This window comes from Algoriphagus sp. CAU 1675 (assembly GCF_029222925.1).
In the GTDB taxonomy this organism is placed as follows: domain Bacteria; phylum Bacteroidota; class Bacteroidia; order Cytophagales; family Cyclobacteriaceae; genus Algoriphagus.
This window is the reverse complement of sequence record NZ_JARHUI010000005.1, coordinates 1-115343: the sequence shown is the minus strand read 5'-3', so window position 1 is coordinate 115343 and position 115343 is coordinate 1. Positions and strand designations below refer to the sequence as shown.

At 43.1% G+C, this 115343-nt stretch carries 105 protein-coding genes and 4 tRNA genes (1 of these 109 running past the window's edge); 88 read left to right on the top strand and 21 right to left on the bottom strand.

The window, feature by feature from the left end; translation table 11 throughout:
• The 8 genes from P2G54_RS12830 to P2G54_RS12795 all read right to left on the bottom strand — a co-directional run.
• Positions 1 to 1137, bottom strand: the 5' portion of a protein-coding gene (locus tag P2G54_RS12830; protein ID WP_275871747.1) for a VCBS repeat-containing protein. It extends 2163 nt beyond the left edge of the window; the window shows 1137 of its 3300 coding nt (coding positions 1-1137); its start codon is at positions 1135 to 1137; its stop codon lies beyond the left edge, outside the window.
• Positions 1130 to 1714 (bottom strand): hypothetical protein, encoded by a 585-nt coding sequence (locus P2G54_RS12825; protein WP_275871745.1) that lies wholly within the window; start codon positions 1712 to 1714, stop codon positions 1130 to 1132. The genes P2G54_RS12830 and P2G54_RS12825 overlap by 8 nt, the downstream gene beginning before the upstream one ends.
• Positions 1680 to 4970 (bottom strand): VCBS repeat-containing protein, encoded by a 3291-nt coding sequence (locus tag P2G54_RS12820; protein WP_275871743.1) that lies wholly within the window; start codon positions 4968 to 4970, stop codon positions 1680 to 1682. The genes P2G54_RS12825 and P2G54_RS12820 overlap by 35 nt, the downstream gene beginning before the upstream one ends.
• Before the next feature lie 60 nt (positions 4971 to 5030).
• Positions 5031 to 6518, bottom strand: a complete 1488-nt coding sequence (locus P2G54_RS12815) for a RagB/SusD family nutrient uptake outer membrane protein (protein ID WP_275871741.1) — start codon at positions 6516 to 6518, stop codon at positions 5031 to 5033.
• Between the two features lie 19 nt (positions 6519 to 6537).
• Positions 6538 to 9528 carry a SusC/RagA family TonB-linked outer membrane protein gene (locus tag P2G54_RS12810; RefSeq protein WP_275871739.1) on the bottom strand — a complete coding sequence of 997 codons (2991 nt, stop codon included), beginning with the start codon at positions 9526 to 9528 and terminating at the stop codon, positions 6538 to 6540.
• A gap of 732 nt (positions 9529 to 10260) precedes the next feature.
• Positions 10261 to 10824 carry a ribosome recycling factor gene (frr, locus tag P2G54_RS12805; RefSeq protein ID WP_275871737.1) on the bottom strand — a complete coding sequence of 188 codons (564 nt, stop codon included), beginning with the start codon at positions 10822 to 10824 and terminating at the stop codon, positions 10261 to 10263.
• 11 nt (positions 10825 to 10835) lie between these two features.
• Positions 10836 to 11546 (bottom strand): UMP kinase, encoded by a 711-nt coding sequence (pyrH, locus tag P2G54_RS12800; protein ID WP_275871735.1) that lies wholly within the window; start codon positions 11544 to 11546, stop codon positions 10836 to 10838.
• Between the two features lie 94 nt (positions 11547 to 11640).
• Positions 11641 to 12135, bottom strand: coding sequence for a biotin/lipoyl-containing protein (locus P2G54_RS12795; RefSeq protein WP_275871733.1), 495 nt, complete (start codon positions 12133 to 12135; stop codon positions 11641 to 11643).
• 74 nt (positions 12136 to 12209) lie between these two features.
• On the opposite strand from P2G54_RS12795, the gene P2G54_RS12790 reads away from it, so the two are divergent.
• The 54 genes from P2G54_RS12790 to cysM all read left to right on the top strand — a co-directional run bounded on the left by P2G54_RS12790 (position 12210) and on the right by cysM (position 51553).
• Positions 12210 to 14819: a M1 family metallopeptidase gene (locus tag P2G54_RS12790; RefSeq protein WP_275871731.1), complete on the top strand. Its 2610-nt coding sequence runs from the start codon at positions 12210 to 12212 to the stop codon at positions 14817 to 14819.
• A 150-nt stretch (positions 14820 to 14969) separates the two neighbouring features.
• A tRNA-Tyr gene (locus P2G54_RS12785) sits at positions 14970 to 15052 on the top strand.
• A 73-nt stretch (positions 15053 to 15125) separates the two neighbouring features.
• Positions 15126 to 15198: transfer RNA gene (locus P2G54_RS12780), tRNA-Gly, on the top strand.
• 34 nt (positions 15199 to 15232) lie between these two features.
• Positions 15233 to 15304 (top strand) — tRNA-Thr (locus tag P2G54_RS12775).
• A 60-nt stretch (positions 15305 to 15364) separates the two neighbouring features.
• Positions 15365 to 16552 (top strand): elongation factor Tu, encoded by a 1188-nt coding sequence (tuf, locus tag P2G54_RS12770; protein WP_275871729.1) that lies wholly within the window; start codon positions 15365 to 15367, stop codon positions 16550 to 16552.
• A gap of 114 nt (positions 16553 to 16666) precedes the next feature.
• Positions 16667 to 16740: transfer RNA gene (locus tag P2G54_RS12765), tRNA-Trp, on the top strand.
• A 14-nt stretch (positions 16741 to 16754) separates the two neighbouring features.
• On the top strand, positions 16755 to 16943 hold the full coding sequence (gene secE / locus P2G54_RS12760; protein WP_206570947.1) for a preprotein translocase subunit SecE: 189 nt from the start codon (positions 16755 to 16757) through the stop codon (positions 16941 to 16943).
• 18 nt (positions 16944 to 16961) lie between these two features.
• Positions 16962 to 17519 carry a transcription termination/antitermination protein NusG gene (gene nusG / locus P2G54_RS12755; RefSeq protein WP_275871726.1) on the top strand — a complete coding sequence of 186 codons (558 nt, stop codon included), beginning with the start codon at positions 16962 to 16964 and terminating at the stop codon, positions 17517 to 17519.
• A gap of 3 nt (positions 17520 to 17522) precedes the next feature.
• Positions 17523 to 17966 carry a 50S ribosomal protein L11 gene (gene rplK, locus P2G54_RS12750; RefSeq protein WP_275871724.1) on the top strand — a complete coding sequence of 148 codons (444 nt, stop codon included), beginning with the start codon at positions 17523 to 17525 and terminating at the stop codon, positions 17964 to 17966.
• Between the two features lie 10 nt (positions 17967 to 17976).
• Positions 17977 to 18675, top strand: a complete 699-nt coding sequence (rplA, locus tag P2G54_RS12745) for a 50S ribosomal protein L1 (RefSeq protein WP_275871722.1) — start codon at positions 17977 to 17979, stop codon at positions 18673 to 18675.
• 2 nt (positions 18676 to 18677) lie between these two features.
• Positions 18678 to 19220 (top strand): 50S ribosomal protein L10, encoded by a 543-nt coding sequence (gene rplJ / locus P2G54_RS12740; RefSeq protein WP_275871720.1) that lies wholly within the window; start codon positions 18678 to 18680, stop codon positions 19218 to 19220.
• A gap of 48 nt (positions 19221 to 19268) precedes the next feature.
• Complete coding sequence (gene rplL, locus P2G54_RS12735; protein ID WP_275871718.1) at positions 19269 to 19652, top strand: 50S ribosomal protein L7/L12; 384 nt, start codon at positions 19269 to 19271, stop codon at positions 19650 to 19652.
• Positions 19653 to 19808: 156 nt separating this feature from the next.
• On the top strand, positions 19809 to 23684 hold the full coding sequence (gene rpoB, locus P2G54_RS12730) for a DNA-directed RNA polymerase subunit beta (RefSeq protein ID WP_275871716.1): 3876 nt from the start codon (positions 19809 to 19811) through the stop codon (positions 23682 to 23684).
• A 47-nt stretch (positions 23685 to 23731) separates the two neighbouring features.
• On the top strand, positions 23732 to 28042 hold the full coding sequence (rpoC, locus tag P2G54_RS12725; RefSeq protein WP_275871715.1) for a DNA-directed RNA polymerase subunit beta': 4311 nt from the start codon (positions 23732 to 23734) through the stop codon (positions 28040 to 28042).
• A 64-nt stretch (positions 28043 to 28106) separates the two neighbouring features.
• Positions 28107 to 28424 carry a DUF3467 domain-containing protein gene (locus tag P2G54_RS12720; protein WP_275871713.1) on the top strand — a complete coding sequence of 106 codons (318 nt, stop codon included), beginning with the start codon at positions 28107 to 28109 and terminating at the stop codon, positions 28422 to 28424.
• A gap of 98 nt (positions 28425 to 28522) precedes the next feature.
• Positions 28523 to 28912: a 30S ribosomal protein S12 gene (gene rpsL / locus P2G54_RS12715; protein WP_009034221.1), complete on the top strand. Its 390-nt coding sequence runs from the start codon at positions 28523 to 28525 to the stop codon at positions 28910 to 28912.
• 20 nt (positions 28913 to 28932) lie between these two features.
• A complete protein-coding gene (rpsG, locus tag P2G54_RS12710; RefSeq protein WP_275871711.1) occupies positions 28933 to 29400 on the top strand; it encodes a 30S ribosomal protein S7 in 468 nt (155 codons plus the stop codon).
• A gap of 5 nt (positions 29401 to 29405) precedes the next feature.
• Positions 29406 to 31526 (top strand): elongation factor G, encoded by a 2121-nt coding sequence (gene fusA / locus P2G54_RS12705; protein ID WP_275871709.1) that lies wholly within the window; start codon positions 29406 to 29408, stop codon positions 31524 to 31526.
• 12 nt (positions 31527 to 31538) lie between these two features.
• Positions 31539 to 31844 carry a 30S ribosomal protein S10 gene (gene rpsJ, locus P2G54_RS12700; protein WP_024284766.1) on the top strand — a complete coding sequence of 102 codons (306 nt, stop codon included), beginning with the start codon at positions 31539 to 31541 and terminating at the stop codon, positions 31842 to 31844.
• 246 nt (positions 31845 to 32090) lie between these two features.
• Positions 32091 to 32723 carry a 50S ribosomal protein L3 gene (rplC, locus tag P2G54_RS12695; protein ID WP_275871703.1) on the top strand — a complete coding sequence of 211 codons (633 nt, stop codon included), beginning with the start codon at positions 32091 to 32093 and terminating at the stop codon, positions 32721 to 32723.
• A 3-nt stretch (positions 32724 to 32726) separates the two neighbouring features.
• On the top strand, positions 32727 to 33356 hold the full coding sequence (rplD, locus tag P2G54_RS12690; protein WP_275871702.1) for a 50S ribosomal protein L4: 630 nt from the start codon (positions 32727 to 32729) through the stop codon (positions 33354 to 33356).
• 4 nt (positions 33357 to 33360) lie between these two features.
• Positions 33361 to 33648 carry a 50S ribosomal protein L23 gene (gene rplW, locus P2G54_RS12685; RefSeq protein WP_275871700.1) on the top strand — a complete coding sequence of 96 codons (288 nt, stop codon included), beginning with the start codon at positions 33361 to 33363 and terminating at the stop codon, positions 33646 to 33648.
• A 13-nt stretch (positions 33649 to 33661) separates the two neighbouring features.
• A complete protein-coding gene (gene rplB / locus P2G54_RS12680) occupies positions 33662 to 34486 on the top strand; it encodes a 50S ribosomal protein L2 (RefSeq protein ID WP_275871698.1) in 825 nt (274 codons plus the stop codon).
• A gap of 2 nt (positions 34487 to 34488) precedes the next feature.
• Complete coding sequence (gene rpsS / locus P2G54_RS12675; RefSeq protein ID WP_010856292.1) at positions 34489 to 34767, top strand: 30S ribosomal protein S19; 279 nt, start codon at positions 34489 to 34491, stop codon at positions 34765 to 34767.
• Between the two features lie 2 nt (positions 34768 to 34769).
• On the top strand, positions 34770 to 35162 hold the full coding sequence (rplV, locus tag P2G54_RS12670) for a 50S ribosomal protein L22 (RefSeq protein ID WP_275871694.1): 393 nt from the start codon (positions 34770 to 34772) through the stop codon (positions 35160 to 35162).
• Positions 35163 to 35171: 9 nt separating this feature from the next.
• Positions 35172 to 35903 carry a 30S ribosomal protein S3 gene (rpsC, locus tag P2G54_RS12665; protein WP_275871692.1) on the top strand — a complete coding sequence of 244 codons (732 nt, stop codon included), beginning with the start codon at positions 35172 to 35174 and terminating at the stop codon, positions 35901 to 35903.
• Positions 35904 to 35929: 26 nt separating this feature from the next.
• Positions 35930 to 36349, top strand: coding sequence for a 50S ribosomal protein L16 (gene rplP, locus P2G54_RS12660; protein ID WP_275871690.1), 420 nt, complete (start codon positions 35930 to 35932; stop codon positions 36347 to 36349).
• A gap of 9 nt (positions 36350 to 36358) precedes the next feature.
• A complete protein-coding gene (gene rpmC, locus P2G54_RS12655; protein ID WP_275871688.1) occupies positions 36359 to 36541 on the top strand; it encodes a 50S ribosomal protein L29 in 183 nt (60 codons plus the stop codon).
• A gap of 18 nt (positions 36542 to 36559) precedes the next feature.
• Positions 36560 to 36823 carry a 30S ribosomal protein S17 gene (gene rpsQ, locus P2G54_RS12650; protein ID WP_275871686.1) on the top strand — a complete coding sequence of 88 codons (264 nt, stop codon included), beginning with the start codon at positions 36560 to 36562 and terminating at the stop codon, positions 36821 to 36823.
• Positions 36824 to 36825: 2 nt separating this feature from the next.
• Positions 36826 to 37194 carry a 50S ribosomal protein L14 gene (gene rplN, locus P2G54_RS12645; RefSeq protein ID WP_026956456.1) on the top strand — a complete coding sequence of 123 codons (369 nt, stop codon included), beginning with the start codon at positions 36826 to 36828 and terminating at the stop codon, positions 37192 to 37194.
• Positions 37195 to 37196: 2 nt separating this feature from the next.
• Positions 37197 to 37541, top strand: a complete 345-nt coding sequence (gene rplX, locus P2G54_RS12640) for a 50S ribosomal protein L24 (protein ID WP_275871679.1) — start codon at positions 37197 to 37199, stop codon at positions 37539 to 37541.
• A complete protein-coding gene (gene rplE, locus P2G54_RS12635) occupies positions 37534 to 38094 on the top strand; it encodes a 50S ribosomal protein L5 (protein WP_275871677.1) in 561 nt (186 codons plus the stop codon). Before rplX ends, rplE begins: the two co-directional genes overlap by 8 nt.
• Before the next feature lie 2 nt (positions 38095 to 38096).
• Positions 38097 to 38366, top strand: a complete 270-nt coding sequence (rpsN, locus tag P2G54_RS12630) for a 30S ribosomal protein S14 (protein ID WP_206570968.1) — start codon at positions 38097 to 38099, stop codon at positions 38364 to 38366.
• 82 nt (positions 38367 to 38448) lie between these two features.
• Positions 38449 to 38844 (top strand): 30S ribosomal protein S8, encoded by a 396-nt coding sequence (gene rpsH / locus P2G54_RS12625; RefSeq protein ID WP_275871673.1) that lies wholly within the window; start codon positions 38449 to 38451, stop codon positions 38842 to 38844.
• A gap of 9 nt (positions 38845 to 38853) precedes the next feature.
• Entirely contained in the window at positions 38854 to 39411 is a 558-nt protein-coding gene (gene rplF, locus P2G54_RS12620) for a 50S ribosomal protein L6 (protein ID WP_275871671.1), read from the top strand.
• A 6-nt stretch (positions 39412 to 39417) separates the two neighbouring features.
• A complete protein-coding gene (gene rplR, locus P2G54_RS12615; RefSeq protein ID WP_275871669.1) occupies positions 39418 to 39768 on the top strand; it encodes a 50S ribosomal protein L18 in 351 nt (116 codons plus the stop codon).
• 6 nt (positions 39769 to 39774) lie between these two features.
• Positions 39775 to 40293, top strand: coding sequence for a 30S ribosomal protein S5 (rpsE, locus tag P2G54_RS12610; protein ID WP_275871667.1), 519 nt, complete (start codon positions 39775 to 39777; stop codon positions 40291 to 40293).
• Between the two features lie 5 nt (positions 40294 to 40298).
• Entirely contained in the window at positions 40299 to 40478 is a 180-nt protein-coding gene (gene rpmD, locus P2G54_RS12605) for a 50S ribosomal protein L30 (protein WP_275871665.1), read from the top strand.
• Between the two features lie 2 nt (positions 40479 to 40480).
• Positions 40481 to 40927: a 50S ribosomal protein L15 gene (gene rplO / locus P2G54_RS12600; RefSeq protein ID WP_275871663.1), complete on the top strand. Its 447-nt coding sequence runs from the start codon at positions 40481 to 40483 to the stop codon at positions 40925 to 40927.
• Between the two features lie 4 nt (positions 40928 to 40931).
• Positions 40932 to 42248 carry a preprotein translocase subunit SecY gene (gene secY, locus P2G54_RS12595; protein ID WP_275871661.1) on the top strand — a complete coding sequence of 439 codons (1317 nt, stop codon included), beginning with the start codon at positions 40932 to 40934 and terminating at the stop codon, positions 42246 to 42248.
• Position 42249: 1 nt separating this feature from the next.
• Positions 42250 to 43023: a type I methionyl aminopeptidase gene (gene map / locus P2G54_RS12590; protein WP_275871659.1), complete on the top strand. Its 774-nt coding sequence runs from the start codon at positions 42250 to 42252 to the stop codon at positions 43021 to 43023.
• A gap of 1 nt (position 43024) precedes the next feature.
• Positions 43025 to 43243, top strand: a complete 219-nt coding sequence (gene infA / locus P2G54_RS12585) for a translation initiation factor IF-1 (RefSeq protein WP_026956468.1) — start codon at positions 43025 to 43027, stop codon at positions 43241 to 43243.
• Positions 43244 to 43249: 6 nt separating this feature from the next.
• Positions 43250 to 43366: a type B 50S ribosomal protein L36 gene (gene ykgO, locus P2G54_RS12580; protein WP_081701372.1), complete on the top strand. Its 117-nt coding sequence runs from the start codon at positions 43250 to 43252 to the stop codon at positions 43364 to 43366.
• A gap of 4 nt (positions 43367 to 43370) precedes the next feature.
• The gene (gene rpsM, locus P2G54_RS12575; protein WP_275871653.1) at positions 43371 to 43748 is read left to right on the top strand and encodes a 30S ribosomal protein S13; all 378 of its coding nucleotides are present in this window, start codon (positions 43371 to 43373) and stop codon (positions 43746 to 43748) included.
• A 15-nt stretch (positions 43749 to 43763) separates the two neighbouring features.
• A complete protein-coding gene (rpsK, locus tag P2G54_RS12570; protein WP_275871651.1) occupies positions 43764 to 44162 on the top strand; it encodes a 30S ribosomal protein S11 in 399 nt (132 codons plus the stop codon).
• 18 nt (positions 44163 to 44180) lie between these two features.
• Positions 44181 to 44786 carry a 30S ribosomal protein S4 gene (rpsD, locus tag P2G54_RS12565; protein WP_275871649.1) on the top strand — a complete coding sequence of 202 codons (606 nt, stop codon included), beginning with the start codon at positions 44181 to 44183 and terminating at the stop codon, positions 44784 to 44786.
• A gap of 38 nt (positions 44787 to 44824) precedes the next feature.
• On the top strand, positions 44825 to 45814 hold the full coding sequence (locus tag P2G54_RS12560) for a DNA-directed RNA polymerase subunit alpha (RefSeq protein WP_275871647.1): 990 nt from the start codon (positions 44825 to 44827) through the stop codon (positions 45812 to 45814).
• Between the two features lie 5 nt (positions 45815 to 45819).
• Positions 45820 to 46347, top strand: coding sequence for a 50S ribosomal protein L17 (rplQ, locus tag P2G54_RS12555; protein ID WP_275871644.1), 528 nt, complete (start codon positions 45820 to 45822; stop codon positions 46345 to 46347).
• A 115-nt stretch (positions 46348 to 46462) separates the two neighbouring features.
• A complete protein-coding gene (gene carA / locus P2G54_RS12550) occupies positions 46463 to 47560 on the top strand; it encodes a glutamine-hydrolyzing carbamoyl-phosphate synthase small subunit (protein ID WP_275871642.1) in 1098 nt (365 codons plus the stop codon).
• A gap of 20 nt (positions 47561 to 47580) precedes the next feature.
• A complete protein-coding gene (gene eno / locus P2G54_RS12545; protein WP_275871640.1) occupies positions 47581 to 48864 on the top strand; it encodes a phosphopyruvate hydratase in 1284 nt (427 codons plus the stop codon).
• A gap of 92 nt (positions 48865 to 48956) precedes the next feature.
• On the top strand, positions 48957 to 49244 hold the full coding sequence (locus P2G54_RS12540) for a septum formation initiator family protein (RefSeq protein WP_275871638.1): 288 nt from the start codon (positions 48957 to 48959) through the stop codon (positions 49242 to 49244).
• Positions 49225 to 49773 carry a hypothetical protein gene (locus P2G54_RS12535; protein ID WP_275871636.1) on the top strand — a complete coding sequence of 183 codons (549 nt, stop codon included), beginning with the start codon at positions 49225 to 49227 and terminating at the stop codon, positions 49771 to 49773. Before P2G54_RS12540 ends, P2G54_RS12535 begins: the two co-directional genes overlap by 20 nt.
• Positions 49774 to 49794: 21 nt before the next feature.
• On the top strand, positions 49795 to 50643 hold the full coding sequence (locus P2G54_RS12530; RefSeq protein WP_275871634.1) for a serine acetyltransferase: 849 nt from the start codon (positions 49795 to 49797) through the stop codon (positions 50641 to 50643).
• Positions 50644 to 50674: 31 nt separating this feature from the next.
• The gene (gene cysM / locus P2G54_RS12525) at positions 50675 to 51553 is read left to right on the top strand and encodes a cysteine synthase CysM (protein ID WP_275871633.1); all 879 of its coding nucleotides are present in this window, start codon (positions 50675 to 50677) and stop codon (positions 51551 to 51553) included.
• A 66-nt stretch (positions 51554 to 51619) separates the two neighbouring features.
• Here cysM and P2G54_RS12520 read toward each other — a convergent pair whose 3' ends face one another.
• Positions 51620 to 52525 (bottom strand): sugar phosphate isomerase/epimerase, encoded by a 906-nt coding sequence (locus tag P2G54_RS12520; RefSeq protein WP_275871632.1) that lies wholly within the window; start codon positions 52523 to 52525, stop codon positions 51620 to 51622.
• Positions 52526 to 52638: 113 nt separating this feature from the next.
• On the opposite strand from P2G54_RS12520, the gene P2G54_RS12515 reads away from it, so the two are divergent.
• Genes P2G54_RS12515 through P2G54_RS12500 form a run of 4 tightly spaced genes read left to right on the top strand, consistent with a single transcriptional unit; the run spans position 52639 to position 58877 of the window.
• Entirely contained in the window at positions 52639 to 53358 is a 720-nt protein-coding gene (locus P2G54_RS12515) for a hypothetical protein (protein ID WP_275871630.1), read from the top strand.
• The gene (locus tag P2G54_RS12510) at positions 53355 to 56087 is read left to right on the top strand and encodes a carboxypeptidase-like regulatory domain-containing protein (protein WP_275871628.1); all 2733 of its coding nucleotides are present in this window, start codon (positions 53355 to 53357) and stop codon (positions 56085 to 56087) included. Before P2G54_RS12515 ends, P2G54_RS12510 begins: the two co-directional genes overlap by 4 nt.
• Positions 56087 to 57253, top strand: coding sequence for a DUF4249 domain-containing protein (locus P2G54_RS12505; protein ID WP_275871626.1), 1167 nt, complete (start codon positions 56087 to 56089; stop codon positions 57251 to 57253). Before P2G54_RS12510 ends, P2G54_RS12505 begins: the two co-directional genes overlap by 1 nt.
• On the top strand, positions 57216 to 58877 hold the full coding sequence (locus P2G54_RS12500; protein ID WP_275871624.1) for a hypothetical protein: 1662 nt from the start codon (positions 57216 to 57218) through the stop codon (positions 58875 to 58877). The genes P2G54_RS12505 and P2G54_RS12500 overlap by 38 nt, the downstream gene beginning before the upstream one ends.
• A 12-nt stretch (positions 58878 to 58889) precedes the next feature.
• On the opposite strand, the gene P2G54_RS12495 is transcribed toward P2G54_RS12500, so the two are convergent.
• The 5 genes from P2G54_RS12495 to tilS form a co-directional block, all read right to left on the bottom strand.
• Positions 58890 to 60554 carry a mechanosensitive ion channel family protein gene (locus P2G54_RS12495; RefSeq protein ID WP_275871622.1) on the bottom strand — a complete coding sequence of 555 codons (1665 nt, stop codon included), beginning with the start codon at positions 60552 to 60554 and terminating at the stop codon, positions 58890 to 58892.
• A gap of 63 nt (positions 60555 to 60617) precedes the next feature.
• Complete coding sequence (locus P2G54_RS12490; RefSeq protein ID WP_275871620.1) at positions 60618 to 63323, bottom strand: hypothetical protein; 2706 nt, start codon at positions 63321 to 63323, stop codon at positions 60618 to 60620.
• 98 nt (positions 63324 to 63421) lie between these two features.
• Complete coding sequence (mdh, locus tag P2G54_RS12485) at positions 63422 to 64357, bottom strand: malate dehydrogenase (protein ID WP_275871618.1); 936 nt, start codon at positions 64355 to 64357, stop codon at positions 63422 to 63424.
• Positions 64358 to 64504: 147 nt separating this feature from the next.
• On the bottom strand, positions 64505 to 65020 hold the full coding sequence (locus tag P2G54_RS12480) for a cyclic nucleotide-binding domain-containing protein (protein WP_275871616.1): 516 nt from the start codon (positions 65018 to 65020) through the stop codon (positions 64505 to 64507).
• Positions 65020 to 66342 (bottom strand): tRNA lysidine(34) synthetase TilS, encoded by a 1323-nt coding sequence (tilS, locus tag P2G54_RS12475; protein WP_275871614.1) that lies wholly within the window; start codon positions 66340 to 66342, stop codon positions 65020 to 65022. The genes P2G54_RS12480 and tilS overlap by 1 nt, the downstream gene beginning before the upstream one ends.
• Before the next feature lie 48 nt (positions 66343 to 66390).
• Here tilS and P2G54_RS12470 point away from each other — a divergent pair, with 48 nt between their 5' ends.
• The 13 genes from P2G54_RS12470 to P2G54_RS12410 all read left to right on the top strand — a co-directional run bounded on the left by P2G54_RS12470 (position 66391) and on the right by P2G54_RS12410 (position 79569).
• Positions 66391 to 68043 (top strand): OstA-like protein, encoded by a 1653-nt coding sequence (locus P2G54_RS12470; RefSeq protein ID WP_275871612.1) that lies wholly within the window; start codon positions 66391 to 66393, stop codon positions 68041 to 68043.
• Positions 68044 to 68193: 150 nt separating this feature from the next.
• Positions 68194 to 68910, top strand: a complete 717-nt coding sequence (locus tag P2G54_RS12465; RefSeq protein WP_275871610.1) for a T9SS type A sorting domain-containing protein — start codon at positions 68194 to 68196, stop codon at positions 68908 to 68910.
• A gap of 71 nt (positions 68911 to 68981) precedes the next feature.
• The gene (gene bamD / locus P2G54_RS12460) at positions 68982 to 69878 is read left to right on the top strand and encodes an outer membrane protein assembly factor BamD (RefSeq protein WP_275871608.1); all 897 of its coding nucleotides are present in this window, start codon (positions 68982 to 68984) and stop codon (positions 69876 to 69878) included.
• 24 nt (positions 69879 to 69902) lie between these two features.
• Positions 69903 to 70220: a DNA-directed RNA polymerase subunit omega gene (locus tag P2G54_RS12455; protein ID WP_275871606.1), complete on the top strand. Its 318-nt coding sequence runs from the start codon at positions 69903 to 69905 to the stop codon at positions 70218 to 70220.
• Between the two features lie 2 nt (positions 70221 to 70222).
• Positions 70223 to 71431: a bifunctional phosphopantothenoylcysteine decarboxylase/phosphopantothenate--cysteine ligase CoaBC gene (gene coaBC, locus P2G54_RS12450; RefSeq protein ID WP_275871605.1), complete on the top strand. Its 1209-nt coding sequence runs from the start codon at positions 70223 to 70225 to the stop codon at positions 71429 to 71431.
• Positions 71432 to 71459: 28 nt separating this feature from the next.
• Positions 71460 to 72362, top strand: coding sequence for a DUF4835 family protein (locus P2G54_RS12445; protein WP_275871603.1), 903 nt, complete (start codon positions 71460 to 71462; stop codon positions 72360 to 72362).
• 39 nt (positions 72363 to 72401) lie between these two features.
• Entirely contained in the window at positions 72402 to 74054 is a 1653-nt protein-coding gene (gene recN, locus P2G54_RS12440) for a DNA repair protein RecN (protein ID WP_275871601.1), read from the top strand.
• A 63-nt stretch (positions 74055 to 74117) separates the two neighbouring features.
• The gene (locus P2G54_RS12435) at positions 74118 to 74933 is read left to right on the top strand and encodes an SDR family oxidoreductase (RefSeq protein WP_275871599.1); all 816 of its coding nucleotides are present in this window, start codon (positions 74118 to 74120) and stop codon (positions 74931 to 74933) included.
• Positions 74934 to 75059: 126 nt separating this feature from the next.
• Entirely contained in the window at positions 75060 to 76652 is a 1593-nt protein-coding gene (locus tag P2G54_RS12430) for an amidohydrolase family protein (RefSeq protein WP_275871597.1), read from the top strand.
• Between the two features lie 222 nt (positions 76653 to 76874).
• Entirely contained in the window at positions 76875 to 77327 is a 453-nt protein-coding gene (locus P2G54_RS12425) for a MarR family transcriptional regulator (RefSeq protein ID WP_275871595.1), read from the top strand.
• A 75-nt stretch (positions 77328 to 77402) separates the two neighbouring features.
• A complete protein-coding gene (locus tag P2G54_RS12420) occupies positions 77403 to 77957 on the top strand; it encodes a YceI family protein (protein WP_275871593.1) in 555 nt (184 codons plus the stop codon).
• 57 nt (positions 77958 to 78014) lie between these two features.
• Positions 78015 to 78965, top strand: a complete 951-nt coding sequence (locus tag P2G54_RS12415; RefSeq protein ID WP_275871591.1) for a ring-cleaving dioxygenase — start codon at positions 78015 to 78017, stop codon at positions 78963 to 78965.
• Positions 78958 to 79569, top strand: coding sequence for a dienelactone hydrolase family protein (locus tag P2G54_RS12410; RefSeq protein ID WP_275871589.1), 612 nt, complete (start codon positions 78958 to 78960; stop codon positions 79567 to 79569). Before P2G54_RS12415 ends, P2G54_RS12410 begins: the two co-directional genes overlap by 8 nt.
• 63 nt (positions 79570 to 79632) lie before the next feature.
• On the opposite strand, the gene P2G54_RS12405 is transcribed toward P2G54_RS12410, so the two are convergent.
• Positions 79633 to 82665 carry an SMC family ATPase gene (locus tag P2G54_RS12405; protein ID WP_275871587.1) on the bottom strand — a complete coding sequence of 1011 codons (3033 nt, stop codon included), beginning with the start codon at positions 82663 to 82665 and terminating at the stop codon, positions 79633 to 79635.
• Positions 82662 to 83891 (bottom strand): exonuclease subunit SbcD, encoded by a 1230-nt coding sequence (gene sbcD / locus P2G54_RS12400; RefSeq protein WP_275871585.1) that lies wholly within the window; start codon positions 83889 to 83891, stop codon positions 82662 to 82664. The genes P2G54_RS12405 and sbcD overlap by 4 nt, the downstream gene beginning before the upstream one ends.
• Before the next feature lie 149 nt (positions 83892 to 84040).
• Between sbcD and P2G54_RS12395 the strand changes: the two genes are divergently transcribed.
• The 7 genes from P2G54_RS12395 to P2G54_RS12365 all read left to right on the top strand — a co-directional run bounded on the left by P2G54_RS12395 (position 84041) and on the right by P2G54_RS12365 (position 94852).
• Positions 84041 to 84535: a septal ring lytic transglycosylase RlpA family protein gene (locus tag P2G54_RS12395; protein ID WP_275871583.1), complete on the top strand. Its 495-nt coding sequence runs from the start codon at positions 84041 to 84043 to the stop codon at positions 84533 to 84535.
• Between the two features lie 247 nt (positions 84536 to 84782).
• On the top strand, positions 84783 to 84998 hold the full coding sequence (locus tag P2G54_RS12390; protein WP_275871581.1) for a hypothetical protein: 216 nt from the start codon (positions 84783 to 84785) through the stop codon (positions 84996 to 84998).
• Positions 84999 to 85036: 38 nt separating this feature from the next.
• Positions 85037 to 86128 (top strand): hypothetical protein, encoded by a 1092-nt coding sequence (locus P2G54_RS12385; protein WP_275871579.1) that lies wholly within the window; start codon positions 85037 to 85039, stop codon positions 86126 to 86128.
• Positions 86129 to 86363: 235 nt separating this feature from the next.
• Positions 86364 to 87434, top strand: a complete 1071-nt coding sequence (locus P2G54_RS12380) for an efflux RND transporter periplasmic adaptor subunit (protein ID WP_275871576.1) — start codon at positions 86364 to 86366, stop codon at positions 87432 to 87434.
• A 3-nt stretch (positions 87435 to 87437) separates the two neighbouring features.
• Positions 87438 to 90482 (top strand): efflux RND transporter permease subunit, encoded by a 3045-nt coding sequence (locus P2G54_RS12375; RefSeq protein ID WP_275871574.1) that lies wholly within the window; start codon positions 87438 to 87440, stop codon positions 90480 to 90482.
• Position 90483: 1 nt separating this feature from the next.
• Positions 90484 to 93663 (top strand): efflux RND transporter permease subunit, encoded by a 3180-nt coding sequence (locus P2G54_RS12370; protein WP_275871572.1) that lies wholly within the window; start codon positions 90484 to 90486, stop codon positions 93661 to 93663.
• A 64-nt stretch (positions 93664 to 93727) separates the two neighbouring features.
• Complete coding sequence (locus P2G54_RS12365) at positions 93728 to 94852, top strand: 6-bladed beta-propeller (RefSeq protein ID WP_275871571.1); 1125 nt, start codon at positions 93728 to 93730, stop codon at positions 94850 to 94852.
• Positions 94853 to 95004: 152 nt separating this feature from the next.
• Here P2G54_RS12365 and P2G54_RS12360 read toward each other — a convergent pair whose 3' ends face one another.
• The 3 genes from P2G54_RS12360 to P2G54_RS12350 all read right to left on the bottom strand — a co-directional run bounded on the left by P2G54_RS12360 (position 95005) and on the right by P2G54_RS12350 (position 99419).
• Positions 95005 to 95688, bottom strand: a complete 684-nt coding sequence (locus tag P2G54_RS12360; RefSeq protein WP_275871569.1) for a hypothetical protein — start codon at positions 95686 to 95688, stop codon at positions 95005 to 95007.
• A gap of 56 nt (positions 95689 to 95744) precedes the next feature.
• A complete protein-coding gene (locus tag P2G54_RS12355; protein WP_275871567.1) occupies positions 95745 to 97751 on the bottom strand; it encodes a dehydrogenase E1 component subunit alpha/beta in 2007 nt (668 codons plus the stop codon).
• Between the two features lie 300 nt (positions 97752 to 98051).
• A complete protein-coding gene (locus tag P2G54_RS12350; protein ID WP_275871565.1) occupies positions 98052 to 99419 on the bottom strand; it encodes a Gfo/Idh/MocA family oxidoreductase in 1368 nt (455 codons plus the stop codon).
• A 251-nt stretch (positions 99420 to 99670) separates the two neighbouring features.
• On the opposite strand from P2G54_RS12350, the gene P2G54_RS12345 reads away from it, so the two are divergent.
• From P2G54_RS12345 to P2G54_RS12330, 4 genes are all read left to right on the top strand, one after another.
• Positions 99671 to 100066 (top strand): hypothetical protein, encoded by a 396-nt coding sequence (locus P2G54_RS12345; protein WP_275871563.1) that lies wholly within the window; start codon positions 99671 to 99673, stop codon positions 100064 to 100066.
• Between the two features lie 161 nt (positions 100067 to 100227).
• Positions 100228 to 101316 carry an efflux RND transporter periplasmic adaptor subunit gene (locus P2G54_RS12340; RefSeq protein WP_275871561.1) on the top strand — a complete coding sequence of 363 codons (1089 nt, stop codon included), beginning with the start codon at positions 100228 to 100230 and terminating at the stop codon, positions 101314 to 101316.
• A gap of 26 nt (positions 101317 to 101342) precedes the next feature.
• Positions 101343 to 104567 (top strand): efflux RND transporter permease subunit, encoded by a 3225-nt coding sequence (locus tag P2G54_RS12335; RefSeq protein ID WP_275871559.1) that lies wholly within the window; start codon positions 101343 to 101345, stop codon positions 104565 to 104567.
• On the top strand, positions 104560 to 105990 hold the full coding sequence (locus P2G54_RS12330) for a TolC family protein (RefSeq protein WP_275871557.1): 1431 nt from the start codon (positions 104560 to 104562) through the stop codon (positions 105988 to 105990). The genes P2G54_RS12335 and P2G54_RS12330 overlap by 8 nt, the downstream gene beginning before the upstream one ends.
• 105 nt (positions 105991 to 106095) lie before the next feature.
• On the opposite strand, the gene P2G54_RS12325 is transcribed toward P2G54_RS12330, so the two are convergent.
• The gene (locus P2G54_RS12325) at positions 106096 to 107166 is read right to left on the bottom strand and encodes an Ldh family oxidoreductase (RefSeq protein WP_275871556.1); all 1071 of its coding nucleotides are present in this window, start codon (positions 107164 to 107166) and stop codon (positions 106096 to 106098) included.
• 75 nt (positions 107167 to 107241) lie between these two features.
• Positions 107242 to 108183 carry an exopolyphosphatase gene (locus P2G54_RS12320; protein ID WP_275871554.1) on the bottom strand — a complete coding sequence of 314 codons (942 nt, stop codon included), beginning with the start codon at positions 108181 to 108183 and terminating at the stop codon, positions 107242 to 107244.
• A 187-nt stretch (positions 108184 to 108370) separates the two neighbouring features.
• Between P2G54_RS12320 and P2G54_RS12315 the strand changes: the two genes are divergently transcribed.
• From P2G54_RS12315 to P2G54_RS12290, 6 genes are all read left to right on the top strand, one after another.
• Positions 108371 to 109954: an acyl-CoA carboxylase subunit beta gene (locus tag P2G54_RS12315; protein WP_275871552.1), complete on the top strand. Its 1584-nt coding sequence runs from the start codon at positions 108371 to 108373 to the stop codon at positions 109952 to 109954.
• Between the two features lie 120 nt (positions 109955 to 110074).
• Entirely contained in the window at positions 110075 to 111145 is a 1071-nt protein-coding gene (locus tag P2G54_RS12310; RefSeq protein ID WP_275872136.1) for a M42 family metallopeptidase, read from the top strand.
• A 98-nt stretch (positions 111146 to 111243) separates the two neighbouring features.
• Complete coding sequence (locus tag P2G54_RS12305) at positions 111244 to 111969, top strand: helical backbone metal receptor (RefSeq protein ID WP_345795475.1); 726 nt, start codon at positions 111244 to 111246, stop codon at positions 111967 to 111969.
• Positions 111970 to 112086: 117 nt separating this feature from the next.
• Positions 112087 to 113433 (top strand): Gfo/Idh/MocA family oxidoreductase, encoded by a 1347-nt coding sequence (locus tag P2G54_RS12300; RefSeq protein ID WP_275871549.1) that lies wholly within the window; start codon positions 112087 to 112089, stop codon positions 113431 to 113433.
• 2 nt (positions 113434 to 113435) lie between these two features.
• A complete protein-coding gene (locus P2G54_RS12295) occupies positions 113436 to 114197 on the top strand; it encodes a DUF1080 domain-containing protein (RefSeq protein WP_275871547.1) in 762 nt (253 codons plus the stop codon).
• The gene (locus P2G54_RS12290; RefSeq protein WP_275871545.1) at positions 114194 to 114790 is read left to right on the top strand and encodes a DUF1080 domain-containing protein; all 597 of its coding nucleotides are present in this window, start codon (positions 114194 to 114196) and stop codon (positions 114788 to 114790) included. Before P2G54_RS12295 ends, P2G54_RS12290 begins: the two co-directional genes overlap by 4 nt.
• Positions 114791 to 115343 lie beyond the last annotated feature (553 nt).

The following is a 115343-nucleotide window of genomic DNA, read 5'->3' as shown; positions in this document are numbered from 1 at the left end:
GGCTCCCCAGCTCCAGTCAGTTGCTTCCACATTTGCTAGCCTTCCCATCTCACTGAAGGTCCCATCTCCATTATTGATATGGAGCATGTTTCGGGAATATTGATAGTGATAACCGTGATTTTTGTTGAATTGGAACTTGTCCCAATTTTCGAAGGTGGTTACTTGCTTGAGTCGTTCCAAGGGTTCAGGCAGCATATCCGTCACAAAAATATCCAAGAGTCCATCCCCATTGATATCAGCAATATCTGCCCCCATGGAGGCCGCCGAAATTGATCGCATGGCTGATTCTAAGGATTCGGTAAAGGTGCCATCCTGATTGTTGATGTAGAGATAATCCCGTTCAAAAAAGTCATTTGAAATAAAAATATCAGGCCAGGTATCCTGATTCACATCACCAATGGTAATGCCTAATCCAAACCCAATCACGGAACCATAAATTCCAGCTTCTTCACTAACATCGGTAAACCGTTCCCCATCATTTCGGAATAATTTGTCTCCACCTACAGGATCGCGATTGGGACGTTCGTTTTGCATCTTGTTGAAGCCTCCAATGGCTTGATAGCTATTATTCAAAAGATAGACATCCAAGTCCCCGTCTTTGTCATAATCAAAAAACACTGCATGGGTAGAAAACCCCTGATCAGCAAGTCCGTATTTTTCTGCTTCTTCTGAAAAAGTCCCATCACCTTGGTTGATGAAAAGTTCATTTTGCTTGTTGTCACCAGAAATATCCCCCGAATTACAAACATAAATATCCAAGAGCCCATCTCCATTGATATCCGCCATAACTACTCCAGTGGACCAAGCCCGATTTCCTCCCACGCCGGCTTTTTCGGTAACATCTTCAAATTGGAGGTTTCCTTTATTTAGGTAGAGTTTGTTGGAGGAAAGGTTTGCAGTAAAATAGATGTCCAATAGTCCATCTTTGTTGACATCCCCCAAAGCGACGCCTCCTCCATTGTAATAATTTCTGTAAGTGAAAATATTGAAGTTCTCATCGAATGAGAGGTCATTTCGAAAATCGATTCCAGATTGAGAAGGATCTAATTCCTGGAAAAGAGTAGGCTCATTTTTCTCGATCTTAGTACAGGAGAAGATCAATAAGATTCCAATAGCAATGGGCCAATTTTTACTCATGAGTGGATTTTTCAAGGTTTTTCAAAATGTTCAGATCAACAATCTCTGCCCGAACTGCGGATAGTGATTTTTTAAAAATCCGGACTCTTCTGTTTCCGTCAATTTTAACAAAAGCGATCAGGCTCTTGTCCTCATTGGAAACTTCAAAAAAGCCCGGTCCGTACCATTTTTCAAATTGCGCAACGACATCCTCCCGCAGTTTTTCAACGCTGAGCTCTTCATTCCAAGGAGCCCAACCGTCATACACAAATTCAACGGGCATCAGGTAGATTTTATCGTTTAGAAAATCCGGATAAAAACGCATTTTTGCCGCCTTTCCTGAGGGCAATTCAATAGCGTATTCAACCGAAAGTTCAGTGGGACCATTGGTAAGGATTCCTTCTTTATTGAGTTGCCAGCAGGTTTCGAAAAAGTCGCGTTTATCCATTCCCAATTCAAGGTTTAGGAACAGCTCATTGTTAATTTCTCCTGATGCCAGTTCCTTTCGCTCGATTTTTTGATAGGGACTTTCACAGGATAAAAGTGTAACTGTGATCAGCAGGCTAAGGGCGGATCTTAAATAGAACCGGTATTTCATCATTTCTAAAGGCAATTAAATAGTGGTTATTGGCTTGTTTTAATGTTTTTAAATCTCTGATTTCTCCCCTCACTACGAAGCCACTTTCTTCTGGTTCCAGTAGCTTCCAAGATTGATTCGGTTCCAATCGCAGGATCCAACCATAAGATCCGAGTTGAGTCCCCAATTCTGGTTTGATTCTACGTTGGTTTCCTCCGAGAGCGAGGTAGTGTCTTCCCTCCAAGTCCTCAAAATAAGTGGCTGCATAAACAGGTGCTTGCTGTACCGCACTTGGCAAAGGGACTTTTGAAAATCCAGAGCCCTTTTTATTTATCCAAAGGCTAGTTTCCAGATTTTTAGCCTCCAAAATTACGGAATTCGCAATGGAGTTGGGAGAAAACAAGTCCTCGAATTTTTTAGTACCATAATCGGCATATCGAAGAAGTGACTTTTGGAGGGATGGAATTTGTCGGACGAGGCTATTTTTCATCACCCAAGGCGTGGATTTTTCTCCATCAAATTCACATAGGATATGATCAGCGCTTCCGTTTTGGTCAAAGTCGTTGACGTACATTCGAAGGATAGAGCCATTCTTGAAATCCAATCGCGTATTGGTTCCCATATTTCCGGCTAGAATATCCTTATAGCCGTCCCCATCTACATCTTCCACCAAAAGGCTATACCAAAGTCCTGAGGTGTTCTGCATTCCAAAATACTCCGTTTGATCAACCCAAGAATTGTTTTGGAAAGAGAAGATTCGGATTCCCATCCATTCTCCTGCCAAGATCAATTCAGCATTTCCATCTAAATCCAAATCGGAAATGGCTCCAGATGTCAGCATTCCTAATTTTTTCAAGTCAGGGCTGAATGATTCTGAGACCTCCTTGAAATTTCCTTTTCCATCATTTTCCCAAAAGGTCACACCAACAGGAATGCCATATCCATAAGGATGTGCTCTTTCCCCGATGATTAGATCTAGGTCATTATCTTGATCCCAATCGAAAGGAAGCGCAAAAGCCGTTGGCATTTTTGAAAAGACTTGCTGAGATTCCTCAAAGTTTCCATCCGCTTGTTGGAAATATAATCTGTCCGAATAATCCGGACTATTCTCAGGAAACTCAATTCCCCCACTCAACACCAATAGATCATCCAAACCATCTCCATTTGCGTCAAAAAATACCCCTCCAAAATCTTCTGCCTGACCTTCGGTTTTAGATACTGCTGTTTCTATTTTTTTCCATTCAGCATTTTCTTGCAGCTGATATAAACTTGAAGAAAACCCTTTTCCATTTGGAAGAAATAGAAGGGGGAGGCCACCTACTGTTTTGTTGCTTACAGAGACCTTAGGGCCTTCATTACTGATAGACCAAAAGCGAAGTCTATCCCGATCAAAATCCACAAAGTCACTTTCCTGATGGTTCAAATCATCGAGCATACTCTCCCTTGAAAGTAATGTTGAAGAGGTATTTTTTTCCTGAGTAGGGAAATAGGAGCTTTCCCGTTGAATTTTGAGAATTTGGTTGGCGGTAACATGCCGATAATCAGACACACTTCCATCGGGCCATTGGACCTTCAATACTTGGATACTGTCAGATTTTCCCAGTCCAAAAAATAAGCGTGGATCGACCGAAGACATATAACCCTTTACGGGCTGAAATTCCTGAACTTGTTTTGTGTCGCCTACTTGGATTTCGACTTTCGCTCCAAAGGCGTCCCCCAAATCAACTCCCAGATAATTGCCATTTCCAATTTCAACTGCCTTGTTTTTGTACAAGGAAACTTCTCCATTCAGGTTGTTGATGATCAAATCCAAATCACCATCATTATCTAAGTCACCATAGGCAGCACCGGTGCTGAAGGTTGTTTCAGTTAATCCGACCTCGGATGCCTGATTGGAAAACTTCCAGTTCCCTTCATTCTTGAACCAATAATTTTGAAGGGGAGTAGAAGGAAACGCGTCAATCATCTTGGTGATTAGGACCGAGTCGGATCTGTATTCGTTAACTTTTTCCGGGTTGAATGCATAGTAATTGACAAAATCGAAATCAGTCAAATCCTTAACTATCCCGTTTGCCACAAAAATATCTTTCCAGCCATCGAGGTCGGCATCAAAAATCAAAGCCCCCCAACTCCAGTCGGTCGCCTGAACCCCTGCCATTCTTGAAATTTCAGCAAATAGGGGTTGGCCTGTGGAGGGATCCTTTCCTAGGTTTCGTTGAAGCGTGTTTCGGGTGAATTGGCGGTGGTAACCGGCTTTGAAGTTGGATTGGTATTTATCCCATTCTTCAAAAGGGGTTTTGGTTTTTACCCGTCCCATATCTTCAGGGAGCATTTCCGTCACAAAAATATCAGGACGACTGTCATTGTCTAGGTCGGCAATATCGGCTCCCATAGAACCCATACTGATCTCGGGGATCAAGTCGGAAAGGACTTCAGAAAAGCTTCCGTCCTGGTTATTCAAATACAGGTAGTCTCGTTCGAAGAAATCATTGGAAACGTATAGATCTGGCCAATTATCTCCATTTAGGTCAGCGACGGTCACGCCGAGACCATAACCTATGGCGCTTCCATAGATACCAGCTTCCGCGCTTACATCCTTGAAGGTGTTTCCTTCATTTCGAAAAAGTTTGTTGCCACCATTAGGATCTCGTATTTCTCGCTGGCCTTCCCTTAAGTCGAAGATACCCACAGACCGGGGGGAATTGCTGAGCAGATAAAGATCTAAGTCTCCGTCTTTGTCATAATCAAAGAAAACGGCATGTTGTGAAAGCGCTTTTTCATTTAATCCGTACTCAGCCGCTTTTTCGACAAAAGTCAGATTACCCTGATTGATGAAAAGCTCATTGTTTCGGTCGGGAGTATCAAGTGGACCGGATTTACAAACGTAAATATCCAGGAAACCATCACCATTAATATCAGCCATACTGACACCGGTCGTCCAGCCTCCTTCTGAATTTAAGCCTGCCGCGTCTGTAATGTCTTTGAACGTCAGGTCTCCTTGATTTAAAAAAAGTTTGTTTGATGTTTGATTGCCGGCTAGGAAAACATCCACAAGCCCATCATTATTGATATCCCCTAAAGCCACTCCGGCTCCATTATAAAAATTTCGAAAGGTATAGGGGTTTATTTTTTCGGTATAGTTCAGGTCATTCCGAAAGATTAATCCAGATTTCTGAGATTCAATTTTTTCAAAAAGTACTTGTGCGGTAGGCTTTTGTTTTTGGCAGGAGCCTAAAACTAAAAGGGTAAAGAATGCTATTTGAAAAGACTTTCGCATATTTTAAAAAAAGGAAGTGCACAAATGTACACTTCCTTTCACTATCAGGAGATTAAGTTATTAATAACCTGGGTTTTGAGTCAAATTAGGATTGGCATTGATCTGCTGAAGTGGAATTGGGAACAATGCTCTGAATGGTTCAGAGGCTCCTTTTTCCCACCATGGGTCATTCCAAGTTCCAAAACGGATTTGGTCTGTTCTTCTAGAAGCTTCAGCAAACATTTCTCGACCTCTCTCATCATAGATTTCTTCTAGGGTCAAGCTTGTAAATGCCGGCATCCCAGCTCTTTCTCTTACCATGTTGACAGCAGCTAAAGCCACATCGGTTTTTCCCTGACGGAATGCTGCTTCACCTTTTGTAAGGTACATATCAGCTAATCGGAATAGTGGATAGTCATTGCTCAATGAAGAAGCAGCACCGAATGCGAACTCAAATTTACCTACTCGTGCACCAGCCTGACGGAATGCGTTTGGTGCCAGTTCGTTGATTTCCGGCGTGAACGTTAATGGCTCGCCATCTGGATCATCAGCTTCAGCAGAGATATCTCTCAGTCGAGTACCATCAGCAGCGAATTGAGGACCTACTAAGAATGAATTCTTTCTAACATCGTTGTCATCGAATGTGTTGTAGAATTCTTCCAAGGAAGCATAACCATTCCAAGGCTGCTCTTGCAAGTTATAAGTCGCTTGACTTGAATAGTGAAGCGTCATTTGCACGAGGTTAAATCCACCAGCGTTGTTTTCGTCATATGGAAGTGTCAGAATATTTTCTGTAGAACCTCCGTTTCTTGTAGCAAAGTTGCTGAAGAAGTTAGAAGACAACGAGTAAGGTCCGCTAATTACAACATCAGCAGCAGCTTCTGCGTCAGCCCATCTTGCAGTACCGGTATAGACTTCAGCATTCAGATACAACTTCGCTAAGATCGCATGAGCTGAGTAATAATTCAATGTGCTCTTTGTATCTGATTTAGGTAATAAGTCTACATTTTCCAAAATGGACTGCTCGATAAAATCAAATACTTCCTGACGAGAATTATTCGTAGGGTTTCCGTCTAAGTCATCCTCTGTCACGATTGGAACATTTCCAAAGCTGTCAATTAGCCATGAATATACCAATGCTCTAAGTACCCTAAGTTCTGCTGTTAAAGCCTGAACATCTCTGTAAGCAACAATCAAGTTGTTGATTTCACCAATTGCAGTGTAACAATAAGCCCAAGAGTTATTGAAGGCTTCATCAGAAGGCTGCCAAGTGTGCCTGTGAGCACGTAGCCATAGACCACCGTCTTCCCAGTCAGCACCTTTTTGAGGAATAGCCATTTCATCTGAGGATACCTCATAAATAGACCAAATACTGTTGTGACCACCCCAGCTTCCTACGATTCTGGAGTATGCAGAGGCTTTCAAAACATCAATCAATACCGGATTGTTGCTATTATTCACCTCTTCCTGTGTAATCCCATCCAGCACCTCTTGATCCAGCTCCCAGCATGATCCCAGCATCAATGTCGCAGGGATCAAAAGAAAGGTTTTTCGAATTGATTTAAACATATCTCTGTTATTTGATTGATTATTTGAAGTTCAAAGTGAGTCCTAATGTAAAGGAACGTGTTTGGAAGTATGTATTTCTTCGCTCGATACCTGGAGAAAGCGCAGTTGTGAAGCCATCACCGTTTTCTGCGTCAGTAACTCTTGCTTCAGGATCGATGCCAGTATAATTTGTGATGGTGAAGAGATTTTGCGCAGCGAAGTACACTCTAAAAGAACCAATATTTGGTGAATTGGTCTTGAAATTATAACCTAACTCCATGTTATCCAGTCTGACAAAACTTGCGTTTTCTACATACGAACTGTTGAAGGTTGGAGTTGATGTTACTGCCGGATTGTTAGGAGTTTTCTCTGTATTTACAGAGTTCCAAGTCACAGAAGCTCCATCAGCATTTTCATAGAATCCTCTGTAAGAGTTGTAGAGATCATGACCCCAAACACCTCTCAAGAAGAAGTTTAAAGTGAATTGTCTCCAAGCAAAGCTGTTGGCAAAACCAAACTCGCCTTTTGGAAGACCATTTCCTAGTCTCTCAAACTCGTCTGGATTCGTAGTAGAAAGGATGTATTCACCTCCTTCAGAAATTCCCAAAAGTCTTGGTCCATAAATGTCACCCAAAGTTTCACCTACACGGTTGTAGATGATTGGGTTGTTGTTTTGTCCTGGAGATCCTGGAGTAGCAAATCGTAATTCATCAAACCCAAGTCCTGAAGCCGATAAACTTTGGATTTGAGTCCTTTGATAGATGGTAAAGTTACCGGTAGGTGTCCAAACCACCTCACCCAGATTCAATCCGTTGACAGAGGCTGCAAATTCAAAACCTGCATTTCTCAAATCTGCTAGGTTTACCCAAGTACTTCCGACCGTGTTGAATCGTCCTGGATCGAAGATGTTTGGTCCACCGCCTACAGGTACATTAAATAGGAGGTCAGAGATGTTTCTGGTGTAGTAGTCCATACTTCCCGTCACTTTGTTGTCCCAAATACCAAAGTCCACACCTGCGTTGAATTCTTTCTTAGTCTCCCACTTCAAAAATCTATTTGGGTTGGAGTTTTGAACGATACCCACATAGATGTCATCAGTACTTAGTGGATCACCATCCAAGTCAATTCGGTTTCCGTTTCCGAACACACCCAAAGCAAGGGTTGGAGATGGAGGAAGGTTACCAGTTACACCATAAGAAACTCTTGGCTTGAATTGGGAGAATACGCCCATATCGAAAATCTGAGTGAAGTCAGAGCCCACGGAGAACGCTGGGAAGACACCCGTCTGATTTTCTGGACCAAAACCTGAATATGTCTCAGCTCTTACAGATGCGGAGAAGAACAGGAAGTTGTTGTAGTTGAAATTCGCACGACCAAATACAGAGTTCAATTGATCCTGATTGGCGTAAGAATACATGTTGGTAAAGTTACCGATTCGAAGGGCACCAGCGCCCAAGTTATCCCATCCTGTATCAAAAAGGAATTGTCTTGAACGAGCGCCGAACCCTTGGTTTTTGGTAGTCTGAGTACCAACACCACCCAATAGGGCTAGATTCAATCCGTCAAATAAGTCAACTTCATATCGAAGGGTTGATTCAAAGATTCTTTGCATACGATCATTGGTGATTCGCTCAGCAGATCCTCTTGCACCGAAGCCGACTTGGAAATCCTGTCTTGACCAAAAACCTCCAATTAGTTCATTTCTTCTGTCTTCAGAATATTGTGCGGATAAGGTCAAGGCTGGTAAGATGTCATATTCCACACGATAAGAAGTCAATGCAGTTTTAATCTCATTGAGGAATTTTTGCTGATTAATCAATGCAACCGGATTGAAGAAGTCAAAAAGATCGCGCTGGAAGTAGCCTCCAAATCGCTGATTCGCATCTTCAGTATTTTCAAAAATTGGAGCAGTAGGGTTGTAAATAGTGGCATATCTAAATGCCGCATCATTTACAGAATTTGCCTCAACTGTTGAAAAAGACAAATTGACATTGAACCGTAACTTATTATCCAAAGCACCTTGGGAAAGATTGATACGTGTATTCAGTCTCTCATTAGAGGACCCCTTTACAATCCCGTTATTGTTACGATAATTAACAGATGCCATGTAGTTGGTATTATTAAAACCACCTGATACACTCGCATTCGTTGTATGAGAATATGCATCCCTGATTAGCTCTTTTCTCCAATCTGTTTCACTTCCAAAATCTGTTCCGCCGCGAGCAATGAATTCCTCAGCAGAAAGAACAGGGATTAAGTTAACAGCTTTGTCTAGGGTACCAAATGAATTGATGCTAACTTCTGCTCTTCCATCTTTGCTACCTTTTTTGGTGGTGGTAATCAAAATTACACCTGAAGAACCTCTAGCACCATAAATTGCTGCAGCAGAACCATCTTTCAACACGTCGATGGATTGAATATCATTTGGATCGACGTTTTCCAAAGATGCACCAATCACTCCGTCCAATACAATCAGTGGAGAAGAATTGGCACCAAAGGTGGAAAGACCTCTCAAGCGGATATTAAATCCTGCATTTGGGTTACCTCCCGGACGAGTAATAGAAAGACCTGCAACTTTACCCTGAAGTAATTGAGCAGGGTTAGAAACGTTACCACGGTTGAAGTCCTCAGGTTTTACCCCTACTACAGCGGAGGTGATTTCTTTTTTGTCCTGAGAACCATAACCGATAACCACAGCTTCCTCCAAACTCTGGATATCTTCTTCCAAACTGATCGTAATCGTGCTTTGGTTTCCGATTTCTACTTCTTGAGTGAGGTAGCCAACGAATGAAACGACCAGGATCTGATCGCCTGACTGGATATCGAGGGTAAATTTACCATCCAAATCAGTTGCAACGCCTCTTGTTGTGCCTTTAATTAATACAGTGGCACCTGGTACAGGGTCTCCAAAGGAAGCATCTAGGACAGTTCCCGTGATGGTTCTACTTTGGGCATTGGCTACTAGTGTCGCTCCTAAAATGAGCGCCATCACCAGCATCAATGACTTAAGTTGTTGTAAATAATTTCTCATAGGGTTTTTTGTTTTTGAAAAAAGCGAAATAGGTATGAGTACTTAATTTCGAACCTAAAGTGATTCTTTAATTTTAATTTTGCAATTGACAACTATTGACTGCTTAGATTGTTAAAAAAACTTATTTTAACAGAATAAAGTATATTTTAATAATTTGTAATAAAAACCGCTTTTTACCTAAAAAAAAATTAATGGAAAACGATTTCATTTTATGAAAAATAAAAAAATCACATTTTTATTAAAAATATGAAAATTGTGATCTTTCTCTAAAGTAGCGTGTCAAAGCCTTGAAATACATTTTTAAAAAATTTAAATAAGTATCTTTTTTTACTAAAATTAATTCACTAATTCTGATTTGATGAAAAGATCGGGATTGGGAGGGCGGTTTGTTTCGAAGCAAATTAGTGTTTTTGGGTAGAGGTAGGAGGTGTTTTACATCTATAAAGAGTGTTTATTAAATGGAGTAAAAAGTCTTATATACTTTTTGTTGTTACTTTTTCAGTTCACTTATTTACCTCAATTTTAAACAAAGAAAATTCTGTTTTATACATTTTGTTCAAGTCATACATAGCGGGGAAATGAATGTCTAAGTGTGATTATTTTCTTCTATCCCTTTGCTGCTCTCATTCAAAGTAACAATTGAAGGATTCTCGGAATAGGGGTGGGCTCAACAAAAAAAAGAGACTGCCACTTAAAGTTGTAGCAGTCTCTGCAATAAATGAGTCAAGGATTTCAGACCTTCATAATGTCTGCTTCTTTTTTGACTAGCAGTTCATCAATTTTAGTAGAATAAAGATCGGTTAGTTTCTGAACTTTGTCCTCAGCTCTTTTCACATCATCTTCCGAAGCACCTTCTTTCTGGAGCTTTTTCAAAGAATCGTTGGTGTCCTTTCTTATAGTTCTAACGGATATTTTTCCGTTTTCACATTCGTGTTTTGCCTGCTTTACCAGTGATATTCTCCGCTCTTCGGTGAGGGTTGGAATTGTCAGAATAATGACTTCTCCATTGTTTTGAGGAGCAAGACCCAAGTCAGAATTGATAATTGCTTTTTCGATTTCCGAAATAAGAGTTCTTTCAAACGGCTTGATGGCCAAAGTTCTGGCGTCAGGGGTAGTGACCGAGGAAACTTGATTCAAAGGGGTGGGAGCACCATAATATTGGACTAGGATTCCATCCAGGATATTAGGCATGGCTTTACCTGCTCTGATTTTCAAAAGCTCGGCACTGGTATGATCCACCGCTTTCTGCATCAGTTCTTTTGCTTCATCAAGGTATAGTTCTATCTCTTCTTGCATGATTTTTAATCTTAAAGTGAGCTGATCAATGTGCCGATTTCTTCGCCCTGAACGAGCTTGCTGAGATTACCGGCTTTGTTCATATCAAATACAATTATAGGAAGATTGTTTTCTTGGCAAAGTGTAAAGGCGGTCATATCCATGACATTGAGGTTCTTCTCATACACTTCGCTGAAGGAAATGGAATGGTATTTTGTTGCGGTTTTGTCTTTTTCTGGGTCTGCTGTGTAAACTCCGTCCACTCTGGTTCCTTTAAGAACTACGTCAGCCTCTATTTCAATAGCCCTTAAACTGGCCGTGGAGTCTGTTGTAAAATAAGGGTTGCCTATTCCTGCGCCAAAAATAACAATCCTTCCTTTTTCCAAATGTCTGATCGCTCTCCTACGGATAAAAGGTTCGCAGACACTTTCAATTTTGATACCGGACATCAATCGGGTGTAAAGACCGGTTTGTTCAAGGGCGCTTTGAAGGGCCATGGCATTGATCAAGGTAGCAAGCATTCCCATATAGTCCCCTTGCACTCTGTCAATTCCGGATTTTTCGGCCTGTACTCCCCTGAAAATGTTCCCCCCTCCAATTACAATGGCGATTTCAACGCCCATGTCTTTGACTTTGTGGATTTCTTGGGCGTATTGTTGAAGCCTGTTGGGGTCAATGCCATAACTCTTGTCGCCCATCAATGCTTCTCCGCTGAGTTTGAGGAGGATTCTTTTGTATTTCATTCGTTTAAAATTTTGCAGAAATGCGATTTTCGGAAATGCTGGCCAAAAAGACCGGACAAATATAATTTGTTCAGTCCAGATTACTAGGCAATTTTCAAAATTGGATGAGTACCTGGTTTTTTTCTACACTTTGCTTTAGAGAAACCTTCACCTCTTTCACTACACCGTCCCCGGGAGCCTTTATGATATTCTCCATTTTCATAGCCTCTAGGATTAATACCACATCCCCCTTTTGTACAGTGTCTCCGGGCTTCACTTTTAAATCCAAAATGAGTCCCGGCATGGGAGCTTTGATATCCTGAATAGTGCCTTGGCTAGCATTGTCCATTCCAAGCTCTTCTAAAAGCAGGTCAAACCGGTCTTTGATCTGAAGTTCAGAAACCTTGTTGTTCAGCTTGATTTGAATGGTTTTGGTCTCCTTGTCCAGTGAAATCAGTTCGGCCTCAATGGATTTGTTGTTTTGGATCAAATGGATTTTTCTGTCACTGACCCATTTCAAATCCCAATCCAAAGTCTTATCATTGACCCGGATGTCTTTGTCGGTTTTTTCGACCGAATAGGCCTTTTCTTGAATAATTACTGAAAACATTCCTGCTAATTTGTCGCTTCAAACTCAGCACCTCCAATTTTGACTGTGCTTTTCCTATTTCAAATATGAGACAAATGATCACTATGCCAAAGAATATTTTGCAAATCAGCATCAGGTTTTTTTTGATATCCTGGCTGGCCTTGGCTTGTAAATCCCCTGAATCTCTTCCCTCAAAGGAAAGGGAAAGCGTTGCTACTGAGCAGGAGTCTCTGCCTGATTCAGTTCAACTGATCGCTCAGATCATGGAAAAGCAGTCTGAATTAACCAATTATAAAGCCTCGGCTACGCGGAAGATAGACATTCTTCATACAGAGCTTGACTTGAGTTTTGACTTTGAGAAAAGTGCGGTTTTGGGGAAGGCAAGAATAAAAATGAAGCCATATGTTAAGCCGCAGCGGGAAGTGGTTTTGGATGCCAAGGATTTTGACTTGTCACAAATTTCTGTGGAATATGGGGGGAGAAGTACTAAAGCCGGTTACCGATATGATGAAAAGCTCCTCACTGTTTATTTGCCACAGACCTTTACTGCAGAGGATACTTTTTTGCTCGAAATAAATTATGTGGCTTATCCAGACAGGAATTCCGGTTCGGGTAGTGAGGCAATCACCGATACGAAAGGTCTGTATTTTATTGACCCCTTGGATGAAGATCCCTATAAGCCAACCATGATTTGGACACAGGGGGAGACCAATCACAACTCTAAATGGTTTCCTACCATAGACCAGCCGAATGAGCGCTTTACCCAGTTAATTAAGTTGACAGTTCCGGACAGCATGGTTTCGATCAGCAATGGAGAGTTGATGCTCCAGGAAAAATTGGGAGATGGGATGCGGAGGGATCACTGGGAAATGAAATTGCCACATGCGCCTTATTTGGCAGCATTGGCGATAGGGGATTTTGGAAAGGTGGAAGCGGAATATGAAGGGATTCCACTTGGTTATTATGTAGAAAAAGGATTTGAAAAAGGAGCAGAAATAGTATTTAAACACACTCCCGAAATGATGGGGTATTTTTCAGATCTGCTTGGTGTGAAGTTCCCATGGCCCAAATATGATCAAATCGTCGTGCGGGACTTTGTATCTGGAGCAATGGAAAATACCACGGCTTCTATTTTTATGGAAGAGTTGAGATTGAATGAGCGGGAGGCGATTGACTCGGAATGGGACTATATCATAGCCCATGAGCTTTTTCATCAATGGTTTGGGGATTATGTGACCACGGAGTCTTGGGCTAATCTTACTTTGAATGAAGGATTTGCCAACTATAGCGAATATCTGTGGAATGAGCACAAGTATGGCTTGGATGAGGCAAAATTGAAGCTAGTGACTGAAATGGAAACCTATTTCCAAGAAGCAAGAAGTAAACAGGTCGATTTGGTCCGGTTTCAGTACGAAGACGCGGAAGATATGTTTGATTCTCATAGCTATGCCAAAGGAGGTGTAATACTCCACATGCTGAGAAAGTATCTGGGAGATGAGATTTTCTTTTCCGCATTGAACCTGTATTTAAAATCTTATGCTTTTGAGTCAGTTGAGGTGCATCAATTAAGGCTGGCCATGGAAAAGGTGAGCGGAGAAGATTTAAACTGGTTTTTCAATCAATGGTATTTAGACAAGGGGCATCCTGAACTTCGTTTTGAGGTGGATTATTCAATGCCTGAAAACATACTCATTACCGCTTATCAGATGCAGGATCTCAGCAATAGCCCTTTATACAGGATCCCTTTTGAAGTGAGTTGGTATGAAAACGGAGAAAGAAAAAGTAAGTATTTGACTTTGGACAGGGCATTCCAGCAGTTCGCTCTTGAAAATAAAGCCCCTGTGACACAGGTTTATTTGGATGAGGGAAAAGATTTATTGATCAAAAAGCATATGGATCCAAACCCGGAATCCATGCTAAGGCAATTTAACGAGTCCCAACTCGGGGTGGCGAGATATGAGGCTTTGGATAGTTTGGAGAGTTGGGGGGCTAATGAAGCCTTGTTGGAAATTATCCCTCAGGCATTAAGAGATCCTTTTTGGTCTGTGCGGGAGTCAGCGCTAATCTTGGTTCAAAGCCATTCCGAATGGTTGACAGATCATCCCGAGCTTGAAGAACAGGTATTTGAAATGGCAGAAAGTGACCCCAAGAATTCCGTTCGGGCCGGTGCCATTGATGCTTTGGCGACATTTGATCCTTCCAAGTATCACGGAGCATTTTTAAGGTATGCCAATGATTCCTCCTACCTCATTTCGAGTTCAGCTTTGATGGGGCTAATAAGTTCTCCGGAAAATAGCGTGGATGAAAAGTTCATGGAAAGATTTGCAGAGGACAATAATTTTAGGATAGTGGTGCCAGTGGCAGATTTTTATCTTGGGCAGATGATTCCTGGTAAGGGTTCTTGGTTTCGGCAGAAAGTTCAACAGCTTGGAGGGGAAGGTTTATATTACTTTCTGGGCTACTATGGGGAATACTTTGTGAGATTTCCTGATGAAGGAAGACAGGAAGCCGTTTCTTTTTTGTTGGATAAATTAAGGGAAAGTGGTCAAAACTTCATTCGTTTGGGAGCATTTCAGGCCCTGATGGGTTTTGTTGACGATGAGGCTGTGGTCAGGGAAATCAGGGTACTGGTGGATAGAGAACAGGATGAAGAGCTAAAAGCCTATTTCGAATATTTCCTTCAGGCACTCGAGGATGAAAATTAATGTCTTGATTTTGAATTGATTGAGTGAATGAGGGATAAAATATTTCCAAAAATAAAATCCTTGTTTTGAATCTTTCAGAAAAGCCTATAATTTTGCCATCCGTTACGACAGAGAGGTCAGTGCTTCTGAGCTCAAAATCATAACAAAGTTGGGGGAATACCAAAGCGGCCAACTGGGACGGACTGTAAATCCGTTGACTTATGTCTTCACAGGTTCGAATCCTGTTTCCCCCACATAAATTGCCTGATTGTAAAATTTTTTTCTAGTTTTGCAGGGCGAAAAATATTCGGCAATGCCGGATCAAAAGCGGGAGTAGCTCAGTTGGTAGAGCGGCAGCCTTCCAAGCTGCAGGTCGCGGGTTCGAGCCTCGTCTCCCGCTCTATGCTTTTCTACGGGAAAGCATCGGGTATTAAGCCGACGTAGCTCAGGGGTAGAGTACTTCCTTGGTAAGGAAGGGGTCACGGGTTCAAATCCCGTCGTTGGCTCATATCGGCTTTAAAAATTAATCTAAACATATCTTTAACTTAAACTGAGGATTTTCACGCATGGCAAAAGCAACATTCGACCGTTCCAAGCCGCACGTTAACATCGGTACGATTGGACACGTAGACCATGGCAAAACTACATTGACTGCCGCCATTACTACCGTATTGGCTAAAAAAGGTCTTTCTGAACTAAGAGATTTTTCTTCCATCGATAACGCTCCGGAAGAAAAAGAAAGAGGTATTACCATCAATACTTCTCACGTAGAATATCAGACTGAATCAAGACACTACGCTCACGTAGACTGTCCAGGTCACGCTGACTACGTTAAAAACATGGTAACTGGTGCTGCTCAGATGGACGGTGCTATTCTTGTAGTAGCTGCTACTGACGGACCAATGCCACAAACTAGAGAGCACATCCTTTTGGCTCGTCAGGTAGGTGTACCTGCACTTGTTGTTTTCTTGAACAAAGTGGACATGGTAGACGACCCTGAATTGTTGGAGCTTGTTGAAATGGAAGTGAGAGAATTGCTTTCTTTCTATGAGTTCGACGGTGACAACATCCCTGTTATTGCAGGTTCTGCACTTGGAGCTTTGAATGGCGAAGAGAAGTGGGTTGAAACTGTAATGGAATTGATGAATGCTGTTGATAGCTACATTCCACTTCCTGAGCGTTTGATCGACAAGGATTTCTTGATGCCTGTTGAAGACGTATTCTCTATCACTGGTCGTGGTACTGTTGCTACTGGTAGAATCGAAAGAGGTGTAATCAACTCTGGTGACCCTGTAGATATCATCGGTATGGGTGCTGAAGGCTTGAAGTCTACAGTAACTGGTGTTGAGATGTTCCGTAAGATTCTTGACAGAGGTGAAGCTGGTGACAACGTAGGTTTGTTGTTGAGAGGTATCGAAAAATCTCAAATCAAGCGTGGTATGATCATCTGTAAGCCAGGATCTGTTAAGCCTCACGCTCACTTCAAAGCTGAAGTTTACGTACTTTCAAAAGAAGAAGGTGGTCGTCACACTCCATTCTTCAACAAATATAGACCACAGTTCTACCTGAGAACAACTGACGTAACTGGTGAGATCAAACTTCCAGAAAACGTTGAAATGGTTATGCCAGGTGATAACGTGACTATTGAAGTTACTTTGCTTTCTGCAGTAGCTTTGGAAAAAGGTCTTCGTTTCGCTATCCGTGAAGGTGGTAGAACCGTAGGTGCTGGTCAGGTAACTGAAATCCTTGACTAATCACACCTGATTTCTTATTGACAATGCGATCCTAAATTATTTTTTGGGATCGCATTTGTTTCTTAAGTCATCAATATCTAATTTTGCGTTCCCATTAGCGGGGCGTTCATTCACACGGGCATAGTTCAATGGCAGAATAGCGGTCTCCAAAACCGTTGATGGGAGTTCGAATCTCTCTGCCCGTGCCAGTAAGTATTACACTATGAATCTAAAAAACTTTGTCCTAGAATCTTATGATGAGATGAAAAACAAGGTCACCTGGCCTAAGTTTTCATTCCTTCAGAATAGTGCAGTGTTGGTGTTGGTAGCCTCTCTGATCTTTGCCTTGTTTATCGGTGCAGTAGATCTTGGATTCGAAAACATCATGACATGGTTTTATGATTTATTCTAATTGAATTGACATTACAGAATGGCTGAACATAAGTGGTACGTACTCAGAGTAGTAGCAGGACAGGAAAAGAAGACCAAGACTTATCTGGAAAACGAGATTTACAGACAAAAGCTTGATGAATTTATTCCTGAAGTGCTGATCCCTTCTGAGAAGGTATATGAGATGCGTAATGGCAAAAAGCGTGTTCGTGAAAGAAACTTCTTTCCTGGATACGTTTTGGTGCATGCGGATCTTTCCAATGGGGAGGCCAATCACGTAATAACAAGCATTCCGGGAGTTATCGGATTTCTTGGATCAAACCAAGGGGGAGCTTCCAAAACCCCTGAACCGTTACGCCAATCAGAAGTCAACCGTATTTTAGGTAAGGTTGAAGAGATTGATGAGTTTGCCGAGAAACTTGAGACACCATTTATAGTCGGAGAGACCGTGAAGGTAATGGACGGTCCTTTCAGTGGATTTACCGGAACAATCGAGGAGATATTTGAGGAGAAGAAGAAATTGAATGTTATGGTCAAGATCTTCGGCCGAAATACTCCTGTTGAATTAAACTTTATACAAGTAGAAAAACAAGACTAAGCAATGGCTAAGGAAATCACTGGTTATTTAAAACTGCAAGTGAAAGGTGGCCAGGCAAACCCGTCACCTCCAGTAGGTCCAGCTCTTGGTTCCAAGGGTCTGAACATTATGGAGTTTTGTAAGCAATACAATGCGCGTACCCAAGACAAAATGGGCCAAACGTTGCCAGTATTGATTACGATCTACTCTGACAAATCTTTTGATTTCGTAGTAAAAACTCCTCCTGCAGCAAATATGTTGCTTGAGGCGGCGAAATTAAAAAGTGGTTCTGCTGAGCCTAACCGTAAAAAGGTTGGTTCTGTTACCTGGGATCAAGTTAGAGAGATCGCTGAGGTTAAAATGCCTGACCTGAATGCCTTCAAAGTTGAATCAGCAATGAAAATGGTTGCTGGTACTGCACGAAGCATGGGAATCACAGTATCTGGTAAAGCCCCTTGGGAAGTATAAATAAACAACTATGGCTAAGTTAACAAAAAAGCAAAAAGAAGCTCTTTCTAAGTACGACCCAAGCCAAGTGTACTCTCTCGAGGAAGCTTCTTCTATCGTCAAGGAAATCACCATGACCAAGTTTGATGCCTCTGTGGATGTGGACGTTCGTTTGGGCGTCGATCCTCGTAAGGCAGATCAAATGGTAAGAGGGGTTGTAGCCCTTCCTCATGGTACCGGTAAAGATATCAAAGTATTGGTTCTTTGCACTCCTGATAAAGTAGCAGAAGCAACTGAGGCTGGCGCTGACTATGTGGGTTTGGATGACTACATCGCCAAAATCGAAGGTGGGTGGACTGACATTGATGTCATTATCACCATGCCAAACGTAATGGCTAAGGTAGGTAGATTGGGTAGAGTATTGGGTCCAAGAGGTCTGATGCCAAACCCTAAATCTGGCACTGTTACCCTAGAGGTAGGTAAAGCAGTTAAGGAAGTGAAAGCAGGTAAGATCGATTTCAAAGTTGATAAATTTGGAATTATCCATGCCAGCGTAGGTAAGGTTTCTTTCTCCCCTGAAAAAATTCAGGAAAACGTAAAGGAATTAATCCTTACTATTTCCAAACTGAAGCCTTCTTCTTCTAAAGGAACGTATTTTAAGAGTATTCATATATCCAGCACAATGTCTCCTGGAATTGCAGTAGACAAGGGTAGTATTCAAGGTATTTAATCATGACTAGAGACGAAAAGAAAGAAATAATCGACGGTCTTACCGAGAAATTTAGAGAAAACCCTTTCTTCTACATTACTAATGCAGGTGGATTTTCTGTGGCAGAAGTAAATGATTTCAGAAGGACCTGTTTTGAGAAGGGTGTGGAATACAAGGTATATAAAAACACCTTGATCAAAAAGGCATTGGAAAATCTGGATGCAGATTTTTCCAAGCTTTCTGATGAAACATTGAAAGGATTCTCTGGAATTATTTTCTCCAAGGAGACAAGTAATCTTCCAGCAAAGGTTTTGCTGGATTTCAGAAAGAAAAAAGGTAAAAAAGAAACTAGACCAGTATTTAAAGGAGCTTCCATTGATTCCGATATCTTCATCGGGGAAGCAAATCTTGAAATGTTGTCTAATCTTAAGTCTAAGCAGGAATTGCTTGGCGATCTTTTGGGATTGCTACAGTCTCCTACTATGAACCTTATCTCTGCTTTGCAAAGTGGTCAAAACAACATCACTGGTGTGCTTAAAGCCCTTGAGGACAGAGAAGAAAAATAATTACTCAAATCATTTTAAAAAAAACGAAAAATCTAAATTTATAATACAATGGCAGATCTTACACAACTTGCAGATCAGTTGGTTAACTTGACTGTAAAAGAAGTTAAAGAATTGACAGATATCTTGAAGGATCAGTACGGAATCGAGCCAGCTGCTGCTGCAGTAGCTGTTGCAGGTCCTGCTGCTGGTGGTGCTGACGCTGGTGCTGCTGAAGAAGAGAAGACTTCTTTTGACGTGGTTTTGAAAGCCGCTGGTGCTCAGAAGCTAGCAGTAGTAAAACTTGTTAAAGAATTAACTGGTCTTGGCTTGAAAGAAGCAAAAGATTTGGTTGACAGCGCTCCTAAGGCCTTGAAAGAAGGTGTTGCTAAGGACGAAGCTGAAGGCTTGAAGAAGTCTCTGGAAGAAGCTGGTGCTGAAGTAGAGATTAAATAATTTGCTAAATCGTAACCCCAGGGTTTAGGTTTAGCTCCTAAGACCTGACTAATCTAGTCAGGTCTTTTCCTGTTTATGCTCAGGTAAAAAATTGCATTATTCTAAGCGAAATTTGTCGCATTTCGTTATTCAATATCACTATAAACATACACTACCTTGGCTATCAAGAATCAAACCGTAAGGAAAAGTTTCTCCTCCATTAAGGTGGTCAAAGACTATCCGGATTTTCTCGATATTCAGCTGCAGTCTTTCAAAGACTTTTTCCAGTTGGATACTCCTGCTGAGAAGCGCCGGGCAGACGGATTATTCAAAGTGTTTTCTGAGAATTTTCCGATCTCCGATTCCAGAGAAAATTTCACTTTGGAGTTCATCGATTATGCAGTAGACCCTCCAAAATATAGTGTGGGCGAATGTATCGATCGTGGTTTGACCTACTCCGTTCCTTTAAAAGCAAAATTGAGATTGCTTTGTCATGATGAGGACAATGAGGATTTTGAAACCATAGAACAAGAAGTCTTCTTGGGTAATTTGCCCTACATGACTGAAAAGGGTTCCTTTGTGATCAATGGTGCCGAGCGTGTCATTGTATCCCAGTTGCACAGGTCACCAGGCGTATTTTTTGCTCAAAGTAAGCACACTAACGGTACCAAGCTTTATTCAGCTAGGATTATTCCTTTCAAAGGGTCTTGGATCGAATTTGCTACTGACATCAACAATGTCATGTATGCCTATATTGACCGAAAGAAAAAATTCCCTGTTACTACCCTTTTGAGGGCGATTGGTTATGGTTCTGACAAAGATATCCTGGACTTGTTCGGTCTTTCCGAGGAAGTATCCGCTACCAAAACCGCTCTTAAGAAAGCTGCAGGTAGGAAGTTGGCTGCAAGGGTTTTAAGAACCTGGGTAGAAGACTTCGTTGACGAGGATACCGGTGAAGTAGTGTCAATTGACCGAAACGAAGTATTGCTTGAACGTGATACCGTTTTGACCGATGAGGATATTGAAATGATCTTGGATTCTGGTTCTAAGAGCATTATTCTCCATAGAGAAGATGTGAATATTGCCGATTATTCCATTATCTATAATACCCTTCAAAAAGATAATTCAAACTCCGAAAAAGAAGCTGTTGAGGTGATCTACCGTCAGTTGAGAAATACTGAGGCACCTGATGAAGCTACTGCTCGTGAGGTAATTCATAGTTTGTTCTTCTCCGATAAACGTTATGATTTGGGTGAAGTTGGACGCTATAGAATCAACAAAAAACTTGGATTGGATATTGAGGCCGAGAAGATTGTCTTGACTAAGGAGGATATCATCTCCATTGTGAAGTACCTAATCGGTTTGATCAATTCTAAAGCTGTTGTCGATGATATCGATCACCTTTCTAACAGACGAGTTCGTACAGTTGGTGAACAGCTATATAGCCAGTTTGGAGTAGGTTTGGCTAGAATGGCCAGAACCATCCGTGAACGAATGAACGTACGTGACAATGAAGACTTCAAACCAGTCGATTTGATCAATGCCCGTACGCTTTCTTCTGTGATCAACTCCTTCTTTGGTACAAACCAGCTTTCTCAGTTCATGGATCAAACCAACCCATTGGCTGAGTTGACCCACAAAAGAAGACTTTCTGCTTTGGGTCCAGGTGGTCTTTCTAGAGAAAGAGCAGGTTTTGAAGTACGTGACGTTCACTATACCCATTATGGTCGTCTATGTACCATTGAAACTCCAGAAGGTCCAAACATTGGTTTGATTTCCTCTCTTTGTGTTCATGCGAAAGTGAATTCAATGGGATTCCTTGAAACTCCTTATAGAAAAGTGAAGGATGGGAAAGTGGGAATGGATTCTGAGGACATAGTATTCCTAACAGCAGAGGAAGAAGATAACCACAATATTGCCCAGGCAAACGCTCCTTTGGATGAAAAGGGTGCTTTTGTCAATGACCGGGTTAAAGCAAGATATGAAGGTGATTTCCCTGTATTGGAGCCTTCAGAAATCAGTTATATGGACGTTGCTCCTAACCAGATTGTATCGGTTGCTGCTTCTTTGATTCCTTTCTTGGAGCATGATGATGCGAACCGTGCCTTGATGGGATCCAACATGCAACGTCAGGCTGTGCCTTTGTTGAAAGCTGAAGCCCCTATCGTGGGCACAGGCCTAGAAGGTAAAGCTGCAAGAGATTCCAGATCCTTGATTATTGCTGAAGCAAATGGTGTGGTTGATTATGTTGATGCTAAGAAAATCATAATCAAATATGACCTTACTGATGATGAGTTGTTGGTAAACTTTACTGACGAATACAAAACTTATGATCTGATCAAATTCAGAAGAACCAACCAGGATACAACTATCAATCTGACTCCTTTGGTGTTGAAAGGAGAGAAGGTTGAAAAAGGTCAGGTATTGGTTGAGGGTTATTCTACCAACAACGGTGAGCTTGCCTTGGGTAAAAACCTTAGAGTAGCTTACATGCCTTGGCAGGGATATAACTTCGAGGATGCGATTGTAATTTCTGAAAGAGTAGTAAGAGAAGATATCTTTACTTCTATCCACGTAGAAGAATTCCAGCTTGAGGTTAGGGATACTAAGCGTGGTGAGGAAGAACTGACTTCTGAAATCCCGAACGTTTCCGAGGATGCTGTAAAGCACTTGGACGAAAACGGTATCATCAGTATTGGTGCTGAAGTTAAAGAAGGGGATATTATTATCGGTAAGATCACACCAAAAGGTGAAACTGATCCTACTCCTGAAGAAAAGCTCCTTAGAGCGATCTTTGGTGATAAAGCCGGTGACGTAAAAGATGCTTCTTTGAAAGCTTCTCCATCTCTAAATGGGGTGGTTATAGAAACCAAGCTATTCTCAAGACCTAAAAAGGATAAGGATAACAGAGCCAAAGCCAAGGCTGAGGTTGAAAAGCTGAAGGCTAAGTATTCCAAAGATCTATTGGCAATCCGTGCCAGAATGATCAACAAGTTGGTGACTTTGCTGGATGGCAAAACTTCTCAGGGTGTGAAGCACAAGTTTGGTGATGAAATCATCAGCAAAGGAGTGAAGTTCAACCAGAAGAATATCGAGAATAACCTGTTCCCGGCCAAAAACCCTTACAGAGACGAGTCTAACTACAATGTTCCTGAAGAGGCTAACTTGATTTCTGACATCATTTTGGATGACTGGACTGATGATCAGCATATCAATTCATTGATTGTACAGTTGGTTAAAAACTACACCAACTCCAGAAATGAAATCAGCGGCTTGTTCAAAAGAGATAGATTCACACTTGAAGTTGGTGATGAATTGCCAGCTGGAATCGTTCAACTTGCCAAAGTTTACATTGCTAAGAAGCGTAAGCTGAAGGTAGGTGATAAGATGGCGGGTCGTCACGGTAACAAAGGTATCGTGGCAAGAATCGTAAGAGACGAAGACATGCCGTTCTTGGAAGATGGAACTCCAATGGATATCGTATTGAACCCACTGGGTGTACCTTCTCGAATGAACATCGGACAGATCTTCGAAACTGTATTAGCTTGGGCTGGACAAAAGCTTGGTAAGAAATATGCCACTCCAATTTTCGATGGAGCATCCATGGAAGAAGTTTCTGCCGAGTTGGAAGCAGCTGGTCTACCTCCATATGGCCGTACTTACTTGTATGATGGATTGTCTGGTGTAAGATTTGACCAGCCAGTAACTGTGGGTATTGCCTACATGTTGAAACTGGGGCACTTGGTTGATGATAAGATGCACGCCCGTTCTATCGGTCCATACTCACTAATTACTCAGCAGCCGTTGGGTGGTAAGGCACAGTTTGGTGGTCAGCGTTTCGGAGAAATGGAAGTGTGGGCACTGGAAGCGTTCGGTGCATCTCACGTACTTCAAGAAATCCTGACTGTGAAGTCTGATGACGTAATCGGTAGAGCGAAAGCTTATGAAGCGATCGTGAAGGGTGAAAACCTTCCTAAGCCTAACATCCCTGAATCATTCAATGTATTGGTTCACGAGTTGAGAGGTTTGGCTCTTGAAATTACCCTGGATTAATTTGGCTCATGGGGCGGGCAACCGCCCTGAACATATCTCAAAACATTATGTCGTTTAGAAAAAATAAAAAACTCAACAACGATTTTTCCCGAGTTACTATCAGCTTGGCTTCTCCAGAATCTATTCTGGATAGCTCCAATGGTGAAGTAACCCAGCCAGAGACCATCAACTACAGAACCTACAAGCCTGAAATGGGCGGGTTGTTCTGCGAGAGAATCTTTGGTCCAGTAAAGGATTGGGAATGTCATTGTGGAAAATACAAGCGAATCAGATATAAAGGCATTATCTGTGACCGATGCGGGGTTGAGGTGACTGAGAAAAAAGTACGTCGTGAGCGTATGGGACACATCGAATTGGTGGTACCTGTTGCACATATTTGGTACTTTAAGTCTCTTCCAAACAAAATCGGTTATCTTCTGGGTCTTCCAACCAAGAAGCTGGATCAGATCGTGTATTATGAGCGCTATGTGGTTGTTCAGGCAGGTATCAAAGCAGAGGAAGGAGTTCAGTATCTGGATTTCTTGACTGAGGACGAGTACCTGGATATCATGGACAAGCTTCCTAAGGAAAACCACATGTTGGATGATGAAGATCCTAATAAATTCATCGCCAAAATGGGTGCAGAGGCATTGGAGATGTTGTTGGCAAGATTGGATTTGGATGATCTTTCTTATTCTCTTCGTCACCAAGCAGCAACCGATACTTCTCAGCAGCGTAAAGCAGAAGCCTTGAAGCGACTGAAAGTTGTAGAAGCGTTCCGTGATGCAAGAACCCGTATCGAAAACCGCCCTGAGTGGATGGTCGTTCGCATGGTTCCTGTGATTCCACCGGAATTGCGCCCATTGGTTCCTTTGGATGGTGGTCGTTTCGCTACTTCCGATTTGAATGACCTCTACAGAAGGGTGATTATCAGAAATAACCGTCTGAAGAGATTGATCGATATCAAAGCTCCTGAGGTGATTTTGAGAAACGAGAAGCGTATGCTACAGGAAGCTGTAGATTCACTTTTCGACAACTCCAGAAAAGTAAATGCGGTAAGATCTGATGGTAACCGTGCTTTGAAGTCTCTTTCTGATATGTTGAAAGGTAAGCAAGGCCGTTTCCGTCAAAACTTGCTCGGTAAGCGTGTGGATTATTCCGGTCGATCTGTAATCGTAGTTGGTCCAGAATTGAAGCTTCACGAGTGTGGTCTTCCTAAAAATATGGCGGCTGAGCTTTTCAAGCCATTTATCATCAGAAAACTGATCGAAAGAGGCATTGTAAAGACCGTAAAGTCTGCTAAGAAAATTGTTGATCGTAAGGATCCAGTGGTTTGGGATATTTTGGAAAACGTTTTGAAAGGACACCCTGTTCTCCTAAACCGTGCCCCAACTCTTCACAGATTGGGTATCCAGGCATTCCAGCCAAAACTGATCGAAGGAAAAGCTATTCAGCTTCACCCATTGGTTTGTACCGCATTCAACGCCGACTTTGACGGTGACCAGATGGCGGTTCACGTTCCACTTGGTCATGAAGCAATCTTGGAAGCTTCTACTTTGATGCTTTCTGCTCATAATATCCTAAACCCAGCGAACGGTGCACCGATTACTGTACCTTCTCAAGACATGGTATTGGGACTTTATTATGTAACCAAGGGTAAAAAATCCACTCCAGAAGAACCAGTTCCTGGAGAAGGAATGACTTTCTACAGTACAGAGGAAGTTATTATTGCACTTAACGAAGGACAAATCTCACAGCATGCACATATCAAGTGTAGGGTGAATGTGAGGACTCCGGAAGGTGAGATCAAAAATCAGATCATTGAAACAGTTGCGGGTCGATTGATCTTCAACCAGTTCGTTCCTGAAGAAGTTGGTTACGTAAACGAGCTTTTGACTAAGAAAAAACTGCAGCAGATCATTGCTGAGGTAGTTAAGATTTGTGGTATCGCTCGAACAGCTCAGTTCTTGGATGACATCAAGCACCTTGGATTCCAGATGGCCTATAGAGGCGGTCTTTCTATGGGGCTAAATGATGTAATCATCCCGGAAGAAAAAGAACCAATGATCGAGAAGGCCAAAGAGGAAGTTGACCAAGTTTGGAACAACTACCTAATGGGTTTGATCACGGACAACGAACGATACAACCAAGTAATCGATATCTGGACTCGAACCAACTCTCATCTTACTAACAATTTGATGAAGAAGATGGAAGAGGATAAGCAAGGATTCAATGCGATCTACATGATGATGCACTCAGGAGCCCGTGGTTCTAGAGAGCAGATCCGTCAGTTGGGTGGTATGAGAGGTCTGATGGCTAAGCCTCAGAAAAACTTGCAAGGTTCAGTAGGTGAGATCATCGAAAACCCAATCCTTTCCAACTTTAAAGAAGGTCTAGACGTATTGGAGTACTTTATCTCTACACACGGTGCACGTAAAGGTCTTGCAGATACCGCTTTGAAAACTGCCGATGCGGGATACTTGACTCGTCGTTTGGTAGACGTAGCTCAGGACATGATCGTAACCGAGGAGGATTGTGGTACTTTGAGAGGCCTGGTTGTTCAACCATTGAAAGACAACGATGAAATAGTTGAGCCACTTTCTGAAAGAATCCTAGGCCGAGTATCTGTACATGATGTATATGATCCTATTACTGATGAATTGATTATCGAAGCGGGTGTTGAAATTGATGATGAAGTTGCCAAGAAGGTGGATGAATCAGCAATCGAAGAAATCGAAATCAGATCTGTATTGACCTGTGAGACCAGAAGAGGTGTATGTGCGAAATGTTATGGACGTAACCTGGCTACCGGTAAAATGGTACAAGCAGGTGAGTCTGTAGGTGTAATCGCAGCTCAGTCTATTGGTGAACCAGGTACCCAGCTTACTTTGAGAACGTTCCACGTAGGTGGTACTGCATCCAACATTTCCGTTGAGGCAAGTATCAATGCGAAATTTGAAGGTGTTGTTGAGTTTGAAGAGGAATTGAGATTCATCGAGACCACCAATAAGGAAGGTGAGCCAGTAACTGTTGTGATGGGAAGATCCGGTGAAATCAAAATCAATGATCCAAAATCCGGAAAAACCCTAGTATCCAACCACGTACCATATGGTGCTTTGTTGAATGTGAAAAACGGTCAGAAGATTGCCAAGAACGATTCACTTTGTACTTGGGATCCATACAACGCTGTGATCCTTTCCGAATTTGACGGTGAGGTAGTATTCGAATCTATAGTTGAGGGTATCACATATAAAGAGGTAGCGGATGATCAAACAGGATTCCGTGAAAAAGTTATCATCGAAACCAAGGATAGAACCAAGAACCCTGCAATTATTGTAAACTACGGAGGAGAGTCCAAGGCATACAATATTCCAGTAGGAGCTCACTTGGCTGTCGAAGTTGGAGATAAAGTGAAATCCGGACAAATCCTTGTTAAAATCCCAAGATCTGTTGGTAAGACAAGAGATATTACCGGTGGTCTTCCAAGGGTAACTGAATTGTTCGAGGCCAGAAACCCATCCAACCCGGCTGTTGTTTCTGAAATTGATGGTGTAGTATCCTATGGCGGTATCAAGAGAGGTAACAGAGAGATCATCATCGAGTCTAAAGATGGTGTGATCAAAAAGTACATGGTATCTCTTTCCAAGCATATCCTGGTTCAGGAAAATGACTTCATCCGTGCAGGTGAGCCATTGTCCGATGGAGCTATCACTCCAAACGACATCCTTGCTATCAAGGGACCAACCGCTGTTCAGGAGTATTTGGTGAATGAAATCCAGGAAGTATATAGACTTCAGGGTGTGAAGATCAACGATAAGCACATCGAGGTGATTGTCAGCCAAATGATGCAGAAAGTTGAAATCCTGGATGCAGGTGATACTGGATTCTTGCAAGGACAAGTGGTTGATAAGTGGGCATTCCGTGAGGAAAATGACAACATCCTGGATAAGAAAGTTGTCATGGACGCAGGAGATTCCACTACTTTGAAGCCTGGTATGATCATTTCAGCTAGAAGATTGAGAGATGAAAACTCCAGTCTGAAGCGAAAAGATCTGAAACTTGTTCAGGTGAGAGACGCAGAAACTGCGGTTTCTAAGCCAACCCTTCAGGGTATCACAGCAGCATCTTTGGGTACTGAAAGCTTTATTTCAGCAGCTTCCTTCCAGGAAACTACCAAAGTACTTTCTGAGGCAGCGATCCGAGGTAAGCGTGATGAATTGCTTGGATTGAAAGAAAACGTAATCGTAGGACACTTGATCCCGGCCGGTACAGGTCAGAGAAGATTCCAGAATCTGATCGTTGGATCTCAAGAAGAATACGACAAGCTTTCTGAAAACATGGACAGAGTAAGTAAAAAGTCTAGCGAAGCGATTCTCTAATCTTGAGTTAAATAAAAACCAAAAGGCCTGTATCCCTACAGGCCTTTTTTAATCTATATGTAAAATGGAAGACGGAAAAAACAAACCCAATCAACAGATCAATGTGGAGTTGTCGGAAGAGGTTGCGGAAGGAGTTTATTCAAACTTGGCGATGATCGCTCATTCCAACTCTGAATTTGTAATTGATTTTATCCGCTTAATGCCTGGTGTACCCAAGGCCAAGGTGAAATCGCGGATTATTGTGACTCCTGATCATGCAAAAAGACTACTTGCTGCATTAAAGGATAATATTGAAAAGTATGAGGCGGCATTCGGAAAAATCAACCAAAATGATGGAGCTCCTCAGTTTCCAATTAGCTTCGGAACTCCCGGTGAAGCCTAACAAAAATATAACTGCTTAATTTTGTTCGTCTTATTACTTTGTTTACCTTTGCAGTCCAAAATTTAACAGTTTACGGGAAAACTAAATTTTATCAGTTAATGCCTACTATTCAACAGTTAGTAAGAAAAGGTAGAACCACACTGGAAACCAAATCTAAATCAAGAGCTTTGGACGCTTGTCCTCAGCGAAGAGGGGTTTGTACCAGAGTGTACACTACGACCCCTAAAAAGCCAAACTCAGCGATGAGAAAAGTGGCCAGGGTGAGATTGACAAATGGAAAAGAAGTGAATGCTTACATTCCGGGTGAAGGTCACAATTTGCAGGAACACTCTATCGTATTGATCAGAGGTGGTCGTGTGAAGGACTTGCCAGGTGTAAGATATCACATCATCCGAGGTGCATTGGATACTGCCGGAGTGAAAGACAGAAAACAAGGTCGCTCCAAGTACGGTGCTAAAAGACCGAAGGCTGCTGCAGCCAAAAAGTAATCAAAAACATTTAAGAAGAAATGAGAAAAGCGAAACCAAAGAAGAGATATATTCTTCCTGATCCCAAGTTCAACGATACCTTGGTGACTAAGTTTGTAAACAGTCTGATGTACGACGGGAAGAAGAGTATTGCTTACACCATTTTCTACGATGCGATAGAAAAAGTAGAATCTAAGGTGGGTGAGAATGGTCTTGAGGTTTGGAAAAAAGCGCTTAACAATATTGCTCCATCCGTAGAGGTGAAGAGTCGTAGAGTTGGTGGTGCTACATTCCAAGTTCCAATGGAAGTCAGACCAGAGAGAAAGATGGCCCTTGGAATCAAGTGGATGATCACCTATGCTCGTAAAAGAGGTGAGAAGACCATGATGGACAGACTTGCTGGTGAAATCATCGCAGCTTCCAAAGGAGAAGGAGCAGCTGTGAAGAAAAAAGATGATACCCACAGAATGGCAGAAGCTAACAAGGCATTCTCACACTTTAGATTTTAATTAGGATGGCAAGAGATTTAAAATTCACCAGAAATATCGGTATCGCTGCCCATATTGATGCTGGTAAAACTACCACTACTGAGCGTATTCTTTTTTATTCAGGTGTTTCTCACAAAATAGGTGAGGTTCACGATGGTGCTGCTACCATGGACTGGATGGCTCAGGAGCAAGAAAGAGGTATCACTATTACTTCTGCTGCTACTACTGTTTTCTGGAATTATAGAGATAACAAGTACCAAATTAACATCATCGATACTCCCGGTCACGTTGACTTTACTGTGGAAGTAAACAGATCTCTTCGTGTTCTCGATGGATTGGTATTCTTGTTCAGTGCAGTAGATGGGGTAGAACCTCAGTCTGAAACCAACTGGAGATTAGCTGACAACTATAAAGTAGCTAGAATTGGTTTCGTAAACAAAATGGACCGTGCAGGTGCAAACTTCCTTGAGGTTTGTAAGCAGGTGAAAGAAATGCTGGGTAGCTACGCTGTGCCTTTGCAAATCCCTATCGGTTCAGAAGACAAATTCAAAGGTGTTGTTGACTTGATCAATAACAGAGGGATCGTTTGGAACGAAGAAGACATGGGAATGACCTATGAGGTTGTTCCTATCCCTGAAGACTTGCAGGATGAAGTAGCGCAGTGGAGAGAGCATTTGCTTGAAGCTGTCGCTGAGTATGACGAGTCTCTGATGGAGAAATTCTTTGATGATCCAGATTCCATTACTGAAGAAGAAATCCTCACAGCGTTGAGAAAAGCTACCATCGACATGAAAATTGTTCCAATGGTATGTGGTTCTTCTTTCAAAAACAAAGGTGTTCAAACCATGCTTGACTTGGTGATGGAATTGCTTCCTTCTCCATTGGATAAAGATGACTTGATTGCTCATGATTTGAATGATGAGGAAAAAGAAGTTGTAATCACTCCTAGTGAAAAAGAGCCATTTGCAGGTTTGGCATTTAAAATCGCTACCGACCCATTCGTAGGTAGACTTTGCTTCGTAAGAGCCTACTCCGGAATTTTAGAGTCTGGTTCTTACATCTTCAACAGCCGTTCTGGTAACAAGGAGCGTATCTCCAGAGTGTTCCAGATGCACGCTAACAAGCAAAATCAAATTGATGCTTTGAGAGCTGGTGATATTGGTGCAGTTGTAGGATTTAAGGATATCAAAACAGGGGATACCCTTTGTGCTGAAAATCGTAAGATTGTTCTGGAATCCATGATCTTCCCTGAGCCAGTTATTGGTTATGCAATTGAGCCTAAGACTCAAGCTGACGTTGATAAATTGGGTATGGCTATCGCTAAATTGGTAGAAGAAGATCCAACTCTTCAGGTAAATACAGATCACGAAACTGGTCAGACTATCTTGAGAGGAATGGGGGAACTTCACCTGGATATCATTATCGACCGATTGAAGCGTGAGTTCAAAGTAGAAATCAACCAGGGCGCTCCTCAGGTTGCTTACAAAGAAGCATTGTATGGTTCTGTTGAGCACAAAGAGGTTTACAAAAAGCAAACTGGTGGAAAAGGTAAATTTGCTGATATCGTATTTGAATTGGGTCCTAAAGATCCCGATCCAGAAACTGGGGAAATTAAGCCAGGTTTGGAATTTGTGAATGGTATCGTAGGTGGTGTTATTCCAAAAGAATTTATCCCATCTATCCAGAAAGGTTTTGCTGAAGCAATGAAAAACGGTCCTTTGGCTGGATATCCTATCGAGTCAATGAAAGTTAGATTGTTCCACGGATCCTTCCACGATGTCGATTCAGATGCTCTTTCCTTCGAATTGGCTGCTAGAATTGGTTTCAAAGAAGCTGCTAAAAAGTGTAAGCCGCAATTGCTTGAGCCTATCATGTCTGTAGACGTGGTGACTCCTGATGAGTACACTGGTCCTATCACTGGTGACTTAAACAGAAGAAGAGGTTTGATGAAAGGGATGGATACCAAAGGTACTTCTTCTGTAATCAAAGCTGCTGTGCCATTGTCTGAGTTGTTTGGTTACATTACCGATTTGAGAACCATCTCCTCCGGTAGAGCAACAGCATCTTTGACATTCTCTCACTATGAGCCAGTACCTAATAACATAGCAGAGGGAGTTATTGCTAACGTAAAAGGTCAGAAAGACTAATCAATATTTGCGATGAATCAGAAAATTAGAATAAAACTAAAATCATACGATCACAGTCTGGTGGATAAGTCATCAGAGAAGATCGTGAAAGCTGTAAAGGCTACTGGTGCAGTAGTAGTGGGACCAATTCCATTGCCAACTAAGAAAGAAAAGTTTACTGTGTTGAAATCCCCACACGTAAACAAGAAAGCTAGAGACCAGTATCAGCTTTGTACTTACAAGCGCTTAGTTGATATCTATTCTAACTCTTCCAAGACTGTGGATGCTTTGATGAAAATCGAACTTCCAAGTGGAGTTGATGTAGAAATCAAGGTTTGATAGAACCTGAAAATCTGAATAAAAAGACCTGCATTTTGGTGCAGGTCTTTTGTTTTTTTTAAATCCGGCAATGGTTCCTTGGTAAAGAGGCTGATTTACGGGTAGAAACCAAATGAATTATTTTCTAATTGTTTGAAAATATACGAGTTGGCGTTTGTTACAGAATTTTATTTCAGTAACTTTGCAGTCCTTAAAAAGGGCCCAAGCGCTTAATCGCTTGTGGATTATCAAATTATCTTATAAAAGATGTCTGGTATAATAGGTAAAAAAGTAGGAATGACTAGCATTTTCAGTGCCGATGGACGTAATGTCGCATGCACGTTAATAGAAGCTGGTCCTTGCGTAGTGACGCAAGTAAAAAACGTTGAAACAGACGGGTACAACGCTGTGCAGTTGGGTTTCGGTGAGCGTAAGGAGAAAAACACTCCAAAGCCATTGATCGGCCACTTCAAGAAAGCTGGCACAACTCCAAAGCACAAAGTTGTTGAGTTCCGTGATTTCCGGGTTGAATTTGAAGGCCAGGTTGATCTAGGAGCTACAGTGAAGGCTGGGGAAGTATTCGTAGAAGGTGACTTCGTCGATGCTATCGGTACTTCTAAAGGTAAAGGCTTCCAAGGTGTAGTGAAGCGTCATGGTTTTGGTGGTGTGGGTGGACAAACTCACGGTCAGCACAACAGACAAAGACATCCAGGTTCCATTGGTGCTTGTTCTTGGCCATCCCGAGTATTTAAAGGGATGAGAATGGCAGGTAGAACAGGTGGGGACAGAGTGAAAGTATTGAACCTCAGAGTATTGAAAATTTACCCTGAGCAAAACCTCCTCTTGGTATCCGGTTCAGTACCTGGTCCTAAAAATTCTTATGTAATTCTAGAGAAGTAAGCCATGGAATTAGCAGTAATTAATCAAAAAGGAGAAGATACCGGAAGAAAAGTAAATCTGTCGGACGAGATTTTCGCAATCGAGCCCAACGATCATGCTATCTATCTGGATGTGAAGCAGTACCTGGCTAACCAAAGACAGGGAACTCATAAGTCTAAAGAAAGAAATGAAGTAGCTGGTTCTACTAAAAAGATCAAGAAGCAAAAGGGTACCGGTGGTGCACGTGCTGGATCTTTGAAGTCCCCGCTTTTCAGAGGTGGAGGTAGAGTATTTGGTCCAAGACCAAGAAACTATTCCTTCAAATTGAATAAAAAAGTAAAACAACTAGCCAGAAAGTCTGCACTTTCTTACAAAGTGAAAGACAATAGTCTGTCTGTATTGGAGAACCTAAACTTCGATGCTCCTAAGACTAAAACTTATCTGGCTTTGCTCAATGGATTGGCGCTATCCGATAAAAAGACGCTTTTGGTTCTCCCTGAAGACAACAAGAACGTTTACCTATCCAGCAGAAACCTTCCTAAAGCGAAAGTTGTAACTGTCAATGATGTAAATACTTACCAACTCCTGAATGCAGATCACCTTGTGTTGTGCGAAGGGTCTGTAAGTAAGTTGGAAACCATTTTATCGAAATAAGACAATGGATATTCTAAAGCAGCCTTTGATTACAGAAAAGGTTTCCGCAATGAACGAGAAAGGCGTTTATGGATTCATCGTAGAGAAAACTGCGAAGAAGCCGGAAATCAAAAATGCTGTAGAAAAAACGTATGGTGTGAAAGTGGTATCTATCAGAACCATGAGATATGCTGCGAAGCATAAGACAAGATACACCAAGACAAAAATCGTATCAGGCTTTACCAATTCCTTCAAGAAGGCAATTGTACAAGTGGCTGATGGAGAGGTAATTGATTTTTACGGAGAAATTTAATTGAATCAATATCATGGCAATTAAAAAGTTGAAGCCTGTTACTCCAGGAACAAGATTCAGAGTGGCCCCTGCTTTTGACGAGATTACTAAGTCAAAGCCAGAAAAGTCCCTTCTTGCTCCTGTAAAGAAATCAGGTGGTAGAAATAATGAAGGCAAAATGACTGCCCGTTACATTGGTGGTGGTCATAAGAGAAGACTAAGAATTGTAGACTTCAAAAGAAACAAGTTTGGCGTACCAGCTACCGTAAAGGCTATCGAATACGATCCGAACAGAACAGCCCGTCTTGCCCTACTTTATTATGCAGATGGTGCTAAGGCCTACATTATCGCTCCGGAAGGTTTGCAAGTAGGACAAACAGTGATTTCCGGTGAGCAAGTTGCTCCAGAAGTGGGCAACGCAATGCACTTGGCTAATATCCCTATGGGTACTATCGTACACTGTGTGGAATTGAAGCCTGGAAAAGGTGCTGCAATGGTAAGAAGTGCCGGTGGTTATGCGCAGATCGTTGCCCGTGAGGGTAAGTACGTGACCGTAAAACTTCCATCTGGTGAAATGAGACTTGTTTTGGGTGTTTGTATGGCTACAGTTGGTACTGTTTCCAATTCAGACCACATGAACGTAGTATTGGGTAAAGCCGGCCGTAAGAGATGGTTGGGAGTTAGACCTCGTACAAGAGGTGTGGCTATGAACCCAGTAGATCACCCAATGGGTGGTGGTGAAGGTAGATCTTCCGGTGGACATCCAAGATCCAGAAAGGGTCTACTGTCCAAGGGTAAGAAAACCAGAGCACCTAAGAAGTATTCAAACAAGTTCATCGTTAGCAAAAGATCTAAATAATTATGGCACGTTCATTAAAAAAAGGTCCTTATATCGAGCATCACTTGGTAAAGAAAGTGGATGCTATGAACGAGTCCGGCAAGAAATCCGTCATCAAGACTTGGTCAAGAAGATCCATGATTTCTCCAGATTTCGTAGGACATACCTTCGCTGTGCATAACGGTAATAAATTCATTCCGGTATTTGTAACAGACAACATGGTAGGTCACAAGCTAGGTGAATTTGCTCCTACCAGAAATTTCAGAGGCCACATTGCCAAAAAAGATAAAGGAAAGAGATAATCATGGAAGCAGTAGCAAGATTAAATAACGTTCCTACCTCTCCACGCAAAATGCGTCTTGTAGCTGACTTAGTCAGAGGCAAAAGAGTGGGATTGGCTCTGAGCATATTGAAGTTTACACCTAACCATGGCGCAATGAAATTGGAGAAACTTCTCCTTTCAGCTGTAGCTAACTGGCAGGCAAAAAACCCAGATGCTAGACTTGAAGAAGCTGACCTTTTCATCAAAACCATCATGGTTGACGAAGGTAGATCTCTTAAGAGATTGAGACCAGCTCCTCAGGGAAGAGGCCACAGAATCCGCAAGAGATCAAATCATGTAACTCTAGTTGTTGATGCATTCAATGGCCAGGAAGTTACCGCTGATGTAGTAGAAACAAACGAAAAGGCAAATTAAGAACAGACTATGGGACAAAAGATTAACCCAATAGGATTTAGACTTGGTGTAGTCAAAGGCTGGGATTCCAACTGGTATGGTGGGAAAGACTTCGCCGAAAAACTATACGAAGATCAGCAAATCCGTAAGTACGTCCTTGCCAGAATTCCTAAGGGTGGGATTGCTAAGGTGATCATTGAGCGTACGCTTAAGAGAATCACGCTTACCATTCATACTGCCCGTCCAGGTGTAGTTATTGGTAAAGGTGGAGCCGAAGTAGACAAGCTGAAAGAAGAGCTTAAAAAACTTACTAACAAGGACATTCAGATCAACATCTTCGAGATCAAAAGACCTGAATTGGACGCTAAATTGGTTGGTGAGTCCATTGCTCAACAGCTTCAAGCCAGAATTTCCTTCAGAAGAGCAATGAAACAAGCCATTGCAGCATCCATGAGAGTGGGAGCAGAAGGAATCAAAGTTAAACTTTCTGGTCGTCTTGGTGGAGCCGAAATGGCCCGATCTGAAATGTACAAAGAGGGACGTATTCCTCTTCACACTCTTAGAGCTGACATTGATTATGCAATCTCTGAAGCTTTGACCGTCTATGGTATCATTGGTATCAAAGTATGGATCTTCAAGGGTGAAGTGTACGGTAAGAGAGACTTGTCTCCAAATCAGGGAGCTGCAAATGAGCCTAAAGGCCCAAGAAATGCAGGTCCTAAGAGAGACGGAGGTCCAAGACGTAGAAAAAGAAATAACTAATTTTCACCTTTAGTAAGTGAGAACTCATGTTACAGCCGAAAAGAACTAAATATAGGAAAATGCATAAGGGCCGTGTCAAAGGCCTAGCTCAAAGAGGGCATACGCTCGCTTTTGGCAACTTTGGCATCAAGTCCCTTGAAGCAGGATGGATCACCTCTCGTCAGATCGAGGCAGCTCGTATCGCGATGACCAGAGCAATGAAAAGAGAAGGTCAGGTTTGGATCAGAATTTTCCCTGACAAGCCGATCACTAAAAAGCCTGCAGAGGTACGTATGGGTAAAGGTAAAGGTGCTCCTGAATATTGGGTGGCAGTGATCAAGCCAGGAACCATCCTCTTCGAAGCTACTGGTGTGCCTTTGGAAACTGCTAAGGAAGCCTTGAGATTGGCTCAACAGAAACTTCCAGTGAGCACTAAGTTTACTGTTCGTAGAGACTACGCAGAATAATTAGGAACTATGAAAAATACAGAGATCCAATCACTTTCCGCAAGTGAAATCGCTGAGAGAATCAGCGCTGAGAAAACGAATCTGAGCAAATTGCAGTTTGCTCACTCAATTTCTCCTATTGAGAATCCTAACAGAATCCGCGAGACCAAGCGTCTGATCGCAAGATTGAAGACTGCATTGGCTTCCAAATAAGAGCTAACAGAAAAGAAAATGGCTACGATCGAAAGAAATCTTCGAAAAGAAAGAATTGGTAAAGTCGTAAGCAACAAAATGGATAAATCCATTACTGTAGCCGTGGAACGTAAAGTGAAACACGGTATTTACGGTAAGTTCGTTGCCAAGACAACCAAATTTATGGCTCATGACGAGAAGAACGAGTGTAACCCAGGTGACATCGTTAAAATCAGTGAAACTCGTCCGCTGAGTAAGAACAAACGTTGGAGAGTAGTTGAAATTATTGAAAGGGCTAAGTAATCATGATACAGCAAGAATCCAGACTAAGCGTTGCGGACAACTCCGGTGCCAAAGAGGTATTGGTTATCCGCGTATTGGGTGGAACTAAAAAGCGATATGCTTCTATCGGTGATAAAGTAGTCGTGACTGTAAAGTCAGCCCTCTCTTCCAGCAACATGAAAAAAGGTACCGTTTCCAGAGCGGTAATTGTACGTACCAAAAAAGAAGTAAGACGTAAAGACGGTTCTTACATCCGATTTGAGGACAACGCTGCTGTATTGTTGAACAACAACGATGAGCCTAGAGGCACTCGTATCTTTGGCCCAGTTGCCAGAGAACTGAGAGAGAAGCAGTTTATGAAAATCGTTTCCTTGGCCCCTGAAGTATTGTAATCATGGAAAGAAAATTCAACAAGCAGCCTAAGCTGCACATCAAAACCGGAGACACCGTGAAGGTGATCGCAGGTGATGACAAAGGAAAAACAGGGAAAGTTCTTTCTGTAGACACCGCAAAGAGAAGAGCCTTTGTAGAAGGAGTTAATATCGTGACTAAGCACGTGAAACCAACCGCTGCCAAGCCTCAAGGTGGTATCGAAAAGAAAGAAGCTCCAGTTCATATCAGTAACCTGATGCTTGTAGATCCTAAAACTGGCGAAACTACCAGAACAGGTCGCAAGATCGGCGAAAACGGTAAACTAGTAAGATACTCTAAGAAAACAGGGGAGGTGATCAATGGCTAATCCTAGAATAAAAGAAAAGTATGTGAACGATATCGTTCCAGCTTTGAAAGAAAAATTCCAGTATTCTTCAGTGATGCAGGTGCCTAAGTTGACAAAAATTGTTTTGAACAAAGGTATCGGCGCCGCCGTGGCTGACAAGAAATTGGTTGACCAAGGTGTTGAAGAGCTTTCTTTGATCACTGGCCAAAGAGCAGTAGCTACCAAGGCTAAGACTTCTGTATCTAACTTTAAGTTGAGAGAAGGAATGCCTATCGGTGCTAAAGTTACTTTGAGAGGATCCAAAATGTATGAATTCCTGGACAGATTGATGACCGTGGCTCTTCCACGTGTTCGTGACTTCAAAGGAATTTCCGAAAAAGGATTTGACGGTAGAGGTAACTACACTTTGGGTGTTACTGAGCAGATCATATTCCCTGAAATCTCTATCGAGAAGGTTAACAGAATCTCCGGTATGGATATCACATTCGTGACTACTGCTAATACAGATGAAGAAAGCTTCGCGCTATTGAAGGCTTTCGGAATGCCATTCGTTAATAAAAATAATCAAGAATAATCATGGCAAAAGAGTCCATCAAAGCTCGTGAGAGAAAAAGAGAGCGTCTGGTAGCCAAGTATGCTAAGAAAAGAGCTGAGCTGAAAGCAGCTGGTGATTATGAAGCACTTGACAAACTGCCTAAAAACGCTTCTCCGGTCAGACTTCACAACAGATGTAAACTGACTGGTAGACCAAAAGGCTACATGAGAAAGTTTGGTATCAACAGGGTAACCTTCCGTGAAATGGCCTCTGCAGGCAAGATTCCGGGAGTAACTAAGTCCAGCTGGTAAAATAACGACAGTAGTTTTTATTTAAAAAATCAATTCGTAACTTTGCACGCCCAAAAAGGGGCGGAGCTAGACTAAATATACCATGACTGATCCAATAGCCGATTATCTGACCAGATTGAGAAATGCCATCAAGGCTTCTCACAGAATCGTTGAGATACCTGCTTCTAACATCAAGAAGGAGATCACTAAAGTATTGCATGACAAAGGATATATCCAGAACTATAAGTTTGAAGATAATGGACCTCAGGGAACGATCAAAATCGCCCTTAAGTACAATCCTAGCACCAAGCAAAACGCGATCGTAAACTTGAAGCGAGTTAGTACGCCAGGTCTTAGAAAATATGTGAAGCATGACGAATTACCAAGAGTTATCAACGGTCTTGGTATCGCCATCGTTTCCACCTCCAAAGGTGTGATGACTGACAAAGAAGCCCGTACTGAAGGTGTAGGGGGTGAAGTACTTTGCTACGTATATTAATTTACTATCATGTCTAGAATAGGTAAAAAACCAATAAATCTGCCTAGCGGTGTTACTGTAGACGTTGCCACTCGTGGAGAGGTGACTGTTAAAGGTCCAAAAGGCACGCTCAAGCAGGATGTGAATCCTGATATTGAGGTTAAAGTAGAGGGCAATGAAGTTGTTCTTTCTAGACCTACAGATTCCAAAAGACACAAGTCTATGCACGGACTTTACAGAGCTTTGATCAACAATATGGTTGTCGGAGTTTCTGAAGGTTATAAGAAAGACTTGGAACTTGTGGGTGTAGGTTATAAGGCTTCTAACCAGGGTCAGGTTCTTGAATTGAGCCTTGGTTATTCCCACAGTATTTTCTTTGCATTGCCAGAAAATATTTCTGTGAAAACAGAAACCCCTAAAGGGAAAAACCCAATCATCACCTTGGAAGCAATCGACAAGGAATTGATTGGACAAGTAGCTGCCAAAATCAGATCTCTTCGTAAGATCGAACCTTACAAAGGTAAAGGTGTGCGCTTTGTTGGAGAACAAATTAGACGTAAGGCTGGTAAAACTGCCGGTAAAAAATAATAGGTTATGGCATTTAATAAGAATTCCAGAAGACTTAGAATCAAGCAGGGTATCAGAAAGAAAATTTCTGGTACTGATTCCAGACCACGTTTGTCAGTATTCAAAAGTAATACAGGCATCTATGCACAGCTTATTGACGATCTTCAAGGTCGTACACTTGCCCAGGCTTCATCCAAGGAATTGGGTGCAAAAGAGAACGTTAATGTTTCTGTTTCTAAGGAAGTTGGTAAGAAGCTCGCAGAAAGAGCTGCTGCCAATGGTGTAAGTGAAGTAGTATTTGACAGAAATGGCTACTTGTATCACGGTAATGTGAAAGCTTTGGCTGAAGGAGCCAGAGAAGGAGGCCTTAAATTTTAATCAGTTATGTCTCAACTAAGAAAAAAGCCTATCAGGGCTACAGATACAGAACTTAAGGAAAAGGTAGTAGCTATCAACCGAGTAGCCAAAGTGGTAAAAGGTGGTAGAAGATTCTCTTTTTCTGCAATCGTAGTAGTGGGTGACGGTAACGGTGTTGTAGGTTATGGATTGGGTAAAGCCAATGAAGTAACTGACGCTATTACCAAGGGTATCGAAGACGCAAAAAAGAACTTGGTGAAAGTGCCTGTTCTCAAAGGGACCATCCCTCACGAGCAAATTGGTAAATTTGGTGGTGGCCTTGTATTGATCAAACCAGCTGCTGCAGGTACCGGTGTAATCGCCGGTGGTGCGATGCGTGCCGTTTTGGAATCTGCCGGAGTTACTGACGTATTGGCAAAATCCAAAGGTTCATCAAACCCTCACAACGTGGTAAAAGCTACCATTGATGCGTTAATCCACTTGAGAGATGCTATTGCTGTATCTCAGCAAAGAGGAGTGAAAATGGCTAAAGTTTTTAATGGGTAATCATCATGGCTAAGATCAAAATCACGCAAACGAAAAGTATTATTGACAGACCAAAGGATCAAAAAGCAACTATCGTTGCCTTGGGTCTTGGTAAAATCAACAAATCTGTTGTGGTTGAACAAACTCCTCAGATTGCTGGTATGGTCAATAAAGTAAATCACCTTGTAAAAGTGGAGGAAGCTTAATTATGAAACTACATACATTACAACCAGCCGCTGGATCGACCAAAAACCGTAAGCGTATCGGTAGAGGTACAGGATCAGGTAGAGGTGGTACTTCTACAAGAGGCCATAAAGGGGCTAAATCCAGATCCGGTTACAAAACCAAGATTGGATTTGAAGGTGGTCAGATGCCACTTCAAAGAAGAGTTCCAAAATTTGGTTTCAAAAGCTTGAACAGAGTTGAGTTCAAACCAGTAAATTTGGATACCTTGCAAAGCCTTGCCGAGCAATTCAAACTTGATACCATCGATATGGAAGCTATGATCTCTCATGGTATTGCTTCCAAAAACGATAAAGTCAAAGTTCTTGGTGGAGGTGAGTTGAGTTCCAAATTGACGGTATCTGCTCATGGCTTCTCTGCAAGTGCAGTTGCAGCGATTGAAAAAGCAGGTGGATCTGTAAACAAGATTTAATTAAATGAAAAAGTTTATTTCGACAGTTAAGAATATTTTCTCTATCGAAGACCTTAGAGTAAGAATCCTGAATACGATCGGTTTTCTGATCATTTTCAGATTAGGTTCTTTCATCGTACTTCCCGGCGTGGATCCTTCTAAATTAGGCGGGCCACAAGAAGGAATCTTCGGTCTGATAGACACTTTCCTTGGTGGAGCATTCAGTAATGCTTCCATCTTTGGTCTAGGCATTATGCCTTACATATCTGCATCTATCGTGTTGCAGTTGTTGACTGTCGGAGTACCCTACTTCCAAAAAATGCAAAAGGAAGGGGAGTCTGGTCGAAAAAGAATCAACCAGATTACTCGGGTATTGACCATTGCAATTACTGTTGCTCAAGGTATTGGATACGTGACTGCCACGATCCTTCCGACCGGAGCAGTAATGGTAAGTACCTCCCTTTTCATGTTCAGCTCTTTGGTTTTGCTTTCTGCCGGTACCATGTTTTGTATGTGGTTGGGTGAGAAAATTACCGAAAAGGGTATCGGTAACGGTATCTCCATGTTGATCATGATTGGGATTATCTCCCGCTTCCCAGGTGCTATCATCGCAGAAACATTGGAAAAAGGATCTTCTGGTCTTTTGCTTCTGATCATCGAAGCTGTGGTATTGTTCTTCGTGGTTGTTGGTGTCATAGCTTTGACTGAAGCAACGAGAAGAATCCCTGTACAATATGCTAAACAAGTTGTAGGTGGTAAGGTGTACGGTGGACAGCGTCAGTACATTCCAATCAAAGTGAATGCTTCTGGTGTTATGCCGATCATCTTTGCCCAGTCTTTGATGTTCGTTCCTGCTTTGATTGCTCAGATTTGGGCTGGTGAAAGTGATATAGCCAACTATATCGGGACTACATTCTCAGACTTCACATCTTGGCAGTACAATCTGTTATTTGCTGCTTTGATCATTATCTTTACTTTCTTCTACACTGCTATTACTGTTAACCCAGAGCAGATTGCAGAGGACATGAAGCGTAATGGTGGTTTTGTTCCAGGCATCAAGCCAGGAGCTCCTACCAGTGAGTTCATCGACAGTATCATTTCCAAAATTACCTTGCCAGGTTCCGTGTTGTTGGCTGCTGTTGCAATTTTGCCAGCTTTGGCCATCATCGCAGGGGTAGGTGGAGAGTTCGCCCAGTTTTACGGAGGTACTTCACTTTTGATTATGGTAGGTGTGATCATGGATACTTTGAGACAAATCGAAAGTTATCTGTTGATGAGACATTACGAAGGAATGATGAAAAGCGGTAATATGAAGAATACTTCTAATTACCAGGTAGCTTAACATGATTCATTACAAGACTTCGGAAGAAGTTCAAAAGATTAAAGAAAGTGCAGATATTTTAGCAAAGGCCCATGGGGAAGTTGCTAAACATATTAAGGTAGGGGTAAAGACCTCTTATCTCGATAAAATTGCTGAAGAGTTTATTAGGGATCATCAAGCTGTTCCTTCCTTTAAAGGATACAATGGTTTTCCCGCTTCGCTCTGTATTTCTGTGAATGAAGTTGTTGTTCACGGATTTCCAAGCGAATATGAATTGAAAGATGGCGATATAATCTCAGTAGATTGTGGAGTCTTTCACCAAGGTTTTCATAGCGATTCCGCTTATACTTACCCTGTCGGTGAAGTCCCCCTTCCTGTTTTAGATTTATTAAAAGCCACTAAAGATTCACTCTACCTAGGTATTGAGCAAGCTGTTTTTGGTAACAGGATTGGTGATATAGGTAATGCGATCCAAAAGTTCGTCGAAGCAAAAGGCTACACCGTAGTTCGGGAGCTAGTAGGACATGGATTGGGCAGAAGCCTTCACGAATCTCCAGAAGTTCCCAATTATGGCAAAAAAGGAAGTGGTCCTTTGCTCAAAGAAGGATTGGTGATTGCCATCGAGCCAATGGTTAATTTGGGTACTAGAAATATTGTCCAAGAGCGTGATGGATGGACGATTCGGACAGCAGACCGGAAAGCCTCCGCTCATTACGAGCATACCGTTGCGATATTTGAAGATAGAACAGAGGTCTTGACGACCCACAAATACATAGAGGAGAATTTTAAATTCTAATATGGCCAAACAGACATCCATCGAGCAAGATGGAACCATCATTGAAGCGTTGTCAAACGCGATGTTTAAAGTGGAACTGGAAAATGGGCATCAATTGATCGCTCATATTTCGGGTAAAATGAGGATGAATTATATCAAAATCCTCCCTGGAGACCGTGTTAAATTAGAACTGTCTCCCTATGATTTGACAAAAGGAAGAATAGTATATCGATATAAATAAACTGATATGAAAGTAAGGGCATCTATTAAAAAGAGAAGCGCTGACTGTAAAGTAATCAGAAGAAAAGGAAAACTTTACGTCATCAATAAGAAGAATCCTAAGTTTAAACAAAGACAAGGTTAAGATTATGGCTAGAATTGCAGGTGTAGACATACCAGACAATAAGCGCGGCGAAATCGGACTTACCTATATTTTCGGAATAGGTAGAAGTTCAGCCAGAGCGATCCTGAGCAAGGCCGGTATCTCTTTCGACAAAAAAGCAGGTGAGTGGGATGATGATGAATCAACTACTATCCGTAATATCATTGCCGAAGAATTCAGAACCGAAGGTGTACTGAAGTCAGAGATCCAATTGAACATCAAGCGACTGATGGATATCGGTTGTTATAGAGGTTTGAGACACAGAAAAGGACTTCCTGTGCGTGGTCAGAAGACCAAAAACAACGCCAGAACAAGGAAGGGTAAGAGAAAAACAGTTGCTAACAAAAAGAAGGCAACTAAATAAAACCTGATTTAGATTATGGCTCAGAAAAGAAACGATAAATCAAAAGGTAAGAAAAGAGTAGTAAAGGTAGAAGCTGTAGGACAAGCGCACATCAAGGCCTCCTTCAACAATATCATTATCTCTATTACCAATAATGCAGGACAAGTAATCTCTTGGGCATCCGCCGGTAAAATGGGTTTCAGAGGCTCCAAGAAAAATACTCCTTATGCTGCGCAAATGGCCGCTCAGAACTGTGGACAAGTTGCTTATGACTTAGGTTTGAGAAAAATCGAAGTTTTTGTAAAAGGTCCAGGTGCAGGTCGTGAATCTGCTATCAGAACCTTGCAAAATGTAGGACTAGATGTTACTACCATCACAGATGTAACTCCACTTCCTCACAACGGTTGTCGTCCTCCTAAGCGTAGAAGAGTTTAATTTTAAAATTGTAACAGAATGGCTAGATATACAGGTCCTAAAGCAAAGATCGCCCGTAAATTCGGCGAGCCTATTGAAGGGCACAGCAAAGCGCTTCAAAAGAAAAACTATCCTCCAGGCCAGCACGGTAGAGGAAGAAGAAAGAAGCAGTCTGAATATGCAATCCAGCTTGCTGAAAAGCAAAAAGCAAAATACATCTACGGTGTATTGGAGAGACAGTTCGCCAAAATGTTTGACATCGCTTCCAGAAAATCTGGAATCACCGGTGAAAACCTTCTTCAGTTGTTGGAAGCTAGATTGGACAACACAGTTTACAGATTGGGTATCGCCCCAACTCGTAGAGGTGCAAGACAATTGGTCGCTCACAAGCATATCACTGTAAATGGTGAGGTAGTGAACATTCCTTCTTACACGTTGAAGCCAGGTGATGTGGTTTCTGTAAGAGAGCGTTCCAAATCCTTGGAGGCTATCACCAGTAGCTTAGCGGGTAAGGGTGCCAACAAATATTCCTGGTTAGAGTGGGAAGGCGCTTCATTGACCGGCAAATTCGTCAGTGTTCCTAGCAGAACTGATATTCCTGAGAATATCAAGGAGCAACTCATTGTCGAACTTTACTCTAAGTAATTTTACTATTTTCAGCTTTTAAAAAAAGAACAAGATATATGTCCATACTAGCATTTCAAATGCCCGAAAAAGTGGTGATGGAGAAGGCCGATGACTTCCATGGCTTGTTTACATTCAAACCGCTAGAAAAAGGCTATGGGGTTACTATCGGTAATGCCCTAAGAAGAATTTTGCTTTCTTCCTTGGAGGGATATGCAATCACTTCCATCAAAATCCCGGGAGTTGTGCATGAATTTTCTACCATCGAAGGTGTAGTGGAAGATGTGACAGATATTATTTTGAATTTGAAGCAGGTGAGATTCAAGAAGGTCCATGAGGCCATCGATGGAAAGATCAATGTGGAAATCAAAAACCAGTCTGTCTTCACTGCAGGGGACATTGCTAAGTTCACCTCTTCTTTCGAAGTATTGAATCCCGATTTGGTGATTTGTCATATCGACGAGACTAAAAACTTTGATATCGAATTGACACTTGAGAAGGGAAGAGGGTATCTACCAGCTGAAGAGTCCAAACCAAAAGAGCAGGTATTTGGCCAAATCGCCATTGATGCAATCTTCACTCCTATCAAAAACGTGAAGTACAGTGTCGAAAATACCCGTGTAGAGCAAAAGACTGACTTCGAAAAATTGATTCTTGAAGTAACTACTGATGGATCAATTCATCCTGAGAAAGCACTTCAGGAATCTGCTAAGATTTTGATTCAGCACTTTATGCTATTCTCTGACCAAACTATGGTCCTTGACTCTACTGGAATCGCCGAGCCTGAGCCAATTGATGAGGAATTCCTTCACATGAGAAAACTGCTTAAGACTTCTTTGAGTGATCTCGATCTTTCCGTTCGTGCATTCAACTGTCTGAAAGCTGCTGATGTGAAAACTTTGGGTGACTTAGCTAAACTTGAAATTTCTGATATGATGAAATTCAGAAACTTCGGTAAAAAGTCTCTCGCTGAGTTGGAGCAACTCATTCAGGAAAAAGGGCTGACCTTTGGAATGGATATTTCGAAGTATAAACTTGATGAAGAATAAATAAAATGAGACACGGTAAGAAATTTAACCACCTTGGAAGAAAGGCTGCTCATAGGAAAGCGATGCTTTCTAACATGGCTACTTCGCTGATTCTTCATAAGCGTATTTCCACTACGCTTGCCAAGGCTAAAGAATTGAAGAAATATTTGGAGCCTCTAGTAACTAGGGCGAAAGAAGATACAACTCACAACAGACGTGTGGCTTTCTCATACTTGAAAAATAAGGAAGCTATCATCGCTTTGTTCGGTGAAGTGATCTCTAAAGTAGGTACCCGTCCAGGTGGATACACCAGAATTATCAAAACCGGATTCCGTCTTGGGGATAATGCTGAAATGTGTATCATCGAATTGGTTGACTTCAACGAATTGATGCTGAAAGAAGCTAAGCCTGCTAAGAAGACTACCAGAAGATCTAGAAGATCTACCGGAAAAGCTGAGGCTGCTACTGAAGCACCTGTTGCTGAAGCTAAAACCGAAGAGCCTCAAGCTCCAGAAGCTACTGATTCTGCTGATGCCCAAACTGAAGAAAAATAAGTTGGGCATCATCTTAAATATTGAAAGGATTGGACGTTGGTTCAATCCTTTTTTTATACCCCATTCTCTCTTCCTCCTCCCGATAAATAATTAACTTTGGGCAACTTTCTTAAAAATGATAAAACAAAAAGCTACTCTACTTCTTGCTGACGGAACTGTCTTTCATGGTTCCCTGATTGGAAATCCCGGCACCAATGGTGGTGAAATATGTTTTAATACGGGGATGACCGGTTATCAGGAAATTTACACCGATCCTTCTTATACAGGTCAGGTGATCGTGACCACTACCTCCCATATCGGGAATTACGGTGTTCATGATGAAGAAATCGAATCAGACCATCCTACTATCGGAGGGATTGTAGTGAACAGTTTCTCAGAAACCTATTCTAGATTGGATGGCTCCGGCTCTCTCCAGGATTATCTTGTAAAGTATAAAATCACCGGGATTGCAGATATCGATACCCGTAAACTGGTAAGACATATCCGTTCCAAAGGAGCCATGAATGCCATCATTAGCTCTGAATACGAAGACAATCTGGAAGGCTTGCAAAAGGAATTGGATAAGCTTCCTGACATGAACGGACTGGAACTTTCTTCCACTGTTTGTACTCAGGAACCTTACTTCTTCGGTGATGAAAATGCTTCCATCAAAGTAGCTTGCTTGGATTTTGGGATAAAGAAAAACATCCTTAGAAACCTAGCTGCCAGAGGGGCATTTTGCAAAGTTTACCCAGCCAAAGCAAAGCTGGGCGAAATGGAAGCTTGGGAGCCCGATGCTTATTTCCTTTCCAATGGTCCCGGTGACCCAGCAGTAATGGAATATGCAGTGGATACCGTAAAGGAAATCCTGGCTACAGGAAAACCCGTATTCGGAATTTGTCTTGGACATCAATTATTGGCGGAATCCGTTGGGATTTCTACCTATAAAATGCACCATGGGCATCGAGGAATCAATCATCCAATAAAAAACCTGAAAACAGGCAAGAGTGAAATAACCTCTCAAAACCACGGCTTCAATATCAGCAGAGAGGATACTGAAAAGAATCCAGATGTGGAAATCACCCACGTACATCTCAATGACAACACCGTAGCAGGGATCAGATTGAAAAATAAACCTGCATTTTCTGTGCAATATCATCCCGAATCTTCACCCGGACCACATGATTCCAGGTATCTATTCGACCAATTTATTGCGATGATCAATAAAAACTAATTTATAAACCTTTTAAAACTATGACGTTGATTCAATCAATTCATGCAAGACAAATCCTTGATTCTAGAGGAAATCCTACTGTAGAAGTAGATGTAATCACTGAAAATGGCGCTTTTGGAAGAGCTGCTGTTCCTAGTGGTGCCTCTACAGGTGTCAATGAAGCCGTAGAGCTTCGTGACGGAGACAAAAGCAAATATTTAGGCAAAGGCGTATTGAAAGCCGTTGCCAACGTGAATGATATCATTGCCCCTGAACTTGTGGGTATGGATGTATTCGAGCAAAACATGATCGATCAGATCATGATCGAACTCGATGGTACTGCTACTAAAAGCAAGCTTGGCGCAAACGCAATCTTGGGTGTTTCACTTGCCGTTGCAAAAGCTGCGGCTATGGAAGCTGGACAGCCTTTGTATCGTTATGTAGGCGGTGTGAATGCCAATACACTTCCTGTTCCAATGATGAATATCATTAACGGAGGTTCTCACTCTGATGCTCCTATTGCATTTCAGGAATTCATGATTCGACCAGTTGGTGCACCTTCCTTCTCTGAAGCAATGAGAATGGGTGCTGAGATCTTCCACAACCTGAAGAAAATCCTTCATGACAAAGGACTAAGCACTGCAGTTGGTGATGAGGGTGGATTTGCTCCAAACTTCTCCGGCGGTACTGAGGAAGCTCTGGGTTGTATTTTGGATGCGATCGCTAAGGCTGGCTACAAAGCCGGAGATGATGTAACCATCGCTTTGGACTGTGCCTCTTCTGAATTCTTCAAAGACGGAAAATATGACTACTCCAAGTTTGAAGGTCCTACTGGAAAAGTTAGATCCCGACAGGAGCAGGTGGATTATCTGGCTGAATTGACCGAAAAATATCCTATCGATTCTATCGAGGACGGTTGTGCTGAGGAAGATTGGGAAGGATGGGCTATGTTGACCGCAAAAATCGGGGACAAAATCCAGTTGGTTGGTGACGATCTTTTCGTGACCAACGTGAAATTCCTGGAAAGAGGGATCGCTGAGAAATCTGCCAACTCCATCCTGATCAAAGTAAACCAAATCGGTACGCTTACCGAGACTTTGAATGCAATTAACCTTGCTCATAAAGCTGGATTTACTGCAGTGATGTCACATAGATCCGGAGAAACTGAGGATTCTACCATCGCGGATTTGGCTGTTGCAGTAAACTGTGGACAGATCAAAACCGGTTCTGCTTCCCGTTCAGACCGTATGGCCAAGTACAATCAGTTGCTTAGAATTGAAGAGCAATTGGGTGAGTCCGCTGTATTCAAAGGCAGACTTAAATAAGAAAAGAACACTTCCTATAAAAGACAGCTTCAAAAGAGCTGTCTTTTTTTTGCATCATTTTTGTACCTTCATTCCGTAATACACCCTGATTTATGAAAAAGCTGATCAAACTCGGTAGCAACTTTTACGCTTTGGCTACGGCTTTCTTTTTGTTTTGGATGATTTTCATTGACTCCAACAATGTGGTCAATCAGTGGCAGCTCAGTCAGAAACTGGGAAGGCTGGAAGATCAAAAGGAATTTTATCAGGACAGAAAAGTCAAAATTAAGGAGGAAAGGCAGGAATTGATGAGCAATCCGGAACTTTTGGAGAAGTTTGCACGTGAAAAATACCTCATGAAGAAACAGACAGAAGACCTCTATGTCATCGTTAAAAAGTAAGATTTTTGTTCTTTTTCTGGGGATCGCCTTAGGCTTGTCTTCCCCCTCTTTTGCCCAAAGGGAGATCCCCGCAGATAGCGCATCCTTAAAAGATAGGCTCTATTACGGTGGGAATTTCGGGATGCAGTTCGGGACCATCACTCTAGTCGATATTTCCCCTTTGGTGGGAGTGATGATCACCCCGAGGTTTTCTTCAGGACTGGGATTTACCTATCAGTATTTCAACGATCGAAGGTATATGGGTGGAGTCACCTCTTCCTATGGAGGAAGGATTTTTTCCCGCTATAATGTACTGCCCAATATTTTTCTCCAAGGGGAATTTGAATCCATCAATTTTGAGAACTACAACCTCGTGACTGACCGATTTGAAAGAATATGGTCCAATGCCCTGTTCGTTGGCGGAGGATACTTTGCTCCATTTGGCTCCAGGGGAGGTGCGAATTTCACCTTTCTCTATAATCTAAGGCATGATAACCGTAGATCACCCTACGGTGAACCTTATGTGATCCGGGTTGGTTTTGTAATGTGACAATTCTAGCCAGCCAAACCTATGAAACCTTTTATCTCAAAAATTTACAAAGCACATCAGGAGTGCTCTGATTGCCCTTCCCCTATAGTAGTCCAACAGTTTTTTGAGGATTTGTTGGGACTTCTCTTTCCGGAATATACGGTACAGAAAATCAAGGAAATCAACGAAGTGGAAGCTCGCCTGGATGAGTTGAAAAACAGACTCACCGCCATTTTGGTGAGAAATGTCCAGCTACATAATCAGGACGGAAAGCATCTGTCCAAAAAGTTTTTCAAGGAACTGGAAGACGTTTACGATTGGGTGCATTTGGATGTGGACGCCATGTATGAAGGGGATCCAGCCGCCAAGTCCAGAACCGAGATCTTAAGAAGTTATCCCGGTTTTTTTGCCATCGCAGCCTACAGGATTGCCCATTTGCTACATCAATTGGGAGTAAAACTCATCCCAAGGATGATCACTGAACTGGCACATAGCCGGACAGGGATAGATATACATCCCGGAGCGAGCATTGGCCATCATTTCTGTATAGATCACGGTACCGGAGTGGTGATCGGGGAGACCACCATCATTGGCAACCATGTGAAAGTTTATCAGGGGGTGACTTTGGGTGCCTTGAGTGTGGACAAAGCCGATGCAGATGTCAAGCGCCATCCGACCATTGAGGACGAGGTGGTGATCTATGCTGGGGCCACTATTTTGGGAGGAAAAACAATCATCGGAAAGGGCAGCACCATCGGAGGCAATGTCTGGCTCACCAAATCCGTACAGCCCGGCTCCAAAGTCTATTACCAGACCCAAATGTATCATGCAGGATCAGAAGTGACGGATCTGTATGTAGTAAAGAATGACGAGAGCGAATTGGGAAGCTAAATCCCTCATCCTCTCCTAAACTTATTTATCCATGAAACTATTTGAATTGATTGGCAATACCCCTTTGGTGGAATTGGAGCATATTCCGGTCAACCCCAAAGTGAAGATATTTTGTAAAATGGAAGGCCAAAACCCCGGTGGAAGTGTCAAGGACCGGGCGGCCTATAATATGCTCAGAGCTGCATTGGACCGGGGAGAGATCAAAAAGGGAGACAAACTCGTCGAGGCCACCAGTGGAAATACCGGGATTGCCCTGGCCATGGTAGCCAAGGTGCTGGGGCTGGAAATGACTCTCATCATGCCTGACAATTCCACGCGGGAGCGGGTGCTGGCGATGGAGGCTTATGGAGCCACCGTGATTTTGACCCCTGCTGCCCGGACGATCGAATATTCCCGTGTACTGGCCGAGCAAATGCGGGATGAAGAAGGGTATTTTATGCTCAATCAATTCGGAAATAAGGACAATTACCTCGCCCATTACAAAAGTACCGGACCGGAGATATGGAAGGATACCGATGGGAAAATCACCCATTTCGTGTCTGCTATGGGGACCACCGGAACAATCATGGGGGTATCCATGTACCTGAAAGAAATGAATCCGGACATTCAGATCGTAGGAACCCAGCCAACGGAGGGTTCCAGTATCCCGGGAATCAGACGCTGGACACCTGAGTTTTTGCCGGCCATATTTGATGCCTCCCGTGTAGATCGGGTCCTGGATGTGAGTCAGGATCAAGCCACGGAAATGACCCGGAGAATGGCCAAAGAAGAAGGGATTTTGGCAGGAATGAGCAGTGGGGGAGCCTTGCATGCGGCCATTGAATTGTCCAAGGAACTGGAAGAAGGGATCATTGTCTGCATCACCTGCGACCGAGGAGACCGCTATTTGAGTTCGGATTTGTTCGGGTGATAAAAGATTAAAAAAACAAAGGCCTGGGAGATTTCCAGGCCTTTGTTTTTGATTTACATTTTTTGTTCAAAAAAACCGCTTCATCTTTTCCAGTCCTGTCGTAATTACATATTCCGCATCCATCGCATAGTAGGTGGGATTGAAGAGTTCGAGAGAGAGAATGATCTGTCCGCCCTTGGATTTGAGGGTGTCGGCAAGTTCCTGCATCGGTGCAGCTCCATCTCCCGGGAATACCCGGTCCTTGTCCTGCTGCTCGGTGCGCGGAATGTCCGCCGGAAAATCATTCAAATGGAAAATATCGATCGCATGTCCGTCGAGTAGTTTCATTCCTTCAAATCCCGAACCCCCACGGAACAGATGGTACACATCCGCCAGGATTTTGGCATCGGCATCATCTGCAGCAGCGGCTACTGCCAGGGCTTGACCCAAATGATAAAAGGAAGGAAATGCCCCCCAAAACTCTAGCTGGGGCATGACTCCGGTTTTTCTTCCCAGTTCCAGCAGCCGCTTGTATTTTTCTCCAGCCTGCATCAGATCCAGAGGGGCTTCCGTGCCTATGGCAGGCGCGGCCACCCTTGGACATCCCAATTCAGCCAGAATCCCCATTTCTTTTTCCATCTGCTCAAACCCGGTCTTGCTTTTCTCTTCGTCCTGAGCCATCCAGGTTGGGAAACCAATACAATCAAAAAACTCCAACCCTGCATCGGAGGCCAGTTTTTTGAGAGAGGCAAGGCTTTTGCCGCTTTCCAGATAGGCCTGAATCTCCATCATCCAAGGCTCGAACCCATCGTAGCCTGCCCGTGCTGCCAGTTCTATGATCTGGGGAAGGCTCAATTTTTGGCCCCGAATGGTGCTGGTATTGAGAGAAAACCGAAAGGAACTGCTGGGCTGAGCTTGGGCGAGGACTGAACCTGCTGAAAGGGCAATTGGGCTTAGGGCTAGGGTTTTAAGTAGGGTTCTTCTTGAGGCCATGGATGTATTGGAGATTTGAAAGACTGTTTTTTTCCTTTTATAAAATACAAAAACCGCCCAAACTTATTTTGGAAATTCTCATTTTGAAACAATCGGTAATTGTAATTTAGAGCATGCAAAAAATAAAATTTTTGACTGCAATAGCATCTCTTTTTGTGTGGACGGCAAATGCACAGGTCCTCAACGAAGATGCGGACTTATTGGCCTCCTACAAAAGTGAAATTCCCTATTTTCAGGAACTGATCACTGGGGGGCAATATGAGGAAGCTCCTAAAAACATTGAAGGCCATCCTTTTTATTTTTCCCGTCAATTCGAAAATGGAAACCTCAGAATCAACGGAGTCACCTATTCGGATGTCCCGCTTATGTACGATGAATTTCGGGATCAGGTGTTGACTTTTCACCCCATCCAAAAACAAAAACTGCTGATCAACCCGGAAAAAGTGGAGGCTTTTCGGCTGGCAAATGGGGAGGAATTTCGGTTTTTTGAGGGGAATGAAAATTATTATTATAACGGGAACGGACTGTATCAGGTACTGAACAAAAAGGCAATCCTTGTTTTGGTAAAACATTACAAGACCACCAAGGCCAAACAGGAAGTGGGAAGGTTTACGGATGAGTTTATTGAAAAAGAAGCAAGGTTTCTTTGGAAAGAAGGGCAGTTTTATTCCATCTCCAAGGCCTATCAGGTAGCGCCGATTTTGGGTTTGGAAAAGAAGATTTTAAAGAAGAAAATGAAAGCCATGGGCCTACGATTTAAGGGCGACCCTGATAAATATTTGTTGGAAGCGGTGGATTTTGCAGAGGAATTTTTAACCCAATCCGCACAATGAGGAAGGTTCTATTCATTTGCGTCGCCTTGTTTCTTTCCTTTTCCCAACTGCTGGCCCAGACGGAAAAAGGAACCGAGATCAGCGGATTTTTCCCCGGGGTCACTTTCAAGCGATTTATGGAATTGGTGGAGGAGGATACCCCGTATCGCTTTTATTACCGGGAGGGGGATATTTCGGATGTCATGGTCAGCCTTCAGGCAGAAAAAAGTTCTCTGGATGATCTGCTCAGCACGATCCTGAAGGATAAGGACTTGTATTTTTCTTTCGGCTCGAATTATTCGGTATTTATTTCCAAGGGAAAAAAGCTGGATGTCAACTTATCAGATGCATTTTTTAAAAATGTGAATCAGGAAAGACAAAGGCTTTCTTCGGAGGTGGATGAAGCCTTTGTGCGGAACAACCGCTTTCTGATTGGAAGTCCCGTGCCGGGGAAAACCACGGCGGTATTGTCCGGAACAGTCAGTAGTCTAGAAAATGAAGAGGTGATCTCAGGCGCTATTGTTTTTGAGAAAATAAATTACAAGCAATCCGTGACGGACAATCAGGGGAGGTATTCCATTGAATTACCTTTGGGAAGACATACCATTTACATCCAAAATCTGGGAGGCTATATAGAGCAGCGCCTGATTGATCTGAGAGGAGATGGCAATTTGGACATGGCTGTAGGTGAAAGCATTTTTTCACTGAGTGAGGTAGTGGTCAATTCCGGGGCTATTTCCAATATCACCCGGCCTGAAATGGGAGTTCAGACCATGACCATGACCGAAATGAAAAAGCTTCCCGCTGTATTGGGTGAAGTGGATGTGCTGAAAGGCGTTTTGGTCTTGCCGGGAGTCAATACAGTGGGGGAAGCCAGTGTGGGATTTAATGTAAGGGGAGGAGCAGCGGATCAAAACTTGGTTCTTTTTGGGGAATCCACTTTGTTCAATCCTTCCCATTTATTTGGCTTTTTCTCTGCGGTCAATTCAGACATGGTGCAGGAAGTGGAATTGCTGAAGGCAGGAATTCCGGCTAATTATGGAGGAAGGTTGTCTTCGGTACTACATATGAAACCCAAGTTTGGAAGATCCGATAAGGTAGGAGGAACCGGTGGGATTGGCTTGTTGACGAGCCGTCTGAGTGTGGAAGGCCCCGTAGGTGAGCATACCACTTTCCTGGTAGGAGCTCGGACCACCTATTCGGATTGGGTCTTGAATTATCTGGAGGACCGGGCAGATTTCAATGCCAGTAGGGCTTCATTCTATGACATCAATGTCAATCTGCGCCATGAATTGGGAGAAAACGATGCTCTTGAATTTACAGGTTATTTTTCCAATGATGGGTTCCGATTCGATCCAGACACGCTGTACGGCTATCAAAACCAAAACTATGCGCTGAAGTGGAGGCATTACTTCAATGATCAAATTGAAGGAAGCGTGACCATAGGAAGGGATTCTTATGATTTTGAAATTATCGGGGAGGATAATCCCTTGAACTCTTATCAGTTTGGATTTGGGATGGAGCAGACCTATCTAAAAGGGGAAATCCGTCAGGAGTTCAGAGAAAAGCATTTGTTCCGCTACGGTTTGCACCTCAATCATATCCGGCTAAACCCCGGAAAAATAGATCCCTATGGTCTCCAGTCCATTGTGATTCCTGATCAAGTGGAGCGGGAGCAGGCCGTGGAGACTTCTCTCTTCTTCTCGGATGAATATGAGATCAATGATCAGTGGTTAGTAAGTGGAGGGCTTCGTTATAACCTTTACACGTATTTGGGACCACAGACTACCTTCACCTATCCGGAAGGTTCCAGCTATTCCGAGCAGGATGTGACAGGGGAAGCCACGGAGGAAAGTGGAAAGCCCATTAAGACCTATCATGGCCCTGAGTTTCGTTTTTCTGCGAGGTATTCTCTGAACAATCAATCCTCTTTGAAGGCAGGGGTCAATTCTATGCGGCAGAATATCCACCTGCTGAGCAATACCTCGGTGATTTCCCCAACGGATACCTGGAAACTCAGTGATCAGTTTATTGCTCCTCAGCGGGGCATCCAATATGCATTGGGTTATTTCAGAAATATGGCCATGAATAAGCTGGAGTTTTCCGCTGAGCTCTATTACAAAACCATGAGCAACCTCCTTGATTACCGAAGCGGGGCAACCATTATCTTGAATGACAATGTGGAGCAGGATGTGCTCAATACCAATGGAAGAGCTTACGGGATTGAATTTTACCTGAAAAAGAGTCAGGGAAGATTGAACGGATCGGTTTCCTATACCTATGCAAGATCCTTACTCAAGACCAATCCCGATGAGGGCAAGGAGTTGATCAACCGAGGAAAAGAATACTCCAGTAATTTTGACCAGCCACATCATGCTGTCCTGATTTTGAATTATGAGATCAGCAAGCGCTTTAACACCACCTTTTCGGGGAATTACAGTACTGGAAGACCCATTACCTTACCCGTTGCTAAATTCGAATATGCGGGGAGTGAACGTGTTTACTTTTCGGATCGCAATGCCCAGCGGGTACCTGATTACCTGAGATTGGACCTTTCCATTAATCTGGAAGGAAATCATAAGGTCAATAAACCGGCGCATTCCTCTTGGTCACTTGGCGTGTACAACCTGCTGGGAAGAAGTAATCCTTACTCGATTTATTTTGTGCCGCAAGACGGAATTTTGAAAGGATACCAACTTTCAATTTTCGCCAACCAGATTCCTTTCATTACCTATAATTTCAAATTTTAATGAAACGTATTTTACCTATACTTCTGATTTTTTCACTCGCTTGGCTTAGCCTTTCGTGTAGGGAAGAATATGAGCCGGAGCTAGACGCTTCCGAGACAGGGGTTTTGATTGTGGAAGGATATTTGGATTCAGAGGGTCTGGAAAGTGAATTGCGTCTTAGCCGAACAGTTCCCTTGTCATCCAATAGTAAAGTATTGCCTGAAAAAGGCGCTCAGATAAGTTTGATTGGCCCGGGTGGTGTGCAATATTCTTTTCAGGAAATTGGGGAAGGGCGTTATAGCTTTGCCCGGAATTTGGATGAAAACCTGGAATATACCCTGGAGATTTTCCTCAGTAATGGAGAGAAATACATCAGTGATCCGATGAAGCCCATCGTTACTCCGCCCATCCTGGATGCAGGATATGTCAGGGATGAGGAAGGGATTGAGGTTTTTGTAAATACCCAGGGCAATCAGGATGCAGATGATTTTCTGTGGACCTTTGAGGAAACCTGGATTTTCAGACCGAGAATTCGGTCCACCTATATCTACCGGCCAGAAATTGACGATGTAACTCCAAGGACTGATGAAGAGCGGATTGACCTTTGCTACAAATCCGTAGGGAATTCGGGCGTTCTCTTGGAGACAAGTTCCCGATTTGAGGATCAGGTAGTTTTCAGGCAAACCATTACCCAAATTCCTGAAGGGGATGAGCGAATGATGGAGCGCTATAGTATTCTCATTTCACAAAAAGCCATTGGTCCCCAGGATGTTGAATTTTGGGAAACCCTGAAGCGGAATTCTGACGATTTGGGCTCTATATTCAGCCCCTTGCCTTCCATCATTCGGGGAAACATCCATATGGAGGCTGATCCTGACAGACCTGTGATAGGCCAGGTCAGTCTGGGAGTGGTTAGGCAACAACGAGTTTACATTGACCGGGAGGATATTCTGCCTTGGGTCAGTACCGATGATCAATTTGACGATTGTTTTGTTTCTGCCGATACCGTTTTTGCCAACCCCTCTTCTATTAGCAATTACAAAAACGTGTACACCACAGGAGCTGTTCTGCCAGTGGTCCCGATTTTACAGGGTTTCGCTATCATAGGCTATAATTCTGCTCCCAGAAGATGTGTAGACTGTACTTTGTATGCAGATCGACAAAGACCTGATTTTTGGGAGGATTGATATGAAAAACATGAAACGATTGATTTTCTTATTTGGGGCTTTTCTATCCTTTGCCTCTACAGTACTTTACGCACAGGAGAAAACCGAGAAGGTAACATTCACTATTCCGAAAAGCATTTTTTTCACGGATGAAAAAATCTGGATTGATGCTTCAGTGAGCTATGACGGAGATCCGGCGGAATCCAAGGTTTTGTATGCCGAACTCCTGGATAAGGATAACCGCAGCTGGGTCTTGGCTAAAATGCCTTTGGAAGAGGATGGGCAAACCCTGAATTTCCTGGAATTGAATGAAAGAATTCCCTCAGGAAATTACCTGCTTCGGGTATTTACCAGAATTTCTCCCTACCTGGATTTGAATGAAGGATTGAAACAGCGATTTGTAACCGTGCTCAATCCCAAATTGCCACCCCAATCCGATACCCAAAAGGCGTCCTCTTTGAATGCTCAAGCTATGGAAGAAGCATTTGCACTTCCAAAAGCTGGTTCTCCTTCCTTATCCACCCTACTCAATGTCTTTGGAAATATCCCTAAAGAGAAAATTCTGGAAGTGTCTCTTTCAGTTGAGAATCCCTACTTGGAGGCTGAGGAAGAGGTATTACTGTCCGAGTCTTTATATGAAGGAATAAGCCCAAGAGTATTGCTTCCCGAGCTTTTTGGACCTATTGTTCATGCCAGAATCAATGCGGAAAACCCGGATACTACCCAGACCTATTTTTTATCAGTTCATGGGCAGCAATCGGCATTGTTTACAGACAAGCCGGATGAGTCGGGAAATCTTTATTTTGACATGGGAGGCTTTAGACATTGGGATCATTTGTTGATCCAGGTGGAGGATGGAGATGGGATTCCTGATTTGGAATTGCAGAGCCCTGCTCCTCGAACTTCCTTTAAGCAAGGATTTCAGTTTCCTGAATTGGTGATTAGTCCAGAAGATTCCCCTTTTCTCAGTCAATTGAAAATTGCCTCTGCTTTGGAGCCGTATTTCTCTCAGGAATATAGGAATGATTCGGTTCCGGTTGTGACAGGTTTTGTGGCTGATCAGGTGTATAATTTAGATGATTATACCCGTTTTGAGACGGTGGAAACAGTGACTAGGGAGTATATCACCGGTGTGGTGATTCGCCGTCGGGACAAACGCAAAGAATTCAGAATATTGAATGTGCCTGCGGATGCGATGTTTGATGAGAACCCGCTGATGATGGTGGATGCCCTTCCGGTGTTTGATTCAGATATGTTGATCAATTTCAACCCCAAGTTTTTCAAAAAGGTGGAAGTGCTCAATCGAGAGTTTTATCTGAATGACCGCTCCTATCCAGGGGTTTTAAGTTTCTCTTCTTACGAGAATAATTTCGGTCTCTATCCGGTGCCGGATCAGGTCCTTTATGAAAACTATTCAGGTGTTCACCCTTTTATCCAATTTCGAGAGCAACTTGGGGAAAGGGTGAATCATGGGGTTAAGGAGCCTGATTACCGCTCTGTTTTGCTTTGGCAGATAGGAAATGAAATCAATCCTGAAACCGCGATCGAGCCTTCGGATTTGCAAATTCCTTACAAGTTGAGCATTCGCTATCTCGACCAAAATGGAGTGGAAAAGAAGGTTTCCAAAATGGTCATGATCCAATAGGAATTGTCCCAGTTAGTTGGACTTCTTGCCCAGTTCCTTTTGCATAAATTCTCCCAGTTTCTTTTGATAGAAAGCTGCATCCGAATTGTATTCAGGGACCAATCCCTTTTTCTCCGGGAAGGACTCCATGTGCAGGGTTTGGGTAGGGAATGCAAAGCGAACTCCCAAGCTGTTGGCCAATTTGACGATCTGGATTAATATTTCATGTCTGGCTTTCAGTTCCTCCGGCCAGGTAGGCACCTCGAAGAATATGTAAAACATGATGTCCTGGCTATAGGCAGACAGGTTGTTGAAAAAGATGTTGTAATAATCCTTTCGGGTTTTTGGATGCGCAAGAACAATTTCATTGAGACCTTTCACAAACTCATCGATCAGTTGTGGAGGGGTGTCATAAGTTACGGTCAGTGTGGTGTAAAATCTCCTGTATTGCCTTAGCCCATGATTGTCCAGAATGGCATCAGCGATTTTTCCATTGGGAACATACATCAGGGAGTTTCGGAAGGTTCTGATTCTTGTAGAACGGAACCCCACTTCCTCGACTGTCCCGTCAATGTCACCGGATGTGATCCAGTCTCCTACCTGGAAAGGCTTATCAATAAAGATCATCACCGAACCGAAGAAGTTTTTGATGGTGTCCTGGGCGGCCAAAGCTATTGCCACACCACCAATGGAAAGACCGGTAAGGAAAGGAATAATGTCAAGGTTCAAGCCATCCCGCAGGATGAAAAGAGTACCGATGATGACCACAAAGGCTTTCAGGGTTTTCCTGAGCAGGGGGACCAATTGGTCATCTAAGGTTGATTCGGTTTTGGTAGCAAGCCGTGCAAAATAGAATGCCACTATATTAACCAACTTGTAAAAAATAACTGTGATTAGGAAGGGTTTGAGTGTGTTTAAAATGATAACCATCCAAGCCCATACTTCCACAGGGAGTTGGAGAACCGGGGCAAACAAGGAGAGCATCAAAACGATCAGGTAAAAACTGGTAACCCTTGCTACAGGAAGGAGGTATTCTTCCCCGATTCGCTGATAACCGAATTTCCCAAGTAGGTAAATCAATACCTTGTCCACTGCAAAGGTGAAAATCAGATGGGCCAAAAAGACCAGAAAAGCCAACAAGAATATCCCAATCAATTGCCATAAGTGGAGTCCTAAATAGTGCTCATTTCCGATTTTGGGCAGCAAATTCAACAGTTTTGCTGTCCCATAAGGGTAGGTTTGCTTGTGGAGCTCGTCAATTTGTCCAACCGTAAAAGCAGAGAACTTCCACTGTTTTCCGGTTTTTTCCAGAAATACTCCCGGTAATTTTTTCTTGTCAAAAAAGTAAACGGATTCCGGATTCCCTGAAGTGGTATCTTGGAAATCACTGAGATTTGGTACCTCGCTGGTTCGGACGATCACTCCCTGTCCTTCAAAAATTTGCTTAAGCTTGATACTTAGTTTTTCTGCTTCGTCCTGATCTGTTTTAGAAATATTGAGCGTTTGGGCTGCTTTTTCAGGATGATAATTATCCTCTCGGAGGTTGAAGAAAAATGTCAGCGTGGTGTGATATGGGGAGCTTAAATTCAGCCGGTCCCCGACGGTCTGGGACTTGGGGTCATCCTCGATCAACTGCCCAAAAGAAGGCAGGGAGACCAGTAGAAAAAAAACAAAGCTGTATAAAATTCTTTTCTGCATAGCGTGTTTTATATGGCATAAAGGTAGCCAAATGGATTACGATGCCCAAGGCATTGGATTTTCTTAATCGCTGAGTTGGTACTCCAGCAATTGATTGCCGGAAATGGAGCGAATTCGGAATTGTCCCAAGTTGTTTTGATAAGTGATTTGAAGAGGACCTGCACTTTCTATAGGAAGCTGGGTTTGCAGGTTGCCTTGCAAATCGTAGAGGTAAGAAAACTCCTGGGTTAGGTCTGTAATTACTATGAATTTTTTGTCAGATCCGAAATCGAAGTACTGGAATTCTAAAGGCCCTTCAGTTACCCTTGCGGTGAAAAGCTCTTGCTCCTCCCGATTTATCACCTTAATCTGGTTGAAATTCCTCAAAAAGATCAAGTGATCAAGCTCTTTTTGGTCAGAAATCAAGTAGAACTCACTATCCCGATCCTCCTTCATGAGTTGGTTTCTATAGGTGATCTCTCCGTTAAAATTCACCTTAATGAATTCACCGCTCTTGGTGATTCCTGTGAGTTGAAAGACTCTGGAATTTGAAGCCCTACCAAAAACCAACCCGGAGGAAAACTCCCCTCCCAAGTCAATTGGAGATCCCGCAAGTTTTTCTCCTCTTCGGTTGAATAGATATAAATTTCCTTTTTGCCCTAAGGTACCCATAAAATCTCCGGAGCCGAGGACGCGGAAATGGGCAGGCGCACTGACACTGCGTTCACCTAGAATCAAAGGATTCCATCCTTCAAGTTGGACTCCGGTTTTATCCAGTAAATAAAGGTTCCCTTTTTCTGTGCTGAGGAAATACCTGTAATCCCTGGTGTTGCTGTAATCAACCAAGTTGAGGTGGGTGATTTTCTCTCCTTGAAGACTGAATGGGTATTCAGGCAGTGGGTTTCCCAATCGATCAATGCCATAAATGTAATCTGAAGTGGCTACCAGCAATTGGAGTTTCCCGTTTTTGTAATAATCCACCTGAAAGACATCAGAAATCACAGGGCCGGACAATTGGGCTGTATAGACTACTTCTCCTGCAGAATTGATAAGGTAGAGGATGTTGTTTTCATCCTGTACGATCAGGTCTTCCGTATTGTCCTGGTAATTGGTAATGGCTTTAGGACCATAAATAAGTCTGGTTCCAAAGTTTATACGTTTTTCAGCACTGAGACTTATTCCTCCTTCGGAAGGGCTTTGGTCCATTTCCACTTCCCCAAAAGGAAGAGAGAGCGTTGCGATTGCCTGACCGGAAATTTGGTTGATTCTGAAGGATAGGGAAGGGAAAGCCAAAAAGGTACTGGCGTATTTCTGAAGAAAGGTGCTCCAGGAAGCCTTCGTTTTTCCGGTCCAGGTACTCCAGATTTTATCGGTCAATATTAATTTTGAGAAACCTGCACTAGGGGTCAGTCCACTTTTTGCTAGAGGTGCTTTGGCGGATTTCCCCCAAGTATTTCCAGAGATCAGATCATCAAGGATCAGTTTCATCCCCTCTTGGGAATTGGTCATGATGAGCAAATCTTCTGACTTGGTGACAAAGGTTTGGTTGAATCCCGGGAACTTGCCCTGAAACAGGTGAGCAGGAAATTCCTCTTCCGGAATAAACAGGATTTCATTTTCGAGATAAAAATCGCTGAATTCCTCATGATTGCTTTCCAGATAGCCCCGGAGCATTTCAAAAGTCTGCTCAGAATTGGTAGTACGGCAGAGTAACCCCAGGTTTTGTTCGGCTCCTCCAAATGATTCCAGGGACATCAAGTAAAGTTCCCCGGTGAAATTGTCCAGAAACCCCCTGTCCACCAAGGTTCTTTGGATCTCGGCTTCTAAGGTAGATTTGCTTTGAAATGCCCGATTGATCAATTTTTGGCTTTCAAAAATGCTTTCCAGATTATACTGGGTAAGTGCTAGAGTCCGGTTGGAAATTGCATTTTCAATCAATCCAAGGTTGGCCTGTAGGGAAGGGGTGAAGTTGACAGGCTCTGTCAAATGAATCGGGCCTTCCAGTCTGATTTCGTTTTGATCGAGTCTCAGTTCCAGTTCTGCTACAGCCTGAAATATCTCCAAGGCCTTGACCAGTTGATTTTCAGAGTCCACTGTCGTTCCTTTCAGTAGGTTTCCAAGGCCTTTTGATGAAATAAAAATATGCTCCCCTGTGGATGAACCTTGATAGCTGGAACCCAATAATTCAGGGAAGCTAGGCTGATCGGTATTGATAAAATTGCGGATGGCCTCTTCTATCAAAAAGGAAGATTCTGAAAGGATGAGGATGTTTCCCAAAAAGGAAAAGCTCCAACGTCGGTTATTGTTGGAATCGAAATATTCAACAATAGGTTGCTCTGAGTAGGTTCTTGGGACAAGCCGCGCATCTTTTTCCAGTTTTTGTTCAATTTCCGAAGTGATTTCCTGAACATCAGAGGGATTGGCTTCCAGAGTGAATAGCAGGTCGAAACTTTCCGAGCCAGTTGGGTGATAGCTCAGGGTAAATGTTTTTTCACTTAAAAGATGGGTGATTTTTCCGGTTTTCCCAGTAAGGCTGTCCAAAAGCGAGAGCTGGGAGGAAAGCTCTTGGAATGCGGGGAGTTTATTTAGGATATCCCAAGAGGGGTGGGATACCAATTGATTCCAGGTTTCTGCCCCTCGGTCTGATTGAATTACAAAAACTGCATCCTGTCCTATGAGCTCTAGGTTGTTGATTTTTTTATAAGAGTAATAGGTGGAATAAGTCCAGTATCCGGCTACTGCCAGTAAAACTAGGGATAAAACAATCAGTAAGCTTTTCCAGATTTTCACAGTTCAGATATTGGTCGACTCCCCTAAAAACAAAAATCAGACCTAAGAAACAAAAGAAATTATCCAATGTCCCCTAGGTCTGAATTTATTTTGAAGAATTACTTGGACAAGTTGTCCAGTACATTCATTACTTCTTTCACGTGACCTCTTGAGGTTTCGAGAAGAGCTTTTTCCTCTGCGTTGAGGTCAAGTTCGATTACTTTTTCAATTCCGTTTTTACCGAGAATTACCGGTACGCCCAAGTAGCAATCGTCAATTCCATATTCACCGTCAAGCTTGATACACACTGGGAAAACTCGTCTTTGGTTTTTCAAGATTGCTTCTACCATTTGAGCAGCAGCAGATCCTGGAGCATACCATGCGGAAGTACCCATTAATTTCACCAATTCACCGCCACCAAATTTGGTTCTCTCGATGATGGCATCCAGCTTGTCTTTTTCAACCAGCTCAGTTACGGGAATACCTGCTACTGTTGTATAGCGAGGAAGTGGAACCATCGTATCACCATGACCACCCATAAGGATAGCTTGAATTTCTTTCGGAGATACATTCAGTTCTTCTGCCAAGAATGCTCTGTATCTGGCGGTATCCAAGATCCCCGCCATACCCATTACCTTGGTACGAGGAAGTTTGGAAGTCAAATGAGCCTGGTAGGTCATTACATCCAAAGGATTGGAAACGACAATGATAATTGCGTTCGGAGAATACTTGATCACATTTTCAGTAACTGACTTCACGATCCCAGCATTGGTCTCGATCAGGTCGTCACGGGTCATTCCGGGTTTTCTTGGAAGACCGGAAGTGATAACTACCACGTCGGAGTTGGCAGTTTTGCTGTAATCAGCAGTGCTGCCGACCGTGCGGCTATCGTATTGATTGATTGGAGCTTTTTGCCAGATATCTAATGCCTTTCCCTCTGCTACCCCTTCTTTGATATCTATTAAAACAATCTCTTCCGCGATTTCGCGATAGGCCAAAACATCTGCGCAGGTTGCACCCACATTTCCGGCCCCTACTACGGTTACTTTGCTCATGATTTTATGAATTTTTTTTTAAATTTTAACTGGCTTGAAAAGCGGTGCTAAGTTATTAAACAATGCTTGTATTCGAAACCAGAATGCCAATAGTTTCTTGAACGGAAGGGATCTGTGATGAAAATCAAATTCGGCTTCTTACAAATCTCATTCAAACATTTGCCGAAGACTGAAAAAGCCAAAGGATTCCCGGTAGGAACGGAAAAGGCGCTGGTTGTTTTCGTTGTAATATTCCGCAAGAGAAGTCATCATTTTTGCCTTGATTTTAGGATTTCCTTCGAAGATTTCCTGAATAGCAAACTGAGGGATGACAATCAGGTCTGCTTCATCAGATGTGATGATGGCAGTGTAAGTCCTTTTGCTGTTTTCCAGCAGGCAGTTTTCCCCGAATGCCTCCCCGCGGTTTATTTCCAAAATTGTTTCAAAATTGTCCTTGATATCAATGGTCAGGATCACCTGGCCTTTTTTGAGTAGATATAACGCCTGACTGGGATCCTTACTGAAAAACACCACCTCGTCCCGGTTGTATTTTCGGTGGTGGATTGTAGGCAGAAATCTGGCCATTTCCTTGTTTCGGAGTCTCTCAAAAAATTTGATGGTACGCAGAAAGTCAAACATGTCCTGTTCTTCTTCTGTGTAGGTTTTGGAAAAAGGATTGCGCATTAGTTTCTTTTTTTAAAGTAAAGAATCTTCCGGGTTGCCTCACTGTATTTTGCCCAGTCTGCAATTCGATAACCCAAGACCCATACAATCTCCCCTTTGGAAACCAGTACTTTCAGGGACTGTTTTTTGGCCAAGGGTACTTTCAAATCTATCAAAAAGTCTGAGATTTTCTTACTGTGTTTCATTCCCAATGGAACAAAGCGGTCCCCCAATTGCCAAGTCCTGAGTTCCAGAGGAAAGTCTATCTTGTCCAGATCTAGCATGGCGTTTTCTTTATGGGAGTCGATTTTAGTGATTTGTTCAAGTTTCAGTAGGTCATAATCCCCTTCCGGGATTTGAAGGACTATGTCGTCTTTTTCAATTAGAATTGGCTCAAAGTTTTCTTTTCGGGGCATGAGTATCAACTCTTCACGGTCTACATTGAGCAAATGGCTGGGGCTTTCAAACATTTTTCCGGATTCAGAGGAATGGATAGCTTTCAGGATTTCCTTTGCCTGGTCTGCATTGAAACCATAGGGTCTCAGCCAGAAGAACAGAATAGAGGGAGCCCCTGCCATGCCGATGATTTCACGGCTTGAAAGGAACTGGAATTCATCTTCAGTTCTCAAATGTGTCTTTTTCCATGATTCCAATAGTCCATTAAAAGCTTTGCCGGTTTCACTGATTTTCTCAAAGCTGTTCAAAAGATTTTCCCGGGCATTTTCAGCACTGTCAAAAAGAACCGGTAAAACATCCAGCCGGAGTTTGTTTCGTTTGTATTCAGTTTTTTTGTTGGAGCTGTCCTCTCTCCATTGCAGTTGGGCTTCCCCGGCAAAGATCTCCAGTTGCCTTCTTGAAAAAGGCAGAAGGGGGCGAATCAGCCAGCCTTTTTTGGCAGACATACCGTTGATTCCGTCAATTCCGGTGACCCTTAGGAGATTCAGGAAAATAGTTTCTATTTGGTCGTCTTCATGATGGGCCAAAAGAATTCCTTTCAGATTTCGCTCGAGCCGTAGTTTTTCAAACCAGTCATAGCGGATTTCACGGGCCGCCATCTGAATGGAAATTTTGTTGTTTTTGGCCACTTCCTCTGCTTGTGCATGGAGTACATGGAAAGTGATTCCATGGCTTTTGGCCCATTCTTTTACAAAGGATTCGTCACCTTCACTTTCATTTCCCCTTAGGTGAAAATTGACGTGGGCGATTTCAAACCGGATCTCGGCACTCACTAATAAATTGGCCAAAACCATGCTGTCCATGCCCCCGCTGCATGCCAATAGATAGGTGCTGTTCGAATCCAGAAGGGACTTTTGGCGTATATGGTTGAGAAAAGCTTCGATCATTGATCAAAAATAGCTTTTTCTACTAATTTTGCCCACTTAGATCCTGAGATGAAATTTCCTTCATACGTCCTTGTACTACTCCTCTTTTTGAACCTTTGGGCTTTTGAGTCCAGAGCACAGGGCAACACCCTAGAGATTTTGGCTGCGGATGTGCTTCGTGGAGCCAATGGTTTCGAGCGATTGATAGGTTCAGTGAGAATGAAAAACCAGTCCTCTCTGATTTACTGTGATTCGGCCTATTTTTTCAGGAATGAGAATATGGCCAGGCTTTTCGGGAATGTGCGCATTGAAGATTTGGAGGACCCTGTTAAAACCAGGAGTGCTTATGCCGAGTACGACGGAACCACCAAAATAGCCAAACTGAGAACGCAGGTTGTTTTTTCGAATGAGGAGACTACACTTTACACGGAATTTCTTGACTACGACAGAGTCTCAAATGTGGCCACTTACTTCAACTCCGGAAAGGTGGTCGATTCTGTCAATGTGCTTACCAGCGAGCGGGGAAGGTATGAAACGAATTTGGAGCGAATTACTTTCACGGAGGATGTAGTGTTGGTCAATCCGGATTACACCATGAAAACCAATTATCTGGTGTATTTGACTGTTCCAAAAACGGCAGAAACCAAGGGTTTGACCAATTTGATTTCCAAGGAAGGAAATACTCTGGATGCCCAAGAAGGCAGCTTTTATGATACCCAGGCAAAGCAGTTTCGTTTTTACGACGGGGTAGTGGAGACAGAAAACAGTAGAGTGAAAGCTGATGAGCTCTTTTACAAAGAATTGGAAGGGTACTACGAAGGGAAGGAAAACGTGCGCGTTCTAAATAAGGAAAGACAAGTGGAGGTTTTCGGTGATGTGGGTAAGTATTGGGAAGAGCGGGGATACAGTGAAGTCTATGGAAAAGCTCTTGTGAGGAAGTATTTTGAAAGCGATACTTTGTATATGGCTGCAGATACACTGATCTCCCAAGACAGTGAGGCGGATTCTGCAAAATACCTTCTCGCTTTTAATTCCATCCGATTGATCAAAAGCGATCTTGCAGGAGTGGCAGATTCTTTGGTTTACAATTATGCCGATTCTACCATTCAGCTGTTTCAGGATCCTGTAATTTGGAACGATAAAAGTCAGATATCTGCTGACAGCATGGTATTTTATATCCAAAATGAGGAGCTTGACCATGTTTTTATGAAGGATAATTCTTTTGCCATCACTACAGATACTTTGAGTAATTTCAACCAGATGAAGGGGAGGGAGATGACTGGGTATTTCAAAGATGGAGAGATTAGCAGGTTGGAAATTGAGGGTAATGGGGAGTCTTTGTATTATGCCTTGGAGTCAGACACTCTTACTCAGGGAATCAATTCTACGTTGAGTGCTACTATCAAGATGGTGTTTAGGGAAGGAGCCATACGAAGGGTCACTTATGGGGTAAGGCCTGATGGTAGATTTATTCCTATCCAGAAACTTGAAGAAAAGGACTCTAGATTGGAAGGATTCAGATGGAGAATAGAGGAAAGGCCTGATATGGAGCTGATTAATGCATGGAGAAAGCCCGAAGAAATTGATCCGAATGGGGAAAATCTTTTTGAAATACCCGATGTGAAAATTTTGATGCCTTCGGATGAGGATATCCGAAAATCCCTCGAAAGAGGAGGTTTCATACCTGAAAAAAGGCTGTTGGTCCCCTTGAAAAAGAACTGATTTTGCGTAAACGCTGAACCAAGGAAAAAATTTTAAAAGGGTTAACAACAATTAACCGTAATTTTTCTCTAAAGCACTACCCTTGGCGTATTTTTGTGCGTATATTGATTTGAGTTTTAACAAACTGGGAGCTTATAGACAGAACTTTACATGAAGACCTTTCTCAAATTTTTCACATGGCTGATGCTTGTGTTTCCGTTTTTCTCGGAAGCACAGCAGGTACGTGTGTTGAGCGAAGGATTGGAGTTCAATGGTGATATAGGAACTTCTCAGCGCAAGACAATCTTGCTTCAAAACGAATCCAATCAAACCAAAACCTTTTTTCTCAAGAATCTCAGCGGAAATATTGGGTCCTCCCAGGATATGAAGATTTGTATTGGGGAGCAGTGTTTTGATGCGAAGAGGGATTTGGCCAAAATCAAGTTCACCCTTCTTCCCGGAGAAGTGATTACGGATCTGTATCTGGATTTTGGGATGGGTATAGCAGAGACTAAGGGGAGTTTTGATCTGGTTTTTGTGAATCAGGAAAATATCCGGGATGCATTTGTAGTAGAAGTCCGGTATGATGTAGCTAATCCCAATGCGTCCGTAGACGATTTTGATTACGAAGATTTGATATTAAGTGATGTGTATCCTAATCCAAGTAATCGGGTGGCGCAACTAGATTATAAAATTAAAAACCGACAGGTAAAGGCTAAAATCGCCATCAATAGCTTTATTGGAAATCCGGTTGGGGAATACGAACTGGACGAAGACCGATCTAGTCTAGTTATCAATGTCTCTGATTTTAAACCAGGGGTTTATTTCTACACTTTGTTTGTTGACAACAAAAATATTGTCACCAAGAAGCTCGTTGTGAAAAAGTAAGCCAATCGCCTCAATCCTTAACATTTGAATCCCAATTATTATCCCGTATATTTGCGGTCTTGAAAATGAACATGCGCGTACAATTACTTTATTTTCTTCTGTTTATCGTCCTTATCAGCTCCTGTGGGCCTTTTACCAAGTTGGAAAAAAGTACCAACTGGGAAGAGCTTTACAATGGCGCCAATGATTATTATCAGAAGGGAGAGTATAACAAGGCGATTATCCTCTATGATAAAGTGTTGCCTGTAATTAGGGGGAGTGAAAAAGCGGAATTGGCGGATTACAATTATGCCAACAGTCATTTCAAAACCAAGCGTTACATAGAGTCTGCAGGATACTTCAATACCTTCTACAGAACCTACAACCGAAGCCCTTTGGCCGAGGAAGCGCTTTTCATGCACGCTTACTCCCTGTATCTTGATGCTCCTGACTATAACTTGGATCAACAGAGCAGTAAGGAAGCCGTTTCAGCAATTCAGCAGTTTGTGACTCGATTTCCGGGTTCGGCAAGCTATGAGAGGGCTATGGAAATGCTAAATGACTTGGAGGGAAGATTTGAGGAAAAAGCATATCAGGAGGCTTCCATGTATTACCGATTGAAGGACGGGCTTTTCCCGGGAGATTTTCTTCGTGCTTGCATCATCAATTTCCAGAATTTCGCAAAAGACTATCCTGAAAGTAAATACAACGAAGAACTTGCCTACAAACTAGTAGAAGTGGGGGCAGGATATGCAGAAAACAGTATTTTTTCGAAGAAGGAAGAGCGATTGAATGAAGCATTAGGCTTTGCGGCTTCTTTCTATAGAAAATATCCTAATAGTAAATATACCCCTGAAGTGAAGCATTTTGAGGAGGAAACCAGAGAGGAATTGGAATCCCATCTCAAATTGAAAAAAGAATATGCGGATCAGGCCGAAGCTCTCAAAGCCGAACAGGCAAAAGCATTGGCCCCAGCAGAAAAAAATTAAACCAGAAACAAATCTCTAAATATAATGGCTACAAATCCATCTATCGTAACACGTGACCTAGACAAAATTGCAGATAAGACTGGCAATATTTATGAGTCTCTTCATATCGTAGGTCAGCGGGCCAAGCAGATTTCTTCCAATTTGAAGGAAGAATTGAACAACAAGCTTTCCGAGTTCGCATCTACTGTGGATAACCTTGAGGAGGTTTTTGAAAACAAAGAGCAAATCGAGATTTCTAAGTTTTACGAAAGAATGCCTAAGCCTTCCACTCTTGCCATGGAAGAGTTTATGGAGGGTAAAGTATTCTTTAGATACCCTGAGCAGGAAGAAGGCCAGCAATAAAAATGAGCCTCAAGGGTAAGCGAATTATTTTGGGCGTGACAGGTAGTATTGCTGCCTATAAAGCTGCGCACCTTACCCGATTATTGATCAAGTCCGGAGCAGAAGTGCAAATTGTCATGAGCACTTCTGCTCTTGATTTTATAACCCCTCTGACCCTTTCAACGCTTTCCAAACGTCCTGTTCTGCACCAGTTTCAAAAAGACGAAACCGGAGAATGGAACAATCACGTCGAATTGGGGCTTTGGGGAGATTTATTTTTGGTGGCTCCTGCCAGTGCAAATACCCTTGCGAAATTTGCCCATGGACTCTGCGATAATTTACTCACCGCGACCTATCTCTCTGCGAGATGCCCAGTGATGTTGGCTCCGGCAATGGACCTAGATATGTACCAGCATCCTGCCGTCCGGGAAAACCTGAAAAAACTCCAGTCCTTTGGGAACCATATTCTAGATGCTGAAAGCGGAGAACTTGCCAGTGGTCTTTCTGGCCAGGGTAGAATGATGGAGCCCGAGCATATAATTGAAAGATTAGATGCCTTTTTCTCTCCCAAGAGGGATTTTTTAGGTAAAAAAGTACTGATCACCATGGGGCCCACTCAGGAAGCCATAGATCCTGTGCGTTTTATCAGTAACCATTCCAGTGGGAAAATGGGATTGTCTTTAGCCAATGCTTTTAAAGAAAGGGGTGCGGAAGTCTATGTTGTTTCTGGACCTATAGCACTTTCAGTTGACCAAGGACAATTTCACTGGATCAATGTTCGTTCTGCTCAGGAAATGTTTGATGCAGCCTCCTCCCTTCATTCCAAAATGGATTTGTGTGTCTTTGCGGCGGCTGTGGCTGATTATGCTCCTGCCGAACCGGCCACAGAGAAAATTAAAAAAAGTGAGGATGAGCTGACTATTCATCTGAAGAAGAACGTGGATATCGCTTTCTCATTGGGAAAAATTAAAAAGCCGCATCAATTGCATGTAGGCTTTGCTCTAGAGACTGAGAATGAAGTTCAAAATGCCCAGAGCAAGCTGGAAAAGAAAAATCTGGACTTGGTTGTTTTAAATTCCATGAAGGAAAGTGGAGCGGGTTTTCAGGTAGATACTAACCGGGTCCATATTTTCCATAGAAACGGAACCTCTGTAAGTTCTACTACAGCTCCCAAAGAGGAAATTGCAAATCTGATTTTAGATGAAATCAAAAAAGCTCCGGTTTGGGTGTGAGCTTGAATTAATCCTTATTTTTAAGTCTATGAAGAAAGGACTAACAACCCTATTTCTGGTTTTTCTGACAGGAGTGGTTTTTTCACAGGAGCTCAATTTCACAGTAATTATTAACAGTGACAGGGCCAGGATCCAAAACACGGAGGTTTTCAACCAAATGAAGACCAGTTTCGAACAGTTTTTAAATGGACGCTCCTGGACTCAGGATGAATTCAAACCTGAGGAAAGAATAAAAGGGAATTTGCTGATCACTATCAATGACGTCCCCCAAGTTGGGATTTATTCTGCGACTGTTCAGGTTCAGACTGTCCGTCCGGTGTATGGGACAGATTATGAGTCTCTGGTTTTTAATTTTGCAGATCGAAATTGGAATTTTGAATACATAGAATCCCAACCTCTGGAGTTCAACCGTTTCACGTTTCTGAACAATATCAGTTCACTTCTGGCTTTTTACGCCAATATAGCCCTGGGCCTTGATTATGATACCTTTGAGGATCAGGGTGGAGATAGCTTTTTTGCAGTTGCCAATGACATCGTCAACAATGCCCAACAGTCCGGAAGAAATGGCTGGGTACAGAGCACCTCAGACCGAAGAAACCGCTACTGGTTGATCAATGACATTTATACCTCCTCAGTGTTCTCGGCCATCAGGGAAGCCTATTACCTGTACCACCGGCAGGGTTTGGACATACTTCAGGTCCAGCCGGATCAGGCTTATCAGAACATCCTGGAGGCCATCAGGATTGTATCAAAAGCAAATGACACCCAGCCCAATGGAATTCTGACTATCTCATTTATGGATGCAAAAGGAGACGAAATCGCTCAGGTGTTGAAAAACGCTCCTATCGAAATCCGGACAGAGGCTGTGGAACTTTTATTGAAAGTCGATCCGAATAATGCCAGAAAGTACAATGAGCTGTTGAAAAGCTAAGCCTGATTTTTTTAGCTTTGTCATAGATCAACTTCCACTATGCTCAAGTCACTAAGCATCTCCAATTATGCATTGATTGATCAACTGCACATGCAGCCAAGTCCAGCCCTGAGTATGATTACGGGGGAGACGGGTGCGGGGAAGTCCATTATGCTCGGTGCGGTAGGTCTTCTCTTGGGAAATCGTGCTGACACTAAAGTCCTGCTTCATCAGGATAAGAAGTGTATTATTGAGGGCATATTTGAAATTGGTTGTTATGGATTGGAAGCATTTTTTGAGGAGCAGGAATTGGATTTTGATCCAATCTGCATCATCCGAAGGGAAATAAGTCCCAGTGGAAAATCCCGCTCCTTTGTAAATGATACCCCCGTTTTGCTGGATAACCTAAAAATATTAGGTGCCAAATTGATGGACGTGCACTCCCAGCATGATACCCTACAGTTGGGAGATGGAAATTACCAGCTGGGTTTGATTGATGCCTTTGCCAGGACTTCGGGGGAGTTGGTACAATATCAGCATGACTATCATGCCTTCAGAACTGCAAAAAGAGTATTTGAGGAACTGAAATTGAAAGCCTCCGAGCTGCAAAAGGAAGCTGATTTCAACCAGTTTCAACTGGATGAATTAAGTAGTCTATCTCTTGTGGCAGGAGAGCAAGATGAACTTGAGTCCTCTCAAGAGGTTCTGGAGAATGCTGAAGAAATCAAGTTGAAGATCAATGAAATGTTGTCCTTATTTCAGGATGAACAGTTCGGTGTGATCAATGGACTGGGACAAATTCAGCAAAGCATGCAGGCCCTCGAGCGTCTTGCGCACAAGTTTGGAAATCTTCGAACTCGTTTTCAGGAAGTCTTCGTGGAGCTGAAGGACATCGTAGACACTTTGGGAGATGAAGAATCCAAAGTGGAGGTGGATTTCGAAAAGTTGGATGAAATCAGAGACAGGTTGAGCAAAATCTACCAGCTTCAGAAAAAACATGGTGTGCAATCCGTCGAAGAGCTGATGGAATTAGAGCGTCAGTTGGCAGACAAGGTTTTTCAGTTTCAGAATTTAGATGAAAGTCTTGAAAAAGCTGAGAACGAGATGAAGCTGGCGGAAACAGCGATGACCAAAAGCGGGAAACTGCTGAGTGAGAAGCGTAAGGCCTGTTTTGGTACTTTTGAAAAAGAGCTTCAAGGATTACTGGCAGGTCTTGGTATGGAAAATGCCAGGATAAAGATTGAGCACCAATTCTCCAATCCAGGAAATAGAGGGATGGACCTTATTGAGTTGCTGTTTTCCGCCAATAAAGGAAGTGTTCCGCAGGCCCTGAAAAAAGTGGCTTCAGGAGGAGAGTTTTCCAGATTGTTGTTCGCAATTAAATACCTGATGGCCGACAAAATGGCTCTACCTACCTTGATTTTTGATGAAATCGATACTGGGATTTCCGGGGAAGTTGCTTTGCAGATGGTGAGAATGATGAAAGAGATTTCGGGAAGACATCAGGTGATTTGTATCACTCATTTGCCTCAGGTAGCAGCCAAAGGAGACTTCCATTATTTTGTGTTTAAGGACAATACTTCCGAAAAGACAATCAGTAAAATAAAATTGTTGAGTGAGGAAGAAAGGGTTCAGGAACTAGCCAAAATGATTGCTGGATCCAATCCATCTGCCTCTGCTGTGGAAAGTGCAAAAGAGCTGTTGCTCAATTAGGCCGGGTAATCCCAAAAAATACCTATTTTTACCCCATTATTTTGACATCAACCCCCTAGCTATATGCCAGAAAATTTGCTGAAAGGAAAAGTGGGTATCATTACAGGTGCTCTCGACGAAAATTCCATTGCTTGGAAAACAGCCATCAAAGCAAAAGAGCAAGGTGCTCGCTTTGTATTAACCAATGCACCGATTGCTATGCGTATGGGCGCAATCAACGAACTGGCCCAGGAGTGCAATACCATCGTAATCCCTGCTGACGCCACAGTAGTTGAGGATATTGAGAAGCTATATGCAGAGGCCAAAGAATTCCTCGGAGGCAATTTCGATTTCCTGCTTCATTCCATTGGTATGTCTCCCAACATCCGAAAAGGAAGATCCTATGGTGATCTGAACTACGACTGGGCTATGAAGTCCTATGATGTGTCCGCCATCTCATTCCACAAGATGATGCATGTTGCAGAAAAGCAGGATGTGATGAATGAGTGGGGATCTATCCTTGGACTTTCTTATATCGCAGCTCAAAGGGTTTATCCATTCTATACCGATATGGCGGATGCTAAAGCCTTGCTTGAGAGCATTGCCAGAGGATATGGCTACCGGTTTGGTAAACTGAAGAAAGTTCGGGTAAATACTATTTCCCAGTCTCCAACCAAAACCACAGCAGGTACCGGTATTGGAGGATTTGACTCATTCTTCAATTTTGCTGAGGCACTTTCTCCTCTTGGAAATGCATCTGCGGAAGCTTGTGCGGATTATATCGTGACGATGTTCTCCGACCTGACCAGAATGGTGACCATGCAAAATCTTTTTCATGACGGTGGTTATTCCTTTACAGGGATCTCTGAAGATATCATGGAAAAATTCCAGGATTTATAAGACTAAAAAGAACCTTTTATAAGCCTCGGAGATTTTTCCGGGGCTTTTTCTTTTTCTGCTCATCCTATTCAGGTTTTTTGATTTGCCTTTTTCTTCTAACTTATTGACCAATAAACCATCATGTATATGTTGAAAAAAACGCTTCTACTTGCGCTCTGCTGTTTGTTCTACTCTTCCATATCCTTTTCTCAAATAAGCCCTGCGCCGGATAGGGGAGAGGGAGATGGTCCTTATGACCGTTTGATTATTCGGGGAGTTGTATTAGTTGACGGAACAGGGGCACCTCCCATTGGTCCTGTTGATATTGTTGTAGAGAAAAACAAGATCGCCCAGATTCAGGTCGTTGGTTATCCTGGATTGCCCATCAATGAAAACCGTCGGCCCAAAGCTGATGAAAAGACCAAAGTATTGGATGCGGAGGGGCATTACTTGTTGCCGGGTTTTGTGGATGCTCACGCACATATAGGAGGAACCGGGCAGGGTACTCCAGCAGAATATGTCTATAAACTTTGGATGGCCCATGGTGTAACTACCATTAGGGATCCTTCCGCAGGGAATGGACTGGACTGGGTGCTTTCTGAGAAAAAACGATCTGCTGCTAATGAAATCACTGCTCCTCGAATTTTGGCATATACAGCCTTTGGACAAGGGGCTAAATCCCCAATCACCAATGCAGAGCAAGCCAAGGCATGGGTCAATGAAAACAAGGCAAAAGGAGCGGACGGGATCAAGTTCTTCGGAGCGAAGCCTGATGTGATGGAAGCCGCAATTTCCGAAAACAAAAGAATAGGACTGCGGTCTGCCATGCACCATCAACAATTGGATGTTGCCCGATGGAATGTACTCAATTCGGCAAGAGCAGGTTTGACCTCTATGGAACACTGGTATGGATTGCCTGAGGCCTTGTTCGAAAACCGCACCATTCAGGATTTCCGTTTGGATTACAATTATCAAAATGAGCAGCACCGATTTGGGGAAGCTGGAAAACTTTGGAAACAGGCTGCTGCCCCTTATTCTGAACACTGGAACAAGGTGATGAATGAACTTTTGGAGTTGGATTTCACCTTAGATCCTACCTTTAATATTTACGAGGCAAATAGGGACTTGATGAGAGCACGGACTGCAGAGTGGCATGCTACGTATACACTTCCTTCTTTGTGGAGATTTTATGCGCCTAGTCGTCAGTCCCATGGTTCTTATTGGTTTGACTGGACTACAGAAGAGGAGACCCAATGGAAGGAAAATTACCGTTTGTGGATGACCTTTGTAAATGAATACAAGAACAGAGGAGGACGGGTGACCGCAGGCTCTGATTCCGGTTTTATTTATCAGCTCTACGGATTTGCCTATATCCGGGAACTGGAATTGCTTCGTGAGGCAGGGTTCCATCCTCTGGAAGTGATTCGGTCTGCAACTATGTATGGAGCACAGTCCCTTGGGATGGACAAACAAATCGGAACCGTTGAAGTTGGGAAACTTGCTGATTTTGTCATCGTGGAGGAAAACCCTCTCCAGAACTTGAAGGTCCTTTATGGAACAGGTTCAATCCGGATCGATGAAAACAATCAACCGATCCGTGTCGGTGGGGTGAAATATACTGTGAAGGATGGGATCGTTTATGATGCCAAGCAGCTTCTTGAAGATGTGAGGGCCATGGTGGAAAAGGCAAAGGCTGAAGAAAATGCCCAAAACCATCAGCCTGGCTTGGATTGGGAATAACTTCTAAAACTGATTTAAAATGAGAGAGAAAGGATGGATTTCCTTTCTCTCTTTTTTTGTAGTTTATAGATTCAGACAAGAGAAGGTTGAAAGTCTTTTTAAATTAAAAAGGGCTTTAAATGCAATTAAATCAGGATTTTAATAGAAGTGTTAATTTTTTTTTGGTCGTGTGAAACCTTTTCTTAACTTTACATGTATATACATTAAATACATTTACACAAAATGGGAAGAATAGAAGATGCGATCCGGCAAAAGGAGTTCAAAAGCCCTTACAATAAGTTGATCGTGAATTTACTTTACACGCACAGCTATTTGGTGACGGCTCAGAATAATCTCCTGAAGCCTCATGATATTTCTCCCGAACAGTACAATGTCTTGAGAATCCTGAGAGGACAAAGTGGGGTGCCGACTACAGTCTCTTCAATTCAGGACAGAATGCTCAATAAAATGTCCAATGCCAGCCGTCTGGTTGAGAAGCTGAAGACGAAGGGATTGGTCAATAGGGAAGAGTGTCCCAATGACCGTAGACAAGTTGATATTCTGATTACGGAGAAAGGACTGGATCTCCTGAAAATGCTGGAAGCACAAGTGGAGGAATCAAACAAAACTATCCTCCATTTATCAGAGGAGGAGGTGATTCAAATGAACAATCTTCTCGATAAACTGAGGGGTTAAAAAATTTGCTCTAATAAATGTATATACAATTAATGTCAAAACAATTTAAATAAACACATAACAAAACAAACAATTATGAAAACTGCAAAATGGATTATCGACCCTACTCACTCTGAGGTATCTTTCAAAGTAAAGCACTTGGTGATTTCTACAGTGACCGGTTATTTCAAAAAATTCGAAGGCTATGCAGAAAGCTCTTCAGAGGATTTTGATGGAGCAACCGTGGGTTTTACGGCAGATATCGACAGCATTGATACCAATCAATCAGACCGTGACAATCACTTGAAATCTGCGGATTTCTTTGATGCAGCCAATCATCCTAAATTGACCTTTGAAGGAAAAATTTCAAATATTGGAGGAGAATATAAATTGATTGGTGAACTTACCATGAGAGCTACTACCAAGACTGTGGAATTGGACCTGGAGTTTGGGGGAGTTGTAGGGGATCCTTTCGGACAGACCAAGGCTGGTTTTGAAATTTCCGGTAAGGTGAACAGAAAAGATTACGGCTTGGCTTGGTCTGCAGTGACTGAAGCGGGTAGCGTGGTAGTCAGTGACCAGGTAAGACTCTTGCTCAACGTTCAGTTGGTTAAGCAGGCTGTAGAAGAAGAGGCAGAAGCAACTGCATAAATAAGTTGAAAGCTGCCGAAAGGCAGCTTTTTTTATTACAAAGAAGAAAGGAAAACCATGAAACCATTAATCACAGGAATTCATCATATCACGGCCATAGCCGGGAATCCCCAAGCCAATATTGATTTCTATACTGGAGTTTTGGGTTTGAGGTTGGTCAAGAAGACTATCAATTTTGATGCTCCGGATGTCTATCATTTCTATTTTGGGGATGAGTTTGGAAGCCCGGGGACTGTATTTACAACCTTTCCTTTTACAGGGGCAAGAAAGGGAGTCAAAGGTTCGGGTGAATTGACCTATACCGCTTTTTCTATTCCTGCTACTTCCTTGGATTATTGGATAGGTCGCTTGAAGAAATTCGGTATTCCTGTTTCGGATGTATTGACCCGATTTGGAGAGCAACTCATCCGATTTGAAGACCATGATGGAATGGGGATCGAGTTGGTTGCCAATGACCGGGATGATAGAAAGGGCTGGATCTATGGCCATATTCCTTTTGAACATTCCATTCGGGGATTTTATGGGGCAACCCTGAATCTCCGGGCTAAAGAACTCACCGAGAAGCTTCTAACTCAACACATGGATTACCATTTTATTGGAGAGGAACAAGGTAGGTTCAGATATGGTACAGAAGGGAAACCCGGTGATATCGTGGATATTGTACTGGATAAAACAGGACAGCGCGGGATGCAAAGTGCCGGAACTGTGCACCATATTGCCTTCCGGACGGCCAATACAGAGAGCCAGTTGGAGGTTCAGCATTTGCTTATGAAGCATGGATATATGGTTACTGAGGTGAAGGATAGAAATTACTTCAAATCCATCTATTTCAGAGAGCCAGGAGGAGTCCTATTTGAAATTGCCACTGACGAACCTGGATTTGCCATTGATGAGGATGAGGCGCATTTGGGTGAATTGATCAAGCTTCCGGAATGGGCTGAGCCTGCACGGGAAAGGATTGAAAAGAGTTTGACTCCAGTTGCCTTAAACCCTTCTAAATATGCCTGAGCTACGCAAGGAAGGAAAAAGTCTTCAGCAGGCAAATAAAGCTGCTATCCTGATCCACGGACGTGGAGCCAGTTCTTCGAGTATCCTTGGATTGAAGGAATATTTGAATTTGGATGAGTTTGCGCTAATTGCACCTCAGGCTGAGGCAAATACCTGGTATCCCTACAGTTTCATGGCTCCGGACAAGAGTAATGAAGTCGCTTTGAAAAGTTCTTTGGAACAAATAAACAATGCCTTCTCTGAAATCGTAAAGACAGGAATTGCTCCTCAAAATATCTTCCTGATCGGGTTTTCCCAAGGAGCTTGTTTGAGTTTGGAGTTTGCTGCATTGCATGCACAAAAGCTAGGCGGGGTGATTGCTTTTACGGGAGGATTGATTGGTCAGGATCTCCAGCCTGAAAAGTACTCTGGAGATTTTGAAGGGACTCAAATATTTATCGGTAGCAGTAAAAGGGATTTTCATGTTCCTATGAATAGAATCATGGAGTCGGCTAAACTGCTTCAATCCATGGGGGCAAATGTTAAAACCCTCCTCTTTGAGGATTCGAGTCACACTATAAGAAAAGAAGAAATTGACTGGGTTAACCAACACATACTCAGCTGAATAAAGAAAATTGGTTTTCTTAATACAAAAATCCCCGGGTCGATGATCCGGGGTATTTTTTTGTCAAAATGAATAGCTGATCTGAGAACCTTTTTCCGAATCGAGTTCCACCTGAGCAAAAACTCCGATCTCCTGCTGGAGTTCTTCCACATGACTGATGATTCCCACGATTCGATTTTCATGACGCAGGGACTTGAGCGTCTCAAATACGACCCGTAAGGCATTTCGGTCCAAGGCACCAAAGCCTTCGTCCAGAAAGAAGAAACTCTGGTCTGCCTGATTCAGGGCTTTGACTTTTTCTGCAAGAGCCAGGGCAAGACAGAGGGAAGCCTGAAAAGTTTGTCCTCCGGAAAGGGTTTTAAGCAATCTTTTCTTGCCTCCATTCAAATAATCCACCACCCAGAAGGTATTGTTGTCGTCAATTTCAAGGCTTAAACTGTTTTTGGTCAGCTTCATGAACCGGATATTCGCCGTATTGCAAAGTTCCCTGAGATAAATTGAGCTGACGAATTTGACAAAGCCTTTACCCTGAAACAGTCGATCCAGTTCTTTCAGGTTACTTTCGCGGTTTTCGGTTAAGGCAAAGGATTTTTCCAGTTCTATTTTCTCCCCAAGCCGTTGAGTGCTCAACTTCAGGTTTTCTCCTAGAAGAACGGTCCTGTTTTGAAGGTCTGAGGCTTGTTCTTTGAGTTTCTGGAGTTCTTCCTGCATTTGAACAAAGCTTGCTTCCGAAAATTCATTGACTCCCGGTTCGGACTGCAGTTCCTCAATTCTAGATTGGGCACTGGCCAGCTTTTGGTCAAATTGGCGGATTTCCAGATCTACTTTTTCAGCATCTATGGAGTGGTGGAATAACTTTAAAAGGGCTTCTTCATCCAAAAAGCCATGTTCGACTTTTAGCTTTTCAAATTCTGATCGGAAGTCTTTTGCATTTTGCTCCAATTCTTGCACCCTATTTCGGAAATTGTTCAGATCGGAGAGGTTTTTCGCCTGTTCCGTTAATTTTTCCTGCAGGTGCTTTTGTTTGCCCGTCCATTGTTCAGCTGCCTTTAGAATGTTTTCTTCTACTTTTTCAATGGCAAGCCGTATCTCCTCCCTGTCTTTAGGGAAATAGCCCTTGCAGAAAGTGGAGTCCTTGATTTCTTCTTTTTTGCTTTCGATTCTGGCCTGAATGCTTTGAAGGTTCAGTTGAGCCTGTTGGAGCTTTTTCTCATCCAATTCGAGTTGCTCCCGATCTGTTTGCCAGAGTTTCCGTTTGCTTTGAATCAGTTTCTGGGTTGTTTCCCTTTCCTCCGCCGCGTTGCTCAATTGCTTGATCTCTGTGCTTAAGTTTTCCAAATCCATTCCGCCCAGTTTAGAAAGGGACTGAAGCAGGGTTTGGGTTTGGGATTCGAGCTTGGTGATTTCAGCCCCTTTTTCCTGGATGTTTCGGCGGTGGTTTTCCAGATTGTTTTCGGCTAGCTTTTGCTGTTGGATCAATGTTAGGATATGTTCCAGCCGGTTTTTTTCAAGCAAAATCTCCTGTTCCTTTTCTTTGGCCTCTTTTTCATCCGCCTTGCTCTCAAGTGGCTTGGGGTGATGCTCCGAGCCACAAAGTGGGCAGGGGTGTCCCGGAAGGAGCAAGTGAACATGGGAATTCAACCCTTGTTTTCGAAGGATTTTTTCCCGCTCTTCCTCCAAATTTTGGATGAGGGCTTTCTGGGTTTGGGACCAAGTTTCCAATGTTTTCTCCTCCTTGGGTATCTCCTGATGGATTTTTTCCAAAGCGAGACCCACATTTTTTTCTTCTTCCACAAACTTGCCTTTGATCTTCTCCAACTCCTCAATTCTTTCCTTCCAGGATGTGAGATTTCCCAAGGATGTTTTTAGGTCAGCAAGTTGATTGGCATCTGTTGCGGGAACTTGCTCCAGCTGGGATTCCAGGTTTTGGATTTCTTTTTCCAGCAAACTTTGGGAGGATCTCTTTCGGTCAATTTCGGGCTGAATGCTTTCAAGAATTTCTTTGGAGTTTTTGAGTCCTGCTTCCAGATCTTTGATCTCGATTACTTTTTTTAAATCCCGGATTTTACTTTCCCGCTGCGGGCGCTCCTCGTTCTTTTTTCGAAGCTCTTCCTCTTCTTGTTGAAGGCTGAGTACTTCTTCCTCAAAGCGGACTTTAAACCGTTCGGAGTCCACTACACTTCTCTGGTATTTTTCCAGGTCTTTTTGGGTGTCCTGGAGTCTGTCCCAAACAGGTCTGAGATAGGCTTTCGCTCGGATAAACTCCCGGTGTAGCTGCCTTTTCTCTTCAATCCCTGATTTTTGGGAATTCAGTGCGGAAAGAATTTGTTTTTGCTCCTGCAATTGTAGGAAGGACTTTCGGGTGGATTCAAGTTTTTTGAATTCTCCCTCCAAAGTATTGAAGGCCTTTGTGGCTTCTTGACTTTCTTTCTGAAGCGCATCATATTCCTTTGCCTTTTCCTCCAGGATCTCTTCTGACACATCCTCCAATCCTTTCAGTTGCGTCTCCAATCGTATTTTTTCCTCTCGGGTGGCTTTTAAGAGGCTTCCTGTTTTTGCGGAAAGGTCAAATCGTTCCAAGCCGAAAAGCTGCTGCATCATTTCTGCCCTCGGCCCAGGAGTCAGGTCGATGAACTCCCGGAATTTTCCCTGAGGGATGATCACGGTCTGCTTGAAATGTTCTTTTTTCATACCGATCAAAGCTTCCGCACTTTGATCGGTAGCTTCCCAGTTTCCGTCTATTAATTGGTAGAAAATATGCTCGCCCGTGTCGACCTTTTCCCGGTCTTTTTTGTTGCGCTTAGCCGAATACCGGGCCATGAAAGTTTGTGAATTGTTTTTCCCTGCCCGGAATGTAAAGTTGACCAAGAGGTGGTCACTCTGAAGGTTGAGCATACTTGAGCGCTCGCCTGTGGCTGCCAGACGTTCGGTACTTCCATACAGCGCCAACAGAATGGCTTCCAGAATGGAGGATTTGCCGCTCCCCACGGCCCCGAATATTCCAAAAAGTCCTGCAGCCGTCAGCTGGTCAAATTCTACGCTCTGTTTGCCTCGGTAGGAGTAAAGGCCTTCAATTTCAAGTCGTACAGGGATCATACCGGGTCGTTTTGGCTGATGATTTCTTTAAAAAGTCCGAGGATGTCGGGATTGGGTTCTTGTCCTTTTCCACTTTGATAAAACATCCGAAAAAGGCTTTCCATATCCTTGTTCAAATCCTCAACGTGAAGTTGAAAACTTTCCTGTCCAGAAGGGTTTTTGATTTGAGGAATCAGGCTGACTATGCCGTCATGGGCCTTCATAATGGCCTTTCGGGTGGCTGCATCTATGGATTCTTCAGTCTCAAAGGTGATTTCAACAAAGCAGTAAGGATTCTCTTCCAGCCATTTCAGCGTATCCGATAAATTGTCAAACTTCACTCGGTAAAGGGGGCGACCCTGCTTCAGATCAATCGGGCGGTATTCAACTGGTTTGCCTGGTTCGGCTTCAATCAACACCACTTTTTTCTCCTGGTCTGCTTCTGAAAAAGAGTAGGCCAAAGGTGAACTTGAATATACAACGGGACAGGGCTCCTTGCTGACCGAATGGTACCGATGCAGGTGTCCCAAGGCGGCATATTGAATCTGCTCAGGAAGATGTTGGGTAAAGAGAGCCTGAGTTCCTCCTACATGCAGGATAGGTCGTTCGGACTCAGGTTCGGCTTCGGGTTTTTCGCCTTCCCTGACGAAGAAAAAGTGTCCTAGAAACAAGTTTACTCCAGATGCATCGCAATAAGTGCCCGCTAGTTGATCCCATTTTTTCTTCAAAATCTGTCTGAATTCGCTTTCGCGGTCTCCCTCACCCAAGTAGGTTTTCAGGGTGACTTCATTGGCATAGGGAGCCAAAATCAAGCGGATAGGGAAGTCCAAATGGGGAAGTTGGATTTCCATAAAGCCATTTTCTGCACGGGTCACTTCTAGTCCTGAATCAAGTTTTCCCGTCGGGATTACGGATTCATAGTTGCCGTAGAAAAAGATTCCCAATTCACGGGCAAGAGGATCCGGAGCTTCGACAAATTGGATGCTGTCGTGGTTGCCGGAAATGGCGATGATGGGTCGGGCTCCGTTTTTGGATAGTTTTCTTAGTGATTTATAGAGAAGCTCCACTGCCTCATGGGCCGGATTGAAGGTGTCAAAAATATCTCCTGCCAGAAGGATGAGGTCTACATTTTCCTGATCGGCAATTTCCTGGATTTCATCCAATACCAGCTTTTGCTCCTCCAGTCGGGAATATTCCTGAAGGCGTTTGCCGAGATGCCAGTCAGCAGTATGTAAAATTTTAACCATGGGTATTCAAAAACAAAGTACACAAAACTATAGATGGGCTACCTTCAAACTAAGGTACTTTTAATTGTCCCAACCCGCAACCTAAAATCAAGTTCTGACATCAATTGGCATTCTTATTGAGTACCCGGCAGGGATTTCTAGTTTAGCATATGCGTTTGGTTTTTCTGGTTTTGTTGGTTGTTGTTCTGGGGTTTTCAACCAAGGGACAGCAGTTGGATTCCTTAAAGGTCCAGGAGGGATGGGCCAGTTTTTATGGGAAGCGTTTTCATTTGAGAAAAACCGCCAACGGGGAAATTTTTCATATGGACAGCCTGACTGCGGCCCATAAATACCTCCCCTTTGACACTTGGCTAAAAGTCACCCGATTGGATACCGGGGATTCCGTATGGGTTCGGATCAATGACCGTCTACCCAAAAGCTCGAGGAGGATTATTGATTTGTCCCGGAGAGCAGCTAGTGAATTGGGAATGATTCAGGAGGGGATTTCCCAAGTGACCTTAAAAGTGGCCTCAATTGAAGAGATGAATAGGCTGTATCGTCAATTTGAGGGCGATGCACCGGGAACCTTGCGGGTTCGTTGGTTCGAAGAACCCATTCAGATTCCCTATAGACCCAGGCAGTGGTGCTGGAGTTTGGAGTGTTAGTGGTTGGTAAATAGGGTGTTAGGTGCTGATGGCGGAAAATTTCAACTAAGGAGATAAAATATTTTTTCAACTGAATATCAGTGAGTTAAGATTTTTCCAAGAAAAATTTAATACTAAAATTTGCGTTTTTGATAGGGGGAGGTATTTTGAGAACGAAAGATCAAGGTTTTGGCCAATCGATTGTATTTTTCAACCGGTGATTCAGCCCTACCGGATTTTAGGGCTGAGAAACTATAACTCTTTAAAAATGAAAAAGTCAAATTTAAAAATGGGGGTTTTATGCCTTGGATTTTTCGGGATGTTTTTTCTTAATACTCCTAAAGCTGAGGCACAAACAATGACCTGTACATTGGTTCCTGGTTCAATCATTTATTATCCTGATGGAATGGTATGCGCTTCCTATTCTTGTCCAAATGGAGAAACAGTTCAAGCGTGTAATTTACCTGAAGTAGGAGTAGAGTAATTGGTAGAGCTTTAGGGCTCTACTTATTTCAATTCGATATGGATAAGTTTAAATTATTGATTTTTGCGTTTGTACTCGTTTTTGGCTGTACTAAAAAAGAGTCAGAAAAGGATTTACCTCTTACAATCACCTCTTCTGATACAACTTTTTTGGACGTGGGGAATCTTCAATATCAGAATGCTAAGTTTCATGTTTCTGATCAGCATAATTTTTTGGTAATCCATCAAGACAGAAAGCTTTGGGGCTTTGATATTAAAAGCGGCTCCATAGTTAAAAGAATTGATTTTGATACCACACAGCTTGTGTTGCCGGAGGTTTCGATTCTTCATGCCAGGTATAGTGAAAATGATAGCTCATTAGCTCTTTTTTTTCCTATGAAAAGAAAGGTGATTCATTTAGACTCGGAATTAAAAATTGAAAAGGAAGTTCAACTGTCAGGAATAGATGATCTTGATCTGGTTTTTATCCCTTATGGGGATCATTTTTATTTAGACAGTAAGACTGGTAACTATATAATAGGTCTGATGAGTGAAAGCTTTCAGGACCCAGAAGAATTTTTAAATGATACTCGTTTTTTAGGTGTATTTGATGGTAAGACAGGAATGCTGCAGAATTCCTTTGGTGAGTTTGGAGAGAAAAGAAAGGAATTGAAGTCAATGGTAATGAGCGAAGGTTTTTTTCAATCTGATTTTTACAATGGAAGCCTTTTTATCCGGGAGGTTGTTGCTGATCCTAGTGTCGTCCAATACAATTTGTCTGGGGAAATGCTGGCCAACCGAGTTATCGGGACTAATAAAATTTCCACTGAAATATTTCCAATGGATGAAAGTGATGGGGTTTTTAATTCAATATCCAGCGACCAGTTTTATTCCATGAAAATTGCCAGTTCGGATTTGGTGGTTTCCAATACATTTTCAAGAAAATTGATTGATAAGAAATATAAATTTGAGAGTCATCTGGTAGTAGAAGATTTTGAAAAAATGGAAAGCTATTCAACTAAGATAAGGCCGTTTCAAAGAATCGTGTATGCTGATAAATCAAATATTCTTTTGGTTTGCAATCACCCCACCAAAGAAGATTTGATATTGGTGACATTAGAGTATTCTTTGGGAGGGCCTACAAATTTTTGATTTTTCATATTCAATCTTTTCAAATAGCTGGGGCTTTATTTCTGATTTACTCATGCTATTCAATCCCGGATCGCATTTTCAAAGAAAGAAGCATCCCTTTTTGCCTGCCTGATTCTCAGTGGTATAAGGCTTTTTAAAAAACCAGTTTCATTTGAGGTTTTTTAACATCCTTACGAAATTTTCGTTATGACTTAAGACAATTAATTAGTTAATTGGGGTTCAAACCATTATTTCAATGAGCTATTATCGCATTCTCTTTTTCGCGTTTTTTGCGACACTCCTTTTTTCCTGTTCAGAAGAAAAAGAAAAGCAGGAGGAAATCCCTGCCGAATCTTTTAGAAACGAAGTGGCCGCCACCGAAGTCCAGGTAGCCTTGGCCGAGACCAAAAGTTTTGACTATCTCATCAATGCCACAGGCAAACTCGAAGCTGCCGCTCAGGTAAAAGCCATCATAGAGCAACCTGGATATTTGATTGAGCTTTCTATTCGGGAAGGACAGACAGTCTCAAAGGGGGATGTCATTGCCAGACTGGACCCTATCGAAGCCCAGATTCGCTTGGAAAAGGCCAATATTGCCCTGAAAAATGCCCAAGCAGCATTTGAAAATGACAAATTGGGATTTCAAAGGGATTTTGAATCTGGAGATCCAGAGCGTATACAATTTTTGGAAAATCAGCTGAAAGCAAAAAACGGGGTCCTATTGGCAGAAATTGAACTCAAGGAAGCCCAACTTAATCTGGACCGTTGCGAGGTGAAGGCCCCTATTTCCGGAAAGATTGCTGATCTGAAATTCAAGGAAGGAAGTCTGATTTCCTCCAATACGGAACTTTGTGAAATTCTCAGCACCAACAGCCTCGACCTCAAAGTCAAAGTTTTGGAATCCGACATTTCATTGATCTCCCTGAATCAAAAAGCGGAGGTTTATCCTATTTCAAATACCCAAACTGCTTTGGAAGGAAGGGTCACAGGGATCAATCCTAAAGTAGATGAAAACGGTTTGGTACAGGTAGCAATCCGGCTTACTTCTTCCCAGAATCTTCTCCCAGGAATGAATGCCCGTGCAGTCATCCGCGCCCCGCAGTCCAATTCCTTGGTCGTGCCGAAAGATGCGGTAGTCTATAGATCCGGCAGGGCAGTAGTCTTTACCATAGAAAACAACGAATCCAAATGGAACTATGTGGAGGTGGGCAAGGACAACGGCAAGGAAATAGAGGTTCTGGAGGGCATCAATCCCGGCAGTACCGTCATCACGACCAATAACCTCCAGCTGGCACATCAGGCTCCTGTTCAAATCGTAACCGACTAAGCTATGGTCAGATTTTTACTTGCCCGGCCCATAGCGGTTTTTATGACTTTTTTGGCTTTGATGGTCTTCTCTTTTATTGTGTTGAGGACCTTGCCGATTTCTCTTCTGCCACCCATTGATGTGCCCCAGATTGTAGTAAAGGTCAATTACCCCAATGCCTCTCCGGAAGCCATCGAGCAAAATGTACTGAGCACCATCCGGGAAGGTCTGATCACACTGAACGGCTTGGAGGAAATGGATTCCAAAGCAGGGGCTGAGGTAGGTACCATTCGCCTGACTTTTGATTACTCCACTCAGATGGAACTGGCCTATATCGATGTCAATGAAAAAATCGATCGCATCACCAATTCCCTTCCGGAAGGACTGAGTAGGCCCGAAGTCATTCGGATCAATACTTCCGATATCCCCGTAGCTCGGGTTCAGGTCACTCCCAAAGCCGGTGTAGATCCGATTGATGTGAGTTTGCTTGCAGAGAATGTTCTTAAAAAAAGAATAGAACAACTCCCGGGAGTTTCCTTGGTAGATATCAACGGGAAAAAAGAAAGGATTATTACTGTTGAGCCCAAAGAGGAGGAGCTTCGGGCTTTGGGGATGACCCAACAAAATATCATTTCTGCTATACAGGCAGGAAATTCGGAACTTCCCGGAATATCGGTGAAAGACGGGCAGTTTCGCTACTACCTGCGGTTAGCCACCCGTGTGGACACACCCGGAGATATAGAGAGTCTTCCGGTCGCAATTCCTTCCGGAGCGATCATTCCCCTTGGTAGACTGGCAACCGTGTCTTATGAGGCCCAAGAAATGCTCGGGTATCATTTGAACGGAGCCAAAGAAGCTTTGGTCATTACCGTTCATAAGCAGGCATCTGCCAAAATGAACGAACTGATGCCGGAGCTCAAAAATGCCCTGGAACTATTCAAAACAGATTATCCACAGGTGGATTTCGAACTGACACAAGATCAGTCCAATCTCTTGAATGCAGCTATCTCCAATCTGCAGACTTCCTTGCTGTTTGGGGGGATTTTTGCCTTTGGAGTCCTATTTCTTTTTATGAAGGATTACCGCCTTCCCCTGATCATCGGTGTCAGTTTGCCATCTTCTCTTTTGATATCTTTCTTGGTTTTTTACTTTTTCAATATCACGATCAACATCATTTCCCTTTCCGGTTTGGCCTTGGGTATAGGCATGTTGATAGACAATGCCATTATTGTACTGGATAATATCACCCGGAAACGGGAATCAGGTCTTTCATTATTTGAATCCTGTGTCAGTGGTGTGGACGAGGTGATGAGTGCCTTGGTCAGTTCGGTCTTGACCACCTTGTCTGTTTTTGTGCCATTGGTTTTTTTGAGCGGTATTTCCGGTGCCTTGTTTTTTGATCAGGCTGTAGCCGTGGCGGCGATTTTGTCGGTGTCTTTGGGCGTGGCATTTATTCTCCTGCCTATGCTGTATTTTCTTTTTTTCAGTAGAAGCAGGAGAAAGGAAGATAGCCAAGAAGGGCCTTTCTTTTCCCGGGTCTTAGGGCTTTATGAAAAAGGCTATTCGGCTGTAAATTCAAATAGAATGCTATCAATTGTAGGTTTTGCATTTCTAATCCCACTGGGGTTGTCCATAGGAGTATTACTGGACACGGAAGGTTTGCCTAAAATTGACAAATTGGACGCTACCCTTGAGATTGACTGGAATGAGCCCATCTCTGCATCCGAAAATCGGGATAGGGTCATGGCTCTGATGAAATCCATGGAAGGGGCTTTCGAACAGGCCGAAGCGGATGTGGGAGTAAGGCAGTTTTTATTGTTTGAAGGAGAAAACTCCATTCAACGCTCCCTGTTGTATTTTCTTTTTGCAACCGTGGAGGAGAAAGAATCGCAACTGGAAATTTTGGAAGGTTCCATCCGGAAGGATTATCCGTTGGCTGAGTTCACCTTAGGGGATGCTCCCAATGCTTTTGATCAGCTTTTTAGTTCTTCAATGCCCTATTACGAAGTTCGATGGAAAGATCTGGGTTCGAAAGAACCCGTGGAGGAAGAGAAAATAGGACCTTGGTTGAGCCAGTTTCCCACGCAGAATTGGGAGCGTGGGCCTGGTCTTCAAAAGGAAGCTTCGGTAGTTTTCACCTTAAGGGCAGATCGCCTTGCGACCTACCAGATTCCGGTCGAACAGGTGCAGGAACAGCTTTCCCGGCTCTTTGGGAGCTATACGATTACCGATATTCGTCGTTTTGGAGAAGTGACCCCTATTCGTCTTAGGGAATCTCAGGAGCGTTTTGAAGATTTGTTACGGACTACCCGTTTAGATGTATCCGATTCGGCTTCCTATGTCTTAGGGGAATTTGTGGATTTCCGATATGAAGATCACTACAAATACGTGACCGCCGATAAGGGTGGGATTTTTCAATCGGTATTTGTGAACGCAGAAAATCCGGACCAATTCAATTCCGAGTACATACTTTGGGGAGCGGATAAAAATTTGGGTGTTACCCTTGTGGGCCAATATTTAAAAGACAAGCAAAACATCCGTCAGTTGATTGGGATTCTGGCAATCGCGGTTCTGCTGCTCTATTTTATTCTGGCCGCCCAGTTCGAAAGTTTCATTCAGCCTCTGATTGTTGTATTGACTCTTCCCTTGGGAATCGGTGGGGCGTTTTTCGTGATTTGGCTTGCTGGGGCCACTCTGAATGTGATGTCTGCCATTGGACTGGTGGTGATGCTGGGGATTATGGTCAATGATGCGATTTTGAAAATCGACACTATCAATCGTCTGAGAAAGGAGTTTGGAGAAAGGGAGGAAGGCTCTCCTCTGGAGAATTTGGAGTTAGCATTGCATAAGGCAGGGCAGATCCGTTTGAAGCCCATTCTGATGACTTCGATTACGACTATCCTGGCTCTGATTCCGATCATTTTCAGTGCGGGGCTGGGAGCGGATTTGCAGCGTCCATTGGTATACTCCGTAATAGGGGGCTTGACGATCGGTACTTTGACTGCCCTGTATTTTGTGCCATTGGCCTACTGGTTTTTTGTGTCCAAGAAAAGTTTGAAGGAGGGATAATATGACTCCGTTTCGCGTTTTAGTGGCTTTTGTGGTTTTGGCAATTATGGGAATTGCCGTAGTTCCTTTGCTTTCTGTGGACTTGAATCCCAGGGAGCGGGAACCCGTTCTTACCATTTCCTACGGGGTCCCAAGGTCTTCTCCTGAGATAATCGAAAAGCTGGCGACTTCCCCATTGGAAGGGGTTTTTTCCCAGCTTTCGGAACTCAAAAAAATCAATTCAGTTTCCAATTACGACCGGGGTTCCATCACTCTTCGCTTTGACAAAAATGCAGATATGGAACTCAAGAAGTTTGAGGTTTCCGCCTTGATACGGCAGATTTATCCCCAACTCGACTCCCGGGTCTCTTATCCTTTAGTGACCCAGACTTCCGAATCCAGGAATGATTTTAAAACTCCTGTTCTGACATATTCGGTCAATGGGCCCTTTGCGGCTTTTGAAATCAAAAAGATCACCGAAGATATACTCAAGCCTGCCATTACCCGATTTGAGGAAGTCGAGGAAGTCACCATCCGGGGGGCAACAGATTTGCAGGTCTATGTAACTTTTGATGTGCAAAAGCTTCAGGCCTTTGGATTGACCCGGAGCCAGTTGAGTTCCCGGATCAATCAGGCCTTCGGAAGGGATTTTCCCGGCTCAGTACTCAACAATCAGGGACAGACTCTTTTTGTCCAAGTTGACCGCTCCTTGAAGGACTTGAGTCAACTCGAAACGCTGAGAGTGGGGCAAGTCCAGGGAATGGATGTATTGCTGAGAGATGTAGCCAAGCTCACTCTTGAAGAGGCCGAGCCTTCCAGTTATTATCGTATCAATGGCAATAACTCGGTGACACTTTCCATTTTCAACAGAGAAGGGGTAAATAAGGTCCTGTTGGCCAAAAACCTAAAAGCTGCAGTTGAAAATTCCCGGGTTTTGCTCCCTGCTGGGTTTGAAGTACGACTTGAAAATGATGAAACGGAGTTTCTGGAAAAAGAACTAGATAAAATCTATCAACGCTCCGGGCTCTCCATTCTGATCCTGATCCTCTTTATCTTCTTGATCAACAGAAATCTAAAGTATCTGAGTATTCTCTTTCTGGGGATTTTGGTCAACCTGAGTCTTTGTGCCATAATCCTGTATTTTCTCAAGGTAGATATTCATTTGTATTCTCTGGCAGGACTGACTATCAGCTTTGGTTTGATCGTGGATAATGCCATCATCATGATCGATCATTTGCACAAGCATAGAAACCGCCGTGTCTTCTTGGCACTTTTGGCGGCCTCTCTGACTACCATTGCCGCCTTGATGATTGTCTTTTTTCTGCCTGAAGAGGACCAGAGAAATCTGACCGAATTTTCCATTGTGGTCTCAGTGATGTTGGGAATTTCCTTACTGATCGCCCTCTTTTTTACCCCTGCATTTTACGAAGTGCTATTCAAGGAGTCTGCGAAAAAAGGGCGAAAACTGAGTATTGGAAAACTCAGAAAACGGGTCAGAAGCCTGCATCGTTATGAGAAGGGCATTGTTTGGACGGTTCGCTATCGAAAAGCATTTGTTTTCCTGTTGATTCTCTTATTTGGAATCCCGGTTTTTTATTTGCCTGCAAAGTGGGAAGGGCAGGAATGGTACAATAAGACCGTGGGAAATACTTTTTATCAGGAGGAAATCAGACCCTATGTGGATAAGGCATTGGGAGGTTCTCTCAGAATGTTTGTGCGGGGGGTATTTGAAAAAAGCTCCTATAGGGAGGCTGAAAAAACCCGGCTCTATATATCTGCGCGCTTGCCATTTGGCAATACTCTGGAGCAAATGGACTTCATCATGCGGGAGTTTGAAGCCTATCTGAAGGATGTGGAAGGGATTGATCAGTTTGTCACCTACGTACAGTCTGGTCAAAGAGGGCAGATAATCATCACCTTCAAGGAAGCCTATGAACATTCAGCTTTGCCTTATCAGCTTAAGGGCAAACTTTCTGTCAAATCAACGGACTGGAGCGGTGCGCAATGGAATATCTATGGCGTAGGACAGGGCTTTTATACTGGGGGAGGAGGAGAAGGGATTCCTTCCTTCCGAGTGACCATGAAGGGGTATAATTTTGATGAACTGGAACGTCAGGCCAATATTCTGGCTGAAAAGCTGCTGAAGCATAAGCGGATTCAGGAGGTAAACACCAATGAGCGCTTAGGGTGGAACGAGCAAAAAACCGAGGAGTATGTGCTGCGTCTGGATCAAAACCAAATTGCCCTGGGGCAAACCAATCAGTACGAACTGATCAATACCATGTTGGACCTCAGTAAACCTCAGGGATCCACTGGCTTACTGACCCTTGAGGACAAAAACTACGGAATGGTCATCCGGGAAACCAATGCCAGCGACTTCAGCAAATTCGATCTGGAACAAAAGGGACTGATCAGTGGGGGAAACCGAATTTTCAAAATATCGGATTATGGTACTTTAACTAAAGAAACAACGACCAATGCCCTCAATAAGGAGGACCGGCAGTATATCCGTGCAGTGGCCTTTGAGTATATGGGATCTGGAAAATTTGGCAATGAATACTTGGATGAGGTTCTGGAGGAAATGAAACAAATCATGCCCATTGGTTATACAGCTGATAAACAGACCTGGTCATTCAATTATGAAAAAGCCAAGCGGCAGTATTCCCTGCTAGCCTTTTTGATAGTGGGGATTTTCATGATTTGTGCGGTTCTGTTTGAGAATCTCAAGCAGCCGGTCTATATCATCGCCATAATTCCAATCAGTTTTATTGGCTTGTTTCTGATCTTTTCCCTCTTTGACTTTTACTTCGATCAGGGAGGGTATGCTGCTTTTGTGATGCTGGGAGGCTTGGCGGTAAATGCCGGGATTTTTATCGTCAATGACCTAAACAACCGCTCAATGGGTCAGTACAATCGAAATGTACTCAAATCGGTGGCAGGAAAAGCCATCCCGATCCTACTGACCATTCTGTCCACTTGCTTTGGTTTGATCCCGTTTATCATGGAAGGCCAAAATGAGATTTTCTGGTTTTCACTCGCGATTGGAACGATTGGGGGATTGGTTTTCAGTATGGTCGGAGTATTTTGGGCTTTGCCCGTTTTTCTTTGGCGAAAGGAAATGGTTTCGAGTCTTAAAGCCATGGAACTACCCTCCAAACCAGTAAAAGGAAAGAGAGGTTGGAAGTTTTGGAAGAGGAGGTAAGGACTGACTGTCAAGAGGGCTTTCGATTAAATTTTAGAATGATAGCTAATCAAACTGAAAAAGTATGACTGTTTTAAAAAGAGTGCTTGTGATTTTTAGTGTGGTAGCTTTTTCATGTGGTTCACCAGAAACGAGTTCAAAGGTTCCCAAAATCATTTCCCTAGAGGATGTACCGGTTCAGGAAACAAAGCTATTGATTGATAAGGCCGTACTTTTGGGGTCGGACAGTCTAGAGTTTCTGGGAAGCGAACTCCGAACTGTGAGTTCTAGGCATGGATTCTTTGTATCCAATTATGGTGGAGCCAAGGCAATCCATCATTTTTCACTTGATGGAGAACATTTGGGGAGGATCGTAGAGATAGGGGATGCTCCTGGACAGATTCCTAGGTTTGATGAGTTTCGGGTAAAAGAGGATAGCCTGATATTAATGACCGGAATTGGAGAAAAGGAGATGTTGAGTTTTTTTTCAGTTACCGATCATCAAATGGTAAAACAGATTTACGTGGAGGCAAGTGGCTTTTCATTTTACCCCAATACTGATGGGACATTTTGGTTGTATTCGGGCTTTAATAGAGCTGTTGGGGATTATCGACTTCGGCTTGCCAGTCCTGAGGGGAAAGTAGTGTCAAATTGGATGATTAATGATTTTAATGAAGAATTAATTCCATTTCAAGAACAGTCAATTTTTGAGGGGGATGGTAGGTTACTGGTCAGGGACCCGTTATTTCCCATAGTTAATATGATTGGAAAGGATAGCTTAGAATTGGCTTACCAGTTTGATTTTGGGACTTTTACGATTCCTGATGAGACATGGGAAATCGAGGATCCAATGCAGTGGTTTCAGCGGATTAATCAAAATGGTTTTGGGGACTTGGTTAACCTTTTTGAATCCAAGGAATATTTGGTTGCAGATGTTGTTTTTCAAAGGGAGGGGGAACGTCAGAGAAAAATATATGTGCTGAATCGGGAGATAGGGAGCGAAAGGATTTATCCCGTTGATGAGGAAATGGAACCCCAGTATTATTCACCCTTTGGATTGGAAAATAACCATTTGCTTTTTATAGCATATGCTCCGGCACTCCTAGAAGTGATTGATCAGCTTGAGACTTCTCCAGAGATAAAAAGCCAATTGAGGTCTTTAAAGGAGGAGTCTAATCCTGTGATTTTATATGGAAGGCTGGAGAAGTAATTCTTTAATAGGGTTACATATATTGATTGCAGGATTGATTTTTTGGTCAATAAAAAAGAGAAGCAGGGGAATACTTTAAAAGTAATCAGTATGTTGAACCCGAGTTTTGGGGAGGGTTATGATGCTTTTTTAAAAGACTGGCTTGCGTGATTTTAATAAAACAAATCATAGTGAATCAGCCCAATGGAAAAGGTCATGTATTGCAAAGGGCTTCTTCTGAAATTATAATCGAAAATCCCTTCATCGGGCAGGTAGGTTACATCTCCTCGCTGTAGAAAGCGTACAGAGTTCCCATCCTGTAGGGTAGCCCGTATTTCCAGTCGTAGAAATTCATCGAGAGGAATTTGAATTCCTCCTCCTATCCGATAGGCTAGTGCCCAGTCCTCAATGTCTTTACCACTTTCTATATTTTCCTCTGAGAGTATGGTTTCTCGGATTTTATAGCGCGTATAGAGATAATTCGCCCCAAACTGCGCCTCGACAAAGGGGGTTAATTTGGTATTGACCGATGGCAGGTATCGAATTGCTGCCATTCCGGTAGCGAGATTATTATTTCTTCTGAGTCGTAGTTCGTCCGAAAGGCCTGCATATAAATCGGTTCTTTTCTCCAGTTGGGAGCCGTAGATTCCATAGCCCAGTTCCAATCCTACCTGAAGAGGAGCAGTCCGGAATTCATACAAGAAAATCCCTGAGATGGTCGGGAAAAACAGGGATTCGGTTTCAGTTTTTAATTTGCCAACAGGAAGAGATCCATTGAAAAATCCTCCGGCTAGAAAAAATTGGGCTTTTGCGGTCAGCGCAAAAAAAAGTAGGGGTAAAAAAAGAAGTTTTCGCATAGACTTGAACTTTCTTCTTTTTTACGAAAGTTTTCTCCCACTGTTTACTAAAAATTTTAGAAGGCTACCAAGTTCTCCAACTTTTTCTTAAATCTAGCTTCTGGCAAAAACTGTTTTTCCAGATTCGGGGCAAAAGGTACAGGCGTGTCCAAACTACCTTCCCGCATCACCGGAGCATCCAAGAATTCAAAACAATGTTCCGAAATCCAAGCACAGATTTCCGCTCCGATTCCGCCTGTCAGGGTGTCTTCCTGAAGGAAAATGACTTTCCCGGTTTTTTTGACTGTAGCTTTTACGGCTTCCTGATCCCAGGGAAGGAGGGTTCTCAGATCCAGAATATCCGCATCAATTCCCATTTCTTCCACGGCCTTTTTGGCCCAGTGAACTCCCATCCCGTAGGTAAGGACAGAGACTTGCTGGCCCTCTCGTTCCAACTTTGCTTTTCCGATTTCTACAGTATAGTATTCCTCGGGAATCTCTGCGCTGATAGAGCGGTACAAACCTTTATGTTCGAAATAAAGGTAGGGATTGGGGTCTTCCAATGCCGCATTTAATAATCCTTTGGCATCATATGGGTTGGAAGGGTAGACGATCTTCAGTCCAGGAGTGTGGAAAAACCAAGCTTCATTGGACTGGGAATGAAAAGGGCCTGCGGCCATTCCGGCTCCTGTGGGCATCCGAATGACTACATCCGCGTTTTGACCCCAACGGTAATGGATTTTTGCCAGGTTGTTCACAATCTGATTGAAGCCCACTGAGACAAAATCCGCAAATTGCATTTCTACCATAGCTTTGAAGCCTTTGATAGAAAGTCCAAGTCCTGCGCCGATAATGGCACTTTCGCAAAGTGGGGTGTTCCTGACCCGCCCGGCTCCAAAGGCTTTTTTGAACCCATCCGTGATTTTGAATACTCCTCCATATTCCCCGATATCCTGCCCCATCAAAATCAGGTTGGGGTATTTCTCCATGGATTGTCGAAGCCCGTCGCTGATGGCATCCACAAAGCGTTTTTCTGAAGTTTTGGTGCCGGTTGGTGATTGGACAGTTTGTTGAAATGGGAAATATAGATCTCGTAATTCCTCCTCTAGATTCGGCTCTATGGCTTCTTCTGCAAAGGCAATTTCCAATCCCTCGTTAATGGCATTTTTGATTTTTTGATTGATGTGTTCCTTGGTCTTGGAGTCAAGTACTCCTATGGATTCCAAATAGGCTTCATAGTTGTCCACAGGGTCTAACTTTGCCCAATCTTCCATCAATTGTTTTGGGACGTACTTGGTACCTGAGGCCTCTTCATGGCCCCGCATCCGGAAGGTGATGGCTTCCACCAATACCGGACGTGGGTTTTTCCGGATATCTTCAGCCAGATCGACCAGGGTCTGATAGACATCTAGAATGTTGTTGCCCTGAATACGAATTGCCTCCATACCGTATCCAGGGCCTTTTTCTGTAAAATATTGAAAAGCAAACTGCTCCTCACTAGGAGTCGAAAGCCCATATCCATTATGCTCTACCACAAAGATCACGGGAAGTTTCCAAACGGCGGCCACATTAAGCCCTTCATGAAAATCTCCTTCGGAGCTTGCTCCATCCCCTGAGAATACCAAGGTCACTTTCTGTTCTTCTGATAGTTTGTTGGCAAGGGCAATCCCATCGGCAATAGCCAACTGGGGGCCGAGGTGAGAAATCATTCCGACAATGTGATGTTTGATGGAGCCGAAGTGAAAAGAACGGTCCCTGCCCTTGGTGAATCCTGATTTTTTTCCTTGAAACTGGGCGAATAGCCTATGCAGAGGAATGTTTCTTCCTGTGAAAATTCCCAGATTTCGATGCATGGGAAGGATGAACTCGTCTGAATGGAGCGCATTGACCGCTCCTATGGAAATGGCTTCCTGACCCCAGCCACTGAACCACTTTGAAATTCTTCCCTGACGCAGAAGAATCAGCATTTTTTCTTCAATTCTCCTTGGCATAAGCAAGGATTCGTAGAGTTCTAGAAGTTTTTGATCGCTGAGATTTTTTCGGTCAAAAGTCAGTTTTTGGCTTTCAGTGGTGGATGTTCCCATATATTCGGATTTACCCAACTAAGGTACAAGAAGGGATGAAATTCTCAAGCGAATATGGAGTACTGTTCTTGCAAAGTGGCCCCGACCGTAGTCGGGGCTAAAAATGTAATGCAAGGAGTTAAAAAGTTTTGCTGTACGTTTCAAAATTAGGTAAAAGGATTCCCAGAGCTTTGAGAAGGGCGTTAAGGTTGTTTTAATTATGGATTAACAACTTAATCTCTGCTTAATATACCCATGAAAAACAAATCCCGGACGGATGAATTCTGCCCGGGATTTTGGTAAGGAAGTCGTTTTTTGGAATTAAACCTGATCGGGTTCTGGATGGATATAAGGTGCTCGGTACGGTCGTCTGAGTTTGGCAGTAGCCTCCGCATCACCGGGTATGGTTCTGGTTTTTGGATCGTACTTGAGCGGCTTCCCTCCCAGCTCCATGGAAATGTTAGCCAGAATACAGGAAGCTGTAGAGATATGGCCCTGCTCCACATCCGCTATGGGAAGCGTGTCTGTATCAATTGCCTTTAACCAGTCCTGCATGTGAAGACGGGTGGCTGGAGCAGCATTCAGTTCGATGCGTTCCTCGGTCAAGTCTTCGGGGTATTTTTCCCGCTCAAAGAAGCAATCATAATGGATTTTTTCCTCATTTGCGTCTACGGGAATGAAGTCGGCCTGCATGGTACTGCCGGCGAGCATTCCTTTTTCACCATAAATTTTAAATGCCCAGGGATATTCAGGATCCGGAGCATTTCCCCAAGTTCTGTGTTGCCACACCACATCAAGTTCAGGATATTCAAAAATAGCAGTCTGTGTGTCAGCAATATTGGACTTTCCTTCTTTCTGCACTAGAATCCCTCCTGTGGAGGTGATCTGAGTAGGCCATCCAAGTTTGAGCATCCACCGTACAGTGTCCAGCATGTGCACACACATGTCTCCCATGATCCCGTTGCCATATTCGTTAAAAGTTCTCCACCAGCGAATATGAGGAAGTCCGTCGTAAGGTCTTAGGGGAGCAGGACCGGTCCATAATTCATAATTGAAGAAATCAGGGACTGCCTCTTCAGGAGGGTTGCCATTGGCTCTCATATGGAAGTAACAGCAGACCTCGGCATGACTGATTTTTCCGAGCTTTCCAGTGTCTATAATTTCTCTTTTTGCATCAATCAGATGAGGAGTGGACTTTCGTTGGGTGCCGATCTGTACTTTTCGGTCGTATTTGCGGGCAGCGGCCAAAATGGCTTCCCCTTCAATTACATCGACGGAAATAGGCTTTTGGAGATACACATGGGCTCCGGCTTTCAGGGCATCGATTGCCATCAAGGCATGCCAGTGATCAGGAGATCCAATGAGTACAAACTCAGGTTTTTCCTTAGCCAGCAATTCCTTATAATCTTCATAAAGCGGAGGAATTTTTCCCGATTTTTGGCGTTCGGAAACCAACTTTCCTGCAGCTTCCAAAATATGTCGATCTGGATCACAAAGGCCAACCACCTCTACATCCGCGACTTGGATGAGTCTGAAAAGATCCGATTTTCCATACCATCCCGTACCGATTAGGGCTACACGGATTGGGCCTGTCTGATTTTTGAAATCCATTCCAAGCAGCCCAAAACTAGCCAGGGTCATGAGCGCAGAAGAGCCTTTTAGAAAATCACGTCGATTGAGTTGATTCATAGGTTTTTGGGTTAAAGAGTGTTGTTGCTTATAATTTACGAAAAGGGGGGAGAGTTGCAAATTGCCTTGGGATGGGAGGAAGGCAGGCGTATATGAAAGTCAGAAATCGATAGCTTGGCCATAGCCTAAAATGAGAGGGGGAATTTGGTTAATATTACTAACTAAAAAATTGTTAGATAAATGGGAGATTTATCGAACTTTACTTGGAGTGAATAAGTTCGGCTAATAGTTTTGCTCCCGAAGTGAAAACCTTGGTAAGAATCATATTGTCCTTTTCCGTTATCCTAGGTATAGGATACGGTCAACTGTTCTCTGCTTACGCGCAGAGTGGGGCGATTGGGCCGGATTCTTTTGACCAAGTTGAATCTTTCAAAACGCATAGTTCCCATGATTTTCTTAGTCAGACTTCCGGGGGACTGGAAAAAAAGATTTTTGATTGGGAGTCTGAAACGGTAGAAGAAGAAACAGAAGACAGAGTTGGAGCCCTTGATGGCAAAGAACTTGGTTTCCTGTTTAAGTCTATTTTTGAATCCCAGCTTCTTGCGGATCATCATTTCTATACCAATCAATTCTTACATTTCTGTAAGAATTTTTCTCTTATAGCATCCTGTCGATTGCACCTAGTCAATCAGGTTTTTAGGATATAATACCCTTTCTTTTTCAGGTAGTGCGCTACCACTCAATCAATCTTGCTTTTCAAGCTAGATAGACTTTTAGCCTTAATCCCGAGGATTTGACGGTATTCCTATTTCCTCTCCTTCCTAGGCTATCTATTTCTAATCACTCAAGTATTTAAAATTATTTTCCTATGAAAAGTAGAATTCTCATGGTTATAGGCCTGTTCGTCCTATTGGGTCATGCAAGCTGTGATTCCAAACATGAAGAAATTGAGGAAGATGCTACTTTCCTCGTCACCAGTCCGATTCGCAAGGATACAGTTATTTACAAAGACTACGTCAGTCAGATACATTCCATCCAGCACATTGAGCTTCGTGCTCTTGAGAAAGGGTACCTTCAAAACATATACGTGGACGAAGGGCAGTTTGTGAAAAAAGGCCAGTTGATGTTTCGGATCATGCCTTTGATTTACCAAGCGGAAATGCAAAAAGCGAAGGCTGAAGCGAGCTTTGCTGAAATTGAATTCCAAAACACCAAAAGTTTGGCCGACAGCAATATCGTCTCTCAAAATGAATTGGCCCTTGCCCAGGCAAAGCTAGCCAAGGCCCAGGCTGAACTGAATTTAGCGGAAGCCCACTTGGGATTCACTGAGATCAGAGCTCCATTTGATGGAATCATGGGTAGATTCCATGTTCGTTTGGGAAGCCTCTTGGATGAAGGGGAGCTGTTGACTACCCTTTCTGACAACAGTAAAATGTGGGTTTATTTCAACGTTCCCGAAACTGAATACCTGGATTTTATTTCCTCAAACTCCTTGGATGATCTTCCAGAGGTGCTGCTCAAAATGGCTAATACGAAAAAGTTCGATAGTCCCGGAGTGATAGAGGCCATAGAGTCCGACTTCAACAACGAAACGGGCAACATTGCTTTCAGAGCTACTTTTCCTAATGGGAAAAGCATCCTGAGACATGGTGAGACTGGTAATATTATGATGCCGGTGCCCCTAGAAAATGCCTTGATCATACCTCAAAAAGCAACTTTTGAGATTCTGGATAAGAAGTTCGTGTTTGTGGTGGACCCAGATGGAGTCGTGCACTCAAGAGAAATCTCAATACTCGCCGAAATGCCCCACCTCTATGTGGTTCAGGATGGATTGTCCGCAGAAGAAAAGATCCTGATCGAAGGCTTGAGAAAAGTCGAAAACAACCAGAAAATCCATGTTGATTTTGTTGGCCAGGACCAAGTTCTTTCCGAACTCAACCGGCTACATGCTGAATAAATCTTTGACCTAAATCACCTAATAAGATGTTCAGTAAATTTATTCAACGGCCGGTGTTGGCTATTGCTATTTCTTTAGCCATCATCTTCTTGGGAATCCTGGCGATCAATACACGCCCAGTGTCCCAGTTTCCGGAAATCGCCCCTCCTCGGGTCAATATTTTCATCGCCTATCCTGGGTCCAGTGCAGACGTACTGGTCAAATCTACCTTGATTCCATTGGAGCGCGCCATCAACGGGGTACAAGGAATGCAGTACATAATCTCTGATGCAACCAGTGCAGGGGAAGCAACCATTCAGATCATTTTCGAACCCGGTACTGATCCCAATGCTGCGGTAGTGAACGTTAAGACCAGGGTGGACCAGGTGATGAACAACCTTCCTCCTCTGGTGCAGCGTGAAGGGGTAATCATTACCCCGATTCAGCCGAGTATGCTGATGTATGTCAACCTCTACAGTACGGACAAAAACGCAGATGAGAAATTCCTGTACAACTATGCCAAGGTCCACATTCTTCCAGAATTGCAAAGGATTAGCGGTATGGGCAGAGCCCAGATTCTGGGTAGCCGGCAATATGCCATGCGTGTTTGGCTGAAGCCTGACAGGATGCGTGCTTACAATATTTCCACGGAAGAAGTATTGAATGCAATTGATGAGCAAAGTGTAATCGGTAGGCCTGGCCGGTTGGGACAAAGCTCCGGTAAGACGGCTCAGTCCCTTGAGTACGTGTTGACCTACAAAGGCCGATTCAACAAGCCAGAAGAGTATGAAAACATCATCGTAAAGGCCAATCCAGAAGGGGAGATTCTAAAGCTGAAGGATATTGCTGAGGTCGAGCTGGGTAGTGAGTTTTTCGATATCTATTCCAACAAGGATGGCTATCCAGCCGCATCCATGGTGCTTAAGCAAAATATCGGAAGTAATGCTAGCCAGGTAATCGATGATGTAAAGGCGAAACTTACGGAACTGGAGGCGGATTTTCCTCCGGGAATGAATTACGAGATCAATTACGACGTCTCCAAATTTGTGAATGCCTCCATTGACAAGGTGTTACACACTTTGGTGGAAGCCTTTGTGTTGGTAGCTCTGGTAGTATTCCTGTTTTTGGGAGATTGGAGATCTACTTTGATCCCGGCCATTGCAGTCCCGGTTTCATTGGTAGGTGCATTTGTCTTCATGCAAGTATTTGGTCTGACGATCAACCTGATCACCTTGTTTGCCTTGGTTTTGGCAATCGGTATTGTAGTGGATGATGCCATTGTGGTGGTGGAAGCTGTGCATGCCAAGATGGAAGAGGAACATTTGTCTCCATACAAAGCCGTGAAAAAGGTTTTGGGTGAGATCAGTGGAGCTATCATTGCGATTACCCTGATCATGACAGCGGTATTTGTTCCGGTAGCCTTTATGACCGGGCCGGTTGGGGTATTTTACAGACAATTTTCCATCACCATGGCCAGTTCCATTGTCCTTTCAGGGGTGGTGGCTTTGACCTTGACACCTGTGCTGTGCGCTATGATTTTGAAAAACAATCATGGCAAGCAAAGAAAGAAATCACTGGTAGATAAGTTTATTGACTGGTTCAATGTACGTTTTGAAAAACTGACTGGAAGATATACCACCTTGCTCAAAATGATCGTAAACCGCCGTGTGGTGACTTGGGGGATTTTGCTTGCTTTTGCATTTGGGATTTTTGCAGTAGACAAAAGCCTTCCCTCTGGATTTATTCCTAATGAGGACCAGGGTATGATCTATGCCATTATCCAAACTCCTCCCGGATCGACTTTGGAGCGTACCAATGAAGTCTCTAGAGATCTTCAGAAGATTGCGGAAGAGGTGGAAGGTATCCAGTCGGTTTCTTCCCTCGCAGGCTATGAAATCCTCACGGAAGGACGTGGTTCCAATGCCGGTACCTGTTTGATCAACCTGAAAGATTGGTCAGATAGAGATCATTCAGTTCATGAAATCATTGAGGAATTGGAAGAAAAAACCAAGGACTTGGGAGCGGTGATCGAGTATTTTGAGCCACCGGCAGTGCCTGGGTACGGTTCTTCGGATGGTTTCTCTCTCCGCTTGTTGGATAAAAACAGTACCACCGATTACCAGGAGTTTGACCAGATCAATTCCGAATTCATGAATGAATTGCGGAAACGCCCGGAGCTGACTGGCCTCTTCACCTTCTTTGCAGCGAATTATCCTCAATACGAGCTGATAATTGACAATGAACTGGCCATGCAAAAAGGTGTTTCCATCGGAAAGGCCATGGAAAACCTAGACGTATTGATCGGTAGTACCTATGAGCAAGGATTTATTCGCTTTGGTAATTTCTTCAAGGTGTATACTCAGTCTGCTCCGGAATACCGCAAACTTCCTAGCGATATCCTCAACCTTTTTATCAAAAGTGAGCATGGGGAAATGGTGCCTTATTCCTCTTTTATGAGGATGGAAAAGACCCAAGGACCCAACGAAATCACTCGGTTCAACCTGTACACCTCTTCCTCTATCAAAGGAGTGCCAGCTAAAGGCTATACAAGTGGAGATGCAATCAAGGCAATTCAGGAAGTAGCAGAAAAGACCCTGCCTAACGGCTATGACATCGCATGGGAAGGGCTTTCCTATGATGAAGCCAGACGAGGTAACGAAGCGCTTTACATCTTCATAGTGGTGTTGATCTTCGTGTATTTGGTATTGGCAGCACAGTATGAGAGTTTCATTATCCCATTGGCGGTTGTGCTGTCTCTACCGGCAGGTGTATTTGGTTCTTTCCTGCTCCTAAAGGGGATGGGGCTTGCCAATGACATTTATGCGCAGATCGGTTTGATTATGCTTGTTGGTCTTTTGGGTAAAAATGCAGTATTGATCGTGGAATTTGCGGTGCAAAAACACCAACAGGGAGCCACCATCCTGGATGCAGCGATTGAAGGTGCAAAAGTCCGTTTCCGTCCGATTTTGATGACTTCGTTCGCATTTATTGCGGGCTTGGTGCCTTTGGTGATTGCCACTGGACCTGGAGCGATTGGAAACCGCACCATCGGCTCTTCGGCCCTTGGGGGAATGCTCTTCGGAACCGTGTTTGGGGTGATTATCGTCCCTGGCCTGTACTACATATTCGGTAAGCTGGCAGAGGGTAAACACCTGATCCGCGATGAGGATGAAACCCCATTGAGTGAGGAATTTGTAGAAAGTAGATCCAATTCTTCTCTTCTCAAAAAAATGAAAAAGTTACTGTCAAACAACGGAGGGAACCATGAATAAAATCATCAAAAAATCCTTAGCAGTGGCTTTTGTCCTGGTGACTGCCTGGGGGTGCAAAATCTCCCAACCTGCTATAAAAGCCGAAAATACTTCGGTGCCTGAAACCTACAATCAAGAGAAACAATTCGGCCAGTCTGAAATTCCGGTTTGGAAGGAGGTTTTCACAGATTCCAATTTGATCGCCCTGATCGATACTGCCTTGAGCCACAATCAGGAATTGAATATTCTTCTTCAGGAGATTTCTATTGCCAATAATGAAATCCAGGCGAGAAAAGGCGAATACCTGCCTTTTGTCAATATTCAAGGTGGAGGCGGTATTGATAAGGTAGGCCGATATACTCGAGATGGAGTGGTAGAAGCCAATCACGAAATCAAAGAAGGAAAAGAGTTTCCCGAACCTCTATCTGATGTGATGGTAGGAGCATTTGCATCCTGGGAACTCGATGTTTGGAAGAAACTCCGAAATGCCAAGAAGTCTGCCGTGTTTAAATACCTTTCTACAGTAGAGGGGAAAAATTTCATGGTGACTCAATTGGTGGCTGAAATTGCCGGGTCTTATTATGAACTGATGGCTTTGGATAATCAGCTCAGCATTTTGGAGCAAAACATCCAGATCCAGAAAAATGCCTTGGAAATTGTGAAAATGCAAAAGCAAGCCGCCAAGGTGACCGAATTGGCAGTGAAGCGTTTTGAGGCAGAAGTTGCCAAAAACCAAAGCTTGATTTATGATATACGGCAGCAGATTACGGAAACGGAAAACAGGATTAATTTCTTGGTCGGAAGATTCCCACAGCCCATCCAAAGGAATTCGGCTGCTTTTCCTGACTTGGTCCCAAATGCGATTCAGTCAGGTTTGCCATCGCAATTATTGGCAAACAGACCTGATATCAGACAAGCTGAGTTGGATTTGGAGGCGGCCAAACTGGATGTCAAGGTTGCAAAAGCCAATTTCTACCCTCAGTTCCGCTTGACTGCAGGTATGGGGTTTCAGGCCTTCAACCCGAGGTATTTATTGACAACTCCGGAGTCGTTGATCTATTCCGTAGCCGGGGATTTGGTCGCTCCTTTAGTCAACAAAAATGCCATTAAAGCCAATTATAGATCTGCCAGTGCCCAGCAGATTCAGGCGGTTTATAATTACGAGAGAAGCATTTTGAACGGGTATATAGAAGTAACCAACCAGTTGTCCAAAATCAACAATTTGGACAAGAGTTATGCTTTGAAATCCCAGCAAGTTGCTGCCTTGACGGAATCCATATCCATTTCCAATAATCTGTTCAAATCTGCTAGGGCAGATTATATGGAGGTGCTTTTGACTCAGCGGGATGCATTGGAATCCAAAATGGAATTGGTGGAAACCAAAATGATGCAGCTCAATGCCTTAGTTCATGTCTACCAAGCCCTTGGTGGAGGGTGGAATTAAAAGAAACAGTATGAACACTGAGTGACGATTGACCCTTTAAATCAAAAACCATTTCGCAGCGTTGTGAAATGGTTTTTTCTTTTTCGAGAAGGATAGGGTTTGACTTTAGAACTTGACTCCAAAGCGTTGTCCCAATTCGGTCAAATCTTTCACGACAGGTTCCAGCAAAGGTATTCCCTCGTTTCTTCGGATTGCTTCCAGTTCCCTTTCAGGGTCTCCAGGGATCAATACCTTTTCATTTCCAGGAGTTGGGGTAGCAGATCGGAATCTTTGGATCCAATTGTCCATATGGGATTTGAATTCATCTGCCGGCCGGAATGCATCCACCCGCATCGCTCCGAAAAAGTGTCCGATTCCTTCTCCTACCAAGTTGGGAAGAGGGTCCAGAAATGCCACAAAAGGAGGGACCCAAGGGCCATAATTGGCTCCTGAAAGAACGGCTGAAAATATATCTACAATTGCTCCCAATGCATAACCCTTATGAGACCCGTGTTCCCGGTCACCACCCAGCGGTAACAAGGCTCCTCCGTCCTTTACTCCATTAGCTGAGGTGGTTGGATTTCCGTCTTTGTCCTGAACCCAACCGCTTGGAGTGTCCATTCCTTTGCGTTGCAAGATTTCAAGTTTGCCATTGGCCGCAGTGGTGGTAGCCATATCAGCAACAAATGGAGGCTCGTTATTGGCGGGAATGGCGACCGAAATAGGATTGGTGCCCAATAGCCGTTCCTTTGAAAAAGTCGGTGATACCAATGGGCTTGCATTGGTCAGGGAAATTCCGATCATATCGTGCTCCAAAGCCATCATCGCATGATAACCTGCGATTCCATAGTGATTGGAGTTTTTTACCGATACCCAACCGGTACCTGCATTCGTGGCTTTTTCTATAGCCACGCTCATTGCAAATGGAGCAACAACCAGTCCTAATCCGCTATCTCCATCCACCACCGCAGTACTAGGGGTTTCATGGACCACCCGGATATTCGGGCTGGTGTTGATTCTTCCTTTTTCCCACAAGCGAACATACCCTGATAGCCTTGCGACTCCATGACTGTCAACTCCACGAAGGTCAGCAGAGAGCAAAACTTCAGTTGCGATTTGGGCATGTACCTCAGAACATCCGATCTGTGTCAGTATGTCATGGGTAAAACGGTAGAGTTCTTCGTAGGAATAGGTCATGGTTCAGTCTGGAAAAGATTTTTCCGATTGGTTTAGACAAAGATAAAAAGTATTGGGGCAAAGAGATAAATTCAATCAGGCACTTTCCATTTCTTTTAAAAGAGTGCCAATGGCTCCTTCTTTCAAAGCATAATGGGAACAGGTGATTGATTCTACCGGCAAAAGTTTCAGAATAAAATCTATCAGGCAGGAAGCCACTACGATCATGTCCACACGCATAGGGATCATACCGGGTATCTGAAGCCGCTCCTCCTTGTTTTTGGTCAAAAGCATGTGATGGATTCTTTCAAACTCCACTATGGGCAATTCAAATACATGTTGGCCGGTGAGTTTACACTGCAGCATGGATTCGTAATAAATATCAGTCAGGGTGTCAAAGGTTCCGGATGCACCGATGAGATTAGTAGGTTGAAATTGCTTGATTGCTGCAATTAGGGGTTGGAGTCTCTCCTCCAGATAAGCCTGGAGGTTACGGCATTCTTCAGGCAGAATGGGGTCATGGTAATGGAAAAGATCGAGGAGACGCTGACCACCGATTTCAAAGCTTTCTTTCCAAAAGACTACATCTGAAGTTCCGATGATAAATTCAACAGATCCCCCTCCAATATCCATCATGAGCTCGGTTGTTCCATTGAGGGAACCTGAAAGTTTAATGCCTTCATAGATCATTTGGGCTTCCTCCTGGCCGGATATTACTCTGATTTCAATTCCAAGGGTTTCTTTTACATTTTTTACAAATTCTGGACCGTTCTTGGCGTTTCGTACGGCAGAAGTGGCAAAGGCAAAAATGCGGGTGATCTCTTCCCCTTCGATCAGATTTTTGAAATGTTTGAGTGTGTGAAAAGCGCGCTTGATTGCATCCTCGGCAAGAAAATCCTGGCTAATGCCTCCTTGTCCAAGTTTTACCGGGATTTTTTCTTTGTAAATCGTATTGAATTGACTTCCATTTATTTCTACCAATAACAAATGAAATGTATTGGTCCCCATGTCAATCACCGCCGCCTTTCGGGTACTCATAATCTGCCAAAATTTAGGATGGGCGAATATAAAAAGTTATTCTAAAATCCATGGTTTTGCTCCGATATTATTCAAAGATATTTTGTGGGATTGGCTCGATTTAAACTGAAGGCCTTTTCACTTTTACGATAAACTTTTCCGCCTTGCCAAAGCCTGTTATATTTGACAAGATTAACAAAACCAATTCATGGAGAATCAGAATAAACCCATTTATACTTTGCCAGGAAATCAAGAGAAAATTGAGCTCTTGAAAAGGAAAAATCAGGAAGCGATGCTAGGTGGAGGCCAGACACGGATCCAGGCCCAGCACAAAAAAGGAAAGTTGACGGCGAGAGAGCGAATTGATTTGTTGCTGGATGAAGGGACTTTTCAGGAGATTGACAAATTTGTAATGCACCGTGCCAAAGATTTTGGTCTAGATAAAGAGCATTATTTGGGAGATGGTGTTGTCACGGGATATGGAGAGATCAACGGAAGATTGGTCTATGTTTTTTCTCAGGATTTCACGGTATTTGGAGGCTCGCTTTCTGAGACCCATGCCGAAAAAATCTGCAAGATCATGGATATGGCCATGAAAAACGGTGCTCCAGTAATCGGCCTGAATGATTCCGGAGGTGCAAGAATCCAGGAAGGAGTGAATTCACTTGGGGGATATGCCGATATTTTTTACCGCAATACGCTAGCCTCTGGAGTGATCCCGCAGATATCCTCTATCATGGGGCCATGTGCAGGAGGGGCTGTTTATTCTCCAGCCATCACGGATTTTATCTTTATGGTGGAGAAGACCTCCTATATGTTTGTGACCGGGCCTAATGTGGTTAAAACCGTGACCCAGGAGAATGTGACCGCAGAGGAATTGGGGGGAGCTTCTACCCATAGTACCAAATCTGGGGTCACTCATTTTGCCTGTCCCAATGAACTGGAATGCATACGCCACATTCAGAAATTACTCAGCTATATTCCTCAGAACTGTGAAGAGATTGCTCCAGTTTACCCTTATGAGCTCAAACCTGATGAGACTCGGACGGTATTGGATGGAATTGTACCTGAAAACCCCAATCAACCTTATGATATCCGTGATGTGGTAAATGGGATTGTGGATGAGGATTCATTTCTGGAAGTTCACGAAAACTATGCAGATAATATTGTGGTCGGGTTTGCCAGGATTGCAGGAAGAAGCATTGGGGTGGTAGGTAATCAACCACAATCAATGGCTGGTGTTCTGGACAATCACGCATCTATTAAAGCGGCTCGGTTTGTAAGATTCTGTGATAGTTTCAATGTTCCCTTGTTAGTTCTTGTTGATGTACCGGGTTTCTTGCCAGGTACGGATCAGGAATGGAACGGAATTATCGTAAATGGTGCCAAATTGCTTTATGCTTTTTCTGAAGCTACCGTTCCGAGAATCACTGTGATTACCCGGAAAGCGTATGGGGGAGCTTATGATGTGATGAATTCCAAGCACATTGGGGCTGATATGAATTTTGCTTGGCCAACTGCCGAAATCGCAGTAATGGGAGCTAAAGGAGCCTCTGAGATTATATTCAAAAAGGAAATTGCAGAAGCAGAAGATCCTGAAGCCAAACTTCAGGAAAAAGTGGATGAATACACTTCAAAATTTGCCAATCCGTATCGGGCAGCCCACCGGGGTTTCATAGATGAGGTGATCATCCCATCCGAAACGCGTATCAAATTGATCAAGGCATTTAAAATGCTGGAGAACAAAGTGGACAAATTGCCGAGAAAAAAACATGGGAACATTCCACTATAATTGATGTCAATCCTAAGTGAAAAGTGATTTTATCTTAATCTGGAAATCTAAATTTTAACACACTCAATTAATAAATGGGAAGGTCTAAGAAAACGACCTGTATTTAATATGAAAGAAAGTATGAAAAGTGAGCAAAAGTCTTTTCTCACCAATTACCTCAATAATGCCTCCCCGACAGGGTTTGAAGCTTCCGGCCAGCAGATTTGGCTGGATTATATCAAGCCGTATGTTGACACCTATTTTACCGATAATTATGGGACGGCAGTAGGGGTGATCAATCCGGATTCTCCTTATAAGGTTGTAATTGAGGCTCATGCTGATGAAATCAGCTGGTTTGTCAATTATATCAAGGATGATGGGTATATCTATGTTCGCAGAAATGGGGGGTCAGATCATATGATAGCTCCTTCCATGCGGGTGAATATTCATACCGATAAGGGAATAATTCCCGGTGTGTTTGGATGGCCAGCCATCCACGTGAGAAAAGAAGGGAAAGAGGATGCACCTACTTTGGAAAATATTTTCATTGACGTGGGAGCCCGAACCAAAGCAGAGGTCGAAGAAATGGGGATTCATGTTGGATGCGTGATCACGTTCAAAGATGAGCTCACTGAATTGAATAACAAGTTTTATTCAGGTAGGGCATTGGACAACAGGATCGGAGGCTACATGATAGCGCAGGTAGCCAGAAAGATTAAGGAGTCTGGAAAAAAACTTCCTTTCGGACTATATGTAGTCAATGCAGTGCAGGAAGAGATTGGACTTAGAGGGGCTGAAATGATCGCTCACCGAATTAAACCCAATATGGCCATCATCACCGACGTTTGTCATGACACTACTGCCCCTATGTATAATAAGGTGACAAGTGGGGAACAGATTGCCGGCAAGGGGCCAGTTTTGACCTATGGGGCTTCAGTTCATAAAAAGCTTTTGGATTTGATCATTGAAACGGCCAAGAAAAAGGATATTCCATTCCAAAGGTCTGCTGCGTCCAGAAGTACAGGAACAGATACAGACGCTTTTGCCTATTCCAATGAGGGAGTTCCTTCCGCATTAATTTCACTTCCTTTGAAATACATGCATACTACAGTGGAAACTGCCAGCAAGGAGGATATCGAACATGTTATAAACCTGATGTATGAGTTTTTGCTGGATTTTGATCCGGATTTTGATTTCCGTTATATAAAGTAAAACGAAGTACTGAAGACCATGTCCGAACCTGAAAAAGCCATGGTCTTTTACATTATCATAGTATGCACTTTACTGATCAATTAAATCGCAGGGTATTTTTGCCGAAAATTCCTGAGCGGATCATTTCTTTGGTTCCTTCCCAAACCGAATTATTATTTGATCTAGGTTTAGAACAACAGCTTGTTGGAGTTACCAAATTTTGTGTTCATCCAGGCCATTTGAGGAAAACAAAAACAATTGTAGGAGGGACCAAGAATTTCCATCTGGATATTATCGATTCTCTTCAGCCCGATTTAATCATCGGGAATAAAGAGGAAAATGACCGGGATGGAATAGAGAGGCTTGCTGAAACCTATCCTGTTTGGATGAGTGATATTCTAACACTGGAGGATAATCTGAATATGATCAGGGAAATGGGGGAGATTTTTCAAAAATCTAAAGAAGCCAACCAAATTATAAAGAGACTTGGGGATGATTTATCCAAACTTCTTCCTCCAAAAGGAACGGCAATTTATTTGATCTGGAACGCCCCGATAATGGTGGCAGGGACCAATACTTTTATAAATGAGATGTTGAAATTCGCCGGATTCAAAAACCTTATTGTGAATGAAAGATATCCCATTCTGACTGAAGAGGAATTACGGTTGATCAATCCGGAATTTGTCCTTCTGAGTTCTGAGCCTTTTCCTTTTCAGGTACGACATGTGGAGCATTTTCAGGAAATATTGCCACATTCAAGAATCCTAAAGGTAGACGGAGAGTTGTTTTCCTGGTACGGTACAAGGCTGCTTCAATCCAGAAGATATTTTGAGGAATTGTCTTGAAACAAACTTTAGAAACCGGATTCTACCACTTATGAAAAATTCTATTTTCTGGAAGCACTTTTTTAAAATTTTTAATTAACTTTTCAACTCGATTCATCCAATAACCTAGTTAAAACTATGAAGAACAACAGAAGGGATTTTCTGAAAAAGCTTGGTGCTACGGCCGGTACTGCGGCTCTCGTCCCCGGAGTTTTTGCAGAAGAGCAGCCCAATGTCAAATATTTAAACCGTCTGGACGATATTCCTGCAGATCAGCCAATCCGATTAGGCCTAATTGGTGCAGGTATTATGGGGACTCAGGACATGAATACAGCATTGCAACACGCAAACGTGACTATGACAGCCGTCTGTGACCTGTATGATGGAAGACTGGAATCCGCTAAAAAGAAGTGGGGAGACCATCTCTTTACTACAAAAGACCATAAAGAACTGCTGAAGAGAAAAGATGTCGATGCGGTAATCATCGGTACATCGGATCATTGGCACAAGCAAATTTCTATAGATGCCTTGAGCGCGGGAAAGCATGTCTACTGTGAAAAACCTATGGTACACTCTGTAGGTGAGGGGATGGATGTGATCAATGCTTGGAAGAAATCAGGGAAGGTGATGGTCGTAGGCTCTCAGGGACTTTCTTCTCTTGGCAATGAGAAAGCCAAAGAACTATTGGCAGCTGGAGTCATAGGAGACTTGGTGTATGCAGAAGGCTTTTGGGCTAGACATTCTCCAGAAGGAGCTTGGCAGTACCATGTTCCTGAAGACGGAAATCCGGAAACTGTTGATTGGAAGCGTTACATTTCCAACACTACAGACAGAGAGTGGGATCCATTAAGGTTCTTCCGCTGGAGAAATTACCTAGATTATGGTACAGGTATGTCAGGAGATTTGTTTGTCCATCTATTCTCAAGCTTGCACTTCATTACCAACTCCAAGGGACCTACCAAGGTGTCTTCTATGGGAGGATTGAGATATTGGAAAGACGGAAGGGAAGTTCCTGATGTATTGTTGGGAATGTTTGATTATCCTGAGACTCCCGAGCATCCGGGTTTCAACTTATCTTTGAGATGTAACTTCGTGGATGGCACCAGTGGGACTACTTATCTCAGAATCGTCGGAACAAAAGGTTCCATGGATGTGAAATGGGAAGAAGTTGTGGTTAAATTGAACCAGAATGCCGAGAGCGATGATCCTTTTATGAAAGAACAGGCGAAGCTGAGAGGTGAACAGGGGGAACAAAGAGCAAAGATTCTTCCTCCTCGCGAAACAGTTTACTCTGCCGAAAGATCTTGGAAGGGCGCTCATTATGATCACTTTGGAAATTGGTTCAAAGCGATCCGTACAGGAGGTACTGTTGTTGAGGATCCTATATTCGGATTCAGAGCGGCGGCACCTGCTTTATTATGTAATGATTCCTATTTTCAGGATAAATTTATGAAATGGGATCCTGTAAACATGAAACTTATCTAATTATGAAAAATACAAGATTTGCATGGGTGGCTTTATTTGCTCTAGCGTGGGCATGTGGACCTAAGCCAGCAGAAGTGAACGAGGAAATTGTCGAGGAGGTAGCTTTGCCTGACAACACCCTTTCGGAAGAAGAGAAAGCGGAAGGCTGGATGCTTCTATTTGATGGCTCCAATACCGATGGATGGAGAGCATTCAATGCGGATACTATGCCGCCAAACTGGATCATTGAGGACGGGGCTTTGAAAGGTCTTGGTGCGACCGGAGGTGAAGACTTCGGAGGTGATATCGTCTTTGGAGCGATGGAGTTTGAAGAGTTTGAAATGTCTTTCGATTGGAAAATTTCTGAAGGAGGAAACAGTGGGGTTTTTTACCATGTAGTTGAAGACCCTAAGTACAAGGCTCCCTATGAAACAGGGCCGGAATATCAGGTGATTGATCAGATCGGTTTTGCTCAGCCTTTGGAAAAATGGCAGTCAGTAGGCGCTGATTATGCTATGACTGAGCCAGATTTTGAAGGAGTAGTGAAGCCAGCGGGTGAATGGAACTCTTCCAAAATCATCTTCTCCACAAAAGGAGCTTCTTATTGGCTGAATGGTAAGAAAACAGTGGAGTTCGTACCTTACTCTGAAGAATGGCTGGCAAATCGTAATTCAGGAAAGTGGAATGATTTTCCTGATTACTGCATCGCTAAAAAAGGATTGATTGCACTCCAAGATCATGGAGATGCTGTTTGGTTTAAAAATATTAAAATTCGCACCCTATGAAAAAGATCTTAGTATTGGCCTTTTTGTTTGCCACAGTAAATATTGCCTTCGCACAAAAGAAGGAGAAGCTATTCAATGGAAAGAACCTGGAGGGATGGGTTGTCTATGGAACAGAGAAATGGTATGTAGAGGATGGACTGTTGATTTCGGAAAGTGGTCCTGATAAAGGATATGGCTACCTGGGAACTGAAAAGGACTATCAGGATTTTGAAATCACCCTTGAGTTCAAGCAGGAAGCTAACGGGAACAGTGGTGTTTTCATCCGATCTACTGTTGACGGAACAAAAGTTTCAGGTTGGCAGGTAGAAGTGGCTCCTCCAGGTCATGACACTGGCGGTATCTATGAAAGTTATGGAAGAGGCTGGTTGATCAAGCCTGATCCAGAAAAAGACAAGGCTCTAAAGTTCGGAGAATGGAATAAAATGAGAATTGTGGTAAAGGGAGATAATGTAACTTCATATTTGAACGGAGTTGAAATGGTTAATTTCACCGATGCAAAAATTGGAGAAGGAAAAGGCGGAGTTTTGCTTCAGATCCATGATGGTGGAGGTATTAAAGTTTATTGGCGAAAGATTGTTTTGAAAAAGCTTTAATAGACCCATTTTCTCTAAAAATTTGTGCCCTGATATCTGAGATATCAGGGCAATTTTTTTTCAAAAAGTTTTTCCTGTAGTTCTCAGGGTTTTATAAGAAAACTGAGAATAATTCCTGTCAGGGTATTGCAGACTCAGAATTTTCCCGGATATTTGCACTCCCAATCGACGCGAACGGCGGGTTTGGAAGTTGAAATTTTGGTAGAGGGAAAGTTTACAGGGTAAAGAGATGAGGGGCTTGCTGTTTGGCGGTTCTGATTTTTACCGGGAGTCTTTAAAAAATATTTTTTCAGATTCTTTTGTAAACGAAAAAACTTCCTTTACCTTTGCACTCCCATTCGAAAGGAACGGGAACAAAAACGAAACGAAAAACGGGGAAAACGAAGCTGTGAGGCGATTTTTCTGACAGGTTCCGGGGAAGTCCGGAAGCAAGTTCTTTGAAGTGATGTAAGGCGAAAAAATAACCTGAGAGAGAAGGTGCCTTTAATTGGACGCGAGTCTGGTTAGGGGCGAAATAACGAACGATAATTTACAATGGAGAGTTTGATCCTGG

Bases quoted from the DNA above. Each gene is read 5' to 3' on its own strand.
- rpsE (WP_275871667.1), top strand. From the start codon at position 39,775: ATGTCTCAACTAAGAAAAAAGCCTATCAGGGCTACAGATACAGAACTT.
- P2G54_RS12395 (WP_275871583.1), top strand. From the start codon at position 84,041: ATGCGTTTGGTTTTTCTGGTTTTGTTGGTTGTTGTTCTGGGGTTTTCA.
- infA (WP_026956468.1), top strand. From the start codon at position 43,025: ATGGCCAAACAGACATCCATCGAGCAAGATGGAACCATCATTGAAGCG.
- P2G54_RS12505 (WP_275871626.1), top strand. From the start codon at position 56,087: ATGAAACGTATTTTACCTATACTTCTGATTTTTTCACTCGCTTGGCTT.
- rplD (WP_275871702.1), top strand. From the start codon at position 32,727: ATGGAATTAGCAGTAATTAATCAAAAAGGAGAAGATACCGGAAGAAAA.
- P2G54_RS12825 (WP_275871745.1), bottom strand. From the start codon at position 1,714: ATGAAATACCGGTTCTATTTAAGATCCGCCCTTAGCCTGCTGATCACA.
- rplW (WP_275871700.1), top strand. From the start codon at position 33,361: ATGGATATTCTAAAGCAGCCTTTGATTACAGAAAAGGTTTCCGCAATG.
- map (WP_275871659.1), top strand. From the start codon at position 42,250: ATGATTCATTACAAGACTTCGGAAGAAGTTCAAAAGATTAAAGAAAGT.
- rpsL (WP_009034221.1), top strand. From the start codon at position 28,523: ATGCCTACTATTCAACAGTTAGTAAGAAAAGGTAGAACCACACTGGAA.
- rpsH (WP_275871673.1), top strand. From the start codon at position 38,449: ATGACTGATCCAATAGCCGATTATCTGACCAGATTGAGAAATGCCATC.
- P2G54_RS12335 (WP_275871559.1), top strand. From the start codon at position 101,343: ATGTTCAGTAAATTTATTCAACGGCCGGTGTTGGCTATTGCTATTTCT.
- P2G54_RS12820 (WP_275871743.1), bottom strand. From the start codon at position 4,970: ATGCGAAAGTCTTTTCAAATAGCATTCTTTACCCTTTTAGTTTTAGGC.
- bamD (WP_275871608.1), top strand. From the start codon at position 68,982: ATGCGCGTACAATTACTTTATTTTCTTCTGTTTATCGTCCTTATCAGC.
- P2G54_RS12500 (WP_275871624.1), top strand. From the start codon at position 57,216: ATGCAGATCGACAAAGACCTGATTTTTGGGAGGATTGATATGAAAAAC.
- P2G54_RS12515 (WP_275871630.1), top strand. From the start codon at position 52,639: ATGCAAAAAATAAAATTTTTGACTGCAATAGCATCTCTTTTTGTGTGG.
- rplP (WP_275871690.1), top strand. From the start codon at position 35,930: ATGTTACAGCCGAAAAGAACTAAATATAGGAAAATGCATAAGGGCCGT.
- rpsC (WP_275871692.1), top strand. From the start codon at position 35,172: ATGGGACAAAAGATTAACCCAATAGGATTTAGACTTGGTGTAGTCAAA.
- P2G54_RS12405 (WP_275871587.1), bottom strand. From the start codon at position 82,665: ATGATCCCTGTACGACTTGAAATTGAAGGCCTTTACTCCTACCGAGGC.
- tilS (WP_275871614.1), bottom strand. From the start codon at position 66,342: ATGATCGAAGCTTTTCTCAACCATATACGCCAAAAGTCCCTTCTGGAT.
- P2G54_RS12310 (WP_275872136.1), top strand. From the start codon at position 110,075: ATGAAAAGTGAGCAAAAGTCTTTTCTCACCAATTACCTCAATAATGCC.
- rpsG (WP_275871711.1), top strand. From the start codon at position 28,933: ATGAGAAAAGCGAAACCAAAGAAGAGATATATTCTTCCTGATCCCAAG.
- P2G54_RS12385 (WP_275871579.1), top strand. From the start codon at position 85,037: ATGGATAAGTTTAAATTATTGATTTTTGCGTTTGTACTCGTTTTTGGC.
- P2G54_RS12455 (WP_275871606.1), top strand. From the start codon at position 69,903: ATGGCTACAAATCCATCTATCGTAACACGTGACCTAGACAAAATTGCA.
- P2G54_RS12410 (WP_275871589.1), top strand. From the start codon at position 78,958: ATGCCTGAGCTACGCAAGGAAGGAAAAAGTCTTCAGCAGGCAAATAAA.
- pyrH (WP_275871735.1), bottom strand. From the start codon at position 11,546: ATGAAATACAAAAGAATCCTCCTCAAACTCAGCGGAGAAGCATTGATG.
- P2G54_RS12520 (WP_275871632.1), bottom strand. From the start codon at position 52,525: ATGGCCTCAAGAAGAACCCTACTTAAAACCCTAGCCCTAAGCCCAATT.
- P2G54_RS12360 (WP_275871569.1), bottom strand. From the start codon at position 95,688: ATGCGAAAACTTCTTTTTTTACCCCTACTTTTTTTTGCGCTGACCGCA.
- recN (WP_275871601.1), top strand. From the start codon at position 72,402: ATGCTCAAGTCACTAAGCATCTCCAATTATGCATTGATTGATCAACTG.
- rplF (WP_275871671.1), top strand. From the start codon at position 38,854: ATGTCTAGAATAGGTAAAAAACCAATAAATCTGCCTAGCGGTGTTACT.
- P2G54_RS12540 (WP_275871638.1), top strand. From the start codon at position 48,957: ATGAAAAAGCTGATCAAACTCGGTAGCAACTTTTACGCTTTGGCTACG.
- P2G54_RS12320 (WP_275871554.1), bottom strand. From the start codon at position 108,183: ATGAGTACCCGAAAGGCGGCGGTGATTGACATGGGGACCAATACATTT.
- rpsJ (WP_024284766.1), top strand. From the start codon at position 31,539: ATGAATCAGAAAATTAGAATAAAACTAAAATCATACGATCACAGTCTG.
- P2G54_RS12430 (WP_275871597.1), top strand. From the start codon at position 75,060: ATGTTGAAAAAAACGCTTCTACTTGCGCTCTGCTGTTTGTTCTACTCT.
- P2G54_RS12465 (WP_275871610.1), top strand. From the start codon at position 68,194: ATGAAGACCTTTCTCAAATTTTTCACATGGCTGATGCTTGTGTTTCCG.
- rplR (WP_275871669.1), top strand. From the start codon at position 39,418: ATGGCATTTAATAAGAATTCCAGAAGACTTAGAATCAAGCAGGGTATC.
- rplO (WP_275871663.1), top strand. From the start codon at position 40,481: ATGAAACTACATACATTACAACCAGCCGCTGGATCGACCAAAAACCGT.
- rpsK (WP_275871651.1), top strand. From the start codon at position 43,764: ATGGCTCAGAAAAGAAACGATAAATCAAAAGGTAAGAAAAGAGTAGTA.
- P2G54_RS12315 (WP_275871552.1), top strand. From the start codon at position 108,371: ATGGAGAATCAGAATAAACCCATTTATACTTTGCCAGGAAATCAAGAG.
- P2G54_RS12370 (WP_275871572.1), top strand. From the start codon at position 90,484: ATGACTCCGTTTCGCGTTTTAGTGGCTTTTGTGGTTTTGGCAATTATG.
- carA (WP_275871642.1), top strand. From the start codon at position 46,463: ATGATAAAACAAAAAGCTACTCTACTTCTTGCTGACGGAACTGTCTTT.
- rplK (WP_275871724.1), top strand. From the start codon at position 17,523: ATGGCTAAGGAAATCACTGGTTATTTAAAACTGCAAGTGAAAGGTGGC.
- mdh (WP_275871618.1), bottom strand. From the start codon at position 64,357: ATGAGCAAAGTAACCGTAGTAGGGGCCGGAAATGTGGGTGCAACCTGC.
- P2G54_RS12495 (WP_275871622.1), bottom strand. From the start codon at position 60,554: ATGCAGAAAAGAATTTTATACAGCTTTGTTTTTTTTCTACTGGTCTCC.
- P2G54_RS12445 (WP_275871603.1), top strand. From the start codon at position 71,460: ATGAAGAAAGGACTAACAACCCTATTTCTGGTTTTTCTGACAGGAGTG.
- P2G54_RS12720 (WP_275871713.1), top strand. From the start codon at position 28,107: ATGGAAGACGGAAAAAACAAACCCAATCAACAGATCAATGTGGAGTTG.
- tuf (WP_275871729.1), top strand. From the start codon at position 15,365: ATGGCAAAAGCAACATTCGACCGTTCCAAGCCGCACGTTAACATCGGT.
- P2G54_RS12325 (WP_275871556.1), bottom strand. From the start codon at position 107,166: ATGACCTATTCCTACGAAGAACTCTACCGTTTTACCCATGACATACTG.
- rpmC (WP_275871688.1), top strand. From the start codon at position 36,359: ATGAAAAATACAGAGATCCAATCACTTTCCGCAAGTGAAATCGCTGAG.
- fusA (WP_275871709.1), top strand. From the start codon at position 29,406: ATGGCAAGAGATTTAAAATTCACCAGAAATATCGGTATCGCTGCCCAT.
- secE (WP_206570947.1), top strand. From the start codon at position 16,755: ATGAATCTAAAAAACTTTGTCCTAGAATCTTATGATGAGATGAAAAAC.
- P2G54_RS12340 (WP_275871561.1), top strand. From the start codon at position 100,228: ATGAAAAGTAGAATTCTCATGGTTATAGGCCTGTTCGTCCTATTGGGT.
- P2G54_RS12375 (WP_275871574.1), top strand. From the start codon at position 87,438: ATGGTCAGATTTTTACTTGCCCGGCCCATAGCGGTTTTTATGACTTTT.
- rplQ (WP_275871644.1), top strand. From the start codon at position 45,820: ATGAGACACGGTAAGAAATTTAACCACCTTGGAAGAAAGGCTGCTCAT.
- P2G54_RS12355 (WP_275871567.1), bottom strand. From the start codon at position 97,751: ATGGGAACATCCACCACTGAAAGCCAAAAACTGACTTTTGACCGAAAA.
- P2G54_RS12795 (WP_275871733.1), bottom strand. From the start codon at position 12,135: ATGTTTTCAGTAATTATTCAAGAAAAGGCCTATTCGGTCGAAAAAACC.
- rpsD (WP_275871649.1), top strand. From the start codon at position 44,181: ATGGCTAGATATACAGGTCCTAAAGCAAAGATCGCCCGTAAATTCGGC.
- P2G54_RS12790 (WP_275871731.1), top strand. From the start codon at position 12,210: ATGATCACTATGCCAAAGAATATTTTGCAAATCAGCATCAGGTTTTTT.
- P2G54_RS12415 (WP_275871591.1), top strand. From the start codon at position 78,015: ATGAAACCATTAATCACAGGAATTCATCATATCACGGCCATAGCCGGG.
- rplX (WP_275871679.1), top strand. From the start codon at position 37,197: ATGGAAAGAAAATTCAACAAGCAGCCTAAGCTGCACATCAAAACCGGA.
- P2G54_RS12435 (WP_275871599.1), top strand. From the start codon at position 74,118: ATGCCAGAAAATTTGCTGAAAGGAAAAGTGGGTATCATTACAGGTGCT.
- P2G54_RS12530 (WP_275871634.1), top strand. From the start codon at position 49,795: ATGAAACCTTTTATCTCAAAAATTTACAAAGCACATCAGGAGTGCTCT.
- P2G54_RS12560 (WP_275871647.1), top strand. From the start codon at position 44,825: ATGTCCATACTAGCATTTCAAATGCCCGAAAAAGTGGTGATGGAGAAG.
- rplJ (WP_275871720.1), top strand. From the start codon at position 18,678: ATGACTAGAGACGAAAAGAAAGAAATAATCGACGGTCTTACCGAGAAA.
- rplE (WP_275871677.1), top strand. From the start codon at position 37,534: ATGGCTAATCCTAGAATAAAAGAAAAGTATGTGAACGATATCGTTCCA.
- rplV (WP_275871694.1), top strand. From the start codon at position 34,770: ATGGAAGCAGTAGCAAGATTAAATAACGTTCCTACCTCTCCACGCAAA.
- P2G54_RS12480 (WP_275871616.1), bottom strand. From the start codon at position 65,020: ATGCGCAATCCTTTTTCCAAAACCTACACAGAAGAAGAACAGGACATG.
- rpsQ (WP_275871686.1), top strand. From the start codon at position 36,560: ATGGCTACGATCGAAAGAAATCTTCGAAAAGAAAGAATTGGTAAAGTC.
- rplN (WP_026956456.1), top strand. From the start codon at position 36,826: ATGATACAGCAAGAATCCAGACTAAGCGTTGCGGACAACTCCGGTGCC.
- P2G54_RS12420 (WP_275871593.1), top strand. From the start codon at position 77,403: ATGAAAACTGCAAAATGGATTATCGACCCTACTCACTCTGAGGTATCT.
- eno (WP_275871640.1), top strand. From the start codon at position 47,581: ATGACGTTGATTCAATCAATTCATGCAAGACAAATCCTTGATTCTAGA.
- nusG (WP_275871726.1), top strand. From the start codon at position 16,962: ATGGCTGAACATAAGTGGTACGTACTCAGAGTAGTAGCAGGACAGGAA.
- P2G54_RS12350 (WP_275871565.1), bottom strand. From the start codon at position 99,419: ATGAATCAACTCAATCGACGTGATTTTCTAAAAGGCTCTTCTGCGCTC.
- rplL (WP_275871718.1), top strand. From the start codon at position 19,269: ATGGCAGATCTTACACAACTTGCAGATCAGTTGGTTAACTTGACTGTA.
- P2G54_RS12300 (WP_275871549.1), top strand. From the start codon at position 112,087: ATGAAGAACAACAGAAGGGATTTTCTGAAAAAGCTTGGTGCTACGGCC.
- sbcD (WP_275871585.1), bottom strand. From the start codon at position 83,891: ATGGTTAAAATTTTACATACTGCTGACTGGCATCTCGGCAAACGCCTT.
- P2G54_RS12330 (WP_275871557.1), top strand. From the start codon at position 104,560: ATGAATAAAATCATCAAAAAATCCTTAGCAGTGGCTTTTGTCCTGGTG.
- P2G54_RS12390 (WP_275871581.1), top strand. From the start codon at position 84,783: ATGAAAAAGTCAAATTTAAAAATGGGGGTTTTATGCCTTGGATTTTTC.
- coaBC (WP_275871605.1), top strand. From the start codon at position 70,223: ATGAGCCTCAAGGGTAAGCGAATTATTTTGGGCGTGACAGGTAGTATT.
- P2G54_RS12425 (WP_275871595.1), top strand. From the start codon at position 76,875: ATGGGAAGAATAGAAGATGCGATCCGGCAAAAGGAGTTCAAAAGCCCT.
- P2G54_RS12810 (WP_275871739.1), bottom strand. From the start codon at position 9,528: ATGAGAAATTATTTACAACAACTTAAGTCATTGATGCTGGTGATGGCG.
- P2G54_RS12365 (WP_275871571.1), top strand. From the start codon at position 93,728: ATGACTGTTTTAAAAAGAGTGCTTGTGATTTTTAGTGTGGTAGCTTTT.
- rpoC (WP_275871715.1), top strand. From the start codon at position 23,732: ATGTCGTTTAGAAAAAATAAAAAACTCAACAACGATTTTTCCCGAGTT.
- rplB (WP_275871698.1), top strand. From the start codon at position 33,662: ATGGCAATTAAAAAGTTGAAGCCTGTTACTCCAGGAACAAGATTCAGA.
- rplC (WP_275871703.1), top strand. From the start codon at position 32,091: ATGTCTGGTATAATAGGTAAAAAAGTAGGAATGACTAGCATTTTCAGT.
- cysM (WP_275871633.1), top strand. From the start codon at position 50,675: ATGAAACTATTTGAATTGATTGGCAATACCCCTTTGGTGGAATTGGAG.
- secY (WP_275871661.1), top strand. From the start codon at position 40,932: ATGAAAAAGTTTATTTCGACAGTTAAGAATATTTTCTCTATCGAAGAC.
- P2G54_RS12470 (WP_275871612.1), top strand. From the start codon at position 66,391: ATGAAATTTCCTTCATACGTCCTTGTACTACTCCTCTTTTTGAACCTT.
- P2G54_RS12535 (WP_275871636.1), top strand. From the start codon at position 49,225: ATGTCATCGTTAAAAAGTAAGATTTTTGTTCTTTTTCTGGGGATCGCC.
- P2G54_RS12295 (WP_275871547.1), top strand. From the start codon at position 113,436: ATGAAAAATACAAGATTTGCATGGGTGGCTTTATTTGCTCTAGCGTGG.
- frr (WP_275871737.1), bottom strand. From the start codon at position 10,824: ATGCAAGAAGAGATAGAACTATACCTTGATGAAGCAAAAGAACTGATG.
- P2G54_RS12815 (WP_275871741.1), bottom strand. From the start codon at position 6,518: ATGTTTAAATCAATTCGAAAAACCTTTCTTTTGATCCCTGCGACATTG.
- ykgO (WP_081701372.1), top strand. From the start codon at position 43,250: ATGAAAGTAAGGGCATCTATTAAAAAGAGAAGCGCTGACTGTAAAGTA.
- P2G54_RS12290 (WP_275871545.1), top strand. From the start codon at position 114,194: ATGAAAAAGATCTTAGTATTGGCCTTTTTGTTTGCCACAGTAAATATT.
- rpsN (WP_206570968.1), top strand. From the start codon at position 38,097: ATGGCAAAAGAGTCCATCAAAGCTCGTGAGAGAAAAAGAGAGCGTCTG.
- rpsM (WP_275871653.1), top strand. From the start codon at position 43,371: ATGGCTAGAATTGCAGGTGTAGACATACCAGACAATAAGCGCGGCGAA.
- P2G54_RS12380 (WP_275871576.1), top strand. From the start codon at position 86,364: ATGAGCTATTATCGCATTCTCTTTTTCGCGTTTTTTGCGACACTCCTT.
- rplA (WP_275871722.1), top strand. From the start codon at position 17,977: ATGGCTAAGTTAACAAAAAAGCAAAAAGAAGCTCTTTCTAAGTACGAC.
- rpmD (WP_275871665.1), top strand. From the start codon at position 40,299: ATGGCTAAGATCAAAATCACGCAAACGAAAAGTATTATTGACAGACCA.
- P2G54_RS12510 (WP_275871628.1), top strand. From the start codon at position 53,355: ATGAGGAAGGTTCTATTCATTTGCGTCGCCTTGTTTCTTTCCTTTTCC.
- rpsS (WP_010856292.1), top strand. From the start codon at position 34,489: ATGGCACGTTCATTAAAAAAAGGTCCTTATATCGAGCATCACTTGGTA.